The sequence below is a fragment of the Ruminococcus difficilis genome (assembly GCF_016680995.1).
This window is the reverse complement of the sequence record NZ_JAEQMG010000041.1, coordinates 57,672-173,014: the sequence shown is the minus strand read 5'-3', so window position 1 is coordinate 173,014 and position 115,343 is coordinate 57,672. Positions and strand designations below refer to the sequence as shown.

106 protein-coding genes and 8 tRNA genes (2 of these 114 cut by a window edge) are annotated in these 115,343 nt (G+C 50.9%); 36 read left to right on the top strand and 78 right to left on the bottom strand.

Annotated elements, in window-relative coordinates; all coding sequences use genetic code 11:
• The 5 genes from JKK62_RS04305 to JKK62_RS04285 all read left to right on the top strand — a co-directional run.
• Positions 1-2,340 carry the 3' portion of a hypothetical protein gene (locus JKK62_RS04305; protein WP_186833354.1) on the top strand. 1,248 nt of this gene lie to the left of the window's left edge, so the window shows 2,340 of its 3,588 coding nt (coding positions 1,249-3,588); the start codon falls outside the window, past its left edge; it ends in the stop codon at positions 2,338-2,340.
• Between the two features lie 170 nt (positions 2,341-2,510).
• Positions 2,511-2,867: a four helix bundle protein gene (locus JKK62_RS04300; RefSeq protein WP_186833355.1), complete on the top strand. Its 357-nt coding sequence runs from the start codon at positions 2,511-2,513 to the stop codon at positions 2,865-2,867.
• A gap of 944 nt (positions 2,868-3,811) precedes the next feature.
• A complete protein-coding gene (locus JKK62_RS04295) occupies positions 3,812-5,410 on the top strand; it encodes a DNA primase family protein (protein ID WP_186833356.1) in 1,599 nt (532 codons plus the stop codon).
• 116 nt (positions 5,411-5,526) lie between these two features.
• The gene (locus JKK62_RS04290) at positions 5,527-5,787 is read left to right on the top strand and encodes a hypothetical protein (protein WP_186833357.1); all 261 of its coding nucleotides are present in this window, start codon (positions 5,527-5,529) and stop codon (positions 5,785-5,787) included.
• Entirely contained in the window at positions 5,787-6,980 is a 1,194-nt protein-coding gene (locus JKK62_RS04285) for a tyrosine-type recombinase/integrase (protein WP_186833358.1), read from the top strand. Before JKK62_RS04290 ends, JKK62_RS04285 begins: the two co-directional genes overlap by 1 nt.
• Before the next feature lie 81 nt (positions 6,981-7,061).
• Here JKK62_RS04285 and JKK62_RS04280 read toward each other — a convergent pair.
• The 4 genes from JKK62_RS04280 to JKK62_RS04265 all read right to left on the bottom strand — a co-directional run bounded on the left by JKK62_RS04280 (position 7,062) and on the right by JKK62_RS04265 (position 9,365).
• Positions 7,062-7,138, bottom strand: a tRNA-Pro gene (locus JKK62_RS04280).
• A 32-nt stretch (positions 7,139-7,170) separates the two neighbouring features.
• Positions 7,171-7,244 (bottom strand) — tRNA-Gln (locus JKK62_RS04275).
• A gap of 79 nt (positions 7,245-7,323) precedes the next feature.
• A complete protein-coding gene (locus JKK62_RS04270) occupies positions 7,324-8,316 on the bottom strand; it encodes an ATP-binding protein (protein ID WP_186833359.1) in 993 nt (330 codons plus the stop codon).
• Positions 8,317-8,345: 29 nt separating this feature from the next.
• Positions 8,346-9,365, bottom strand: a complete 1,020-nt coding sequence (locus JKK62_RS04265) for a DnaD domain protein (RefSeq protein ID WP_186833360.1) — start codon at positions 9,363-9,365, stop codon at positions 8,346-8,348.
• A gap of 139 nt (positions 9,366-9,504) precedes the next feature.
• Here JKK62_RS04265 and JKK62_RS04260 point away from each other — a divergent pair.
• The 3 genes from JKK62_RS04260 (at position 9,505) to JKK62_RS04250 (ending at position 10,690) form a co-directional block, all read left to right on the top strand.
• Positions 9,505-9,579: transfer RNA gene (locus JKK62_RS04260), tRNA-Gly, on the top strand.
• 53 nt (positions 9,580-9,632) lie between these two features.
• Positions 9,633-9,881 carry a TIGR03905 family TSCPD domain-containing protein gene (locus tag JKK62_RS04255; protein WP_186833361.1) on the top strand — a complete coding sequence of 83 codons (249 nt, stop codon included), beginning with the start codon at positions 9,633-9,635 and terminating at the stop codon, positions 9,879-9,881.
• Entirely contained in the window at positions 9,881-10,690 is an 810-nt protein-coding gene (locus JKK62_RS04250) for a YdcF family protein (RefSeq protein WP_186833362.1), read from the top strand. The genes JKK62_RS04255 and JKK62_RS04250 overlap by 1 nt, the downstream gene beginning before the upstream one ends.
• Positions 10,691-10,768: 78 nt before the next feature.
• Here JKK62_RS04250 and prfB read toward each other — a convergent pair whose 3' ends face one another.
• Entirely contained in the window at positions 10,769-11,887 is a 1,119-nt protein-coding gene (gene prfB, locus JKK62_RS04245; RefSeq protein WP_186833363.1) for a peptide chain release factor 2, read from the bottom strand.
• Positions 11,888-12,150: 263 nt separating this feature from the next.
• On the opposite strand from prfB, the gene JKK62_RS04240 reads away from it, so the two are divergent.
• The 13 genes from JKK62_RS04240 to JKK62_RS04180 all read left to right on the top strand — a co-directional run bounded on the left by JKK62_RS04240 (position 12,151) and on the right by JKK62_RS04180 (position 25,273).
• Complete coding sequence (locus JKK62_RS04240; RefSeq protein WP_186833364.1) at positions 12,151-13,170, top strand: RING finger protein; 1,020 nt, start codon at positions 12,151-12,153, stop codon at positions 13,168-13,170.
• Positions 13,171-13,199: 29 nt separating this feature from the next.
• Positions 13,200-14,072: a UTP--glucose-1-phosphate uridylyltransferase gene (locus tag JKK62_RS04235; protein ID WP_186833365.1), complete on the top strand. Its 873-nt coding sequence runs from the start codon at positions 13,200-13,202 to the stop codon at positions 14,070-14,072.
• A 300-nt stretch (positions 14,073-14,372) separates the two neighbouring features.
• Positions 14,373-14,642 (top strand): ACT domain-containing protein, encoded by a 270-nt coding sequence (locus JKK62_RS04230; RefSeq protein WP_186833366.1) that lies wholly within the window; start codon positions 14,373-14,375, stop codon positions 14,640-14,642.
• A gap of 8 nt (positions 14,643-14,650) precedes the next feature.
• Positions 14,651-16,009 carry a PFL family protein gene (locus JKK62_RS04225; protein ID WP_186833367.1) on the top strand — a complete coding sequence of 453 codons (1,359 nt, stop codon included), beginning with the start codon at positions 14,651-14,653 and terminating at the stop codon, positions 16,007-16,009.
• A gap of 62 nt (positions 16,010-16,071) precedes the next feature.
• Entirely contained in the window at positions 16,072-16,380 is a 309-nt protein-coding gene (locus tag JKK62_RS04220; RefSeq protein WP_186833368.1) for a hypothetical protein, read from the top strand.
• Positions 16,381-16,496: 116 nt separating this feature from the next.
• Positions 16,497-17,522, top strand: coding sequence for a V0D/AC39 family V-type ATPase subunit (locus JKK62_RS04215; RefSeq protein WP_186833369.1), 1,026 nt, complete (start codon positions 16,497-16,499; stop codon positions 17,520-17,522).
• Positions 17,523-17,537: 15 nt separating this feature from the next.
• Complete coding sequence (locus JKK62_RS04210; protein WP_186833370.1) at positions 17,538-19,478, top strand: V-type ATP synthase subunit I; 1,941 nt, start codon at positions 17,538-17,540, stop codon at positions 19,476-19,478.
• Positions 19,479-19,556: 78 nt separating this feature from the next.
• The gene (locus JKK62_RS04205; RefSeq protein ID WP_186833371.1) at positions 19,557-19,982 is read left to right on the top strand and encodes an ATP synthase subunit C; all 426 of its coding nucleotides are present in this window, start codon (positions 19,557-19,559) and stop codon (positions 19,980-19,982) included.
• A gap of 4 nt (positions 19,983-19,986) precedes the next feature.
• Entirely contained in the window at positions 19,987-20,298 is a 312-nt protein-coding gene (locus tag JKK62_RS04200) for a V-type ATP synthase subunit F (RefSeq protein WP_186833372.1), read from the top strand.
• 415 nt (positions 20,299-20,713) lie between these two features.
• On the top strand, positions 20,714-21,304 hold the full coding sequence (locus JKK62_RS04195) for a V-type ATP synthase subunit E (protein ID WP_186833373.1): 591 nt from the start codon (positions 20,714-20,716) through the stop codon (positions 21,302-21,304).
• A 2-nt stretch (positions 21,305-21,306) separates the two neighbouring features.
• Positions 21,307-23,058, top strand: a complete 1,752-nt coding sequence (locus JKK62_RS04190) for a V-type ATP synthase subunit A (RefSeq protein WP_186833374.1) — start codon at positions 21,307-21,309, stop codon at positions 23,056-23,058.
• Positions 23,059-23,073: 15 nt separating this feature from the next.
• Entirely contained in the window at positions 23,074-24,447 is a 1,374-nt protein-coding gene (locus JKK62_RS04185) for a V-type ATP synthase subunit B (RefSeq protein ID WP_186833375.1), read from the top strand.
• Positions 24,448-24,655: 208 nt separating this feature from the next.
• Complete coding sequence (locus JKK62_RS04180) at positions 24,656-25,273, top strand: V-type ATP synthase subunit D (protein ID WP_186833376.1); 618 nt, start codon at positions 24,656-24,658, stop codon at positions 25,271-25,273.
• Positions 25,274-26,331: 1,058 nt separating this feature from the next.
• Here the strand turns inward: JKK62_RS04180 and JKK62_RS04175 are convergent.
• The 9 genes from JKK62_RS04175 to JKK62_RS04135 form a co-directional block, all read right to left on the bottom strand.
• Positions 26,332-26,407, bottom strand: a tRNA-Lys gene (locus tag JKK62_RS04175).
• A 3-nt stretch (positions 26,408-26,410) separates the two neighbouring features.
• Positions 26,411-26,487, bottom strand: a tRNA-His gene (locus tag JKK62_RS04170).
• Between the two features lie 6 nt (positions 26,488-26,493).
• A tRNA-Arg gene (locus JKK62_RS04165) sits at positions 26,494-26,570 on the bottom strand.
• Between the two features lie 233 nt (positions 26,571-26,803).
• A complete protein-coding gene (locus tag JKK62_RS04160) occupies positions 26,804-29,233 on the bottom strand; it encodes a homocysteine S-methyltransferase family protein (protein WP_186833377.1) in 2,430 nt (809 codons plus the stop codon).
• 92 nt (positions 29,234-29,325) lie between these two features.
• The gene (locus tag JKK62_RS04155; protein WP_186833378.1) at positions 29,326-29,979 is read right to left on the bottom strand and encodes a vitamin B12 dependent-methionine synthase activation domain-containing protein; all 654 of its coding nucleotides are present in this window, start codon (positions 29,977-29,979) and stop codon (positions 29,326-29,328) included.
• The gene (gene metF, locus JKK62_RS04150) at positions 29,976-30,854 is read right to left on the bottom strand and encodes a methylenetetrahydrofolate reductase [NAD(P)H] (protein WP_186833379.1); all 879 of its coding nucleotides are present in this window, start codon (positions 30,852-30,854) and stop codon (positions 29,976-29,978) included. Before metF ends, JKK62_RS04155 begins: the two co-directional genes overlap by 4 nt.
• A gap of 99 nt (positions 30,855-30,953) precedes the next feature.
• Positions 30,954-31,865: an XdhC family protein gene (locus JKK62_RS04145; protein WP_186833380.1), complete on the bottom strand. Its 912-nt coding sequence runs from the start codon at positions 31,863-31,865 to the stop codon at positions 30,954-30,956.
• Positions 31,866-32,081: 216 nt separating this feature from the next.
• Positions 32,082-32,927, bottom strand: a complete 846-nt coding sequence (locus JKK62_RS04140; RefSeq protein WP_201427029.1) for a diacylglycerol/lipid kinase family protein — start codon at positions 32,925-32,927, stop codon at positions 32,082-32,084.
• A gap of 878 nt (positions 32,928-33,805) precedes the next feature.
• Positions 33,806-33,892 (bottom strand) — tRNA-Leu (locus JKK62_RS04135).
• A 137-nt stretch (positions 33,893-34,029) separates the two neighbouring features.
• Here JKK62_RS04135 and JKK62_RS04130 point away from each other — a divergent pair.
• Positions 34,030-34,326 carry a hypothetical protein gene (locus tag JKK62_RS04130; protein ID WP_186833382.1) on the top strand — a complete coding sequence of 99 codons (297 nt, stop codon included), beginning with the start codon at positions 34,030-34,032 and terminating at the stop codon, positions 34,324-34,326.
• A 62-nt stretch (positions 34,327-34,388) separates the two neighbouring features.
• On the opposite strand, the gene JKK62_RS04125 is transcribed toward JKK62_RS04130, so the two are convergent.
• Genes JKK62_RS04125 through tsaE form a run of 5 tightly spaced genes read right to left on the bottom strand, consistent with a single transcriptional unit; the run spans position 34,389 to position 37,202 of the window.
• Positions 34,389-34,901 carry a hypothetical protein gene (locus JKK62_RS04125; protein ID WP_207752130.1) on the bottom strand — a complete coding sequence of 171 codons (513 nt, stop codon included), beginning with the start codon at positions 34,899-34,901 and terminating at the stop codon, positions 34,389-34,391.
• Positions 34,898-35,593: a uracil phosphoribosyltransferase gene (gene upp, locus JKK62_RS04120; protein ID WP_186833384.1), complete on the bottom strand. Its 696-nt coding sequence runs from the start codon at positions 35,591-35,593 to the stop codon at positions 34,898-34,900. Before upp ends, JKK62_RS04125 begins: the two co-directional genes overlap by 4 nt.
• Positions 35,594-35,627: 34 nt before the next feature.
• A complete protein-coding gene (gene rpiB, locus JKK62_RS04115; RefSeq protein WP_186833385.1) occupies positions 35,628-36,077 on the bottom strand; it encodes a ribose 5-phosphate isomerase B in 450 nt (149 codons plus the stop codon).
• Positions 36,074-36,790, bottom strand: coding sequence for a tRNA (adenosine(37)-N6)-threonylcarbamoyltransferase complex dimerization subunit type 1 TsaB (tsaB, locus tag JKK62_RS04110; RefSeq protein ID WP_243411753.1), 717 nt, complete (start codon positions 36,788-36,790; stop codon positions 36,074-36,076). The genes rpiB and tsaB overlap by 4 nt, the downstream gene beginning before the upstream one ends.
• Positions 36,765-37,202, bottom strand: a complete 438-nt coding sequence (gene tsaE, locus JKK62_RS04105; RefSeq protein ID WP_186833386.1) for a tRNA (adenosine(37)-N6)-threonylcarbamoyltransferase complex ATPase subunit type 1 TsaE — start codon at positions 37,200-37,202, stop codon at positions 36,765-36,767. Before tsaE ends, tsaB begins: the two co-directional genes overlap by 26 nt.
• 383 nt (positions 37,203-37,585) lie before the next feature.
• On the opposite strand from tsaE, the gene JKK62_RS04100 reads away from it, so the two are divergent.
• A complete protein-coding gene (locus JKK62_RS04100; RefSeq protein WP_201427028.1) occupies positions 37,586-38,746 on the top strand; it encodes an FtsW/RodA/SpoVE family cell cycle protein in 1,161 nt (386 codons plus the stop codon).
• Positions 38,747-39,415: 669 nt separating this feature from the next.
• On the opposite strand, the gene JKK62_RS04095 is transcribed toward JKK62_RS04100, so the two are convergent.
• From JKK62_RS04095 to asd, 7 genes are all read right to left on the bottom strand, one after another.
• The gene (locus JKK62_RS04095) at positions 39,416-40,741 is read right to left on the bottom strand and encodes a CdaR family protein (protein ID WP_186833388.1); all 1,326 of its coding nucleotides are present in this window, start codon (positions 40,739-40,741) and stop codon (positions 39,416-39,418) included.
• On the bottom strand, positions 40,728-41,603 hold the full coding sequence (cdaA, locus tag JKK62_RS04090) for a diadenylate cyclase CdaA (protein ID WP_186833389.1): 876 nt from the start codon (positions 41,601-41,603) through the stop codon (positions 40,728-40,730). The genes JKK62_RS04095 and cdaA overlap by 14 nt, the downstream gene beginning before the upstream one ends.
• A gap of 155 nt (positions 41,604-41,758) precedes the next feature.
• Entirely contained in the window at positions 41,759-42,901 is a 1,143-nt protein-coding gene (locus tag JKK62_RS04085; protein ID WP_186833390.1) for an aminotransferase class V-fold PLP-dependent enzyme, read from the bottom strand.
• Entirely contained in the window at positions 42,898-43,125 is a 228-nt protein-coding gene (locus JKK62_RS04080; RefSeq protein WP_186833391.1) for a putative Se/S carrier protein, read from the bottom strand. Before JKK62_RS04080 ends, JKK62_RS04085 begins: the two co-directional genes overlap by 4 nt.
• 140 nt (positions 43,126-43,265) lie before the next feature.
• Positions 43,266-44,015 carry a 4-hydroxy-tetrahydrodipicolinate reductase gene (dapB, locus tag JKK62_RS04075; protein WP_186833392.1) on the bottom strand — a complete coding sequence of 250 codons (750 nt, stop codon included), beginning with the start codon at positions 44,013-44,015 and terminating at the stop codon, positions 43,266-43,268.
• 163 nt (positions 44,016-44,178) lie between these two features.
• Positions 44,179-45,078, bottom strand: coding sequence for a 4-hydroxy-tetrahydrodipicolinate synthase (gene dapA, locus JKK62_RS04070; protein WP_186833393.1), 900 nt, complete (start codon positions 45,076-45,078; stop codon positions 44,179-44,181).
• 85 nt (positions 45,079-45,163) lie between these two features.
• Positions 45,164-46,249 (bottom strand): aspartate-semialdehyde dehydrogenase, encoded by a 1,086-nt coding sequence (gene asd / locus JKK62_RS04065; protein ID WP_186833394.1) that lies wholly within the window; start codon positions 46,247-46,249, stop codon positions 45,164-45,166.
• 171 nt (positions 46,250-46,420) lie between these two features.
• On the opposite strand from asd, the gene queA reads away from it, so the two are divergent.
• From queA to JKK62_RS04035, 6 genes are all read left to right on the top strand, one after another.
• The gene (queA, locus tag JKK62_RS04060; RefSeq protein ID WP_186833395.1) at positions 46,421-47,446 is read left to right on the top strand and encodes a tRNA preQ1(34) S-adenosylmethionine ribosyltransferase-isomerase QueA; all 1,026 of its coding nucleotides are present in this window, start codon (positions 46,421-46,423) and stop codon (positions 47,444-47,446) included.
• Between the two features lie 106 nt (positions 47,447-47,552).
• Positions 47,553-47,732, top strand: coding sequence for a hypothetical protein (locus JKK62_RS04055; RefSeq protein WP_186833396.1), 180 nt, complete (start codon positions 47,553-47,555; stop codon positions 47,730-47,732).
• On the top strand, positions 47,729-48,103 hold the full coding sequence (locus tag JKK62_RS04050; protein ID WP_186833397.1) for a type II toxin-antitoxin system death-on-curing family toxin: 375 nt from the start codon (positions 47,729-47,731) through the stop codon (positions 48,101-48,103). The genes JKK62_RS04055 and JKK62_RS04050 overlap by 4 nt, the downstream gene beginning before the upstream one ends.
• A 65-nt stretch (positions 48,104-48,168) precedes the next feature.
• On the top strand, positions 48,169-49,299 hold the full coding sequence (tgt, locus tag JKK62_RS04045) for a tRNA guanosine(34) transglycosylase Tgt (protein WP_186833398.1): 1,131 nt from the start codon (positions 48,169-48,171) through the stop codon (positions 49,297-49,299).
• A gap of 73 nt (positions 49,300-49,372) precedes the next feature.
• The gene (gene yajC / locus JKK62_RS04040) at positions 49,373-49,774 is read left to right on the top strand and encodes a preprotein translocase subunit YajC (protein WP_186833399.1); all 402 of its coding nucleotides are present in this window, start codon (positions 49,373-49,375) and stop codon (positions 49,772-49,774) included.
• Between the two features lie 42 nt (positions 49,775-49,816).
• The gene (locus JKK62_RS04035) at positions 49,817-50,221 is read left to right on the top strand and encodes a TIGR04086 family membrane protein (RefSeq protein ID WP_186833400.1); all 405 of its coding nucleotides are present in this window, start codon (positions 49,817-49,819) and stop codon (positions 50,219-50,221) included.
• A gap of 167 nt (positions 50,222-50,388) precedes the next feature.
• Here JKK62_RS04035 and JKK62_RS04030 read toward each other — a convergent pair whose 3' ends face one another.
• Positions 50,389-51,270, bottom strand: a complete 882-nt coding sequence (locus JKK62_RS04030) for an RluA family pseudouridine synthase (protein WP_186833401.1) — start codon at positions 51,268-51,270, stop codon at positions 50,389-50,391.
• Complete coding sequence (locus tag JKK62_RS04025) at positions 51,251-51,529, bottom strand: DUF1294 domain-containing protein (RefSeq protein WP_186833402.1); 279 nt, start codon at positions 51,527-51,529, stop codon at positions 51,251-51,253. Before JKK62_RS04025 ends, JKK62_RS04030 begins: the two co-directional genes overlap by 20 nt.
• A 20-nt stretch (positions 51,530-51,549) precedes the next feature.
• Here JKK62_RS04025 and JKK62_RS04020 point away from each other — a divergent pair, with 20 nt between their 5' ends.
• Positions 51,550-52,767 (top strand): glycoside hydrolase family 10-like protein, encoded by a 1,218-nt coding sequence (locus tag JKK62_RS04020; RefSeq protein WP_186833403.1) that lies wholly within the window; start codon positions 51,550-51,552, stop codon positions 52,765-52,767.
• A gap of 73 nt (positions 52,768-52,840) precedes the next feature.
• Here JKK62_RS04020 and mtaB read toward each other — a convergent pair whose 3' ends face one another.
• On the bottom strand, positions 52,841-54,127 hold the full coding sequence (gene mtaB, locus JKK62_RS04015) for a tRNA (N(6)-L-threonylcarbamoyladenosine(37)-C(2))-methylthiotransferase MtaB (RefSeq protein ID WP_186833404.1): 1,287 nt from the start codon (positions 54,125-54,127) through the stop codon (positions 52,841-52,843).
• A gap of 102 nt (positions 54,128-54,229) precedes the next feature.
• On the opposite strand from mtaB, the gene JKK62_RS04010 reads away from it, so the two are divergent.
• Positions 54,230-54,460 carry an HPr family phosphocarrier protein gene (locus JKK62_RS04010; protein WP_186833405.1) on the top strand — a complete coding sequence of 77 codons (231 nt, stop codon included), beginning with the start codon at positions 54,230-54,232 and terminating at the stop codon, positions 54,458-54,460.
• Between the two features lie 141 nt (positions 54,461-54,601).
• On the opposite strand, the gene JKK62_RS04005 is transcribed toward JKK62_RS04010, so the two are convergent.
• From JKK62_RS04005 to JKK62_RS03895, 23 genes are all read right to left on the bottom strand, one after another.
• A complete protein-coding gene (locus tag JKK62_RS04005; protein WP_201427027.1) occupies positions 54,602-57,517 on the bottom strand; it encodes an alpha-amylase family glycosyl hydrolase in 2,916 nt (971 codons plus the stop codon).
• A gap of 35 nt (positions 57,518-57,552) precedes the next feature.
• Positions 57,553-58,797, bottom strand: a complete 1,245-nt coding sequence (locus tag JKK62_RS04000; protein ID WP_186833407.1) for an AI-2E family transporter — start codon at positions 58,795-58,797, stop codon at positions 57,553-57,555.
• Between the two features lie 142 nt (positions 58,798-58,939).
• Positions 58,940-63,292 carry a PolC-type DNA polymerase III gene (locus JKK62_RS03995; RefSeq protein ID WP_186833408.1) on the bottom strand — a complete coding sequence of 1,451 codons (4,353 nt, stop codon included), beginning with the start codon at positions 63,290-63,292 and terminating at the stop codon, positions 58,940-58,942.
• Between the two features lie 48 nt (positions 63,293-63,340).
• Entirely contained in the window at positions 63,341-64,384 is a 1,044-nt protein-coding gene (gene ispG / locus JKK62_RS03990) for a flavodoxin-dependent (E)-4-hydroxy-3-methylbut-2-enyl-diphosphate synthase (RefSeq protein ID WP_186833409.1), read from the bottom strand.
• Between the two features lies 1 nt (position 64,385).
• Complete coding sequence (gene rseP / locus JKK62_RS03985; RefSeq protein WP_366502973.1) at positions 64,386-65,714, bottom strand: RIP metalloprotease RseP; 1,329 nt, start codon at positions 65,712-65,714, stop codon at positions 64,386-64,388.
• Between the two features lie 102 nt (positions 65,715-65,816).
• Positions 65,817-66,959, bottom strand: a complete 1,143-nt coding sequence (locus JKK62_RS03980) for a 1-deoxy-D-xylulose-5-phosphate reductoisomerase (protein WP_186833410.1) — start codon at positions 66,957-66,959, stop codon at positions 65,817-65,819.
• A gap of 6 nt (positions 66,960-66,965) precedes the next feature.
• The gene (locus JKK62_RS03975) at positions 66,966-67,820 is read right to left on the bottom strand and encodes a phosphatidate cytidylyltransferase (RefSeq protein ID WP_186833411.1); all 855 of its coding nucleotides are present in this window, start codon (positions 67,818-67,820) and stop codon (positions 66,966-66,968) included.
• Positions 67,821-67,894: 74 nt separating this feature from the next.
• Positions 67,895-68,641, bottom strand: a complete 747-nt coding sequence (uppS, locus tag JKK62_RS03970) for an undecaprenyl pyrophosphate synthase (protein WP_186833412.1) — start codon at positions 68,639-68,641, stop codon at positions 67,895-67,897.
• Positions 68,642-68,817: 176 nt separating this feature from the next.
• Positions 68,818-69,372 carry a ribosome recycling factor gene (frr, locus tag JKK62_RS03965; protein ID WP_186833413.1) on the bottom strand — a complete coding sequence of 185 codons (555 nt, stop codon included), beginning with the start codon at positions 69,370-69,372 and terminating at the stop codon, positions 68,818-68,820.
• Positions 69,373-69,403: 31 nt separating this feature from the next.
• Positions 69,404-70,114, bottom strand: a complete 711-nt coding sequence (gene pyrH / locus JKK62_RS03960) for a UMP kinase (protein WP_186833414.1) — start codon at positions 70,112-70,114, stop codon at positions 69,404-69,406.
• Positions 70,115-70,351: 237 nt separating this feature from the next.
• Positions 70,352-71,275: a translation elongation factor Ts gene (tsf, locus tag JKK62_RS03955; protein WP_186833415.1), complete on the bottom strand. Its 924-nt coding sequence runs from the start codon at positions 71,273-71,275 to the stop codon at positions 70,352-70,354.
• An 88-nt stretch (positions 71,276-71,363) separates the two neighbouring features.
• Positions 71,364-72,104 (bottom strand): 30S ribosomal protein S2, encoded by a 741-nt coding sequence (gene rpsB / locus JKK62_RS03950; protein WP_186833416.1) that lies wholly within the window; start codon positions 72,102-72,104, stop codon positions 71,364-71,366.
• Positions 72,105-72,326: 222 nt separating this feature from the next.
• Positions 72,327-73,196, bottom strand: a complete 870-nt coding sequence (locus tag JKK62_RS03945; RefSeq protein WP_186833417.1) for a hypothetical protein — start codon at positions 73,194-73,196, stop codon at positions 72,327-72,329.
• Positions 73,197-73,438: 242 nt separating this feature from the next.
• Positions 73,439-73,744, bottom strand: coding sequence for a YlmC/YmxH family sporulation protein (locus JKK62_RS03940; RefSeq protein ID WP_186833418.1), 306 nt, complete (start codon positions 73,742-73,744; stop codon positions 73,439-73,441).
• Between the two features lie 271 nt (positions 73,745-74,015).
• The gene (locus JKK62_RS03935; RefSeq protein WP_186833419.1) at positions 74,016-74,663 is read right to left on the bottom strand and encodes a V-type ATP synthase subunit D; all 648 of its coding nucleotides are present in this window, start codon (positions 74,661-74,663) and stop codon (positions 74,016-74,018) included.
• A 70-nt stretch (positions 74,664-74,733) separates the two neighbouring features.
• Entirely contained in the window at positions 74,734-76,107 is a 1,374-nt protein-coding gene (locus JKK62_RS03930; RefSeq protein WP_186833420.1) for a V-type ATP synthase subunit B, read from the bottom strand.
• A gap of 2 nt (positions 76,108-76,109) precedes the next feature.
• Entirely contained in the window at positions 76,110-77,879 is a 1,770-nt protein-coding gene (locus tag JKK62_RS03925) for a V-type ATP synthase subunit A (RefSeq protein ID WP_186833421.1), read from the bottom strand.
• 183 nt (positions 77,880-78,062) lie between these two features.
• On the bottom strand, positions 78,063-78,383 hold the full coding sequence (locus JKK62_RS03920; RefSeq protein WP_186833422.1) for a V-type ATP synthase subunit F: 321 nt from the start codon (positions 78,381-78,383) through the stop codon (positions 78,063-78,065).
• Positions 78,376-79,341 carry a V0D/AC39 family V-type ATPase subunit gene (locus JKK62_RS03915; protein ID WP_186833423.1) on the bottom strand — a complete coding sequence of 322 codons (966 nt, stop codon included), beginning with the start codon at positions 79,339-79,341 and terminating at the stop codon, positions 78,376-78,378. Before JKK62_RS03915 ends, JKK62_RS03920 begins: the two co-directional genes overlap by 8 nt.
• Positions 79,342-79,355: 14 nt before the next feature.
• Entirely contained in the window at positions 79,356-79,937 is a 582-nt protein-coding gene (locus tag JKK62_RS03910) for a V-type ATP synthase subunit E (RefSeq protein WP_186833424.1), read from the bottom strand.
• Positions 79,938-79,951: 14 nt separating this feature from the next.
• Positions 79,952-80,449 (bottom strand): V-type ATP synthase subunit K, encoded by a 498-nt coding sequence (locus JKK62_RS03905; protein ID WP_186833425.1) that lies wholly within the window; start codon positions 80,447-80,449, stop codon positions 79,952-79,954.
• Positions 80,450-80,451: 2 nt separating this feature from the next.
• On the bottom strand, positions 80,452-82,476 hold the full coding sequence (locus JKK62_RS03900; protein WP_186833426.1) for a V-type ATP synthase subunit I: 2,025 nt from the start codon (positions 82,474-82,476) through the stop codon (positions 80,452-80,454).
• Between the two features lie 88 nt (positions 82,477-82,564).
• Positions 82,565-82,876 carry a hypothetical protein gene (locus JKK62_RS03895; RefSeq protein ID WP_186833427.1) on the bottom strand — a complete coding sequence of 104 codons (312 nt, stop codon included), beginning with the start codon at positions 82,874-82,876 and terminating at the stop codon, positions 82,565-82,567.
• A 266-nt stretch (positions 82,877-83,142) separates the two neighbouring features.
• Here JKK62_RS03895 and JKK62_RS03890 point away from each other — a divergent pair, with 266 nt between their 5' ends.
• Together JKK62_RS03890 and sigE are read left to right on the top strand one after the other, a co-directional pair.
• Positions 83,143-83,925, top strand: coding sequence for a sigma-E processing peptidase SpoIIGA (locus tag JKK62_RS03890; protein WP_186833428.1), 783 nt, complete (start codon positions 83,143-83,145; stop codon positions 83,923-83,925).
• 4 nt (positions 83,926-83,929) lie between these two features.
• A complete protein-coding gene (gene sigE, locus JKK62_RS03885) occupies positions 83,930-84,631 on the top strand; it encodes an RNA polymerase sporulation sigma factor SigE (RefSeq protein WP_186833429.1) in 702 nt (233 codons plus the stop codon).
• Positions 84,632-84,747: 116 nt separating this feature from the next.
• On the opposite strand, the gene JKK62_RS03880 is transcribed toward sigE, so the two are convergent.
• From JKK62_RS03880 to nusB, 7 genes are all read right to left on the bottom strand, one after another.
• Positions 84,748-85,092 carry a hypothetical protein gene (locus JKK62_RS03880; RefSeq protein WP_186833430.1) on the bottom strand — a complete coding sequence of 115 codons (345 nt, stop codon included), beginning with the start codon at positions 85,090-85,092 and terminating at the stop codon, positions 84,748-84,750.
• A 166-nt stretch (positions 85,093-85,258) separates the two neighbouring features.
• Positions 85,259-86,620, bottom strand: coding sequence for an MORN repeat-containing protein (locus tag JKK62_RS03875; RefSeq protein ID WP_186833431.1), 1,362 nt, complete (start codon positions 86,618-86,620; stop codon positions 85,259-85,261).
• 28 nt (positions 86,621-86,648) lie between these two features.
• The gene (gene pfkA / locus JKK62_RS03870; protein ID WP_186833432.1) at positions 86,649-87,614 is read right to left on the bottom strand and encodes a 6-phosphofructokinase; all 966 of its coding nucleotides are present in this window, start codon (positions 87,612-87,614) and stop codon (positions 86,649-86,651) included.
• A gap of 138 nt (positions 87,615-87,752) precedes the next feature.
• Positions 87,753-91,250 carry a DNA polymerase III subunit alpha gene (locus JKK62_RS03865; protein WP_186833433.1) on the bottom strand — a complete coding sequence of 1,166 codons (3,498 nt, stop codon included), beginning with the start codon at positions 91,248-91,250 and terminating at the stop codon, positions 87,753-87,755.
• Between the two features lie 8 nt (positions 91,251-91,258).
• Positions 91,259-92,458: an exodeoxyribonuclease VII large subunit gene (gene xseA / locus JKK62_RS03860; protein ID WP_186833434.1), complete on the bottom strand. Its 1,200-nt coding sequence runs from the start codon at positions 92,456-92,458 to the stop codon at positions 91,259-91,261.
• Positions 92,455-93,387, bottom strand: coding sequence for a tRNA (adenosine(37)-N6)-threonylcarbamoyltransferase complex transferase subunit TsaD (locus JKK62_RS03855; RefSeq protein ID WP_186833435.1), 933 nt, complete (start codon positions 93,385-93,387; stop codon positions 92,455-92,457). Before JKK62_RS03855 ends, xseA begins: the two co-directional genes overlap by 4 nt.
• Entirely contained in the window at positions 93,384-93,821 is a 438-nt protein-coding gene (gene nusB / locus JKK62_RS03850) for a transcription antitermination factor NusB (protein WP_186833436.1), read from the bottom strand. Before nusB ends, JKK62_RS03855 begins: the two co-directional genes overlap by 4 nt.
• Before the next feature lie 304 nt (positions 93,822-94,125).
• On the opposite strand from nusB, the gene pulA reads away from it, so the two are divergent.
• Complete coding sequence (gene pulA / locus JKK62_RS03845) at positions 94,126-96,174, top strand: type I pullulanase (RefSeq protein WP_186833437.1); 2,049 nt, start codon at positions 94,126-94,128, stop codon at positions 96,172-96,174.
• Between the two features lie 260 nt (positions 96,175-96,434).
• Here pulA and JKK62_RS03840 read toward each other — a convergent pair whose 3' ends face one another.
• The 17 genes from JKK62_RS03840 to JKK62_RS03760 form a co-directional block, all read right to left on the bottom strand.
• Entirely contained in the window at positions 96,435-96,980 is a 546-nt protein-coding gene (locus JKK62_RS03840; protein WP_186833438.1) for a SpoIIIAH-like family protein, read from the bottom strand.
• A 70-nt stretch (positions 96,981-97,050) separates the two neighbouring features.
• Positions 97,051-97,467 (bottom strand): SpoIIIAG-related protein, encoded by a 417-nt coding sequence (locus tag JKK62_RS03835; RefSeq protein WP_186833439.1) that lies wholly within the window; start codon positions 97,465-97,467, stop codon positions 97,051-97,053.
• A complete protein-coding gene (locus tag JKK62_RS03830) occupies positions 97,427-97,927 on the bottom strand; it encodes a hypothetical protein (protein WP_186833440.1) in 501 nt (166 codons plus the stop codon). The genes JKK62_RS03835 and JKK62_RS03830 overlap by 41 nt, the downstream gene beginning before the upstream one ends.
• On the bottom strand, positions 97,924-99,042 hold the full coding sequence (locus JKK62_RS03825; protein WP_201427026.1) for a stage III sporulation protein AE: 1,119 nt from the start codon (positions 99,040-99,042) through the stop codon (positions 97,924-97,926). The genes JKK62_RS03830 and JKK62_RS03825 overlap by 4 nt, the downstream gene beginning before the upstream one ends.
• Position 99,043: 1 nt before the next feature.
• Positions 99,044-99,430 carry a stage III sporulation AC/AD family protein gene (locus JKK62_RS03820; RefSeq protein WP_186833442.1) on the bottom strand — a complete coding sequence of 129 codons (387 nt, stop codon included), beginning with the start codon at positions 99,428-99,430 and terminating at the stop codon, positions 99,044-99,046.
• A 2-nt stretch (positions 99,431-99,432) separates the two neighbouring features.
• Positions 99,433-99,627: a stage III sporulation protein AC gene (gene spoIIIAC / locus JKK62_RS03815; protein ID WP_186833443.1), complete on the bottom strand. Its 195-nt coding sequence runs from the start codon at positions 99,625-99,627 to the stop codon at positions 99,433-99,435.
• Between the two features lie 12 nt (positions 99,628-99,639).
• Entirely contained in the window at positions 99,640-100,116 is a 477-nt protein-coding gene (locus tag JKK62_RS03810) for a stage III sporulation protein AB (protein ID WP_201427025.1), read from the bottom strand.
• On the bottom strand, positions 100,100-101,026 hold the full coding sequence (locus tag JKK62_RS03805) for a hypothetical protein (RefSeq protein ID WP_186833445.1): 927 nt from the start codon (positions 101,024-101,026) through the stop codon (positions 100,100-100,102). The genes JKK62_RS03810 and JKK62_RS03805 overlap by 17 nt, the downstream gene beginning before the upstream one ends.
• A gap of 162 nt (positions 101,027-101,188) precedes the next feature.
• The gene (gene ligA / locus JKK62_RS03800) at positions 101,189-103,180 is read right to left on the bottom strand and encodes an NAD-dependent DNA ligase LigA (RefSeq protein WP_186833446.1); all 1,992 of its coding nucleotides are present in this window, start codon (positions 103,178-103,180) and stop codon (positions 101,189-101,191) included.
• Positions 103,181-103,218: 38 nt separating this feature from the next.
• A complete protein-coding gene (locus tag JKK62_RS03795) occupies positions 103,219-103,794 on the bottom strand; it encodes an HD domain-containing protein (RefSeq protein WP_186833539.1) in 576 nt (191 codons plus the stop codon).
• Between the two features lie 83 nt (positions 103,795-103,877).
• Positions 103,878-104,429, bottom strand: coding sequence for a TIGR01440 family protein (locus JKK62_RS03790; protein WP_186833447.1), 552 nt, complete (start codon positions 104,427-104,429; stop codon positions 103,878-103,880).
• 114 nt (positions 104,430-104,543) lie between these two features.
• Complete coding sequence (locus JKK62_RS03785) at positions 104,544-106,679, bottom strand: bifunctional 4-hydroxy-3-methylbut-2-enyl diphosphate reductase/30S ribosomal protein S1 (RefSeq protein WP_201427024.1); 2,136 nt, start codon at positions 106,677-106,679, stop codon at positions 104,544-104,546.
• The gene (locus JKK62_RS03780) at positions 106,672-107,289 is read right to left on the bottom strand and encodes a lysophospholipid acyltransferase family protein (protein WP_201427023.1); all 618 of its coding nucleotides are present in this window, start codon (positions 107,287-107,289) and stop codon (positions 106,672-106,674) included. Before JKK62_RS03780 ends, JKK62_RS03785 begins: the two co-directional genes overlap by 8 nt.
• On the bottom strand, positions 107,286-107,954 hold the full coding sequence (gene cmk, locus JKK62_RS03775) for a (d)CMP kinase (protein ID WP_186833450.1): 669 nt from the start codon (positions 107,952-107,954) through the stop codon (positions 107,286-107,288). Before cmk ends, JKK62_RS03780 begins: the two co-directional genes overlap by 4 nt.
• A 47-nt stretch (positions 107,955-108,001) precedes the next feature.
• The gene (locus JKK62_RS03770; RefSeq protein ID WP_186833451.1) at positions 108,002-109,258 is read right to left on the bottom strand and encodes a BaiN/RdsA family NAD(P)/FAD-dependent oxidoreductase; all 1,257 of its coding nucleotides are present in this window, start codon (positions 109,256-109,258) and stop codon (positions 108,002-108,004) included.
• Positions 109,255-110,139, bottom strand: a complete 885-nt coding sequence (locus tag JKK62_RS03765; protein ID WP_494545957.1) for a MurR/RpiR family transcriptional regulator — start codon at positions 110,137-110,139, stop codon at positions 109,255-109,257. The genes JKK62_RS03770 and JKK62_RS03765 overlap by 4 nt, the downstream gene beginning before the upstream one ends.
• 159 nt (positions 110,140-110,298) lie before the next feature.
• Positions 110,299-110,928 carry a histidine phosphatase family protein gene (locus JKK62_RS03760; RefSeq protein ID WP_186833452.1) on the bottom strand — a complete coding sequence of 210 codons (630 nt, stop codon included), beginning with the start codon at positions 110,926-110,928 and terminating at the stop codon, positions 110,299-110,301.
• 85 nt (positions 110,929-111,013) lie between these two features.
• Here JKK62_RS03760 and JKK62_RS03755 point away from each other — a divergent pair, with 85 nt between their 5' ends.
• The gene (locus JKK62_RS03755; protein ID WP_186833453.1) at positions 111,014-111,679 is read left to right on the top strand and encodes a helix-turn-helix domain-containing protein; all 666 of its coding nucleotides are present in this window, start codon (positions 111,014-111,016) and stop codon (positions 111,677-111,679) included.
• Positions 111,680-111,752: 73 nt separating this feature from the next.
• Here JKK62_RS03755 and JKK62_RS03750 read toward each other — a convergent pair whose 3' ends face one another.
• On the bottom strand, positions 111,753-113,366 hold the full coding sequence (locus JKK62_RS03750; protein ID WP_186833454.1) for a PASTA domain-containing protein: 1,614 nt from the start codon (positions 113,364-113,366) through the stop codon (positions 111,753-111,755).
• A 1,003-nt stretch (positions 113,367-114,369) separates the two neighbouring features.
• Positions 114,370-114,445 (bottom strand) — tRNA-Ala (locus JKK62_RS03745).
• A 173-nt stretch (positions 114,446-114,618) separates the two neighbouring features.
• On the opposite strand from JKK62_RS03745, the gene JKK62_RS03740 reads away from it, so the two are divergent.
• Positions 114,619-115,343 carry the 5' portion of a right-handed parallel beta-helix repeat-containing protein gene (locus JKK62_RS03740; RefSeq protein WP_186833455.1) on the top strand. It continues 1,405 nt past the right edge of the window, so only the first 725 of its 2,130 coding nucleotides appear in the window; its start codon is at positions 114,619-114,621; its stop codon lies beyond the right edge, outside the window.

Here is a 115,343-nt window from a genome sequence, read left to right as displayed (position 1 = left end):
ATACCGTCCACCGTCACGGTCGGCAAGAAAAATGTCACGCTCGCGCTCCCCGAATCAAACAACTATTCCGCTCCTGCCGTAACCGCCGCTTCTGCCGCTGACGGTATCAAGCTGTCATGGAACAAGGTATCTGGCGCACCGCTCTACCGCGTATTCCAAAAGTCGGGCGGCAAGTGGTACCACTTGGCAGATACGACCGCTTTGTCTTATACTGACACGAACGTCAAAGGCGGATCGTCATACAGCTACGCCGTCCGTTGCGTGACGGCTGACCATCAAAAGCACCTTTCGCCGTTTTCTTCCCTTTTAACTCATACCTATTCCCCCTCAGTGCCTCCCACACAGGCTCCCACTCAGCCTGCCACACAGGCACCTACCGTAAAGCCTACGGAACCGACTCCTACCGGAACCGTCACTCCTACTGTTCATGTCTATGACGGCAAGATTTCCGTATCATGGAGCGCCGTAACAGGAGCTACGAAGTACGTTGTTAAGACTTACTTCGCGAGTCAGGGTATTAACAATCCCTTTGACACGAAGACCGTTACAACGACCTCTACTACGATGAACCACGTGTTCACGAAAAAGGCAAACCAGTCTTACTACGGCGAGACGTTCCTCACGGCCGTCATCGCGTATAAGAACAACACAGCTGTCACAACTGCAAAGCCTGTCAGTACAACTACTGTGCAGAAGGCTATCAGCCGCAGAGGTAACGAACGTATCCGCACTATCTTTACTGTCAACAGAGACATCAACTTCTGCAATGTCTGCAGTAAATGGATGAAGAACGCATACCAGACTAATCTGATGGGCAAAATCAGCCCTGACGAAGCTTGTATGAGTCATCAGCCTTATCACAAAGGCGCAGACAACTGCCCGGCTTCAGCTTATAGATGCTGGCGTGTCAACTGGCCATCCGGTCTGATGAATTACGAACAGAGTGACAATGCTAATTATTATCAGTATTGGAGTATTGTCGATACCAACTGGGCGTATGATTACTATCCCACTGTTACAACTGCTCCGAGCATCTCTTCTATTCAGAAGGTAAGCTATACGAAGGAAATCCATCCTCAGCAGTTGGATAATACTATGCCGGCAAGCGAAAAGACTGACCCTGCTCCGCTTATGCAAGCGGACGGTGCTCTGGAAATCTCCTTCAAGCCTGTTGACAATAATATCAAAATCTATGATATCTGGGTCAAGACAACTGACGCGAAGTCTGTCAATAAGCTCACTCAGATTCCCAATGAGGGAGATAAACACAATCATGTCCCCATGTATAACTGGTTTGACGGCAGATGGACTTATGACGAGAAATACAATGACTGGGCGGTCATCGGTTTCCTCCTCGTGACAGATAAAGGCTATACGAGCTACAGCTACTACACCGAGAACAAGACGGTTGCGATGGTAAACAAAGCCGTCACAACGACTAATCTCTCCACTCTCGTATACACTCTGCCTAACTGGTACGGTAACGAGTACAATTCCTGCTATGACTGGAACATGCTTGATAACAATACCAAATACGAGTTTGCTATTCAGCCCAGATTGGACAGAAGGGCCAATGACCCGTCTGCAATTGCATCCGGTTCTGCAAACTCTTCTTACTCCGACACTGTCCCGGCAGCGCCCAGAGGCCAGACCAAGTCCTACACCTGGACCGGTCGTGACTATGAGTATTATACAGAAAACAATGCTTACTTCCAGGGAGCGTCTTTCAGAGACGACGGTATCAAAACCAAATCTCTTGAATTATATGCGGAACAGAGAAATCTCAACTGGAAAACTTGGGGTGATTTCGAATTATTCCAGATTGGTCATGATGACCGTACGGGCAAAGACTATATCAAAGACTCAGTAAACATGTCCCTTGTCAACGGTTACCGCATTCCCGCTCGTACCAACTTCCAACACAATGGAAGTATTTACGAATGGAAAGGTTACAATAAAGACGGTAATTATGCACTAAGCACCAGAAGTGCGGTAATTAAACACTCAAGCACACATCATGAAGGAAACACAGTCAATATCACCATTGCGTCAAACGGTGTTTACGCAAGAACGTCTATGTATGACGTCTGGTCTAAACGTAATAATTATGGCAAACACATCACGTTGGTTGACCATAAAATTCCGTATTATGACCCGTTGTGCTATGAATTCACCATTGACGGTCAGTACAGATATTACTATGAGAATATCGACGCGAACTTCGTGAAGCAGAGACCGTCTAACTACACGCCTGCGGTACCGGATTCGAAGGCTACAAGAAAGAGTACGAATGAACACTTGTATGAAAGTGAGATTCGTCCGGACCTGTATAAGAAGTAATTAGGTAAACCAAACAACCCTAGGACAGGTAATTTTCCTGCCTTGCGGCAGGAAGGTAAAAGGTAAAAGGTTTTCCCAAAAAGTTAACAACCAGTACATCAAATTCACCTCGAAAAATGGTATAATTCTATTAGAATGTATCCCATTGAATCCGAGGTGAATTTTTGTTTATGGCTGAAAGCCTTATGTTTACAAAAGCTCGAAAATTGGCTCCTAAAATTGTGATTCTCTCAGACTTTATCCGCAAAAGGTACGGCGAGAAAGATATGACCAACCAACTGAAAAGAAGTGCAACGAGTATCGGGGCAAACCTCGCCGAAGCCCATTACGCAGAAAGCACCGCCGATTTGCTTCATAAACAGAAAATAGCTTTGAAAGAAGCGAACGAAACAAAGTATTGGCTCGAAGTGCTTTATGAAAGCGGCTACCTCGCCGAGGCAGATTACAAGGGTGCAAGCGGAGCCGTCGAGGAAATCATAAAGATAGTAGCAAAATCCGTCAGCACATTATCGAAAAGGTCATCTTAAATATGTGAAGAAGAAAGCCCACGTGACACGCGCAACGCGCGTGATCACGTGGGATTTTTTGTTTGTATGCAGTATATAAAGTACAAGGGTAGGATTAGTTGAAAGGCGGTTGCCGCCGTCGGCTTTGCCTCGACGATACAGTTTGCGGCGGTGCGGACGATGTTGTATAGCAGTATAAACCCTATGCTTTAAATCTAATATTAATTATATATATAGTAAATATCGCGCGCACGCGCGCGGGTACATTATTATATTTATGCGCGTATGCGCGCACGCGAGAATTAACGCATGAAAACCCTACATGCATAGGTTAGAAGATAGTGTGTAACGCATTGTCGTACCGATCAGGCGGTGCGGACGATGATGTTTCGCGGCGTGCGATTCTTTTGGCGACCTTTTAAAATGCGGAATAATTATAAAAACCTTAGACATTAAGCCGTTTCTGGTAGCATAGCGACCTTTACGACTTTTATTTGCTATATCTATTTATATAATATAATTTTTAGTTTTCAATATTTATAGAAAAAAAGATAGTAAAGGTCGCCAATATCGAAAAAACTCACATATACTCACGTTTTTTCTTCCGATTTTGTAAAAGAAAAGGTCGCCGAATAGTCGCAAAAGTTGATAAAAGTCGGTTGCGCTTCAAGGCGGTACTGTGAAACCGCAAGTCAGTGTTATAACAATATGTTGAGTTCCACTGAATTGTTTGTTAAATTGTGATTTAATTCTAATTTAGAATAAAATACACATTATTATTCTATATATGATATAATAACGTCGAAATAACACAATATATTGTAAAAAATTTCGTGCACGCTATTGACAAATGTGAAAAATGCGCTATAATGTGTTGTGTAATGAGGATTTGCCTTGCGCAAGTTCTCATTTTTCTTTTTTCGTGAAAAATGTGATACATCCAAAAAAAGAAAGAAGGTAGTTATATGGCTAGAGCCATAGGAGAGTTATACGAAAGTGTAGCTAAAAGGTCAATCGAGAAGTATTCCTCGAAAGGAGTTCCGCCGCCTGAGAAAGCGCGGCAGGAATTGCTAGGCGAAATACAGACAGAGGTGATTATGCATAATGCGGCGGTTGGTTCTCCGCGCTTGCGTGTGCCAACTGAATTACCGAATGCGATAATTTCGGCAATGATACGCGCTTTTTATCCTGTGCGCATGATTTCTGTCACAGGTAATGTACACGCAAAGCGAAAGGATTGCATTTTATGTACTTATTGTGCTACTGGCGAAAATGAGGGTATCTACACCCAAGACGACGATGAGTTGTACGCAATCGCTAAAGCATACAAGTTTGATTTGACCTCTAGAGATTTCAATGAAATTAGAGCGGACTTGGAAAAGACAGCTTTGAAAGCTGTACCAGATAATCGTTACGACTCGACAATTGTCGCAAACGGAATATACAACTTTACTACCGGAAAGCTTGAGAATTTCAATCCAGACCGTGTATTCCTTTGCAAACCGAACATTTGTTATAATCCCTATGCAACAAATATTTCTATATCCAACCCTGACGGATCATCTTTTGATGTGGATTCATGGTTAGCCGAAATTGCCGACGACCCTGAAATCAACGACTTATTTTGGGAAATCATCAACGCGGTAATTAGACGCGTTTCGTTAGACGTTATGATATTGTTTTATGCTCCGTCTGGGTGTAACGGCAAGGGAACTTTTCTTACCCTACTGAGAAACATTATGGGTGAGGAAAACTGCGCGTCCATTTCTCTGGAAAAATGGGCGGAAAAATTCGACACGTCTATGATTATTGGAAAGTCAGCAAATTTTGTTGACGAGAATGCAGTTAAGGGCTACGCCGCTTCTATTGATGGGCTTAAAGCATCCATCACAAATGACGTTTTGACGGTGCAGGCTAAGTTTAAAGAGCCGGTTGCTATTCGTTTTCGCGGCACACAGATTTACTGCGTCAACTCCCTTGTCCGCATTGGCGACGGTACGGAATCCGCGTATCGTCGAATGTTGACCGTACCTTTTGAAAAATCGTTTACAGGCAAAGAAAATAAAGCTATAAAGCGTGATTATCTCTGCCGAAAAGAGGTACTTGAATATGTCGTAAAAAAAGCCCTAGAAATGGGGGCTTTTGACGAATACACAGTTCCCGCAAAGTGTGAGGAACTAAAAAAGAAATACATGCAGAACAACGACCCGATTCGCGACTTCCTAGCCGAGATTTTAGGGCAATGCAAATGGAAAATGCTTCCTAACTCATTCCTATATGAGTTATATAAAAGTTGGTACATGAAGTATTGTACTGGAAAGCCGCAGGGGCGAAACACATTTTTGGAAGGCATGAGGAGAATCATACAATCCGAATATTCAAATTCATGGCGTTTAACGCGCAGTGGCGGAGAGAAACGCAATGGTTTAATGGATGACGCTGAACCCCTAATTATGGAGTATAACCTACAAGATTGGATGAACCCTTATTATTTTGGTTCCGACCCCGGCAAGAGATGTTTACCCTCACTTCGCGAGAAGTATGAAGGAATTGTAAAAATATAAGTGTTGGATAAAACCATCTATTGTATTTTTCTGCGCGCGCTCAAAAGAGCGCGCGCACCCCAAAAAATTATTATTTGAATGCTTAGAATATTTATAATATGAAGGAAGAATTTGTAATGAATAAGGAAAATTACGTTCCTCGTATGAGGACTATCGAAAAGGCGTATCGAGAGATTTTAAATAGCGACCCGCAATCATGTATTACCATGCGTGGACTGCGCAGAATTATTGATGAACAGCGGATTAACTCCGTTAAAATCGGCACAAAAACATGGCTGAATTTAGATGAATTATTTGCGTATTTTAGTAATTTGTGTTATAATAAAGGTGATGAAAGTTATGACCTTTTTTCTTCCTTGCAGGAGGTTAAAAAGTAATGGCTTCAATGAAAAAGCATATTAAGAAGAACGGTGAGATTAGCTATCGCATTCGCGTACTGGCTGGTACACGACCTGACGGAACACAGGATGTCAGGTCGTGTACATGGGTCGCTCCCAGAGGCATGAGCGAAGCGAAAGCAGATAAGGAGGCAGAACGACAAAAAGCAAAGTTTGAAGATGATGTATACAATGGCAGAATTGCCGAAATGCACCCGAAGTTCTCTGACATGATGTCTGAGTATATTAAGCATTTGGAAAAGCTAAACAAGCATAGTGAGGGAACAATCGACACATATTGCGGATATCAAGAGCGAATCAATGATTCAATCGGTGATATGCGTGTTGATAAAATCGAGATTAAGCACGTTCAGCAGTTGATTTACGATTTAGCTGACGGAAACAAGAAAAAAGGATTCAAACCACTCGGTGAAAAAACGGTTAAGAATTATCGCTCTTTTGTGAAAAGAGTTCTCGATTATTCGTACCGCACAATCAATCTCGCGAGAATCAACCCTGCTCCGTATGCTGAGATAATCGGTAAACCGTCTCAGGAAAGAGAAGGATATAGTATTTATGAGGTCAAAACTATTCTAAATGCTATTTCAGAATCCAGTCTAGCAACGAAATACAAATTGTTCATTGTAATTGCGGTGTTTTGTGGACTGCGCATTGGAGAGGTAGCCGGAATACGGTATTCACATATTGATGGAAACACTGTGAATATCGAGAAGCAATTGAGGAACACCAAAAAAAGAGGTAAACAAGAGCTTCGAACCAAGAGCCCGAACAGCGTTAGAACCATAGTTTTACCTGGGATTGCAAATGAATTGCTCGAACAGCTAAAGAAAGAACAAAAAATTGAAAAAGTTGTTTTGGGTGAAGCATGGAAAGATGATGATTTTGTTTTTCATAATAACCGTGGTGATAAAATTCACCCCGATTATCCGCGTAAAGTTTTATCAAAATTCTGTAAAGATAACGGTCTCCCCTATAAAGCTCTCCATAGTTTCAGACATACATTTTGTTCTGAGTTGGTGGAAAATGAAAAGGCAAGTGAGATATCAATTAAAGATATTTCAAAAGCGGCAGGGCACGGCGACACAGCAATTACTGAACGTTGCTATGTGCATCGAAATAAAAAGCCTGTATCAAAAGCCTTTGAAGTTTACGAACGAATTTTAGTCAGTTGACAAAAAACTTGACAAAATGATTCTTCGCAAAAGAGAAAAGCTCAGAAACAGCTTATTCAAGCCATTTCTGAGCCAAGATAGTGGTCGAGGTGACAGGATTTGAACCTGCGACCTCTTCGTCCCGAACGAAGCGCGCTACCAAACTGCGCCACACCTCGATAAAACAGCCCCGAAATGTATTCGGGGCCAATGGCTGCGGAACTAGGATTCGAACCCAGACATACAGAGTCAGAGTCTGCTGTGCTACCCTTACACAATTCCGCATTGCACTTTTACTATTATAATCAAAAATTCTGATATGTCAAGTGGTTTTCTTATATTTTCTTTTTGATTTTCATTTCATCTATTTCTTAGCGGTGCGGATATCCTCACCGATGAAATCCAGCCTGTCGCATGAACCGATCAGGCGTGATACAAAGCGCTGGGAGTAGGTTGTGATCAGTTCTTCTAATTGCAGATTGGTGCTGATGATCATAGGTTTGTTCGCCAAGATCCGTGAATTGAACAGATTATAAACACAGGAGCGTGTGAAATCCGATACAAACTCCGTGCCCAGATCATCTAAGATCAACAGATCGCACTTGAGCAGGGAGTTGAAGGTATCCTCCTGCTCATTATAGCGATAGTTGAAATGCTCGCGCTCGAGCTTGGAGAGGATCTGCGGAGCGGAGGTGTAGATGACGGACACGCCCTTTTTGATGACCTCGTTGGCGATGGCGAGGCTCAGATGGGTCTTGCCCAGTCCCGTACCGCCCTTCATCAACAGGCTTTTGCTGTGCGTATTGAAGGTGTCGGCGTAGTTGATACAATACTGATAGATATTAGTCATCCTGTTGTACGGGATCTTGCCCATCGCATCGGGTTCTTTGCTGTAATACTCTGTGCTGAAATTCTCGAAGGTACACTCACTCAGCGGCAGGTCGGCGCTGAGCTGTTCACTCGCGACGTCCGCCATGAGTTTTTGCAGGCAGTCGCACACAGTGGTACGATTATCTTCTTCGATGTAGCCGGTATCACCGCATTTGGCGCAGTAATAATGAGGCTCCAGGATCGCTTTATCGATATGATGCGCTTCGAGCAGCTTTTCCTGATCATCCTGTAATAGCAGGCTTTTCTCGCTGAGCTGTCGGAGCTTGTCGTTCTCACCGGGTGTATTGGTGACGACAGCCTTTGCGATCGCCGCGCCGATGCTGAGCAGCTCGCTGTTGATCTCACTCAGCCGCGGGATCTCTTTGAAAAGCTGTTCACGGTTGAAGTCCGCCATCCGCAGCGCCTGTTGACGGCGTTCGGACAAGCGTTCTTTTGCGATATGATAGATTTCCTGTGAATAAGGCATGATGTTTCCTCGTTACTTTTGTATGATGATTAGTCGTCGAATAAGGATGTATCCTCGTATTTCTTGACGTCAAAGGACGCGCCCTCTACCGAGAATACGGAGCCCTTGCCGCTCTTTGGCTTGGACTTGGGCTTTCTTTGCTTGGCGCTTTCTTCCTTTTGGAGCGTGTCGATGGATTTGATCCCTTTTTCATACCAGCGTTTGAGGATCGCATTGATATAGCTGATGTTATAGGTACCCTTGGTGTTGACACAGCGTTCATACGCTTCGGTGATCATCTCGTCACTGAACTGCCATGTGTTGAGCCAGCGATCGGCGTTTTCCATCTGCGCTTTTGTGGGATTGCCGACATTGCGGATGCCGAGCAGCTTGGACACACTCCCCCATGCTTCACGCGAAGCTTTCATGCGGGCAGTCTCCTGACCGGCTTCGTCAACGGTTTTGATCCCTTTATCCGCCCATTGGATGCCATAGCGCTCGATCGCGCGCATATTGGCGCTTCCGATCGAATCCAGATAAGTCAGGAGCATCAAAATCACATCGCAGGGAAGTCCGAAGGAATCGTACAGCATCACGATGGTGGCGGTATCTCCCGGAGATAACGGCTTGTTCAGGATCCTTTGTACTTCATCTAACAGTTCCGCTAAGATGGTGTTTTCCTGCAATAACTTCGACACAAAAATCGGATCGGGACGCTGTGCGCGGGAGATCGTCGTGCGAGGCTTTTTGGGAACTTCCTCCGCGAAAACGGGCTGAGTAGTTGTGACAGCAGGTTGAGATTGCGGCGCGGACGCGGGAGCCAGCCCGTCATTCTGTTGTGTGAGCAGATCGCGCTCGATCCAGAAGTCAACGGCATTTTGCACTTCCTCCGCGGATAAGCGCAGCGTGTCGCCGATTTGTTCGGCGCTGTTATTTTCATCCGAATGACGCAGCAGATACAGCAGTACCTTGAGCTGAGATTCGGAGGCGATCTTGATATGTTGATCGACAACGGACGAGGGTACGGCGAATACGCTCTTCCACTGACCGAGATTGATTTGAATTGACATTTCTTTCACCTTAAACGAAGATTAAAAATCATTATAGCACAAATTATACGGAAATTCAATTTCTATGAGAAATATAGAAGATATTTTGTCAGCTTGCTTGACGAATCCGGTTTTCCGTATTATACTATCAGGTAGATTCGCGGATGTAGTTCAATGGTAGAGCGCAACCTTCCCAAGGTTGATGTTGCGGGTTCGAGTCCCGTTATCCGCTCCAAAGGTTCGCTCAGGCGAGCCTTTTTCATTATTGATGAATTTGAGGTGTTACATATGAAATATACCTATATCCCCCGTGGTGTTTGCTCACGCATGATCGAACTGGAGATCGAGGATGACGTCATCAAGAGCTGTCGCTTTTTAGGCGGCTGTAACGGCAACTTGCAGGGCATCGGCAGACTGGTGCAGGGCATGGAGGTCGATGAGGCAATCGAGCGCTTGGAGGGCATCGACTGTGCCGGCAGAGGCACTTCCTGTCCCGATCAGCTCGCGCACGCGCTCAGAGCGGCACAGGAGTCATAATGCAAAATGTACTGAGGATCATCGCGATCGTGATCGAGGTGATCTTTCTGCTGTGGTTCCTCTTGCCCATTCGCTTTCACATCTTCAAGGCGGGCAATCTGCTGGGTGTCGCCATTTGCCTGATTGCGCTGTTTCGGACGGCTTTAAGCTCAGTGTACCATCAACTGGACGCGTTCATGCTGCAAAACCCGATCACCAAGATCATCTGGCTCATCATCAAATACGGCTGTATTTTGTTTGCGGTCTACGCCGTTATCGTCAGCATTTGCATGATCGTCGCGATGAAGATCAAGCCAAAGAAGAACGCGACCGCGGTCATCTTAGGCGCGCAGGTAAAGCCGTGGGGCGCGAGCAGACTGCTGTTACAGCGGATCAAAGCGGCGGAAAACTATCTTGATCAAAATCCTGCGGTAAAGGCGATCGCGAGCGGCGGTCAGGGAGATAACGAGCCGATGAGCGAAGCGGCGTGCATCTTGGAGAATATGCGCAAGGACGGCGTCGATCCGGACAGGATCATCGTCGAGGATCAAAGCGTCAACACCGAGCAAAACCTGCTCTATTCCGTCAGGATCCTCAGGGAGCGTCAGCTCGGCGACAGTATCGCGATCGTATCCGACAGCTACCATCAATTAAGGGCGCGGATCATCGCGTACAAGATCGACCGCAAGCTTTCTGTCGGCGCGGTCAATACCGTCAACACACGTTTCGGCTGGTTCATCTATCCGTCGTTCTTTGTGCGGGAATGGATCGCCATCCCTGTCGAGATCGTAAAAAAGCTCGGCAGACCCGCCCGCCATCGAAAGTTTTAGGGTCATATGTGAACTTACCGATTCCAATAACAAAAAACAGCCTTCCCGATTCGGGAGGGCTGTTGTAGTATTCGGGTGTTATCCTTCCAGCTCGCCGAGAGACAACGCTTTGAGATAAGCGTTGATAAAGCCGTCGAGGTCGCCGTCCATCACGGCGTTGACGTTACCGGTCTCAAACGAGGTGCGGTGATCCTTGACGAGGGTGTACGGCATGAAGACATAGGAGCGGATCTGGGAGCCCCAGGTGATCTCCTTCTGCACGCCCTTGATATCCTCGATCTTCTCGAGGTGCTCGCGCTCTTTGATCTCCATCAGCTTAGAGACCAGCATCTTCATCGCGACGTCACGGTTCTGATACTGAGAACGCTCCACCTGTGAAGCGACCACGATACCCGTCGGGATATGGGTCAGACGTACCGCGGACGAGGTCTTGTTGACCTTCTGACCGCCCGCGCCGGACGCGCGGTATACATCCATCTTGATCTCCTCGGGAGGAATCTCGACCTTGATATCGTCATTGATCTCGGGCATGACCTCGAGGGATGAAAAGCTCGTGTGTCGTCTGCCTGCGGAATCGAACGGCGATACGCGCACCAGACGATGTACGCCCGCCTCACCCTTGAGATAACCGTAGGCGTTTTCACCTTCGATCAGGAGCACGGCGCTTTTCAAGCCCGCTTCATCACCGTCGAGGTAGTCGATCTCCTTGACATTGAAGCCGTGCGCGGCAGCCCAGCGCGTATACATACGATAGAGCATCTCCGCCCAGTCCTGCGCCTCGGTACCGCCGGAGCCGGCGTGGAAGGTCAGGATCGCGTTATTCTTATCATATTCACCGGTCAGCAGGGTTTCAAGACGCTGACGGTCGATATCGGCACGGATGCCGTCGAGCTCCTGCTGAGCTTCTTCGATCAGACTCTCATCCTCTGCCTCATCGCCCAATTCGATCAGCGCCAGCGCGTCCTCATAGCGCGCTTCGAGCTTCTCATACTTTTCGACCTTGGCTTTTAGGTTGGCGGTACGCTGGAGAATCTTCTGTGAATTCTCCATATCATCCCAGAATCCCGGCTCAGCGGCGCGGTTCTCGAGCTGCTGGATCTCGCTTCTCATCTGACCGAGTCCCAGCGCGGACGCCAGATCATCTATCTCAGGCTTCATCGCCTCTAAATTCAATTTCAGTTCTTCAAATTGCAGCATAAAATTCCCTCATTATCATTCATCCGTGTACCATGATAAAGTAACGCGTTACCTGATACAGCAGATACAATTATAATACAAAGGCGGTGGAATGTAAAGATGAATATTGCATAATTCATCCATTCCTCTCTGTATAATTATTGTTCTAAAAAAATAAAGTTGCAGAACGGCTGAATATTTGGTATAATATACTGACAAATAGATTTGATATATAACTTGAGCTTTCGGGAGGAGGTGATCCTCCCCTGAGATAAGGAGAATTTATGGATTATATCGGTAAAAAATGTCCTGTGTGTCAAAAGTATTTCCACGCGGATGACGACGTTGTCGTATGCCCCGATTGCGGTACGCCCCATCATCGGGAGTGCTACGAGTCACTGGGTCACTGCAGTAACGAAAACCTGCACGATCAGGGCTATGATTATCAGGAAGATAAGGAAAACACCGCCGAGACGGACGGTATGAAGATCTGTCCCTCCTGCGGCCACGCCAATGACAACAGCCACTTTTTCTGCGGACAATGCGGCGCTCCCCTGTCCCCCGGTCAGGCGCCTCGTCAACAGCAGGCTCCCCCGCAGGGCGCGGGTATCCCGTTCGGTCAGCAGCAGAATCCGCAGGGCGGCAATACGGCTTTCAACATGCCGTTCATGGATCCGCTCGCGGGCGTCGACAGCAATACGGACTTCGGCGACGGGATCACTGCCGGGGAAACAGCAAAATACGTCAAGCAGAATACGCCGTATTTCATTCGTGTGTTCCACAACATCAAGACGATGAACAAGAGCAAATTCAACTTTGCCGCGGCGCTGTTCACCGGCGGCTATCTCTTGTATCGAAAGATGTACAAGATCGGCGCGGTGTTCGCCTTTATCCAGCTGGCGCTGATGGCTGTCGAGTCATACTTAACGATCGCTTACAGCTCCCTGTATACGGAGTTTTTGAACGCCTATTCACAGTCGTTGTCGTCCGGCAATCTGACGGGCGGGATCACAGAGTATATGCAGGGGCTCGACGCGATGCAGATCTTGGTGCTGTATCTGCCCACACTGGTCGAGGCGGCGCGGATCGTGATGATGATCGTGTTCGGTATCTGCACGAACCGCATGTACTTCAAGCACTGTAAAAAGCAGATCAAGAAGATCAAGGAAAATGCGACACTGGGTGAGAATCCCGAAACCGTCTTACAGACAAAGGGCGGCGTCAACACCGGTTTGGCGATCTCGCTGATGATCACCTATCTGGTCATCATGTATCTGCCCAATATCATTATAGGATTTATGTAATTCTGATGTTTCAGAGAAAGGATAGTAACATGAAAATCACAAAAGCAGTTATCCCCGCTGCGGGACTGGGCACCAGAGTGCTCCCCGCTACCAAAGCGATGCCCAAGGAAATGCTCCCCATCGTCGACAAGCCCGCCATCCAGTACATTGTCGAAGAGGCGGTGGCGTCCGGTATCACCGACATCCTGATCATCACCAACCGCGGCAAAGGTATCATGGAAGATCACTTCGATAAAGCCCCCATGCTGGAAGAAACCCTCGAAAAGGCGGGTAAAACGCCTCAGCTGAACGCGATCAAGGATATCCACAAGCTCGCGAATATCCAGTATGTGCGCCAGATCGAGACCAAGGGCTTAGGTCACGCGGTATCCAGAGCGCGCAGCTTTGTCGGCAACGATCCCTTTGTCGTCATGTACGGCGACGACGTCATCATCGGCGATATCCCGGCTACCAAGGAGCTGGTCGACGCGTACGGCACTTTCGGCAAGGGCGTGCTGGGTATCAAGCCGGTCTCCGAGGAAGCGATCAAGAAGTACAGTTCCATGAAGGTGGAGAACATCCATGATAATGTGTTCAAATGTACCGATATGATCGAAAAGCCGCAGCGCAAGGAGGATATCTTCTCCCTCTACTCCATTCTCGGACGCGTTGTCCTGCCCGCTGAGATCTTCGAGATCCTCGATCACACCAAGCCCGGCGCGGGCGGTGAGATCCAGCTGACCGACGCGATGGCGGAATTAGCGCGCAGCAGCGGTATGACGGCGGTCGAGTTCAGCGCCAAGCGTTACGACATGGGCAACAAGCTCGGTATCCTGCAGGCGAACATCGAGGTCGGCTTGAAGCACCCCGAGGTCGGCGAGGATCTCAGAGCGTACCTCAAGGAGCTCGCGACAACCTTATAATGACGATACGGAGAGCGCAGCGATGCGCTCTCTTTGTTTGTAAAGTATCATAATAAAGTATCTCCCTTCGGTCGATCAATTAATGCAATCCCTCCGCCTCGTACCTCGGCACCTCCCTTTACCAAAGGGAGGCTTTTTTCTGCGCTCTCTTTTTTTTGACAAAAAAGTAACAAAATTATAATCTTTTAATTCCTAACAATCATCAACCGCAGAATAAAAAGAGTATAATAAGGAACGAAAATCGGGACAGAAACGATTAAACCCCACTCATATACGATCCCACCCCCTTGGAGGTACCATATGAAAGCAGTTATCACGGTGCTCGGCAAAGACAGCGTCGGCATCCTCAGCAAGGTGTCCACCGCGTGCGCCGAGGTCGGCGTGAATATCATCGAAGTGACCCAGAGCGTGCTGCAGGATATGTTCGCGATGATCATGCTCGCGGATATCGGCTCGGCGACCATCGCCTTCGATCAGCTCCAAAAGAATCTGGAGAAGGTCGGCGAGGACAACAACCTGAAGATCCACGTGATGCACGAGGATATCTTTAACAGTATGCACAAGATCTGAGGTGTACTATGCTGGAAACCAAAGACATCTTAGAAACCATCAATATGATCGACAACGAGCACCTCGACGTAAGAACCATTACGATGGGGATCTCGCTGATCGACTGCATAGACAGCGAGATCGACAGGGCGTGCGACAAGATCTATGACAAGATCTGTCTGTACGCGAAGGATCTGGTCAGGACAGGCGAGGATATCTCGCGCGAATACGGCATCCCGATCATCAACAAGCGGATCGCCGTGACCCCGATCGCCATGATCGCGGGCGTATGCCAGACGCAGAAGATCCTGAAATTCGCCAAGGCGCTTGACCGTGCCGCGGATACCCTCGGCGTCAACTTCATCGGCGGCTATTCCGCGCTGGTGGAAAAAGGCTTTGCCGCGGGCGATTACGCGCTGATCGAGAGTATTCCGGAGGCGCTTTCCGTCACCGAGAGAGTTTGCTCCTCCGTCAACATCGGCTCCACCAAAGCCGGTATCAATATGGATGCGGTGAAGATGATGGGTCAGACCGTCGTCGATACCGCCAAGCTGACCGCCGATAACAACTGCATCGGCGCGGCAAAGCTTGTCACCTTCTGCAACGCGGTGCAGGATAACCCCTTCATGGCGGGCGCTTTTCACGGCGTCGGTGAAGCGGACTGTGTCATCAATGTCGGCGTATCGGGTCCGGGCGTGGTACGCGCCGCGGTCGAAAAAGCCGATTGTCAGAATATCACCGAGGTCGCGGATCTGGTCAAAAAGACCGCGTTCAAGATCACCCGTATGGGTCAGCTGGTCGCGAAGCAAGCGTCAGAGCGTTTGTCCGTGCCGTTCGGCATCGTTGATCTCTCCCTCGCCCCTACCCCGGCTGTCGGCGATTCCGTCGCGCATATTTTGGAGGAAATGGGCCTCGAGATCTGCGGCTGTCACGGTACCACCGCGGCGCTGGCGCTGCTCAATGACGCCGTCAAAAAGGGCGGCGTGATGGCGTCGTCCCATGTCGGCGGACTGTCGGGCGCGTTCATCCCCGTATCGGAGGATCAGGGCATGATCCACGCCGTCAAAGAGGGCGCGCTTGATATCACCAAGCTCGAGGCGATGACCGCCGTGTGCTCCGTCGGGCTGGATATGCTGGTCATCCCCGGCGACGTGACTCCCGAGACCGTCTCCGCGATCATTGCGGATGAAGCGGCGATCGGCATGGTGAACAGCAAGACCACCGCCGTGCGCGTGATCCCCGCCATCGGCAGAAAAGCCGGTGATGAACTCAATTTCGGCGGACTTTTGGGCGCGGGTCCCGTTATGCCGCTGCGCAAGGGCGATCCGAGCGGCTTTATCCACTTAGGCGGCAGATTGCCCGCTCCCCTACAGTCGTTAAAAAACTAAGAACTACTATTGCCCCGAATCGTCTTTTCGGGGTTTCATATCGAAGGATCGAGGTGTGATGGATGCAGGATCTATTGAAGCGCATCATCAAAATGGATGAACAGGCGCGTAAAATCGAACAACAGGCGAAGGATGAAAAGATCAAGAGCGAGGCGGAAGTCGAACAGCTCAAGGAACAGATCTACAACGATTATATCGTCCGCGCGAAGGATCGCGTCGAGAAGAATATCGCGGTCGATCGTGAGAACGCCGAAAAGAGATACGCGCAGGCAAAACAGCATCAGCAAGACATGAAGCAGGAAATGAACCGGCTGTATGAGCAGAACAAGGACAGTTGGGTCGATGAGATCGTAAAGCGCGCATTGGCGTGACAGGATATCAGTTGAGATTGCCACAGCCCTGACACGCGTGTCAAGAGCCTCGCAATGATAATTTGATATACAGTCCTGCTTTAGTGCTTTTATCAACACAGAAAGGTGGTGAGTGCATGGCAATCATTAATCCCGCCTCCGCGATTATCGCGAAGATCAAAACCAAATACGGCAAGCGCCTGACGGACAAGGACTATCGCGCGATGGTCAAATGCGAATCCGTCGGCGACGTGGTGCAATATCTCAAATCCTACACTCATTATCAGGTGTTTCTCGATAAGGTCAGTAACGATATCCACCGCGGCAACCTCGAACAGCTCATTCGTGAAAGGCAGTTTGAGGAGCTTTTGACGCTGTGCAAGTACAATCAGGGCGATACGCCCGTGACGAAATACATCCTGCGAAGCACGGAGATATCGGAGCTGATGAAGTTCATCACGCTGCTGTCCATCGGACGTCCGAGGGAATACCTCTTCTCTCTGCCGCTGTATTTTACACAGCATACGGATATCGCGCTGGAGAAGCTCTCTTCCATCCACAGCCACAAGGAACTGGTGAGCGTATTGGAGCGCACCGACTACGCGGATATCCTGCGGCAGTTCCCGCCCGATGAGAACGGCGATTATGATCTTGCCGCCATCGAGGACGCGTTGGAGAACGATAATCTCGATCAGCTCTATACCGATATCGGATCGATCAAAAATAAAAAGGACAGGAATGAACTGATCAAGCTGTTCGACACCCTGTCCGATTACCAGAACTACTCCCGTATCATCCGACTCAAAAAGAATTATCATCTGAGCAATGATGAGATTAGAAAGCATCTGCTGCGATACGGCAAGCTCATGGGCAAGAATCTTGACAGGATCTTATCCAAGGAAGAATATGAGGAGATCCGCGAGGAGCTCAAGCGCACCGGCGTCGGCAAAAAGGCAAAAACCATCGACGCGGACAGCGAGATGGCGGTACAGGGCAGCTTTGAGATGTGCCGTCGGCAGCTGTACTTTTCCACCAATCCCGAGATCGTGCTCCTCGCCTATCGCATCGTATCCCTGACGGAGCTCAACAACGTGATCGCTGTCGTGGAGGGCGTTCGGTATCAGATCGAGCCGGATAAAATCTTAGAAATACTCATCCTGTAAAGTTGAGGTGAAAATATGGCATTGGAAAGAATGAAGCTCGTCAACGTCATCGGCTTGATGAGCTATCTGGATGACGTCGCCGCCGCACTCGGTCAGACGGGCGTTTTCCAGCCGGATGAAACCGCGGAGTTCTACTCGGATAACGAGAACATGATCCCCGTGAACGCATCCAATGAATTTGAACCGCTGCTCGAAAGGCTCAGGGAGCTGATGAACGGCGCCGGTATCAGACCCCGGATCGTCGATCTTCCCGAAGAAAAGGATCTGGGCTTTGAGGAAGCGAACCGCTTTGTCGGCGATACCGCCAGAGAGCTTGGTTCGCTGATCGAGAGGCGCGACACACTGCGTCGGGAGATCAACGTCTGTACCGAGAATATCGAAAAGGCGGAACACTATGTCGATCTGACGCTGGATATCAACAAGGTCAACGACTGTGAGTATATCTTTACCCGCTTCGGCAAGTTGCCTAAGGACAGCTACATCAAGCTCGACAACTACAAGGAGAATCCGTATGTCGAATTCTTCCCCTGCTCGCGCGATGATCTGTACTACTGGGGCGTGTATGTCGTTCCGGTCAGTGAGGCGGATAAGATCGACAGGATCTTTTCCCGACTGTATTTTGAGCGGGTGGAGCTCGATGATATCCACGACACGCCGTCGAACTACGTCAAACAGCAGAAGGAGCTGAAAACACAGCTTGAAGCACAGGTAAAGACGCTCGACAAGGAGATCGACGACTACGCGAAGCGCCATACGGATGATATCCATAAGATCTTCACCTCGCTGTGCCGACATCACGCGTATCTGTCCATCAAGACGCACGCCTGCAAATACCGCAAGAGCTTTGTGCTGGTCGGATGGATCCCGGCGGAATATGAGGGTCAGGTCGAGAACCTGCTCTCCGCGATCGAAAGCGTGGAGGTGACCTTCACCAACGCGAAGGATGAGATCAAGCACTCACCGCCGGTCAAGCTCAAAAACCCGTTCTTCTTCCGGCCGTTCGAGTACTACACCGAGATGTACGGACTGCCGAACTCACAGGAGATCGACCCATCGGGCTTTATCGCGATCACCTATACCCTGCTGTTCGGTATCATGTTCGCCGACGTCGGTCAGGGCATCATGCTGCTGATCGCCGCGATCATCATGCTCAAGGTCAAGAAGATGCCGCTGGGAGCGCTGCTGATCCCCTGTTCGATCTGCTCGACGATCTTCGGCTTCATCTTCGGCTCGGTATTCGGCTTTGAAGAATTGCTCACGCCGGTGTACAAAGCGCTGTTCGGGCTGAAGGATAAACCCATCCACGTGATGGAGGGCGAGACGACCAAGATGCTGATCTTCGGCGCGGTCGGGATCGGCGTGGTGCTGTTGATGATCGCTATGATCCTCAACATCATTTCGTGTCTGAAACGCAAGGATATCGGAGGAGCGCTGTTCGGCGTGAACGGCGTGAGCGGACTGGTGTTCTACACCGCGCTGGTCGCGGGACTGGTCTGCACACTGCTCTTGGGCGTCAACATCATGACGACCCCCTATATCATCGGACTGATCGTCCTGCCGCTGATCCTGATCTTTCTGCGGGAGCCCTTATCCAAGAAGCTCCGCGGAGAGAAAAAGCTCTTTGAGGGCGGCTTCGGGTCGTTCTTTGTGGACAACTTCTTCGAGATGTTCGAGGTACTGCTCAGCTACGTGACCAACACGATGAGCTTTTTGAGAGTCGGCGCGTTCGTGCTGGTACATGCCGGTATGATGGAGGTCGTATTCGTCATGGCGGGGATGTTCGGACCCGTCGGATCCACCATCACCATCATCTTGGGCAACGTTCTGGTCATGGCGCTCGAGGCACTGCTCGTCGGCATCCAGGTGCTCCGACTCGAATACTACGAGATGTTCAGCAGATTCTATATCGGCGACGGCAGAAAATATGAGCCGGTCAATGTGAAGAATTTGTCATAATATAACCGCATCATTTCCTATTCTTCGCTTGTCTGATTTTGCGAACTTATCATTAAATTTAATTTGGAGGTACAACCCATGTTACAGTATTTATTGATGTTTATTCCCGCCGCTTTTCTTGTGATTTCCGTACTGCTTTGTATCCGTTCCTTCAAGAACGGCAAAAGCCCCAAGCGCGCCGTATTGACCCAGATCTTCTCCTTCCTTGCGGTATCGGCATTCTGCCTGATCACTCCGCTGGTCGCTCACGCGGCTGACGCTTCCACCGCGGTAGAGGCTGCGGCTTCTTCCTCAAAGGGTCTGGGCTATATCTCGGCAGGCCTGTCCACCGGTCTTTCCTGTATCGGCGGCGGTATCGCTGTCGGCGGCTCCGCGCCCGCGGCAATCGGCGCTACTTCCGAGGATCCCAAGAACTTCGGTAAGTCGATTATCTTCGTCGCGCTCGGTGAAGGCTGCGCGCTGTACGGTATGCTGATCTCCATCATGATCATCTCGAGCCTCTGATACCATGAGGATGTATCTGTTAAGCGATAACGACGACACCCTGATGGGAATGCGCATGTCCGGTGTGGAGGGCGTAGTGATCCATCAGGAGCATGAGGTCAGAGAGAAGCTCAAGGAGCTCATGCAGCAGGACGATATCGCGGTCATTCTGATGACCTCTACCCTGCTTAATCTGGTCAGGGAAACGGTGTATGACATCAAGCTCAACTGCCCGAAGCCCTTGATCATTGAGATCCCCGACCGCCACGGCAACGGCCAGACCAAGGACAGTATCTCAAAGTATGTCAAGGACGCCATCGGCGTGGAGATGAAATGACGTGTGGGCGCGTGCGCCTTTTTCTGTGACACTGTGACGTGTAGCAGAATCAAAAAGCCTTCCCCTCGGGGGGAAGGTGGGCAATTTGCCCTACGCAAATTGGTCGGATGAGGGGCTGACTTATCCGAAAGATCATCTTAACAAAGAGGACGAGACACTTCCATCATTCTCGGTACACATTCAGCCTCACCGAGTCCGACATGGTCAGGAAAGGTTATCCCCTCATCCGTCACCTCCGGTGACACCTTCCCCTCGCCGGAAGCGGCTCCCCCCTTGTCCGCTTTGCGGACATTCCCCCAACGGGGGTACCCCAAGGGGAAGGCTATCATATGGTTTGTCATGCTCCGCATGAAAACGACTGCAAAAGGATAATTATCGGCGGGAGTAAACCCCCGCCCTACCTTAGAGGAATATTATGAACGAAAAGACAAAAGAATCCAAGTTTCTTGACGCGATCAACAAATACGCCGAACAGCAGAAGGCGCAGATCACGCAGGAGATCGAGGATTATAAAAATACCAAAATCGAACAGGCGACGGAACAGGGCTTGCAGGACGCTTATGACCTGATCCGCGAGGATATCTCGCGCCGCAAGGCGGTGATCGTCAACGACCTCGCGAAGAAGGAGCTTGCCCTGCGCAACGAGCTGTTCATAGAGCGTCAGACGCTTGCCGACAAGGTCTTTGACGAAGCGAAGCAAAAACTGGTCGCCTTCACCAAAACGGACGATTACAACCGTTTTCTCGGACGTTCTTTGGCGGAGATCAAGGTCAAATGCGGCACGGCGCGGTGTGATATCGCGATCGCTCCGTCTGACGAGGATAAACGCGGCTTGATCGCAGACGTCTTTCCCGACGCTCAGATCACCGCGGATCCCCATATCCTGATCGGCGGCGTCAAGGCGAATTGTCCCGAACTGGGAATATTGATGGACGACACGCTGGATTCCCGCTTGGAGGAACAGCGCGTGTGGTTCATCGAAACATGTTCAATGAAGGTGGTGTAACGATGGCTAATGTAATTTACGGCGTGAACGGCCCTGTCGTCACCGTCAAAGAGGCAAAGGAGTTCTCGATGATGGAGATGGTCTATGTCGGCAAACAGCGCTTAGTCGGCGAGGTCATCGGCATTACCTCCGCCTATACCACGATCCAGTGCTATGAGGAGACCACCGGTCTCATGCCCGGCGACCCTGTTGAGGGCACCCATACGCGGATGAATCTGCTGCTCGGACCCGGTATCCTCGACAACATTTTCGACGGTATCGAGCGACCGCTCGCGCAGATCGAGAAGGACTGCGGCGCGTTCATCAGCCGCGGCTCCTCGGTATCTCCCCTCGACCCCGACAAGGAATGGGACGTCACCATCACTGTCAAGGTCGGCGATGTGCTCAAAGGCGGCATGATCTACGCCACCGCTCCCGAAACCCATATTATTACGCATAAGATGATGGTGCCGCCGACTCTCTCCGGCAAGGTCACGGAGGTAAAGCCCGACGGCAAGTACAAACTGCATGATACCATCGTCAAGATAGAGGACGAATTCGGCGCCATCCATGAGCTGACCCTGTGTCAAAGATGGCCGATCCGTACTCCGCGCCCCGTCAAGGAGCGCCTCACCCCCACCGTTCCGCTGATCACCGGACAGCGCGTCATCGATACCCTCTTCCCTGTTTCTAAGGGCGGTACCGCGGCGATCCCCGGCGGCTTCGGCACCGGCAAGACCATGACCCAGCATCAGCTGGCGAAGTGGTGCGACGCGGATATCATCGTCTATGTCGGCTGCGGTGAGCGCGGCAACGAGATGAGTCAGGTGCTGCAGGAGTTCTCGGAACTGATAGACCCCAAGTCGGGTTATCCGATGACCGACAGAACCACCCTGATCGCCAACACCTCCAACATGCCTGTTGCGGCGCGTGAAGCCTCGATCTACACCGGCATCACCCTCGCGGAATACTACCGTGATATGGGCTATGACGTCGCGATCATGGCGGATTCCACCTCCCGCTGGGCGGAGGCGCTGCGAGAGATCTCCGGACGTCTGGAGGAAATGCCCGCGGAAGAAGGCTTCCCGGCATATCTGCCCTCACGACTGTCCGAGTTCTACGAGAGAGGCGGCAGAGCGGATGTGCTCAGCGGCAACCAAGGCTCCGTCACCATCATCGGCGCGGTATCGCCGCAGGGATCGGACTTCTCCGAGCCTGTTACCCAGAACACCAAGCGCTTTACCCGCTGTTTCTGGGCGCTCGACAAGAGCCTTGCCTACGCCAGACACTACCCCGCCATCAACTGGAACGACAGCTACAGCGAATACTTTACCGACCTCGATCCGTGGTATGCGGAAAACTGCGGTAAGGATTTTATCGATTATCGCACGAGCATTACCGCGTTATTGCAGGAGGAGAATCGCCTGATGGAGATCGTCAAGCTCATCGGCTCCGACGTTCTGCCCGACGACCAGAAGCTGATCATCGAGATCGCGAAGATCATCCGCGTCGGCTTCTTACAGCAAAACGCGTTCCATAAGGATGACACCTATGTTCCGCTCGAAAAGCAGAAGCGTATGATGCAGGTGATCTTGCACCTGTACGAGCGCAGTAAGGCGGTGGTCGCGGAGAATATCCCGATCAGCCGCATCCGTGAGCAGGGACTTTTTGAAAAGGTCACCAAGATCAAGTACGATATCCCCAACGATCACCTCGAGATGTTCGACGAGTATATCAGGGATATCGATGAAAAAATAAACGCCGTTTTACGGTGAGGAGGACTGTATCTTATGATTATCGAATATGTCGGCGTGTCTGAGATCAACGGTTCTCTGGTCGTGCTCGACGGCGTAAAGGGCGCTTCTTATGAAGAAATCGTCACCATCAAGCTCGCTGACGGCACCGCCCGACAGGGTCGTGTCGTGCAGATCGAGGGTGAGCGGATCGTGGTGCAGGTCTTTGAGGGCACCTCGAATATCTCTCTGGAAAACACCGCCACCATCCTGACCGGCAGACCGATGGAAATGCCCCTTTCTCCCGAGATCGTCGGACGTATCCTCGACGGCGCGGGCAGACCGATCGACGGACTGGGTCCCATCTATCCCGAGACCCGCCGCGATATCAACGGCACCGCGATCAATCCCGTATCGCGCGTGTATCCGAGAAACTACATCAACACCGGTATCTCCAGCATTGACACGCTCTCTACCCTGATCCGCGGTCAGAAGCTGCCGATCTTCTCGGGTTCCGGTATGAAGCATAATGAGCTGGCGGTTCAGATCGTCCGTCAGGCGAAGATCACCGGCGCGGATGAGAGCAACTTCGGCGTCGTATTCGCCGCGATGGGCGTCAAGAACGACGTCGCGGAATACTTCCGCAGCAGCTTTGAGCAAGCGGGCGTTATGCAGCACGTTACTATGCTCCTCAATTTATCAAATGATCCGATCATCGAGCGTACCCTTACCCCGCGCTGTGCGCTGACGATCGCGGAATACCTCGCCTTTGAGCTGAATATGCACATCCTCGTCATCATGACGGACATGACCTCTTATGCCGAGGCACTGCGTGAATTCTCATCATCCAAGGGTGAGATCCCCGGACGTAAGGGCTACCCCGGTTATCTGTACAGCGACCTCGCGTCAATGTATGAGAGAGCCGGTATGATCAAGGGCTCGACAGGCTCCGTGACCCAGATCCCGATTTTGACCATGCCCAACGACGATATCACCCATCCCGTGCCCGACTTGACCGGTTACATCACCGAGGGTCAGATCGTACTGGACAGAAGCCTGCAGGCGCAGGGCATCTATCCGCCCGTCAACGTCCTGCCGTCGCTTTCGCGACTGATGAAGGACGGTATCGGCGACGGCTATACCAGAGCCGACCACGCGCCGCTGAGCAATCAGCTCTTCGCCAGCTACGCGAAGGTCATCGACGCGCGATCTCTCGCCTCCGTCATCGGTGAGGAGGAACTCTCCGACACCGACAAGAAGTATATCGAATTCGGCAGACAGTTCGAGAACACCTTTGTTAATCAGGGCTTCACCGAGAACCGCAGCATCGACCAGAGCCTGGATCTCGGCTGGAAGCTGCTCTCCACCCTCCCCCGCGAGGAGCTTGACAGAGTAGATGACAGTATGCTTGATCAGTATTATTCCGGTTAACGGTTGATAGTTAACGCGGTTAACGGTTAACAGTTAATGGTTAACGGTGAAGGGAGGGCTCCGCCCTCACCCATTTATATAAACAAACCATCACAGAGTCGCGGACTATACCGTTCGTAGTTGATATATCAATCAAAAACGCGTCAGCGTTTCCCACCACCGTTCTCCGTTAACCGTTCTCCGTTCTCCAAAAAAGGAGTGTGATAATATGGCGCAACAAGCTATCCCGACCAAAGGTAACTTGATCGCGATCAAAAAATCTCTCGCGCTGGCGAAGGTCGGCTACGAGCTGCTCGACAAGAAGCGCAACATCCTCATCCGTGAGATGATGGCGCTGATCGACCGCGCGTCCGAGATCCAGGGCACCATCGACACGGCGTTCGCCGACGCCTACACCGCCCTGCAAAAAGCGAATATCTCGCTCGGCTTCTGCGACGAGCTGTCCAAGACCGTCCCCATCGACAACAGCGTGAAGATGGATTCGCGCTCCATCATGGGCGTCGAGATCCCGATCCTGTCGATCGACAAGCCCGATGAGCATGAGCTGCACTACGGTCTGAGCCATACCAACGCCCGATTCGACGAGGCGGTCGCTCTCTTTATGCGCGCCAAATACCTCACCGTAGAGCTCGCCGAGATCGAGAACAGCGTTTATCGCCTTGCGGTCGCCATCAAGCAGACCCAAAAGCGCGCCAATGCCTTAAAGAACATCATGATCCCCAAGTTCGAGGGCGACGTCAAGTTCATCACCGACGCGCTCGACGAAAAGGACAGAGAGGAATTCTCCCGACTCAAGGTCATCAAGAAACAAAAAACATCGAAATAATACAGCTAAAGGCTACCTTTGGGAAAGGTGCTCCCCGTTGGGGAGACGTCGCGCAGCGACAGAGGGGGAGCCGCTTCCGGCGAGGAGGCTGTCTGCTGACACGCGTGAGAGCAGACTGAGGGATTGCACAAATTGATCGAGCATAGCGAGATACTATGTTATACAACGCCGCCCATGATTTTGATCGGGGCGGCGTTTTTGTGTGAAAATAGCCTTCTCCTCGGGGGGGCGCGTGCGCCTTTTTCTTGTTACACTGTAACAATGCGCGAAATCATAACAAGCCTTCCCCTCGGGGGGAAGGTGGGCAATTTGCTATAGCAAATTGGTCGGATGAGGGGCAAACTTATCCGGAAGATCATCTTAACAAAGAGCGTGTGGCACTTCCGTTATTCTCGGTAAACACACAACCTCACCGAATCCTGCATCTTTAGGAAAGGCAGTCCCCTCATCCGTCTCCCGTTGGTCGACACCTTCCCCCCGAGGGGAAGGCTTATTCAATCCAAAACACGAAGTGTTTCCCTTAATTATTCATTCTTCAATCTTCAGTTTTCAGTCTTAAGTAAAAAAGCCTTCCCATTCTCGGGAAGGTTTTTTACCGGTGACCCATCGGATGGCATGTGCTTTCGGGAAAGCTCTGCCCCGCCTTCGGAGCATTAACTCCAGTCATAAGCCTGATCTACGCTCTTCCTAAAAATGATTCACTGAATCATTTTTGTCTGCGCCGTGCGCACGGCGTACGGCTTGACACGGTCGCCTTCGAATCTCCGATGTTTCACTGATAACAAAGTTAATAGCGGAGACACCGCTTCGGGTATCTCCGCTATTAATATGGTGACCCATCGGATGGCATGTGCTATCGGGAAAGCTCTGCCCCGCCTTCGGAGCATTAACTCCAGTCACAAGCCTGATCTACGCTCTTCCTAAAAATGATTCACTGAATCATTTTTGTCTGCGCCGTGCGCGCGGCTTACGGCTTGACACGGTCGCCTTCGAATCTCCTCAGGTTCACTTACGATAAAGAATAAAAGGTGGAGAATAATCTCCACCTTTTATTCTTATGGTGACCCATCGGAGATTCGAACTCCGGACACCTTGATTAAAAGTCAAGTGCTCTGCCAACTGAGCTAATGAGTCATATGGGGTGAGTAATGGGAGTCGAACCCATGCTCTCCAGAGCCACAATCTGGCGCTTTAACCAACTAAGCTATACCCACCATAATTGGCGCGCCAAAAGGGATTCGAACCCCTGACCTACTGCTTAGAAGGCAGTTGCTCTATCCAACTGAGCTATTGGCGCAGATACGCTGTTTTAATCAGCCTAAATATTATATAAGATAGCGGCGCTTTTGTCAAGTGTTTTGGAAGATATTTTGGAATTGGAGAACAGAGAACGGTGAAGGGAGGGCTTCGCCCTCACCCATTTATATAAACAAACCATCACAGAGTCGCGAACTATACCGTTCGTAGTCGATATATCAATCCAAAACGCGTCAGCGTTTTCCACAACCGTTAACCATTAACCGTTAACCGTTAACCGTCAATAGAATCGTTCACCGTCTCCGCGTATCTTACGGTATCCATCGCGTCCTTGGCGTACTGATCGGCGCCGATGGAATCCGCGTATTCCTTGGTCATCACGGCGCCGCCGACCACGATCTTTGCCCACGGAGCCGATACTCTCAGCTGACGGATGGTCTCTTCCATCGCGGGCACGGTGGTGGTCATCAATGCAGACAGTCCCACCAGCGGAGCGTGCAGACGCACGGTTTCGTTGACGATCACCTCGGGCGGTACGTCCTTGCCCAGATCGCTGACGTCGAAGCCGTAGTTCTCGAGCAGGAGCTTGACGATATTCTTTCCGATATCGTGAATATCGCCGTGTACGGTCGCGATCACAAAGGCGCATTTGGTCTTGCCGCCGGTGTCGGATAAGGTCGCCTTGATCTCCTCAAAGGCGCATTTTGCCGCCTCGGCGCTCATCAGCAGACCGGGCAGATAGACTCTCCCCTGCTCATATTCTCTGCCGACTTCATCCAGCGCGGGGATGATGTGATCGTTGACGATCGTGAGCGGCTCGACAGTTTGCAGCAGCTCCTTGCACAGCTTCGCGGCGGGCTCTTTCAGCCCTTTGGTCACCGCGCCGCGCAGGGTGAGCTGTTCATCGACCGCACTACCCACGGCTTTCTCATTGATGGTGATATTGCTCTGCACCGTGTCGGCAAAGGCGATGTAGTCGGTGCAGTTCTCGTCCAGACCCTTGAGCACGCGATACGCGTAGTAGGTCTTCATCATCTCGGCGGAGAAGGGGTTCATGATCGCGGCGGATAAGCCGTTTTCAAGCGCCAGCGCAAAGAATGTCGCGTTGACGATATCCCGCTGCGGCAGTCCGAAGGAGATGTTGGAAACGCCCAGCGAAGTATGCGCGCCCAGCTCATGACGAATGACGTTCAGTGATCCGAGCGTCACCTTGGCGGCGTTGTTATCGGCGCTGACCGCCATCGCGAGGGTGTCGAAGATCAGATCCTTCTTGTCGATGCCGTAGGACGCGGCGGTGTCGATGATCCTCTTCGCAATCTCTACCCTGCCCTCTACCGTGTCGGGAATGCCGTTTTCGTCCAGCGTCAGCGCGATCGCTGTACCGCCGTACTTCTTCATCAGCGGGAAGATCGCGTCCATGCTCTCCTGCTTGCCGTTGACGGAGTTGATCAGCGGCTTGCCGTTGTAAACGCGGAGCGCCTGCTCCATCGCGACAGGGTCGGAGGTGTCGATCTGGAGCGGCAGATCGATGATGGCTTGCAGCTCATAGACGACCTTGGTCAGCATAGCGGGCTCGTCGATCTCGGGCAGTCCGACGTTGACGTCGAGCACCTGTGCGCCCGCGCTCTGCTGTTTGAGACCTTCGCTGAGGATATAATCGAGCTCATTGTTCCGCAGCGCTTCTTTCAGGCGCTTTTTGCCGGTGGGATTGATGCGCTCACCGATCAGCACCGGATCGTCCGCAAACGTGACCGCGTCGGTGTAGGACGAGATCACGGTGGTGTTCTTCTTATCGATCGTCATTGCGAGGGATTCATTCCGCGGCAATCTCAACTGAATATCATCGATTTGTTCACAGAGTTCTTTGATATACTCAGGCGTTGTACCGCAGCAGCCGCCCGCGACGCGCACGCCCTTTTGCACCATGCGCGCGGTGATATCCGCAAAGGACGGCGGCAGAATGTTATACAAGGTCTTGCCGTCCACATTCGTCGGCATACCGGCATTCGCCTTGAGGATCACGGGGATCGAGGCACAGCGCAGGTACTCTTCCACGATGGGTTGGAGCTTATCGGGACCGAAGGAACAGTTCACGCCGATCGCGTCAGCGCCCATGCTCTCAAGCATGGCGGTCATCGCCGCGGGAGACGCGCCCGTCATCAGCTTGCCCTTATCGGTGTAGGCGTTGGATACGAGCACAGGCAGGTCGCAGGTCTCTTTGACCGCCAACAGCGCCGCCTTGGTCTCGTAGCTGTCGTTCATGGTCTCGATCATCACGAGGTCGACGCCGCACTGGGCGCCGATCTGTGCGGTTTTGGCAAAGACCGTGACCGCCTCTTCAAAGTCGAGATCGCCCAGCGGCTTTAAGAGTCTGCCGGTGGGTCCGATATCCAGCGCGATGAATTTTTCCTGCGGCGCAGTGCTCAGCTCACGTGCTTTTTGCGCGTTGGCGACAGCCGCTTTGATAACGGCGGTCAACTCCGCCTCGTCATAATGCAGGAGATTCGCGCCGAAGGTGTTGGTATTGACCACGTTGGAGCCGTTGTCAAAATACGCCTTGTGGATGGCGGTGATGTCCTCGGGATGGCTGAGATTCCAGCGCTCCGGCTGTTCACCCGGCTGTAAGCCGCGTTCCTGCAAAAGCGTACCCATCCCGCCGTCGAGGATCACGATGTTCTGTTGTAAGAATTCTTTGAAGTTCATAGTAACACCTGATGATAGATTGTTCAATGATTTTCACATGAATTAAATGTGCAATCGGGAGGGTCAAGACCCTCCCCTACAATTGAAATGATTTATCTGCGATAAGCGCAGTCGGTTTTATCACAATCCGCGCAGTTGTTTTGCTGTTCCTCGCAACCGTCCGTGATACCGACGATGGCGGTGACGGACTTGCTCGGTGACATCAGCAGGCTTTGGTCGAGCGTCAAGCCGATCTTGCGCGGACAATCCAGTACCGCGAAGATCTCTTTCTGCAAGCTCAGCTCAATATCGCCGTAACCGGGGCTGACGCGCCGTGTAAGGCGTTTTCCCGTTTTACTCAGCTCTGTGCTCATCTGCGCGCAAAACGCGTCACACAGGCTTTCTACACGCTCTGCGCCGATTGCCTGCAGGATCAGCGCCTTGGACGGTTCCACACGGCTGTACCGCGCAATCAGGCGGTCAAAGGGGGATCCGACCGTCGCCGCGAATAAGATGACGGCTTCGGATCCGCAAATCGCCTTGCCGACCGTTTGCGATACGATATGCTCATTGCCGATCGTGATCCCGCCGTCGGGATCGACCGGCAGGGTCATACAACACACCCGATAGGTCAACAGCGGCTCCGCTTCGTTGATACACTCGTCGATCAGAGCGTCATAGCTGTTATCGGCGCCCCTGATCCGGGCGTAGCGCATGATCTCGCGCTTGTCCCACGCGGGTGGGGCGATGGTCAGGGTGCGGATCATTTGCCGATGATACTGCTGAGATTGTTCATTACGGCGCGCGCGATCTCAGGCTTGTTCATGGTGTAGAGGTGGACATGCTTGACGCCGTTGGCGTACAGATCGATGATCTGGTCGGTCGCGTACGCGATACCCGCCTGCGCCATCGCGCGGTCATCGCCGCCGAAGCGGTCGACCATCGCCTTGAAGCGCTGTGGGATGAAGGAGCCGGAGAGCTCGATCGCGCGCTTGAGCTGGATGGCTCTGGTGATCGGCATGATGCCCGGCACGACAGGCGCGGTGATGCCCGCCTCACGGATCTTGTAGAGGAAGTTATACAGCAGATTGTTGTCAAAAAACATCTGCGTGGTCATAAAATCACAGCCCGCGTCGACTTTTTCTTTGAGATAAAAGATGTCGTCGGTCTGGTGTTGGCTTTCGGGATGTACCTCGGGATAGCACGCACAGCCGATGCAGAAATCCGCGCCGCTGTTTTTCAGCTCACGGATCAGATCGACCGCATGAGAGTAGTCCCAGTGCTTCGCGTCGCTGAGCTTCATCTCGGGCGTCAGGTCACCTCTGAGCGCCATGACGTTCTGGATGCCCGCCTTTTTGAGCTCGTTGATCTTCTCGAGGACGGTCTCTCTGGTGGAGGAAACGCATGTCAGATGCGCCATTGTCGGCACACTGTAACGGTTGCGGATATCCTCGGCGATATCGAGAGTGAAGCGGCTGGTACCGCCGCCCGCGCCGTAGGTCACGCTCATAAAAGACGGCTTGAGCTGCGCGATCTTCTCGATAGCGGGCTTGACCTCGTCAAAGGAGGAAGATACCTTCGGCGGGAACACCTCGAAGGACAGCGTACAGCGGTCGTTATTCAAAAGATTGATGATTTTCATATTGTACTCCTGATACAGTCGGATAAACCGATGTTGTGACGATATCGCATGATATCGCGTTTTCAACCCAGTATAACATATTTATCGCTTTAAAGCAAGTTAGGTGATGTTTTCGATCAATACGGTCATCGTGCCGCCGCAGACCATGTCGTTGTCCGCCGCGACCTCGTTGCTCATATCGATGTGCAATACGGCTTGATCGTCCCTGCCGATGATGCGCCGCGCTTTGTTGATCGCCGCCGCCTCACCGCAGCCGCCGCCGACAGTGCCCGCGACGTGACCGAGTGCGTTGACAGCCATCATACTGCCGCTTTTGACGGGTGTGGAGCCGGTAGAGGAAAGCACAGTCACCATCGCGCGCGGTTCATCGAAAGTCGCGAGATAGCGCAGCAGATCATAGTCGACATTCGTCTGCGTCAGCTCATTCTCACGCGGCTTGACATACCGCTTATGTCGCTCCTGTATCAACTCCGCGCAAATCGACACCGCGATCTCGGCGGTGGTCATCGCGCCGATCTTGAGCCCGATAGGAGCGTGGATCGCGTCGATGTCCTCCTTTCGGAAGCCCTCTTCGATCAGGATCTCCCGCAGTCCCGCGGCACGTTTTTTGGAGCTGATCAGTCCCAGATAATACGGCATTTCTCCTGACAGGATCGCGCGGATGCACTGCGCGTCCCACAGATGTCCGCGGGTGAGCACGCACACATAATCCCTGCGCGTGATACGGAGCTTCTCGATCGCGGAGATGAACTCGTCACAGATGACCTGCGCGTCGGGAAATCGCTCGAAGTTTGCGAACATGGGTCTGTCGTCGACCGCGACGACGTCGAAGCCGATGGTCTTAGCCAAACGGTATACGTCGATCGACACATGACCGCAGCCCAAGAGGATCAGTCGGTCAGCCTCGGCGAATTTGCGGATATAGGTCTGACCGTCGGCTGAGAGGATCAGATCGGGGCTCTCTCCCCTATTCAGTTGATCCAGCAGTTCTTGCAATACAGTAGCTTTCATCTTGATCACCGCTCCCAGTATAACTGTTTTTGCCGTTGAAATCAATAGGAAAAGCCCCGATCACTCGCAATGTCATTAAGTTAAGAAATTGTATCTCGCTGTTGCTCGATCAATTGATACAATCCCTCAGTCCCCGTTCGGGGACAGCTCCCTTTCCCAAAGGGAGCCTTCTCAACTTAATGTTATTGCTGATCACTCGGAGCTTTGTCGCTTTGATCAAATATTCACGGAATAAGAGGTGACGTTTTTGATGGTCTCGCCGTCGATCTGCAGCGCGGTGGGTCGGTTGAATTCGACCGTTACGCTGTGACCCTTGAAGATTTTGACGATCTTTTCTTCCTTGACATGCTCGCCCTTGAAGATGTTCGGGAACACCGTCAGCGCCTTGAGCTTGCCGCAGTTGTGATAGACCATTGTGGACACGGTGCCGTCCTCACGGTTCTGTTCGGGAGTCGGGATCATACCGCCGCCGTAGAATCTGCCAAACATGGTGGGCGCGAGCCAGACGTTACTGAACTTTTCCGTCTTGCCGTCCACGGTCACGGTCGCGTTCACGGGTTTGAAGTGGAACAAAAGCCCTTTGATCGCGATACTTGTGTAATTGATGGGCTTATCGGACTTTTCTCGCATCTCGTCGCCGACCTCACAGCAGTAGCCGTCGATGCCGTAGCCGACGCCGTTGATGAACTTGTAGTCCCTGCCGTTGACGGTGACGGTCGGCAGCTTGCCGAAGAATTGGTTGATCGGTACCAGATTTCCTTTTTCAACCCCGACGCTCGACAGAAAATCATTACCGGTGCCCGCCGAGAAAAAGTAAACCTCGTTTTGGATCTCCATGCCGTCGGTATCATTGAGAAAACGGTTCAGCGTACCGTCGCCGCCGGAGATGACGAGCTTGTCATCCGCTTGAAGAGAATTGATGATCGTTTTGATATCGGTGTTCTTGGTAAGGTCGACAAAGCGCAGGTCGTTGCCCTCGAGCAGTCCGGTGAGAACCTTGGCGTGTGCCTCGCCCTGTCCGTTATCGCTCAGCGGATTGTATAAGATCGTATAATGCTGCATTGGTTTATCCTCTTTCTTCATCGTGTTAAGAAGCAGTATTTAGGCTCCTTTGGTAAAGTGGGCGCGTACGATACGCTGTCATCATAATGGGCTCCCTTTGGTAAAGGGAGCTGTCGCCTGTTGGCGACTGAGGGATTGGACTAAACTGTTTGAGCGAAGCGAGTATCTTAATTAATCTACCTTGATGTTATTACAACAGATAATACAGATTAACTCCCTTCGGTCGAGCAATTGATGCAATCCCTCCGAGCTCGCAAGCGAGCCCACCTCCCTTTACCAAAGGGAGGCGTTAACACTGTTTTTACCTGCGCCGTGCGCACAGCTTACGGCTTGGCACACTCGCCTTCAAGTCCCACTGCCGTCACAGCGTTTCGGAAATACAAAAGGGCATCCGTAATGATACTCTTATGAATCAAGGTAATGCCGGCAGTGTATGTTTTATCTGATCGAAGATTTGATATCGCTTGTTGCCATCAGATAACAAAGGCGCTCTATCTGCGCTCTCGTTAAAAACAGTATACAATACTGTTTTTACCTGCGCCGTGCGCACAGCTTACGGCTTGGCACACTCGCCTTCGAGTCCCACTGCCGTCACAGCGTTTCGGAAATACAAAAGGGCATCCTTAATGATACTCTTATGAATCAAGGTAATGCCGGCAGTGTATGTTTTATCTGATCGAAGATTTGATATCGCTTGTTGCCATCCGGTAACAAAGGCGCTCTATCTGCGCTCTCGTTAAAAACAGTATACAATACTGTTTTTACCTGCGCCGTGCGCACAGCTTACGGCTTTGCACACTCGCCTTCGAGTCCCACTGCCGTCACAGCGTTTCGGAAATATAAGAGGACACCCATAAGGATGTCCTCTTATATTACAATGGTGCCGGCAGTGGGACTCGAACCCACACGCCCGCAAAGACAACAGATTTTGAGTCTGTCTCGTCTGCCAATTCCGACATGCCGGCGGGAACATTTCGTATTATACAACAATTCTGTCAATAAATCAAGTGTTATTTCTAAGCGATGGTTCTCTTTACAAAAAGTTAATTGACTTTGCGGTAGGGACAGGGTATAATAAAGAAAAAACAAAGGAGTTATGATTATGGCTGAATTAAAACATTATTGGCTCAAAACCGCGAAGTCTTTTGTCCTTGCCGCGGATGATTTTATCGTTGCGGTTGCTGAGACCGCCAAAGCGGGCAGAGACAGAGTGATCGAATGGGCGGAGTCCGAGAACATCAACATTAACACGGAAGGCACCGAGATCCCGACCGAGGACGCTACCGAGGCGCCTGTGGATGAGGCTGCAGCAGATGAAGCTCCCGTTGAGAAAACTGCCGCGGAGCCTGTCGCCGAAGAGGCAGAGGCGCCTGCCGAGGAAGCCCATAAGAAAGCTTAATCATTCGAGAATAACAGCAAAGCCGCTTTCACACAGGAAGGCGGCTTTTGTTTTATGTTGTATTATGCTGTCGTCGGCACTTCCGTTTCGGCATCCTGAGTCGGCGGTTCGGATTCCACCCACGTGTTGTTCTGATACTCCTCATATTTGACGAGTTGATCATTACGGTCAAAGGTATAGCGTTTTGACTCGTGACCGTCCTCATCATAGAGCGTACGCGTCGAGCCGTCCTTGACGGAGACAAAATCCTCCTCCGCTATCTTGCCGGACTCATGGTAGGAGTAGGCGTAATAATATACGCCGATGCCGTCAGCCTGATAGTAGGTTTCCTTCGCCAGACGATTGTTGCTGTCATACTCATAAAGCACATAGTGATCGTACTTTTGGTTAACGTCATAGACGTCCCAGCGGGTGATATCGCCGTTTTCGTTATGATATACGCGCTCATAACCTGTCACGGAGCCGTTTTCATCCTGCACGGGTTCCATCGTACCGTCGGCTTTTTTACCGCAGGCAGAGAAGAAAAACGTACACAGTGCCAGCGAGCACAGTATCGCTACAATCCTTTTCATCATTTGGTCTTGGAACGCAGCTTGACGGTACTGCCGCGCTTATCGACAGAGACCTCACCGACGACGTCGGTACCGTAGATACGGTCGCCCGCATCGCCCAGACCGGGCAGAATGTAGCAATTCTCGTTAAGCTTCTCATCCTTGGCGGCGCAGTAGATCTCTACGTCGGGATGGGACTTAGTCAGCACCTCGATGCCCTCGGGAGCCGCGATGATGCACAGAAAACGGATGGAGCGGGGATTGGAGCGCTTGATGATGCTGATCGCGTCGGCAGCGCTGCCGCCGGTAGCGAGCATCGGATCGAGGACGAATACATCTCTCTCATCCACATCGCCCGGGAGCTTGTTATAATACTCGACAGGCTTATGGGTGACTTCATCCCTGTACAGACCGATATGACCGACCTTGGCGGACGGAACCATCCGCAGCATCGCGTCCAGCATACCGCAGCCTGCGCGCAGGATCGGAACCAAAGCCAGCTTTCTGCCCGCGATCTTCTTCGCGGTCATCGTCGCCATAGGAGTTTTGATCACTACATCCTCGAGAGGCAGATCTCTGGTTGCCTCATAGCACATCAGCATGGAGATCTCGGAGATCAGCTCGCGAAATTCCTTGGTACCGGTGTTCTCATCACGCAGGATCGACAGCTTATGCTGGATCAGCGGATGGTCAAAAATCGTAACTTTACTGTTCATAATGAATCCTTCTTTCTGTTATCATGAATACATGTTATAATGTAAAACTTCCGTTTTCGATCTGCGTGATCATATCGACGCGCTTTTCGTGTCTGCCGCCGTCAAAGGGAGTGTTCAGGAAGATGGAAGCGAGCTTGACCGCTTTTTCCTCATCGATCACTCTGCCGCCCATACACATGATGTTGGCGTTGTTGTGGCGGCGTGTCATCTCGGCACAGAATTCATCGGTGCATACCGCCGCGCGGACGCCCTTGACCTTGTTGGCTGCCATCGAAACGCCGATGCCGGTACCGCAGCAGATGATACCCAGCGTTGCGTCACCGTCGGCGACGCTCTTTGCCACCTGATATGCGTAGACGGGATAATCCACGCTCTCGTCGGTATAACAACCGTAGTCCTTATACTCGATCCCATTCTCTTTCATGTAGTTGATCACCGCGTTTTTGATCGCGATACCGCCGTGATCGCATCCGATCGCTATCATAATGCACCATCCTGTTCTTTGTTGATTTTGGCGTTGCGCTCCCGTTCTGCCTGAGATAAGCGGAGATAGCGGGGCATCAGCGCCGCGGGAGAGACGACCTCTCCCCTGTTGTATTTTTCAACAGCCGCCAAAGCGACCGATGAAGCTCTTTGGTATCTGAGGTTCGGCGGAGCCAGAGTGATCAAAGGATCATCCGTGCTTTGATCCACCAATTCGGCGCCGTCGCCGACGAGGATGATCTCCTCGTGATCAGGCAAACCGTTGAGCAGATCGTCCACCGCGATCGCGGTATCATCACACAGCCGCTCGATTGTATCACCGTCCACTCGGAACAGTCCGTGATAGACCTGTCGTCGTTTGGCGTCCATACAGGCGCAGACGATCGTGTGACTGCCGAGAAGATTGTACGCCATACTCTCTAAGGTCGACACCTCGACGCAGGGTTTATCCAGCGCGTATGCCATGCCCTTGACGGCGCTGACGCCGATCCTCACGCCCGTAAAGCTGCCGGGGCCGCTGTTGACGGCATACAGTTCAATATCACCGGCGCTTTTGCCGGAGATCTTCAAGACCGATTCGAGCATTGCCATCAGCGTTTGGCTGTGCGTAAAGCCGGTGTTCAGATAATACTCGGCGATGATCCTGTCATCCTCCAGTAAACACACCGACGCGGGAGTCGCGGAGGAATCAACGGAACAGATCAGCATATTCATCCAGCCCCCTTATGTCAAATATTCTCTCATTCTCATTTTCCGTTTTCTCGATACGGATACGGATACAATCCGGCTCGAGCTCACTCTCGATATTCTCGCTCCATTCGATGATGATGACGCCGTTGCCGATATAGTCATAGAAACCGGTCGCAAACAGATCATCGAGGTCGGTGATGCGGTACATATCGAAGTGATAGACCGGAAACTTTCCCTGATACGCGTTGACGATCGCGAAGGTCGGACTGCATACGCCGTCACGGATCCCCAGTCCGGCACACAGCCCGCGTGTAAAAGCGGTCTTGCCCGCGCCGAGATCGCCGAACAGCGCGATCATCTCTTTGCCCAGTAATACAGACGCGAGCTTCTCGCCGAGTTGCTCCGTATCACGCGCGCAGGAGGTTGTCACTCTCATGAAATCTACCTCTGATTGTTATTATCAATTGAATATTTTATCATATGATCGCCTCGGAATAATGCTATAGGATAAAATTAGCGAAATTATTACAAATATTTATCTTGAATTCAAGTGTGTCATTCACTATAATGATAGGAGAAAACAGAAATCGAAATATCGTTTCTTTCTTCGGTCGAGCAATTTATATCAACCCTCAGTCACTTCGTGACAGCTCCCTTAGGAAAGGGAGCCTTTTCGGTTGAGATTGCGAAGTCCCCGACACGCGTGTCAAGGGACTTCGCAATGACGATTATTCAGATCGGTTGAGATGGGACGCGCGCGTCCTTTTCTTCGATCGAAAAACTATTGAAAGGTACTCTATGCAAAAAGCGATAAAAGGATTGACTCAATTTTTCACAAAATCAGATGTGATCCTGTGGCTGCTGACGATCTCCGCGAGCGCTTACAGTCTGCTGTTGATCAACTCCATGCAGAGAGCCTCGGATTACAGCTACATGACGCCGCAGATATTGGCGCTGATATTGGGATATATCGCGGCGGTCGTTGTCACGCTCATCGACTATGAGCGGATATCAAAGCACTGGATCTTGCTGATGATCATCTCGCTCGGACTGCTGCTGATGGTGTTCGTATTCGGACGAAACGTTACCGGTACGGATGATACCGCGTGGATCATGCTGCCGGGCGGGATCTCGTTCCAGCCGTCGGAGCTGGTGAAGGTATTCTTCATCGTCACCTTCTCCCGACATATGCAGCTGCTCAAGGAGAATGATATGCTCCATCACCTGCTCGGCGTTATCTCGCTGGTGATCCATATGGCGGTACCGGTGGTGCTGATCCATATGCAGGGCGACGACGGTACAGTGCTGATCTTCCTGTTCATGTTCATCATCATGGCGTTTATCGGCGGCGTACAGCTCCGATACTTCCTGATCATGATCGTACTGCTCGCGGCGGGCATCCCGATCCTGTGGAGCTATTTCCTCAATGAGGAGCAAAAGAACCGCTTCACCGCGATCTTTGACATCGACGGCAACGCGATGAAGAACTACGGATGGCAGCAGTATCAGGGCAAGGTCAGCGTCGCCTCGGGCGGACTGAGCGGCACGGGTCTCGGCAACGGCGCGAGGGTCGCCTCGGGTATCGTTCCCGAACAGGAAAACGACTTTATCTTTACCGTAGCCGGCGAGGAACTCGGCTTCATCGGTTGTGTGCTGCTGGTATTCATCCTTCTTTTGATCTGCGTCAAGCTCGCGATGAACGCGATGTCGGCGCGCGATTATCTGGGCAGGATGATCTGTGTCGGCGTGTTCGCGATGATCAGCGTGCAGTCGATCATCAATATCGGCATGGTGCTCGGACTGCTCCCCGTCGTCGGTATCACGCTTCCGTTCTTCTCCTCCGGCGGTACCTCCCTGCTATCCGTTCTGATCAGTATCGGGCTGGTACAGAGCGTGCATTATCATAAGGATGTATCGGATTCGTCACAGGGTGTGCTCAAAATCAATAAGTATAAGTACATGACGCCCGCGCGTTTCTGATCGAATATCGTAGATGATGAATCACTCCCTTCCGTTGTGAAGGGAGTTTTTTTGCTTTATATAGGAGATTTTTTTATTTGCGATAACATAAACGTTATTTCATTGAGATACTCGCTTCGCTCAGACAGTTTAATACAATCCCTCAGTTTCGGCTTAACGCCTCAACAGCTCCCTTTCCCAAAGGGAGCCTTGGAAAATGGGAGATTAATCATTATTTATTTGCGATAACATAAATGTTATTTCATTGAGATACTCGCTTCGCTCAGACAATTTAATACAATCCCTCAGTTTCGGCTTAACGCCTCAACAGCTCCCTTTCCCAAAGGGAGCCTTGGAAAATGGGAGATTATTCATTTTTTATTTGCGATAACATAAACGTTATTTCATTGAGATACTCGGTTCGCTCAGACAGTTTAATACAATCCCTCAGTTTCGGCTTAACGCCTCAACAGCCTCCTCGCCGGAAGCGGCTTCTTCTGCGAAGACAGCCGACCCTTTTGTCCGCTTTGCGGACATTTCCCCTAACAGGGGAATCTCCCCTTGTCCTTCGGACATTCCCCCAACGGGGGCACCTTTACCAAAGGGAGCCTTGGTAATCGGTTTCTCAGATATTGATTGGACTGTTTATGACACAAGAAAACGCACTGCCGTGTGACAGTGCGTTGGTGATTATTTCTTTGTGACAGTGACCTGATCAGCCGTGTATGATCCGTAGATCCATGTTTCGGTATAATCACCGCTCAACGAGAGTTGTAGCTTGATACCCTGTCTGGACACGCTTTGACCGGTTTGTAATTCACTGAGCTTTTCCTTGAAGTCATCCGGGATCTCGACGGTCATTTTGATATCATCCGAAGTGATATCCTTGATCTCGTCCTCATTTCCGTAAAGCTTCACTCTGATCTCACCCGGCGTAAAGGCGTAGGTGTAGCCGTCGGATTCATAGGTGATCTTCTTGGAAACAGAACCGTCTGAGTACGGGCTCAGATCCAGCGACACCGTAGCCTTGGTGGGAGCGGTCTTTTCGTTTCCATCCGCGACGATCTTACAATTATCCGGAGGCGTGATGGTGAAATCCTCCTTGAAGCTTTCGTTCTTCAGATCGGTGTAATCCAGCGTCGTGAGCGTCAAACCGTTTTTGTACTTATCCAGCTCGGACTGCTCGCCGGCTATCCTGACTGCAGAGGGTGATACGTTCGCCTGCGTCTTTACGCCGCTCGGCTTGTTTTTGTATTCGACCTTCAGATTAACGGTAGCGATCGGAAGCAGCTTGGCGGTGACGTCGACAGATTCGACAGCGGGAGTAAGATAATAATCTTCTAACGTTCTGCCTTCCTTGTCTTTGTAGATGAAATCCCTCTTGCTGGTTCCTTCCTCGGTAATCTCACCATGCACTTCTACGGTAGCGATCTCATTGATTAAGGATTCGGGACCGGTGACCTTGATTTTTGACTGAGAAAGTGTAACGTTGGCGTACTTGTCTTTATCGTCGTTTTTGAAGGAACAGGAGTTGACGATATCGAATTCCTTTTCCAGAGGCTGATCGACAAATACCGTTAACGTCGAGGGAGTGATCGCTTCAACGTCATAGTTCGTCAGCGTGCCGGTCTTCTCATAATTCAGAGTGACCTTATATTCCTGCGGCGACAGAACGGCGTTGTCGGGAATATTGAGTTTGCCGGTGATCGTGATATTATCGGGTTTTAAGGAGCCGACGATGATCGCGTTGCCTTTGACATCGACAGATACCAGCGGAACGCCGTTATCGTTAGTTGATACACCGGAGTACTTATCGATAAAATAGGTGTAATCAAAATCCGAATCAGGCAGATTGATGGTGACCGGTACGTTGGGAACGTTGACCGACTTGATATTGGTATCGGAAACAAACGATACGATGATCCATGATGTGAAGGAGAGGATGAAGGAAAGGATCAGCAAGAAGATGTTAGAATCAAATAATCTTGATAAGAAACTCTTTTTATTCTTTTTCATTCTTCTTCTCCTTTCGCTTGTTGAAAAGAGTAGCAAACATGCCGGAAGCGTTGTTGTTATCTCCGACAATGATCAATTCGACCAACCTGTTATAAAGGTCATCGCGTTTGAAATCGCGCGTCAATATACCGTTGAGCGCGACAGAGATACTGCCGGTCTCTTCCGATACGACGACCACGACCGCGTCACTCGCCTCGGACATACCGATCGCGGCGCGATGGCGTGTGCCCAGATCCTGACTGATGTTCAGGTTATCCGACAGCGGAAGAATACAGCCCGCCGCATGGATCTTGCCCTCGCGGATAATACACGCGCCGTCATGCAAAGGCGCTTTGTTGAAGAAGATGTTGCCCAACAGCGCGGGAGATACGTCACTGTTGAGAACGGTACCGGTGTCAGCAATCTCACCGAGCGGTGTTTCGCGTTCAAACACGATCAGCGCGCCGGTCTTGGATTTGGAGAAAACAGCGCAGGTATCCGCCACATCGGAGAGAGCCCTATAGATCTGATCCTCGGGATTCTGTACCGTCGAGGATACAAAACTTCGCAGTCTTTTGTTAGATCGGCCCAGCCGTTCCAGACCCAGTCGCAGTTCGGGCTGGAACACGACGATGAAGATGATCGCCCAATAGGTGAAGATCGAGTTGAGGATATACTTCAGCATCGTGAGCTCGAAAAGATACGACACACCGTAGACGGCCAATAAGATCAAGAAGCCCTTGATCAGCTGACCGACACGGCTTTGACGGAATAATCGTAACAGATAGAATAATAACAGCGCGATGATCGCAACATCGATAAAATCCTTAAAGGTAAAGGTTTTCAATGTTGCTAACAGCTGTGAGAAAAAAGTTTGTTCCATACATTCGTCCTTCCGAAGGCTTTAACATTCCTGATGATCCTTTATTTGTAAAGACCATACTAACTCAATTTAATCAATCACATTTTTATTCTAACATACGTTATTTATGATTGCAAGGTGAAACCGGTATTTTTCAGAAAGATTTCACATTGCATTTACATTCTGCTTAATACCCTCTGTAAATATGCCGTTTCATCGGCGGAAGTGAATACTGACGGCGAGACGCGGACAACGCCGCTGTCGATTGTATGGAGCGCTTTGTGAGCCAACGGAGCGCAGTGTAATCCCCCTCTGACGGCGATATTGAATTGTTCGGAGAGTTTTACCGCGACGGATTCACTGTCCGTGCCGTCGACAGTAAACGCCAGTACCGGCGCGTAAACGCCCTCCCGGTCATCCTCTCTGCCGATAATACGGAGCTTATCATGGCGCTTCAATGTTCGATACAGCCCCTCGATCAGCCTGTTTTCTTTTTGATAGATCCTCTCGATCCCGTGTGACATGACAAAATCCACACCGGCTTTCAACCCGAGTATACCCGCGATGTTCTGTGTGCCCGCTTCCAGCCGATCGGGATAAAAATCCGGCATTTCCGGCTGTGCGGACATACTCCCCGTGCCTCCGGCGATCAGCGGAGCGATACGATTATCATTTCCGATCAGCAGCAGTCCTATTCCCATCGGGCCGTAAAGATATTTGTGTCCGGGACAGCAAACATAGTCATATGCGTCATTCACCATGTCGATCGGGAAAACGCCCGCGCTTTGGGCGGCGTCCAGACAAAACATGATGCCGTAGCTGTGCGCCAACGCGCAAAGACGTTCTGTCGGCAATTTATAGCCGATGACGTTGGAGGCGTGGGTGCAGAGGATCAACCGCGTGTGTCGATTGATCGCGTTGCGAAAGTTGGATAATGTCGCTTCGTCATTCCCTATCACGACGTCGGCGATATCAAAGGTGATCTCCCCCATCTCCTTGAGCTGATACAGCGGACGGTATACCGCGTTGTGCTCTAAGGAGGATATGACAACATGATCGCCGTGATGCAGCACGCCCTTGATGACCGTGTTCAAGGCTTGGGTACATCCGGGCGTGAAGATGACGGCTTCGGATGACGGCGCGTGAAAGAAAGCCGCGATCGTCTCGCGCGCCTCGTACACCATCCGCGCTGTTTGCAGGGATTGCCGATATCCGCCTCTGCCGGGGTTGAAGCCATAGCTCTTGACCGCCTGCTGTACCGCGCGGATCACCTGCGGCGGCTTTGGGTACGTGGTGGCGGAGTTGTCGAGGTAGATCACGGCTTCTCCCGCTCCGCTCTGCCGAGAACGCGGACGCCCTTTTGGCGCAGGAGCTTTTCCGCTTCATCGGTTCGGTTCGGCACAAACAGACAGTAACCGCAGGATTTGATATTCACATTTTTGGGCGTGCGCTGGATATAAGAACGGATCTGATATTGTTCCAAAATACTCTTTGCTTTCATCGCGTAGGTCACGGAAGGCAAAAGTATCAATTCATTTTTCATAAAAAAACACCTCTGTTCCCTATCAGTCTATGATAGAAAAACAAAGGTGTGAGATGCGCGCAGAGCCGTGGCGCTTTTTTCTGCGTCATTAATAACAAAAGCATCCGAGTATCGGAATATCGATCATTGCACGACTGTCATTAGCCCTTCAATACATCCGACATATCATACAGTCCCGCGGGCTTGTCCTTCATATAGGCGGCGGCATTGACAGCGCCTGCCGCGAATACGCCCTTGCTCTGTGCCTGGTGCTTCAAGGAAACGACCTCGTCATGACCCGCGAAGATGACCTCATGCTCGCCGACGATCGTACCGCCGCGGATGGAGTGGATGCCGATCTCGTTATGCTCGCGTCTTTTGCGGTACGCGTGACGGTCATAGACATACTGAGCGCCGCCAATCTCCTCATTGATCGCGTCGGCGATCATCAGCGCGGTACCGGAGGGCGCGTCGATTTTGAGGTTATGATGCTTTTCCACCACTTCGATATCAAAGCTGTTGTACAGCACCTTAGCCGCCATCTTGGACAGCGCGATCAGCACGTTGATGCCCAGCGACATGTTGCCGGAGTAGAACACAGGGATCTGTTTCGCGGTATCCTTGATCTTCTGCACCTGCGCGTCGGAAAAACCGGTGGTGCAGATGATGACGGGAGTCTGGTTCTTCACGGCGAAAGCGAGCATATCATCGAGCACCAGCGGATTGGAAAAGTCGATGATAACGTCGGGCTTTTCCTGAACGTCATAAAAACAGGTGTATACGGGATATGCTTTGTCGCCGTCGGCGATATCGACGCCGCAGGATATCATCGTATCCTCGCGCTCGTTGATGCAAGCTTCCACAGCCTGTCCCATTTTGCCGAGACAGCCGTTGAGCAGTATCTTGATCATAAAAAACCTCCTTATATGGGCTTCACAATGACTGTTACATTAACAACATTGTGAAACAGGGCGAAGTGCTTCGCCCTGTGTGTTTGAATATGAATTTGTTCAGATCCCGCCTCGCATCATATCATGGTGATCCAAAGACGGAATAGGTGAAGCGTCACGCTTCTTACGCGTATTTACCGATCAGGTTGTACTTCGCAAGGCAATCCTTGAGATCGTGATAGCCCGAATAGCTCATCGGCACGAGCGGCAATCTGCACTCGCCTGCGTTGAAGCCGATCAGGTTCATCGCGGTCTTGACGGGGATCGGGTTGACGTCGGAGAACATGATATCCATCAGCTCAACATAGTGGAAATTCAGCTTGGAGGCTTCCACAAAGTTGTTGTTCAGGCACAGCTCACAGATCTCATGCATTTCCTTCGGACAGAAGTTGGAGAATACCGAGATAACGCCCAGAGCGCCCAGAGACATGAAGGGCACGGTCTGGTCGTCGTTGCCGGAATAGATATCCAGTCTGTCGCCGCACAGAGAACGTGTCTGTGATACGCTGGAGATATCGCCGTTCGCTTCCTTGGTCGCAACGATGTTTTCATGCTTGCACAGCTCCGCGTAGGTCTTGGGCTTGATGTTGCAGCCGGTACGCGAAGGTACATTGTACAGGATCATCGGCAGATCGATGTTGTCCGCGATGGTGGTAAAGTGGCGGATCAAGCCGTTCTGCGAAGTCTTATTGTAATAAGGTGTGACGGATAACAGCGCGTCAGCACCGGACGCCTCAGCGGATTTGCTCAGCTCGATCGCCGTGCTGGTATCGTTGGAGCCGGTACCCGCGATAACGGGGATACGACCGTTGATACGCTCGCAGACAAAGGATAATACCTCGCAATGCTCCTTGACGGTCAGGGTAGCAGCCTCGCCGGTAGTACCGCACGCGATGATCGCGTCAGTACCGTTCTCGACCTGGAATTCCAGTAAACGCGCCAGCTCTTCAAAATTGACGGAACCGTCGCTGTGCATCGGGGTGATCAGCGCTACGCCGGCACCTGTAAAAATATGCTTATTCATAAAGAATCCTCCTGATAAATGTGATAAAAAGGAGTATTAACATCAATGATCGATCAATAAATCACTGACCACTGATCACTCGTTATCAGTCCATGTAGCCCTCGGCGCAGAGCAGTTCAGCCATCAAAACCGCGCCGCCTGCAGCACCGCGCAGGGTGTTGTGGGACATACAGACGAACTTCATATCATACTGGGTATCGGGTCTGAGTCGACCGACGGATACCGCCATACCGCCCTCGAGCATACGCTCAGACTTGATCTGAGGTCTGTCGGGTTCGGTGAAATAATGCAGGAACTGCTTGGGGGCGGAGGGTAACTCGAGCTCCTGTGCTCTGCCCTTGTAGTTGTTCCAGATATCGATGATCTCCTCGACGCTCGGCTTTTCTTCTACGCCGAAGTCGATGAATACCGCGGCGGTGTGACCGTCAGAGACCGGTACACGCAGACACTGTGAGGTGATTGCAATGTCATCCGCGTTGACGATCTTGTCGCCTTCGATATGCCCCCAGAGCTTGAGCGGTTCCTGCTCGCTCTTCTCTTCCTCACCGCCGATATACGGGATCAGGTTGTCGACCATCTCGGGCCAGCGCTCAAAGGTCTTACCGGCGCCGGAGATCGCCTGATAGGTGCAGGCAAGGACTTTGTTGACCTTATATTTCTCTTTTAAGGGATGGATCGCGGGAACATAGCTCTGCAAAGAGCAGTTGGACTTGACGGCGATGAAGCCGCGTTTGGTGCCCAGACGCTTTCTCTGCGCGTGGATGATCTCGGCGTGATCGGGATTGATCTCGGGAACGATCATCGGCACATCGGGTGTACCGCGGTTCGCGGAGTTGTTGGAGACGACAGGGCACTCAGCCTTGGCGTAAGCCTCCTCCAGCGCCTTGATCTCATCCTTCTTCATATCGACAGCGCAGAATACGAAGTCGACCTTCGCGGCGACCGCCTCTACATCGGCGGCGTCCATCATGACCATATCTTTGATATTCGCGGGGATCGGAGCGGTCATCGCCCATCTGCCTTCGACAGCCTCGGCATAGGTTTTGCCGGCACTGCGCTTGGACGCGGCGACAGCGGTAACATTGAACCACGGGTGGTTTTCGAGCAAGAGAGAGAATCTCTGACCGACCATGCCCGTGGCGCCGATAATTCCGACATTAAACGTTTTCATATTATATACCTCCCAATTTCAAAAAAACAGTTGAGTTTTTTCCAATAATAATATATTATATGATAGGCAAATTCATACAGATGTATAATTTACGTCATGTTATAATATACCATTCCGTTGCGGATTTGTCAATTTCAATTATGTAACAACTGCGTTTTTTGAGGTCAATGTATGAAGACAAGTGATTTTTATTATGATTTACCGCAGGAACAGATCGCGCAAACGCCGATCGAGCCGCGGGATCATTCCCGATTGATGGTGCTTCACCGTGAGAATGATGAGATCGAGCACCGCCGTTTTGATGATATACTCGACTATCTCAACGAGGGCGATTGTCTGATCGTCAACGACTCCCGCGTGATCCCCGCGCGCATCTACGGCGTCAAGGAGGATACCGGCGCGAAGATCGAATTCCTGCTGTTGAAGCAGCTCAGCGGTGATCGCTGGGAAACGCTGGTCAAGCCCGGTAAGAAAGCGAAGATCGGCGCCAAGTTCATTTTCGGCGACGGCTTGCTCAAAGCCGAGGTCGTCGATGTCGTGGACGACGGCAACCGTATCGTCGAACTGCAGAGCGAGGAGAATATCTATACCACCCTCGACAAGATCGGTCAAATGCCTCTGCCCCCCTATATCACCGCAAAGCTCGAGGATCAGGAGCGCTATCAGACGGTCTATTCCCATGAGCTCGGCTCAGCCGCCGCTCCGACTGCCGGTCTGCATTTCACGAATGAGTTGCTCGATCGGATCCGCGCGAAGGGCGTAAACATCGGATACGTCACGCTCCATGTCGGCTTAGGCACATTTAGGCCCGTCAAGGTCGATGACGTCACCAAGCATAAAATGCACAGTGAGCATTATGAGATACCCTCAGAGACCGCTGAGCTGATCCGCAAAACGAAAGCGAACAGCAAACGCGTGATCGCGGTCGGTACGACCTCCTGCCGTACGCTCGAAAGTGTCGCGGCGGAGTACGGCGAGATCAAAGCCTGTGACGGCTTTACCGATATTTTCATTTATCCCGGCTTTGAATTCAAGGTACTCGACGGACTGATCACCAATTTTCATCTGCCCGAAAGCACACTGATCATGCTGGTGTCCGCTTTTTACGGCTACGATAAGACGATGAAGGCGTATGAGGTCGCGGTCAGGGAGAAATACCGCTTTTTCTCTTTCGGCGACGCGATGTTGATTGTTTAGAAGATATACCGATTCTCCATTTATATTCACTTCATAATATATCGTTGACACTCAAATAAAACTAATATATCATACAGATATATAACAGAGAACGGAGGCTTTCAGAATGAGCGAAAGAGAATATGCAAAAAGTATCATAGATATTATTTCCGATGAACAGTTAAGCGATGTGATTGAATACTTAATCAATTCGACAGATGAATCCCGTGATGAAGAAAAGTTTAAACTGGTTTCTGCTCATGTACTGAATAAATATCACAAAGCGTTTGAGGAGTTGGCAAAATGATCAAATTCAGTAAAGAAAAGGTTTTGCTCTTACATGAATTGATTGCAAAAGAAACGGGCGGCGACGAGGGAGTGCGAGATTTCGGACTTCTTGAAAGCGCATTAGAATCCGCTTATCAAACCTTTGACGGAATTGAGCTTTTTCCGTCAAAAGAAGAGAAAGCCGCAAAACTTGGTTATTCTTTGATTTCAAATCATGCATTTGTTGACGGAAACAAACGTATCGGAATGTATGTTATGCTTGCTTTTCTTGAGATGAACGGAATTTATATTTCACCTTCTGACGATGACGTCATAAAAATCGGAATGGACGTTGCTTCCGGTAAAGCAAAATACGAAGATGTTTTGGATTGGATCAAACGATTTGAATGAAGATAACCATTTAAACCATCGAAATAGGCGACGCGATGGCAATATTATAAGCAAAAGGAAATACTATGTATACATTATTGAAACAAGAAGGAACTGCCCGACGCGGTGAGTTCAAAACCGTTCACGGCACGGTACAGATGCCGGCGTTTATGAATGTCGCGACCTGTGCCGCGATCAAAGGCGGGTTATCCGCGTATGATCTGCAAAATATCAATACGCAGGTCATGCTGAGCAATACCTATCATCTCCATCTGCGTCCGGGTGACGAAACGGTCAAGAAGCTCGGCGGTCTGCACAAGATGACCGGATGGAACGGCGTGATCCTCACCGACTCCGGCGGGTTTCAGGTCTTTTCGCTGGCGAAGCTGAACAACATCACCGAAGAGGGCGTTGTGTTCAACTCCCACATCGACGGCAAACGCATCTTTATGGGTCCCGAGGAAAGTATGCGGATCCAGTCGAATTTAGGCTCGACCATCGCGATGGCGTTCGACGAGTGTGTGGAAAATCCCGCGCCGTATGACTACGCCAAGGCTTCTGTCAAGCGCACCACCAACTGGCTCAACCGATGTAAGGCGGAGATGGACAGGCTCAACTCGCTTGACGGTACCATCAATCCGCATCAAATGCTCTTCGGCATCAATCAGGGCGCGACCTATCGCGATCTGCGGATCGATCACATGAAGGAGATCGCCGCGCTTGACCTCGACGGCTACGCAATCGGCGGACTGGCGGTCGGCGAGCCTGCCGAAACGATGTATGAGATCATCGAGGCAGTGGAACCCTTCGCGCCGAAGGATAAGCCGCGCTACTTGATGGGCGTCGGCACACCGGTCAATATCCTCGAGGCGGTATACAGGGGCGTCGATCTGTTCGACTGTGTCATGCCCTCGCGCAACGCAAGACACGGTCATCTGTTCACGTGGAGCGGGATCATCAATATCATGAACGCGAAATATGAGCTGGATGAAAACCCGATCGACAGCGAATGTGACTGTCCCGTGTGTCAGCATCATACCCGCGCCTATCTCAGACATCTGTTCAAAGCAAAGGAAATGCTCGGTATGCGGCTGGCGGTCATGCACAATTTGTACTTCTACAATACGCTGATGCAGAAAATACGTGACAATTTAGACGCGGGTAGCTATGAGGTTTTCTATCAAAAATACAGAAATATCCTTGATAAGCGGATATAATGCAACTTTATACTTGCAAAAATCATTCTTACCTGTTATAATAACTTGGAATAATTTGAAAGGAAGATAAACTATGTTTGGTTCAGGATCCGGCGGCAGCTGGTGGATTATTTTAATTTATGTAGGTCTGTTCGCAGTTCTTTACTTCTTGCTCATTCGCCCGAATTCGAAGAAGAAGAAACAGGAACAGGAAATGCGCAACAATATCCAGATCGGTGATGACATCACGACGATCGGCGGTATTCAGGGCAGAATCATTGCGGTCAAAGAAGAAGAGGACGCTTTCGTGATCGAGACAGGTCCCGACCGTACCAAGATGAAGTTCAAAAAATGGGCGATCTCCAGCGTCGATACCGTCAAGGAAACGACTCCCGCGAAGAAGACAACAGCGGATAAGTTCCAGGAGCTTCAGGAGCGCCGTGCCGCGAAGAAGGCCGCGAAGGAAGAAAAGAAAGCACAAAAGAATAACGAATAATGGATTTCACCCCTGCATAGAGTGTACAGGGGTGAATTTTTTATGTCTGATTTCGGTAAAGATAAAGGGCACATCGTCAAAGCGGTTTTGATCGGTGTGCTTTGTTCTGTTGTACTGTCCGTGCTGCTCACCTGTCTGTTCTCGATGATGCTGAAGTTGATGTCTGGTATCCCCTATGAGATCATCGACTATGTGATGGTCGCGATCGAGGGCTTCAGCGTGTTGATCGGCGCGTATATTGCCTGTGTGATCGCCAAATGCAAGGGACTGGTCATCGGCGCGTTATGCGGCGCGATCGCATTGATGATCGTGTTCGCGGTCGGGATGAGTATCGCAAAGAATAACATCGGGCTTTTGACGATCATCCGCAGTGTCGTCATGCTGTTGTGCGGTATTATCGGCGGTGTTGCGGGAGTGAATCGAAAAGAAAAAGTCCGAATCAAATAGAAAGGCCTCCCCAATGAACAATGTCATTTCGTTAAGAAACTGTATCTCGCTGACGCCCGGTCAATGAATACAATCCCTCAGTCACCTGACAAGTGTGTCAGGTGACAGCGTGTCGTACGCGACCCCTTTACCAAAGGGAGCCTCTTAACTAAATGATCTTGTATGTATCATGGGGAGGTTGATTTGAATATTGCTGAAAAATCCTCAGGATATGGGGTTGTGAGCTCGATCAACTCTTTTGTGATCGGATGCGGTAATGTGATGGACTGACAGTGCAGCGCCTGACGCCGGATCAGCTCGGAACTGCCGCCGTACATCGTATCACCCGCCAGAGGATGACCGATCGCGCTCATGTGACAGCGGATCTGGTGCGTCCTGCCGGTTTCGAGCCAAACCTTGCACAAGGTGTAACGCCCAAAGGACTGTATCGGCTCATAATGGGTGATCGCCGCTACGCCGTCCTCTCGCACACAGCGCTCTATCTTGCTGTCGGGCGCGGCGCCGATCGGCAGATCGATAATACCGTTCCCGGTGATGATTCCCTCACAAATTGCTACATATGTCTTTTTGACAGTCGAGAAAACCATGTTGTAGGCGATACGGTCTTTGGCGAGGATCACGATGCCGGAGGTATCCTTGTCCAGTCGGTTCAGCGCGCGAAAGGGATAGCTCTCTCCCCTGCTCTGCTGGTAATACATGACGATGTTCGCCAGTGTGTCGAGCTGGTGGATCTTGGTGGGGTGTACCGGCATATAGGCGGGCTTATTGACGATCAACAGGCGGTCGTCTTCAAAGAGGATATCGAGCTTGCCCTCAACGGGAGTGATATCACTTTGCTCTTCCTTTGGCAGGCGCACTTTGATGATATCGCCTGTGTGTAGGATATGATGCGCGCGGAGCTCTATACCATTGCGGGATATACTGCCCCCGCCGTAACGGATGACCTTCATGGAGCGTGCCGAGAGACCGCAGATCCGCCTGAGAAAGCTCTTGAGCGTGATACCGTCATCGGCAGGGCTCACGGTGAACTCATAATATCCGATAGCCATAATGCAGCACCAGATAAATGATGATGAGTTCCACGATCAGGATCAGCGGGATCCCGACCATGAATTTCGGTTTGCGGGTCTTGTGACGGATCAACAGCATCGTCAGATACATCGCGGGTGAACCGCCGAGCGCCGATATCAATAACAATGTATTCTCTTTGACGCGCCAAGTGCCCTTGACGGCGGCGCGCTTATCGTGGATCGTCACGATGACCGCGATGAGATTGATAATGATCAGATAAATATACAGAAATTTCAAAATGACCTCGGAGTGATAAAATGTTCTATAAAAGAATAATACCGTTTTTACTGTCGTTTTTGTTATTGGGCGGTTCCATCCTCTATGTGTCCGGATCGGACAAGGAGCGTGAGAGTACGGAGCCAAAGCCAATACAGGATGTGAGCCAAATCACCGTAGAAAAGCCGAAGGAAGAGATCCGCGGCGTATGGGTGACTTACATGACGCTGGATGTGGAGAATGAATCGGATAAGGAAGCGGCGTTCAAGGAGAAGATAGACACTGTGATCGCGGATATGGAGAACGCGGATCTGAACACGATGGTCGTACAGGTTCGGCCGTTCTGCGACGCGCTCTATCCGTCAAAATACTATCCGTGGTCGCATATCCTGACCGGAACACAGGGTGAGGATCCCGGATACGATCCGCTCGATACGATCATCAGAAAAGCGCATGAGCATGATATCATGGTGCACGCTTGGCTGAATCCGTATCGTATCAGCACCAAGGACACGCCGTCTAAGCTGAGCCATGATCATCCCTATGTCAAGGATCCGTCGATCGGCGTGGAGGTCAACGGCAGTGAGTACCTCAATCCCGCGGATGATAAGGTGATCGAGCTGATCACGAACGGCGTGAAGGAGATCGTAGAAAAGTACGATGTGGACGGGGTCCAGTTCGACGATTACTTTTATCCGCCCGACTGCGGGGATTTTGACCAAGACGATTATGACGCCTATTGCGCCGCGACGGACTCTCCCCTATCCTTGGAGGAATTTCGCAGAGATAACGTGGATCGGATGCTCCGCTCTGTCTATCAAGCGGTTCATTCGATAAAGAACAATGTTCTGTTCGGCGTTTCACCGCAGGGGAATATGCAGAATAATGAGAAGCTGTACGCCGACGTCAAAAAGTGGTGCGGTGAAAAGGGCTATATCGACTATATCTGTCCGCAGATCTACTTCTCGCTGGATAATCCCGCGCTGACCTTTGAGGACGGCTTACAGGATTGGCTCGATGCGGATCAACATGACGGACTCTCGCTCTATATCGGTATTCCCGCCTACAAAGCGGGTACGGACGCCGACAGCGGGACATGGCTGGATAATGACGATATCCTGTCCACGGAGCTGTCCATCACGCGTGATAAGGGCTGTGACGGCTTTATGCTGTACAGCTATGACAGCTTCCACAATGAAGATAACCGACAGGAAGTCGAAAACGTGATACGGTATTTGAATGAGAGAATAGAAAGGTGACTCGCTTACGCTCAAACAAATATACAATTCCTCAGTCAACATTCGTTGACAGCTCCTTTTACCAAAAGGAGCCTTAGATTTCTCCGACGCAGTAATCATCGTAGGCTTCGGTGAGCTTGACGTCGTATATTTCGCCGGAAATAACGCGGTCATCTTTGACGCGCACCTTGGTATAGTTCTTGGTATACCCTTCCATCATGCCGTCCTTTGAGCGGGTCTCAAATAATACGGGTTCGGTTAATCCGACCTGACTTTGCATAAAACGGCGTTGTTGCTCGAGCGTATGCGCGATCATGATATCGGCGCGTTTGTGCTTTAAGTGTTCATCGATATGACCGTCCATTTTATCGGCGGCGGTACCCTTGCGGCGTGAATACGGGAAAACATGGGTTTTAGCAAATCCGATCTCATCGGTGAAGCTGACGGAGGCGTTGAAATCCTCCTCGCTCTCCCCCACGAACCCGACCATGACGTCGGTGGTGATGGAGGGATTATCGAAAAGGCGGCGGATATCCGCGACGATACGCGCGTATTCGGCGGTATCATAATGGCGGTGCATCCGCTTTAAGGTCGTGTCACAGCCCGCCTGTAAGGACAGATGAAAATGCGGGCAGAATTTCGGTTCCTTCGATAAAGCGCTCAGAATATCCGCGGTCATGCGTTCGGGTTCGATCGAACCTAATCGCACCCGTTCGATACCGTCCGTTTGACAAACGACCTTGACCGCGTCGTAGACATTCAGATCCCATTCCTGACCGTATGCCGAGAGGTTGATACCGACCAAAACGATCTCTTTGAAGCCGTTTTCGGCGAGTGCTTCTGCCTCTTTACGAATCTCATCCAACTCTTTGGAGCGAACTCTGCCGCGCGCGTACGGGATGATACAGTAGGTGCAAAAACGGTTACAGCCGTCCTCGATCTTGATGCACGCCCGTGTGCGCTCGTTGAAAGCGTTGATCCGCATCGGCTCAAACGCTTCGTTGTTTTGGTGCTCACCGATACGGATGATCTGTCGGCGCTCCATTAAGAATTCTTCGATCAAAGGGATGATATCTCTGCGGGCGGTATTTCCCATCACGATGTCGCACCCTTCAAAAACGGATATGTCATCAAAAAATGCCTGCGGCATACATCCGCACAAGATAATGATACTGTCGGGATTCTCGCGTCGGATCCGACGGATCAGCTTGCGATTCTTTGCGTCACCGGTCGCGGTAACAGTACAGGAGTTGACGATATTGATATCGCTGTCCTGATAGGATTCCGCCTTTATATAGCCCGCCTGATTGAGCAATTCCGCCATTACCTCGGATTCATATTGATTGACCTTGCATCCGAGCGTCATAATATAGTATTTCAAATAAAATCACCACGAATTATGTAGAAATATTCAGCATTTTGGGGGTTGCATAATGGAATGAATAGTGCTAAGATAGATAACGCTTGAGGAGGTTATCTAACTATGTACAGCACTAACATCGCGATCAGCGGCATTGAAAAGGCAAGAGCCTTTGTCGCTTTGACCGCAAAATATCCGCAAATTAAAATCACACTGAATCATAATGAGTATTCGATCGACGCCCATTCCATCATCGGCATCCTTTCACTGGATCTTTCCAAGCCGATCTATCTGGAAGCCGAGAGCGATGATATGGACGCGTTCATCGAAGAATTAAAACCTTTTACAGTATAATGATTCGATCATAAAAAGTCAAATGTTTCGTAAAGCGTCCTCTATCGGACGCTTTATTATTTGTGCATATAATCAGGGGCTGCCGTAGATATACGACAGCCCCTTTGGCTTATTCAGTTAAGTTGATCGATCAAATCGGACTTAGGAATTCCAGCCGGTGACCAGATAGTGACCCTGGCTGTTCTTGGTGCCGTCCATCCAGTAGCCTTCATAAGTACCGAAATCAGTGATGTCCTCAGTCTGAGCGCCGTTACCGTTGTTCAGGATAACGCCGACAGCGCCTTCGGGAACAGTACATCTGAACTGGGTCTCGCCATAGCCGTTTGTGATGGTCTCAGCCTGAGCAGCACCCGGCCACTCACCGCACAGGGCGGTACCGTTAGCGTCCCAAGCATAGACATACGCACTGCCCCAACCGAAGTTATCGGTAAGCAGGAAGGTGATCGGGCCGTCCGGAGTAGTAGGCTCAGGAGCCTCGGTGGGATCGGGCTGAGGAGCGGTTGTGGGCTGCGGTGCAGAAGTAGGTGTAGGAGCGGTTGTGGGTGTGGGAGCGTCGCCCTCTACATAGAAGATCTCATTAACATGATACGGATTACCGATACCGGCTAAGAAACGCTGGAGAAGAGTGGTATCGGTCGATTCAACATTACCGCTGCTGTCGATATCAGCTGCCAGAACGCCGTCAGCGGTCAGCTTCTTGACGTTTGCCAGATGGCGCTGCATCATGGTAGCATCGAGGATAGAAACGATGGTATCCTGATCTGCGTCGCCGCGGAGGATCGGTCTGCCAACGGGCTTTTCGGTGGGCTTCTCGGTAGGAGCCTGAGTAGGATCATCAGCGCCCGCGGTCAGAGAAGTGTCAGCGTTGGTCAGAGTCGCAACGGGATAATCACCGTAATCCTCAAAGCGGAGGTCACGCAGGATCATCGAACCGACGAGCTCATAACCGCCGTTCTCACGGTTGGAAGCGCTGTTAGCTGAACCGAAGTTGACAACCGTCTCGGGCATGGTACGGCCGCAGTAGCCGCCGCACTCGTTAAAGCTGTGGAACAGGTGGCAGCGTCCATAAGCGTCCATATGTGACTTATCGGTATACTGAGAACCGATGTAGCCCTCGTTGAACTTGACGTACTTGGTGTTTGCGGGAACAGTGAACGAATAGAGATTCGACTGACCGGAAACGGGAGTCAGCTTGTTGGAATCATAGGAACCGATCTTGGTGGAGGGAGCAACGCCGGTTTTGCACAGGACAAAGATACCGACGGTTTGCTGACCGGAAGTATTCTCATACGGCCACTTCATGACGCTGTTATCGAAGTAGACCTTCTTGGTCTCGTTCGCGTCCTTCTTCTTGATGTTATAGGTGCGGGATACGGTCTTACTGCCGTTGGTAGCAGTTACCGTGATATCGACACTCTTGCCGTAAGGAATGGTGCTCTTGAGAGTGAAGGTCTTGGAAGCGTCGGTAACGGTCTTGGCAGCGAGGTTGGAAACCTTGATGTCATAAGAAGTAGCGTTCTTGACGTCGACCTTGATGGTAGCCTCAGCGTCGGTGTAACGGCTGAGAACCTCGGGAGTCAGCTCAACATTGTTCAAAGAGAGCTTGATCTCGGGTGCGGAATTGTCGGCAGTGGTGTTGTAAATGACCGCAACGCCGGTAGAACCGATGTTACCGCTGATAGTACCATTGGATACGGTGAATTTGTTACCGGAAACCTGATCGGTATAAGTGCCGTTTGCCATAGAGCAAGACTTGCTGACAGAGCCGGCAGAACCGTTCAGGTCAACGATCAGCATACCGGTGGTGCCACGCTGTACAAACAGCTTGGAGCCATCTGCGGTGACGTTCTCATCCTGGCCTGCAAAAGCGTTCTTGAAGTGATTGACCGCAACGACAGTCGGGTCTTTCCATGTCTCGGCAGAACCGGGAGCACCCATCAGATCATCGTACTTGATGAAGCCGGGAGAATCAAGCTGCTCGTGCTTGGGACGGATGAAGAACAGTGCGGGAGCGTCTTTACGGGCGCCGATGGCAGCCCAACCGAGGATCTGCTGCTTCTTGGTCAGACCGGTGGAAGCCTGTGAGCAGAAGTTATCGTGAGACTCAACCCACAGTACGTTCTGATTCTTGGAAGAACCGGAGAAACCGTAGTTGATCAGGCTGTTGGCGTTCTTGTTGCTCAGCGCGCCGCGAACAGTGTTACCATACGCAAAGTCAGTAACGTTCATGTACGGTGTATAAGCGGAAATACTGAACTTACCTGCGGGATCAAGGATCTCACCGTAGATATAAGAGTTGGAGTTCTTTGCTTTGATCGCGCTGGTGACGGTGGGCCAATAGTCGGAAGCGAGATTACCGTCGGAAGGAGTCTCGATGTGCTTCGCGGCGTCAAAACGGAAGCCGTCAACGCCCATGTCGGACAACGGATTCAGCAGGCTGCTGATGACATAGTTCTGATAAGACTTGTTGCTTGTGTTCAGATCGGGAAGCTGACCGTCGAGGTCGTTCTGAACCTGATTCTGGCGGGAGTTGTCGTTGGCGATGTTCGAATGGTCGAGCAGATTGGAACGACGGGTGTAGCTTTTCAGAGTGGAATTGACGGCAGTGGTGTCAACTCTCTTCTCGCAGTTCTGTACATGGTTGGTAACGACGTCGGCAATAACCTTTACGCCGTAGCTGTGAAGAACAGAAGTAGCTTCTTCTACTTCTGCGGCGGTACCGAGAGCGTTACCGATCGACATATCTCTGGGCTGATAGAAAGACCACCAGTCAGTCGCGTAAGAGCCATCGTTAACGGTAGCCTTCGTGTACTGAACCGGAGAGATCTGAACGGTGGTATAACCCGCGGCGGCGATTTCGGGAGCATACTTCACGAGATCGCGCATGCGCCAGTTGAACGCGTGCAGGATATTACCGCTCTGGATGTTGGGCGCAAGAGCATAGTCCTGAGATGCGGTCGCGGCGGCATCCTTATCGGCAGCAGAGAAAGTGCCGGGGATGATCGCGACAGTCAGCATCATGACAAGAACCATGATCAAGCTAACTACTTTTTTCATTTGCATTTTTAAAACCTCCTAATTAAACAAATTCTTCATTTGCCTTTTTTATTGTTAAACAGCTCGGACGCTTTATCGAGGAGTGAAGGCTCCTTGGATTTGGGCTTTTGCGTATCCTCGGGATAATCCTCAACGACCTCAGGTGCAACGTCGTTCGCTGATAGTTGCTTTTTCTTCAAACGTCTTTGGGCGCCTTCTTCGACCAGCGTATAGATCGCCGCAAAGATCGGAACACCGAGCAGCATACCGGGCAATCCGAACAATCCGCCGCCGACGATAACGGATACCATGATCCAGAAGCCGGAGATTCCGACCGTCTCGCCGAGGATCTTGGGACCTAAGATGTTGCCGTCGAACTGCTGTAACACGATGATGAATACGACAAATCCGAGCGCCTCCATCGGGTTGATGATCAACAGCAGGAAGGTGGTTGGGATCGCGCCGATGATAGGTCCGAAGAACGGAATCAAATTGAACACGCCGATGATCACGCTGATCAAAAGCGGATAATGGAAACGGAAGATCGAAAGGCCGATAAAGCACATCAGTCCGATGATCATCGAATCGATGATCTTTCCGACGATGAAACGACCGCATTTTTTGTTGAACACTTCGCCGATCTTGAACAGCCTTTTATAGAACTTTTTCGGTGTATAAGCGACGACCACGATCTTGAACTGACGGATCAGGCGTTCCTTGCTCGACAGCAGATAGATCGAGATGATGATACCGATGATCCAATTGTACAGTCCGGCTCCGATACCGAGTACGGTATTGAAAGCGGAGGGCAGTACATTGGTCACGATATTTTTGATGAACTCGGTCGTATCGCTGCCGGTGACGATCGAGATCAGGTTGTTGTAGTTATCATAATCATACAGATTATAACCGGTCAGATTCTTGATGAAATCGACCGCATTGTCGGAAGCCGACCTTAGCGCCTTTTCATACGCGGGGATGTTATCGATCAGCGTAGAAACGCTGGATGAAAGCTCCGGGATCAGGGTACCCACCAAAAAAGCCACGATGCCGAATACGATGGTGTAAGCGAGAAATAAGGACAGCGGCTTTTTGACCTTTTTCAACCAAGGGTGCTTGGTTCCCATATTTTTGAACGCGTGATCGCGAAACGCCTTGTAGGGATAGTTCAACAGGTAGGCGATCACCAATCCGTACATGACCGGTGATAAAACCGTGAAGATCGTTTTCAGTACGGAAAAAACGTCGTTGATGTGGATGAAAAAGAATATAAGCAGCGTTGTATATAGTATCACTATCATTATATTCTTTATTTTAGGATTTTTCAATACATCACCCCAAATTTAACAACATTTTTCGAAATCGCACAACGTTCACTTGATCCTGCCGTGATATCACTGTATGAATTGTATAAGCAAATAGAATCCGTGCTATCGGTTTCGATCAAAAAAGACTCATTTGCGCTGTTTCGGGAAGGTCACCGAACGCACCGCATTCCTTGAGCGTTTCGATGACAGCCTTACTGACCTTGGCGCGGGTGATCACATCCTCGATGCAGAGATACTCTCCCTTCTTTGCGGCTTCGGCAAGTGAGAACGCCGCGCTCTCCCCTACTCCGGTGAGTGAGCAGAACGGCAGACGGATCCTGCCGTCTTCAATCACGAACTTCTTCGCTTCACTTTTGTAGATGTCGACGGGTAGTACCTCGATACCGCGCGCGAGCATCTCGTTCATGATCTGGAGCATCGGAACCTCAGCCTTATCCTTCGCGGATGCTTCAAAGCCCTTTTCTTCGATACTTTTGATCTTATTGCGTACCGCGTCACGGCCCTTGAGCAGCGTCGCGCCGTCAAAGTTATCATTACGAACGGTAAAATACGCCGCGTAGAATTCGATCGGTTTATGTACCTTGTACCATCCGAGCCGCAGTGCCGATATCATATATGCGGCGGCGTGCGCCTTCGGGAACATGTACTTGATCTTCATACAGGAGTCGATATACCACTGAGGCACACCATGCTCCTTCATCGCGTTCAGATGCTCCTCGGTGAGCAGCTTGGTGGATTTACCCTTACGCACGATCTCCATGATCTTGAACGCCATCGAGGGATCGAGCCCCTTGTGCATCAGATAGGTCATGATCGAGTCACGCGTACCGATGACCTCGGAGATGGTGCAGGTGCCGTCCTTGATCAGATCGGCGGCGTTGCCGATCCAAACGTCGGTACCATGCGAAAGACCGGATATCTGCAGCAGGTCGGTAAAGGTCTTGGGCTTGGATTCGACCAGCATCTGACGGACAAAGCTCGTGCCGAGCTCCGGCAGCGCGAAGGTACCGGTCTCTGAGTCGATATCCTCGGCGGTAACGCCCAGCGCTTCGGGAGAAGTAAACAGGGACATGACGTCGGGATCGCTCATGGAAACATCCATAACGGGGATGCCGGTGTTCTCTTCCAGATAATGGTAGATCGTCGGAACATCGTGTCCGAGCTCGTCGAGCTTGGTGATGGTATCATGGATGGAATGGAAATCGAAGTGGGTAGTGATATTATCGGAATCGCTCTTGTCGGCGGGGTGCTGTACGGGACAGAAATCATAGACCTCCATGCCGCGCGGTACGACGACCATGCCGCCGGGATGCTGACCGGTAGTGCGTTTGACGCCGGTACAGCCGGTCGCAAGACGATTCATCTCCGCCTTTCGGAAGGTGCGGTTATGCTCTTCGCAGAACTTTTTGACATAACCGTAGGCGGTTTTATCGGCAACGGTCGAGATGGTGCCCGCCTTAAAGACGTTCTCACGACCGAAGAGTTCTTCTGTATAACGGTGAGAAGCGCTCTGCTGTTCACCGCTGAAATTCAAGTCGATATCAGGAACCTTGTCGCCCTTGAAGCCGAGGAAGGTCTCGAATGGGATCTCGTGACCGTCGCGCTCCATCAGCGTGCCGCAGTCGGGACAATCCTTGGGCGGCATATCAAAGCCGGAGCCGTATTCACCGTGCTCAAAGAAGATGCTTTTCTTACACTTGGGGCACAGATAATGCGGACATAAGGGATTGACCTCCGAGATACCGGACATCGTCGCGACAAAGGACGATCCGACCGATCCACGGGAACCGACCAGATAGCCGTGCGCTTCACTGTCGGCGACCAGCTTCTGTGCCGTCATGTACAGCACGGAGAAGCCGTAGGTCGTGATGGAGTTGAGCTCCTTATCCAGACGCGCCTTGACGATATCCGGCAGAGGATCGCCGTATTTATCCTTGGCGCGCTGCCAGGTAATGGAAGTGAGCTGTTCCTCCGCGCCTTCGATGAACGGCGGGAAATTACCCGCGGGGATCGGGCGAACATACTCGCACAGATCGGCGATCAGGTTCGTGTTATCGACAACGACCTCCTGCGCCCTGTCGCCGAGATACGCGAATTCCTCCAGCATTTCCGCTGTGGTTCTGAAATACAACGGCGCCTGATCCTCCGCGTCTTCAAAGCCCTGCGCGGCAAGCAGGATCATGCGATAATCCTTATCATGCGGATCCATGAAATGGACGTCACAGGTGGCGACGGTAGGCTTGCCGAGCTTATCGCCGAGCTTGAGGATCCTGCGGTTGAGGTTTTGCAGATGTTCTTCATCCGCCGCGCCGCCGTCACGGATCAGGAATCGGTTATTGCCGGTCGGCTGGATCTCAAGATAATCATAGAAGGACGCGATCCGCTCGATCTCCTCCTCGCTCGCGTTGTGCAGGATCGCGCGATACAGCTCACCCGCTTCACAGGCGGAGCCGATGATCAAGCCCTCACGATGCTTCATCAGCTCGGATTTCGGGATACGGGGTCTGCGGTGGAAGTAATTCAAATGGGAATAGGATATCAGACGATAGAGGTTCTTTAACCCCGCCTGATTCTTCACTAAGATGATCTGGTGATATGTCGGCAGTTTCTTGTAATCGCCGCCGACGATCTTCTCCCTCATGCCGTCCAGATCGTGTACATCAAAATCCTTTTCAAGTACTCGAACGAGGTTGAGGAAGATATTGGTGAGCATCTCCGCGTCATCGACAGCCCGATGATGATTGAACTTGCCTAAACGGAAATGCTTTGCGAGCGTATCCAGTTTGACGTTGTTGATGTCGGGCAGGATCTTGCGCGCGATCGCGACGGTATCCACGGAGGTATAGTTATACTCCATGTCGTTTTCCTGACAGATCTTGCGGATGAAGCCGGTATCAAAAGGCGCGTTATGGGCGACCAAGACTGCGTCGCCGCAAAAATCAAGGAAACTTTGTACTGCCTCCTTTTGAGAAGGAGCGCCCTTGACCATGCTGTCGGTGATACCTGTCAGCTGGATGACCTTCGCGGGGATCGGGCGTTCGGGATCGGCAAAGGTCGAGAAAGAATCAACGATCCTACCGTTTTGCACCTTGACGGCGCCGATCTCGGTGATCCTGTCATTGGTAGCGTACAGACCTGTTGTTTCAAGGTCGAAGCAGATAAACGTATCATCCAGCGAAACGTTCTTATCGCCGTCGACGGGAGTACAGAGGTCGTCGATGAAGTACGCCTCGGTACCGTAGATGACCTTGATCTCCTTACCGTCACGCTCGAGTGATTCAGCGGCGTTCATCGCGTCGGGGAACGCCTGCGCCACGCCGTGGTCGGTGATCGCGACAGCGGGATGACCGAATTCGGCGGCACGCTTGACGAGCTTGCCCGCCTCGGTGATCGCGTCCATCTGGCTCATGTTGGTATGCATATGCAGCTCTACACGCTTTTTGGGCGCGTTATCGACGACCGATACCTTCTTGACGGTAGCGATAGAGCGCGCGTTGATGACGGTATCACCGGCGAATTTGTCGAATTCCACATCACCTGCTACCACGATGGACGAGCCTTTTTTGATGCCTTCCAGCACCTTGCAGTTTTGTATAGAATCAAAGACCTTCACGGTGATAGAACCCGTGTAGTCTGTAATATCATAGTTGATGATGTTTTTGTCACCCGAACGGGTCACCTTTGTCTCACAGGCGAACACATCGCCCCAGACGGTCGCGCGGCCGGTATCATAGGCGATCTTTTCGATCGGCATGAGCTTGTTGGTGTTTTTCAACACTCTGCCGTAGATGGGCTTGACGGAATTGCGGATGATCTGCGGATAGAGGAAGTCGCCTTTGCGCACTTCGATCTGTGTTAATCCGTTGAGGTTCTCGGCGGCTGTATCGGTTCGTTCTTCACCCTCGAACAGCATCGTCAGCTCTTCGATCTTCTGGCGATCGATCTTTTTCTGCGCGTTGTCGATGCTTTCGGTAAACTGTTCATCGTCTACGCTCAGCTCGGTCACACCGGAAAAGCGGACGTCAAAGCGCAATCCGAATTCACGATAGATGATATCGCTGAGCAGGGTATCGAATTCTTTTGCTTCCAGTAACGCCAAGCCGCCGTGCGCGAGCTCCACGTTCAGCCGATCCTCTCCCTCACGCACCAGAACGGCGTCGTTGAGCGTACCGTTGAGACTGGGCGTGTTGGATTTCAACGCGGCAACCAGTTCGTCGAAATAGCCGACGTCAAAGGATTCCGGTCTGAAATGCGGATGAATAATGACTTTGTTGACGCCGATATCCGCCGCGGCGATCTTCTCCTGTGCTTCAAAGATCGCGGCGCGGGTCAGCAGATAGTCGGATGTAATATCGATATTCAGTATTCGTCTTTCTTTGTTGATTCGTATGTTGTTCACTGCCGCGTCAGCCAAAGAGCCGTCGAGCTCAACGGCATACGGCGCGAACACTTCACTGAGTTTGATCATTCAAATACCTTTCATGGTTTTAGTATATAGATTTACTAACTAAAAATATTATAGCTTTTCGATCTCCGCCATCAAGCGGTCGATCAGCTGATCCTCGGGGACCTTCGCGATGATCTCGCCTTTCTTGAAGATCAGACCCTCGCCGTCGCCGCCCGCGATACCGATATCGGCTTCTCTCGCCTCTCCGGGACCGTTGACGACACAGCCCATCACGGCGACCGTGATCGGCTTTTTACAGCCGCGCAGTTTGTTTTCTGCTTCGGACGCCAATGAGATTAGATCGATCTTCGTTCTGCCGCAAGTGGGACAGGAAACGAATTTGACTCCCTCGTCTCCCAATCCGAGGGATTTCAGGATATCCTGCGCCGCATAGACCTCTTCGACAGGATTATCGGTCAATGACACGCGGATCGTATCGCCGATGCCGTCGACGAGCAGCGCGCCGATTCCGACAGCGGATTTGATGATCCCCATGCGGCGGGTACCCGCTTCGGTCACACCGAGATGGAGCGGATAATCGCATCTTTGCGCCGCAAGTCGATATGCCTTGACCATCGTGGTCACGTCGGAGCTTTTCATCGACAGCACGATATCATTGAAATCAAACTTTTCAAGCAATGAAGCATGATATAACGCGCTGTCGCATAACGCTTCGGCAGTCGGATGACCGTATTTCGCGAGAATACTCTTCTCCAGTGAACCGGAGTTGACGCCGATCCGGATCGGGATATTTTTTGCTTTACATGCGTCGGCGACCGCTTTGACACGGCTGTCATCGCCGATGTTGCCGGGATTGATGCGGATCTTATCCACACCCGCGGCGATCGATTCCAACGCCAGTTTGTAATTGAAATGGATATCGGCGACGATCGGCACGGACACCGCTTCTTTGAGTGCGGCGATCAGATGAACTGCCTCCATATTCGGAACAGCCGCGCGGATGATCTCACACCCCGCCTTTTCAAGCTCCTTTGCCTGCGCGACGGAGCCTTCGATATCCTCGGCGGGCTTATTGAGCATCGACTGGATGCTGATCTTCGCGCCGCCGCCGATTTTTGTATTGAGTGCGGTAACATAATGTTTACTTGCCATGTCAGCCTCCACTGAATAGTTTCCAAACGTCCTGGAACGCTATGAATACGGATAATCCCAACAGCAGTACCAATCCGACGGTATTGATGATGCTTTCCACTTTACGCGGTACGGGCTTGCGGAAGATCCATTCGATCAACAGCATCAAAAAGCGTCCGCCGTCGAGTGCCGGGAAAGGCAGCATATTGACGATACCGAGGTTGATGGTGATGACCATCATGACATAGACGATCGAGCTGACGGCACTGCCAAAGCCCGAGGTACGCAGAGATTCACCCGCGACCTTTGTGATCGCCGACGCGATACCGACGGGACCCGACATATCGTTCAGGCTGAACTGACCCTTGATGAGACCGATCAGACTGCCCCATACCATGCGGACGACCGATACGGTATTGGCAAAGGTCTGCTGGATCACGGTACCGAAATTCTTTTCGATGGGCTTGATATAGAAATCTATTTGGAGCTGAGGCGTATCGTCATCGGCACTTTTCTTCAAGGTGAGAAGATCGACATCCTGAAGCTCCAGCTTTTCGCCGTCGCGCTCGACGGTCATATTGGTACGGAAGCGCTGACGGGTATCTTTTTCTTCGATTTCGGGTATCTTTTCGGCATGTTCTTTACCGACGATATCCGCTAATGAATTGTAATATTCGGAGAAGATCTTATAGGCTTCCTCTTTGGATTTTGCCTTAGTCAGTTTAGCCTGTGCTTCCTGTATGGAAGATATCAGCGCCTTGTTCTGTTCCTCTGTCGAGTTTTCATCAACCAGTTCCGTCGCGCGGACGTACAGATCAAAGGCACAATCCTCCTTATAGATGGACAGCTCGTGACCGTCGACCTCGCTGACAGGAAGGGTAAACAGCGCAAACGAGAAATCGGTAGAGGTGTTGACCGCGTAATCGTTGATCTTGGTGATTTTATCGCCCGGCTGTAATCCGGTGACTGCCGTGAAGGAGCTTGCGGAAAACTCGGAGACCGTCGTGGAAGGGAATTGTTCCTGCGGCAGGAGTGTGATCAGCATCAGCACCAGACCCAGAACGATGTTCATAAAGGCGCCGGCTACGATGACGATCATGCGCTTCCAGATCTTCGCATTATTAAACGCACGGGGATTCTCACTGTCCTCGTCCTCGCCCTCCATCGCGCAGAAGCCGCCGATCGGGAAAAGACGGAGTGAATAAGTCGTTTCTCCTTTGGTAAAGCTGAAAATCTTGGGACCCATACCCAAAGCAAATTCATTTACCTTGATGCCGCTCTTTTTCGCGGCAATAAAGTGTCCGCCCTCGTGGATAAAAATAATCAGTTCAAATAGCACTACCGCAATGATGATCAGCGCTATGGTGGTCAGTACGGTGATAAAATCATCTCCAAATAGTGATTAGTGTAGGAATTAAGAAACAATCCGCAATCTGAACGATGCGGTATAGCTTTAAATATTTTGATAGACGAATTCGCGCGCCAGTCGGTCAGCGGCAAGAACGTCATCGAGGTCAGAGGCTTTGCCGACGTTCAATTCATCGACCGCGGCGGATACCAGCTCGCCGATCTGCAGGAACGAGATCTTTCCGTCACGGAACAAGCGATTGGCGACTTCATTGGCGCCGTTAGCGACCGCGGGATATAATCCGCCCTTCTTCATCGCTCTTTTACAGGCGGCAAGACACCGGAAGGTTTCGTCATCCGCCGAATAGAAGGTCATTTGTGACAAGGTCTTCCAATCGATCTCCGGCACCAAAGACGGTACGCGGTCGGGATATGTGATCGCGTACTGGATCGGGATACGCATATCGGGCAAGCCGAGCTGAGCCAGAACGGAATTATCGGTGAATTCGACCATCGAATGGATGATACTCTCGCGATGGACGACTACTTCGATGTCGTCGGGATCGGTATCGAACAGCCACGCGGCTTCGATGATCTCCAAGCCCTTGTTCATCATGGTAGCACTGTCGATGGTGATTTTTGCGCCCATGCTCCAGTTCGGATGCGCAAGCGCCTGCTCGACCGTCACATCACGCAGTTCATCGGCTGTTCTGCCGAAGAAGGGTCCGCCCGATGCGGTCAATAGGATCTTTTTGAGCTTCTTGTCAGGCGGCGCCGCCTGTAAACACTGGAAGATCGCGCTGTGCTCGCTGTCGACCGGCAGGAGCTTGACGCCGTATTCTTTGACGGCGTCCATTACCAGCGCACCGCCGGCGACCAATGTTTCTTTGTTGGCAAAGGCGATATCCTTCTTTGCCTTGATCGCCTCTAAGGTGGGCTCCAGTCCGACCATGCCGACAATAGCGTTGACGATCAGCTCGGAATCATCATGGCAGAGCTCATGTAAGCCGCTCATGCCGCTGAGCACCTTGGTGGAGGTATCGGCGATCTTGATTTTCAGCTCCTCTGCCCTATCCGCGTCGAATACGACAGCTAAGGCGGGACGGAACTCACGAATTTGCTCCTCCAGCAGTTCGATACTGCTGTACGCGGAGAGAGCGTTGACTTTGATATTGAGCTTACGGGCGACATCCAGCGTTTGTGTGCCGATGGAACCCGTCGAGCCCAGAATAGATAAACTCTTTATCATAATTGATCACATAATAAAATAGAAGGTCTGTGAAAAGATATACACGACCGGGATACATAACAAAACGGAATCAAAACGATCGAGCAAGCCGCCGTGACCGGGCATGATCGAACCGAAATCCTTGATCTTGCAGCTTCTCTTGATGATCGAGAAGGTCAGATCACCGAAGATGGATATGATGGAATTGATGAAAGCGACAAGCACCAAGACGCCGTAATAGATCGTGACGTCGCCGTAAATCAGCTTGAAGATAAAGCCGATCAGAAGCGCGAACAAGGTGCCGGACAAAATGCCGCCGATCGCGCCCTCGACCGTTTTGTTGGGGCTGATATTGGGGCACAGCTTATGCTTGCCGAGGTAGGAACCCGCAAAATACGCGCCGGAATCAGCCAGCCACGGGATACCCAGACAGAAGATGATCCAAAACGCCGTATGCTTGGAATCGTCAGCGGCGCCCGTGCCTGCCTCTGTCCAGACAATCACATTCAACAGTGAGATGCAAATGGTAATGAGCGATACGCCCGTCAGGGTGAACATGATATCCTCTACTTTGATCGTCTTATGAAAGACAACGGAGAAGATGCACATCGTCAGCACAAACAGATAGAACGGAACAAAGCGAAAACGATCAAACGGTTCCTTCATATAGGACATCAAGGGAATGATCAAAGCAAAGAACAAGCAGGTAGCAAAGAGCTTGATATCTTTGTTCAGTTTCTTCGCTGATAAATACTCGCCGCATAAGATGACGCTGACAATAGAAAGTGCGATCGTAATAATGATGTTGAAATACGATCCCAGTATAATGAGCGCCAACGCTACAACGATACCGATTCCGGAAGTGATTAGTCGCGTTTTCATGTTCATCCTCCAATAGTATGGCGTCACGATGTGTTTGATACACAAAGCTCGACCGCTTGAAATATAGTTATGCCTTATACGCCGCCGAAGCGTCTGTTTCGTTTCGCGTATTCGATCAAAGCGCTGTCCAGATCATTCGGCGTGAAATCAGGCCATAGAACATCCATGATCACGTATTCGGCATAGGCGCTTTGCCACAGCAGGAAATTCGAGGTGCGATTCTCACCGCTGGGACGGATGATCAGATCGGGATCCGGCTGACCCTTGGTATACAAATGGTCGGAGATCATCTGCTCATCGATATCCTCGGGGTTGAGTGAACCCGAGGCTACCTCTTGCGCCATCTGCTGCATCGCGGTGACCAATTCCGCTCTGCCGCCGTAGTTCATCGCGATATTCAGTATCATACCGTCACGATTACAGGACTCTTCCTCGTTCTCATTCATCAGGCTGAGTAATTCGGGAGAGAACGCGGTACGATCGCCGAGGAATCGCAGTACGATGCTGTCGTCCTTAAAATCACGGATCGCTTCCTGCAAATAGTCCTTGAACAGACGCATCAAGGCGTCGACCTCGTCGCCGGGACGGCGCCAATTCTCGGTAGAAAAGGCATAGACCGTCAGGTGTTTGATACCGATATCACTGCAATAGCGGGCGATTTTACGAAAGGTCTGAGCGCCTGCGGTGTGACCCGCCGATCGCGGCAATCCGCGCTTTTTTGCCCAGCGTCCGTTACCGTCCATGATGATGCCGATGTGTTCGGGCAGCTGGATATCGGAGATGGTGATCTCCTGATTCTGTTTCTTTTTGAATAATGCCATGATGTTGTTTCCTTATTCAGTATCAGTTGGTTTGCTATCGGAGGGTACAAAAGAAACTTGATTCGTTGCAAGCACTGTACCCTAACGAATTATAATCATCATGCTGATTTTGACACGCCGTTGATGTCACTCAAATAAAGATGACACATGATAAAAGGCGGAAAAAGACACGCGTGTCAGATTTCCATGATTTCTTTCTTTTTCTTTTCGGTGATAGCATCGATCTCTTTGATAAATTTATCGGTGGATTTCTGAACCTGCTTCTCACCGTCTTTGAGATCGTCCTCGGTGAGATCGCCGTTCTTCTTCATCTTCTTGAGTTTTTCAACGGTATCACGGCGCACGTTACGTACCTGTACCTTGCTGTCCTCCGCGATATGGGAGATATCCTTCGCGATCTCCTTACGCTTATCCTCGGTGAGAGGCGGGAAGATCAGACGAAGAACCTTACCGTCGTTCTGAGGATTGATACCGACATCGGACATCTGGATCGCCTTCTCGATCGACTTGAGCGAAGAAGCGTCATACGGCTGAATGACGAGGGTTCTCGCCTCGGGAACCGAGATGGATGAAAGCTGGTTGATCGGGGTAGGTACGCCGTAGTAATCGACGGTTACCTTATCAAGAACAGCGGGATTTGCTCTGCCCGCCCTGATGGACTTGAACTCCTCAACCAGATGGTCGATACGGCGCTGCATACGCTCATCGTTCTTTTTTAATACGTCTTTCATGTTAATCCTCCTTAGTATATCAAAATAATAATCAGCTGTTTGTTACTAATGTACCGACCTTGGTATCGCATACCGCGTCATAAATGTTCTCGGGCTCGAGAATACTGAATACCATCAGATCGATACTGTTGTCCTTGCAGATCGCAGCGGCGGTAGAATCGATGACCTTGAGATCCTTTTCCAGAACCTCCTGGAACGAAAGCACATCGTATTTCACCGCGTCGGTATAGGTGTTGGGATCCTTATCGTACACGCCGTCGACCAAAGTCGCCTTGAGGATGATCTCCGCCTCAATCTCAGCCGCTCTGAGCGCCGCGGCAGTATCGGTGGAGAAGAAGGGATTACCCGTGCCGCAGCCGAAGATGACGACTCTCCCCTTTTCCAGATGGCGGATCGCGCGGTTGCGGATATAAGGCTCCGCGACCTCACGCATCGAGATCGCTGTCTGTACACGAACATCAACGCCGATCTGCTCGAGCGCATCTGCGACGCCGAGGGCATTGATGGTAGTCGCGAGCATGCCCATATGATCGGCACGTGTACGATCCATCTCACCGCTGGAACGGCCGCGCCAGAAATTGCCGCCGCCAACAACGATTCCGACCTGCACACCGTCATCTATGAGCTTTTTGATCGGCTCACAGTACGCTGATACGGTATCGAAATCAATACCGTGCTTGTTCGCTCCGGCAAGGGATTCACCGGATAATTTTAATAAAATTCTCTTGTATTTCGGTTTCACACATATCACCCCATGTTATGATTCATAGTTGTATATATTGTACTACAAAACAGGGGTATTGTAAAGTATAACTTAGCAAGATTTCATGGTTTTCAAAAGAATTCATTCTTTCTTCATATCTGTTTCGTCGATAATATCTCATATGATCGTGTCTGCTTTAACGACGCTGATCATGTTATTGACGGATAATAGAAAAAACCGCCCCCGTTCGGGAGCGGTCATCATGCAGTTGATCGATTATTTTACCATGCTGGCAACTTCTGCCGCAAAGTCATCCTGGCGCTTCTCGATGCCTTCACCCTTCTCGAAGCGTACAAACTTCTTGATGGTGATGGAGCCGCCGAGCTTCTTCGCGGTAGCGTCGGTGTACTTACCGACGGTCATGGAGCTGTCCTTAACAAACTCCTGATCTACCAGGCAGTTCTCCTTGAAGTACTTGCCCATCTTACCCTTGACGATGTTCTCAAGAACCTTCTCGGGCTTGTTAGCCATCTTGGGATCGTTCTTCATCTGCTCGACCATGATGTTCTTCTCGTGAGCGATAACCTCAGCGGGAACATCAGCCTCGGTCAGATAAGGAGTATTCAGCGCTGCGATCTGCATCGCGATATCCTTGCCGTAAGCAACGAACTCGGGGTTGGTGGTATCGATATCGGTATCGAAGTTAACGATAACGCCGATCTTGCCGCCTGCGTGTACATAAGCGACACAAGCGCCGTCGAGCTTCTCAAAGCGGCGGATCTGAATGTTCTCACCGATGGTCAGAACCTTCTCCTGCAGCATCTCGGCAACGGTCATTTCGGAGCCTTCAGCCTTTGTAGCGAGGAGAGCCTCGACGTCAGCGGGGTTGGTGTTCAGAACAGTCTGAGCACAGGTATTAACAAACGCCTGGAAATCAGCATTCTTCGCGACAAAGTCAGTTTCAGCGTTGACCTCGATGACAACACCGGCGGTGTTGGTGTCATTGGTGATCGCCAGAGCGATACCCTCGGCAGCAACACGGTCAGCCTTCTTAGCCTGCTTAGCAAGACCCTGCTTTCTTAAAACGTCAATAGCGGCTTCCATATCGCCGTTAGCCTCGGTAAGAGCCTTTTTGCAGTCCATCATACCGCAGCCGGTCTTCTCACGAAGTGCCTTTACATCCTGAGCTGTAAATGCCATATATACCATTCCTTTCAATTATTTATTAGGTTATGATCGCACAGCCCCGACCGTGAGTCAGGGCTAGGTGATAATTATTCTATAAAGATTATTCTTCTACGATATCCTCAGCCTTGGGCTCTTCTTCTACCGCGGCAGCACCCATCTGGCCTTCTTTACCCTCGATGATCGCATTCGCCATAGCGCCGGATATCAGCTTGACGGCACGGATCGCGTCGTCATTACCGGGGATGATATAGTCAACGTCATCGGGATCGCAGTTGGTATCAACGATCGCGACGATCGGGATACCGAGCTTCTTCGCCTCAGCAACGGCGATCTTCTCTTTTCTCGGGTCAACAATGAACAGAGCGCCGGGCATCTCGGTCATATCCTTGATACCGCCGAGGAACTTCTCGAGCTTCTCGATCTCGAGGTTGAGCTTGATAACTTCCTTCTTGGGAAGCAGATCAAACGTACCGTCCTCTTCCATAGTACGGAGCTGCTTTAAGCGAGCGATTCTTCTGCGGATCGTGGTGAAGTTGGTCAGCATACCGCCCAGCCATCTTGCGTTGACATAGAACGCGCCGGCACGGGTAGCCTCGTCCTTGACGGACTCCATCGCCTGCTTCTTGGTACCGACAAAGAGAACACTCTTGCCTTCCATAGAAAGATCTCTTACAAAGTTGTACGCTTCCTCGAGCTTGACAACGGTCTTCTGCAAGTCGATGATGTAGATACCGTTGCGCTCAGTGAAGATGTAGGGAGCCATCTTAGGGTTCCATCTTCTTGTCTGGTGGCCGAAGTGTACGCCTGCCTCCAGAAGCTGTTTCATAGAAACTACTGCCATGTTTTTTCCTCCTTAGGTTATATTAAGCAAGCGCAGTATGCTTGCTCAACCTCCGCCGCGGCCTTGTATTTTGACGGGAAAATCGGCAGGGATCAGCCTGCGACACCTTACCGTCAAGCCATCGGCGTGCGTAATGCCTAAATATTTTATCACAAACAAAAAAAGAAATCAAGCATTTTCTTAGAAAAACACTTGATTTCTTCCTGTTTTTTTCAGGTAAGATTAATAATTGAAGAATCTTACGTAGTTGTACTGTACAACGAAGTCCTGAGCTTCATGCCATGAGCTGGAGCACATGTTGGTCGCATAGAAGATACGGATGTTGTGCTGTACAGCGGAACCGCCCTGATCAAAGATGTAGTTAACAACATCCTTCGCTGTCTGAGACGGAGTGATGGATGTGGAGCCGTAGTAGCCGTTCACCTTGAGAAGCTGAGCGATGCTGCTGTAGCTGCCGTTAACATAAGTATCTCTGATACACTGAGCAACAAGAGCCATACCGATATAGCCCTCACCGCCTGCCTCACCCATCAGGATGCGCTCAGCCATATCTCTGTCCTCATCGTTGAGAGATACACTGTAGCCAACATAGTTGGGATCGGGGTTAGCGATGTCAAGGAGATAATCTCCGGAGCCGGATGCAGAAACAGCGTTTCCTTCGCTGTAATAATCCTCGTCGTCCGTGTAAGCATAGCCACTGTCGTTTGAAGATTCACTGCTGTTGGAAGAACCACCGGGCTGAGAAGCAGTCGGAGCGGATGCTGCAGGAGCAGAAGCAGAAGCGTTGTTCTGGGGCTTGTCGGAAGCAGCCTCTGTGGGCGCCTCGGTAGCAGCCTTCGCTTCTTGGATAGCGATTTGCTCGCTGACAACCTCTTTCGCTTCTTTTCTTGCCTCATCGATCATGATGGCTCTTTGAGTGAGGAGAGAATCCTCAGTCGATACTATATTTTCACTGTTGGTTTCTGTTTTAGTGGCATCACTTGCAGCACTTACGCCCGGTGCGAGAATCAGCGTATAGGTGGTCATCAACATTGCGATGATCAGACCAATCAACACTGTTCTGCGAAATAAGTGGGGGGTGGTCGTACTCATAATATCTGCCTCCTTCAAAAAAAGTTTATCGGCGAACCGATATATTGAAATATCCGCAAATCTGTGTGACTTGCTTTATTTCGTGTCCTATTTAACCACAAAAATGCAAGAATTGCAAGTTTGTAATATATCTGTTTTAGTTCCCAAAACGCACTATAAAAGCCTTTTAATTCTTCTACAGAAAATTGTTTTAGAAAATATGTACATAATCCACAATAATATATAGTGCAATTTGCTATCGTTCACAAATTTATTTGATGACAATTTGTTACAAATTTATGACGCTTTTTTGCTTTGTTTGGCATTTTTTGCACAGAATCTTCGACAAGTATCGCATCTTCGCCGATCAGACGTATCTTTTCCCACCGAATATAGTAGTCGTCACATTTACCAAACAGCCCGAATAACCTCGGTCTGCCGTAAACGATCAGCGCTACGACCTTGGCGCACTTGGTATCGATCTGTAAATCGTCTACATATCCGATCTTACATCCGGTACAGGCGTTGATGACTTCTTTTCTGCGAAGCTCTTGTAACCGACACGACATAACTATCACCCGTATCAGTATATGTATTGTAACAGACAAATATGAATAACCTTTTAACTGGAGATGAATTCTGCGCATATCTTAAAAATCCCCCCGACAAATACTGTCAGGGGGATGGAAATCCGAATAGGCTCCCTTTCCTAAGGAGATTCCCCTGTTAGGGGAAATGTCCGAAAAGCGGACAAAAGGGTCTGCTGCCTCCGCTAAGGAGGGCTGTCAGCGTAGCTGACTGAGGGTTTTTATTAATCGTATATAACGGGAACAGTTTTCTTTAATAACCGTGCGCCTGCTGGAGCATCATATCCTTGACCTTCATCAGACGGGTCTGGGTCGAACGTTCGTTTTCATCCAGCTTGCGGGTGATATAGCGGATCTGCTCCTGTGTTTCGGGGATCATAACGTGCTCCAGCGCGTTAACACGGCGGCGGGTCTTTTCGATCTCATCCGCCATGAGCTGACAGCTCTTTTCAATCTCGGCGAGCTTGATCAGATCCGGCAGGACGTCTGAGAGCGACTTGACCGCGTCATCCAGATCGGCAGAGGTGAACGCGAAGCCGTAGGAGTAGATATCGTTGGGATCGGGCGTTCTGGTATCCGTTTTGAACACGGGGATATCGACGCTCATCACATTGCGGTAGGAAGTCGATACATAGACCTCCTGCTTCGGAGCGAGCAACGCCGCCTTGAGTGTTTCATCGCTCATGGAGGACTTCGCCAGTACGAAATTGGAATTTGCCTGTCGGATCTGTTCCTCCACCTTCATGCGAAGAGCGCGGTTCTCACGTACCATCTCCAGAAAGCGTCGCATCAGTTCGTCGCGCTTATCCTTTAACAGCTTATGACCGCGGGTCGCCGTATTCAGTTTTTTCTTGAGCCTTGACAACTCCATACGGGTCGGATTGACCTGTTTGACTGCCATAAAATCACCTGTTTGATTCGTAATTCAGAAGCAATGGGACGGGAACGTTTTGAAACGTGCTCTCCCCTATTTACTTCTTATCATAATACATATCGAGATACTTATCGTCGATACGTTTGAGCTCGGAACGAGGCAGGATGCGCAGAAGCTCCCAGCCGAGGTCGAGGGTCTCTTCGATCGAGCGGTTCTTCTCATAGCCCTGAGAAACATATTCATTCTCAAAGCGATCGGCGAATTTCGCGTAGAGCTTATCGATATCCGTCAAAGCGCTCTCACCGAGGATGACCATGAGCTCTTTCGCGTCCTTACCGCGCGCATACGCGGAGAAAAGCTGGTTCATGGTGTTAGAGTGATCGGAACGAGTCTTGCCCTCGCCGATACCTTTATCCTTGAGTCGGGACAGAGAAGGCAGTACGTCGATAGGAGGAGCGACATTCTTTCGATACAACTCACGGGACAGGATGATCTGACCCTCGGTGATATAACCGGTCAGGTCGGGGATCGGGTGAGTCTTATCATCCTCGGGCATGGTCAGGATCGGGATCAGGGTGATGGAACCCTTCTTGCCCTTCTGACGACCGGCTCTTTCATATAATGTCGCCAAGTCGGTATACATATAGCCGGGGTAACCGCGTCGACCGGGTACCTCTTTACGCGCGGCGGATACTTCACGCAGCGCGTCGGCATAGTTTGTGATATCGGTCATGATGACCAGTACGTGCATATCCGCTTCAAACGCCAGATACTCTGCGGCGGTCAGTGCCATACGGGGTGTGGAGATACGCTCGATTGCGGGGTCGTTCGCCAGATTGACGAACATAACGGTACGGTCGATCGCACCGGTCTCCTTGAAGCTCTCGATGAAGTAGTTGGATTCCTCGAAGGTGATACCCATCGCGGCAAATACGACCGCGAACTGCTCATCGGTACCGCGCACCTTCGCCTGACGCGCGATCTGCGCCGCCAGCTGTGCGTGCGGCAGACCGGACGCGGAGAAGATCGGCAGCTTCTGACCTCTGACCAGTGTATTCAGACCGTCGATAGCGGAAACGCCTGTCTGGATGAACTCCTGCGGATAGTTACGCGCATAGGGATTCATCGGCAGACCGTTAATATCCATGCGCTTTTCGGGCAGGATATCGGGACCGCCGTCGATCGGCTTACCCATACCGTCAAAGACGCGGGACAGCATATCGGTCGATACGCCGAGCTCCATCGACTTGCCTAAGAAACGCACCTTGGAATTGGAGAGATTGATACCTGCCGCGGAATCGAACAGCTGTACCAGCGCATCTTCGCCGTTGATCTCAAGAACCTTACAGCGTCTGACTTCACCGGACGCGAGCTCGATCTCGCCCAGATCGTTGTAGTTGACGTCGCTGACGCCCTTGACGAGCATCAAAGGACCCGCTACTTCCTGGATCGTCCTATATTCCTTCGGCATGATCAGTCATCTCCTTTCTTGATGATATTATCGATGTCAACATCGAGATTATGGATGATATCCTGATACGCGGTATCGATCTCATCCTCTTTGACATATTTGAAACGTCCGATGCGCTCACGGATGGGCATGTTGATCAGCAGATTCAGCTGAGCACCCTTATCCAGAGCGGCGGCGCTTTTATCGTAGAACGCCATGACGAGCTGCATCATATGATACTGCTTGTTCAGGGTCGTATAAGTATCGATCTCATGGAACGCGTTCTGGTGGAGGAAGTCCTCACGGATGGAACGAGCCGCCTCGAGCTTGATGCGGTCGATATCGGACAACGCGTCCATACCGACGAGCTTGACGATCTCTTCAAGCTCGCTCTCCTCCTGCAGCAGCGCCATGACTCTGGCACGCAGATCCATCCAGTCGGACGCGACATTTTCTTTATACCAGTCCGCCATCGTGTCAACGTACAGCGAATAAGAGGTCAGCCAGTTGACAGCCGGGAAATGACGCTTGTAGGCAAGACCCGCGTCCAGACCCCAGAACACCTTGACGATACGCAGAGTCGCCTGCGATACCGGCTCGGAGATATCACCGCCGGGAGGCGATACCGCGCCGATAACGGACAGAGATCCTTCCTGCTTTTCACTGCCGAGCGTGATGACACGGCCGGCACGCTCATAGAACTGAGCGAGTCGGGAACCGAGGTAAGCGGGATAACCTTCTTCACCGGGCATTTCTTCCAGACGACCGGACATCTCACGCAGTGCCTCTGCCCAACGGGAGGTGGAATCCGCCATCAACGCGACGGAATAGCCCATATCACGGAAATACTCCGCGATGGTGATACCGGTATAAATTGAAGCCTCACGCGCCGCAACAGGCATATCGGAGGTATTGGCGATCAGAACGGTACGCTCCATCAGGCTGTGACCGGTTTTCGGGTCAAGCAGCTCAGGGAACTCATTCAGAACGTCGGTCATCTCGTTGCCGCGCTCACCGCAGCCAATGTAGACGACGATATCCGCCTCCGCCCATTTCGCCAGCTGATGCTGTACGACGGTCTTACCGGAACCGAACGGTCCGGGTACGGACGCAACGCCGCCCTTTGCGATCGGGAACAGCGTATCGATAACGCGCTGACCCGTGATCAGCGGCATATCGGGAGAGAGCTTTTGCTGATAAGGTCTGCCGATTCGGACAGGCCACTTCTGCATGAGCGATAACTCATGCTTCTCCCCTTTTTCATCCTCTACGATCGCGACGGTATCGGTGACTTTATACTCACCGCTGTTGATCTCTTTGATCACACCGCTGATACCGGCGGGAACCATGATCTTGTGCAGAACGATCTCGGTCTCCTGTACGGTACCGATCACATCACCGCCCGTGACCTTATCGCTGACCTTGGCGCTCGCGCTGAACTGCCAGACCTTGTCGCGCTTCAAGGCGGGTACGGAGATACCGCGGCTGAGATTGTTGCCGCTGACCTTCATGATATCGTCAAGCGGACGCTGGATACCGTCATAGATACTCTCGATCAGACCGGGACCGAGTTCTACGGAAAGCTGGTTTCCGGTAGAAACAACAGGCTCGCCGGGACCGAGACCCGAGGTCTCTTCATAGACCTGGATAGACGCACGATCGCCGTGCATCTCGATGACCTCGCCGATCAGGTTCATGTTGGATACATGGACAACGTCGAACATATTACAGTCGCGCATACCCTCGGCGATAACCAGCGGACCGGCTACCTTCTTAATTACACCTGTACTCATAATGTATCAATCCTTTGTATAGTGGTTAGTGATTAGTGTTCAGTGGTCAGAAAAAGCTAATGAAATCGTTCAAAAGTTTTTTCTGCAATACACTATTCACTCTATCTCTTCATAAACGCCCCTACGGAGCACGGACGAATCAGATTCGCCACACCATTCTGATCACTGATCACTGACCACTGATCACTCGTTAAAAATATCGCTGCCGACCGCTTTTTCGACCGAGAGCTTCACTGCCGCCAAGCCCTCGCCGGTATTGCCGGTAACGCCCGGGATCAAAATGATCGCGGGAGAAGGCTCGCTGCGATATTTTTCTATTTCTTTTTCCAAAACGGAAGCGGCTGCCTCCGTGATATAGATAATACTGTAGCTTTGACTTTGGCACAGTTTTCTGAACGCGGCGATGTTGTCTTGAGCGGGATCAAAGAAGTAGGTATCAAGACCGAGAGCGGCAAAGCCGTAGACGCTCTCTTTATCGCCGAAAACAGCTATTCTCTCAGACATACATATCCCTCAGTCTTTCTTTGATCGTATTCTCGGACAAATTGTTGAGCTTAGCGGAGAGGATCATCCTTACTGCCTTGATCTCATTCTGCCGCGCGATGATATACGCCACAACGGGACCGATACCGAAGGGCTCCCACTTCTGAGGCTTCATGGCATTGGTCATGTAGTCGTCGCACCATTTCTCAAAGGCTGACATCGATGTTTCGATCGCGTCTACCGCGGAACGATACTCAGTCGTGCCGAGGTAAGCGATGACCTCATCCTTGCCTTCGCAAGCCGCCTGAGCCAGCCGTTCGACGTCGAGCGTGTCACATTCCGCTAACGCTCTGCGGATGAAATCGAGCTTTTTCTTCGTGTTCGCGCATCGGATCGCGATCTTGATATCCGCCGCTACGACGAACAATTCGCAGTAAAGGCGGATGATATCGCTTTTGCTCTCTTTGCCGAGTCGATAGACATGCTCCATGCACGCCTTATCCACGATGATGTCGCACAGCTGACCGTCGGAGGTCTGCAAGAGCGTTGTCATCGCATCCTGAGCGACCTCCTGCATATACTCGGGCAGATCGCCGTATTCGCGCGATTTGATCGCTTTGTAGATCGTCTTTGCATCCTCAACGGAATCCTCGATCAGCATACTGTCAGGCTCCTGATCGCGCGTGATGCACTTTAAGATGACCTTCAGATTATGATAATCGTTCGGGATCAGCAGAAAGTTGAGCACGGAGATATCGTCGACCGTCTCGTTGATGAACTCCCAGAGCTTGTTTTCTTCAAGCGCCAACAGCTCCTCGGGACGGCAATCGGTGTTATCGCCCCAACCCTTATCGCGCAACAGACGCATAACGGCGTCCACATCCGATGACATCAGCAATGCGTTAAGATCTGTGTCGGAAAGCAGTTTTGTCTCTCTGAATCTGATACGAGCCACAGCATATGTAAAATCCTGCTGCATAGTAACCCTCCTTATCAGAACAACAGCCTGCCGGCTTTATCGGAGAGATTCTCCGCTTCACCCGCAAAGATCGCGTCGAAAGAGCAATTCTGCTCGATACCGCCGTATTTCAGAATGAAACCCGCGTCGATCAAAGCGGGCTTGCTCGACAAAACAATACCGCCCTTAGCCGCCTGATTCAGTTTGCCGAGAAAATCGACAGGTAAACGATGGATGTCGTTTTCACCGAAGAAGATCACGCCTTCATCCTCCAGAGAATACTTCCCGACCATATCAAGGATCAGATTGAAATATTCATCCTTGGGAAGGTTTTTCGCAGTCAAGAGACCTTCACCGAGCATGGTGTTGATGATCTGCTGCTTGGTATACAGCATGACGCGCTTTTCTTCGAGCTCCGCGGCGGAATCACCGCGTTTTTTGATATCCGCAACATGAGCCGCAGTCCTCTCCTTGCCGTCGGCAACGATCTGATTCGCTTCTTTCTGCGCGTCGGCAATGATCGCATCCGCCTTTTGACGCGCCTGAGCAAGAACAGAATCACAGGACTGAGCCGCGTTTGTTTCTATCTCTTGTATGATTTTATCAATACCGGACATAGTATTTCCTCAAATTATACCTGAACGCCGCTGATACCGTTAACAGCCAGAATGGAGATCAGAAGCGCTAAGATCGCATAGGTCTCGACCATTGCGGGCAGAATCAGCGCTTTACCCATCTGATCGGGCTTCTTGACGACAGTGCCGATACCGGCAACGGAACACTTACTCTGATGTACCGCGGAGAAATAGCCCGCGAACGCGATCGGAAGAGAAGCCGCAAAGTAGAGAGAACCCTTCAAGAGGGAGATGTTCTCTACGCCGCCGCCCAGCAGACCGACGTTGGAGAGGATCAAAAAGCCTACGAGCAGGCCGTAGATACCCTGTGTCGCGGGAAGCAGCTGGAAGATCAGGACCTTACCGAAGAGGTCGGGCTGTTCGGAGAGTACGCCCGCGGCGGCTACACCCGCCTTACCTACGCCGATAGCGGAGCCGATGCCCGCCATGAATGTTGCGACTGCCGCGCCGAGAAGCGCAAAGAATAATCCGGAATTGTTGAGTATTTCTGCCATGATTAGTTTTCCTCCTTGACTGTATAATGCTTGGTATTGATCTTAAATGGTTTGAATTCTTTTCCGCCGCCCGTATAGAACTTGCCGAAGAATTCAACAAATTGCAACCTGTTGGTGTGGACATACGCGCCGAGGGCGTTGATGCCGATGTTGACGCCGTGTCCGATGATGAAGATGAGGATGAAGCCGATGATACCGATGATGCTGTCCCCCATCATGCTGCCGATCTTATTGAATACGGTAGCGATAACGCCGGTCGCGAGACCGAGCGCGAGCAAACGGCTGTAAGAAAGAATATCGCTCAGATAACCTGTCGTGCCGTACAATCCGTAGGCGCCTTTCGCCAGTCGGATGATCGGATTCTTGCTTTCTCTTCCCGCGAAGAACAGGATGATGACCGCGCCGATCGCCGCCATGATACCTCCGACAGTTCCGAAGATCGGCGGGAGCGTGAAGCCCGCGATGTTCTCCATCATATCCATGGTGAGCAGCGCCAGAATACCGCCGCCGACCAAGAGATACCAGCTGATCACATCGTAGATCACCGCGAGATAATCCTTTTTATATCTGATGTAGTTGTATCCGAGTATCGCAAGACCCGTGAACAGATGGATGATACCGAGCAGGAAGCTGAACATCAGCATCTGCATCGGGTCGTCAACGGGATTGAACCAGATCGGAGTGACAAGTCCTGGGATGTTCGGCGGAGCGGTATGGAAGAAGGTGTTCGAGATCACCGAGACCGCGTCACCGAAGAACGATCCGAACAGCAATCCCCAGAAGGTGGTGGATACACCGCACCAGAAGAACATCTTCATACTGCGCCTGAGCCCCGGTTCCATGCCCTTGAATTTGAGCAGGCACACGGCGCAGGCGATCGCCATGACAAGTCCGTAGCCCGCGTCCGAGAACATCATACCGAAGAAGATGTAGTAGAAGATCGCCATGATCGACGTAGGATCCGCCTCGTGATGATCGGGATAGCTGTAGGTCGCCAATACCGATTCGGCGGGTTCCGCGAATTTATTGTTTTTAAGCTTGACGGGAGCGTCGTCGTTCGTCGCTGCTTCAAACTCTACTTCTGCGTCAAAGGTGGTCTCGAGGTATTCCTTGAGTCCCTCGGCGTCCGGTTCGGGGATATATCCCGACAGGACAAAGGTGTTGCGCGAGGTCGCGATATCGTCGTACGCAGCGTAGCGCTCGGTCTTCATCACGTAGTAATCCTCGAGGAAATCGAGCTTTTCGGCATATTTTGCGTAGGACTTGATCACGTTCTCGTTCTCTAATATCCTGCCGTCGCGATTGCTCAGGTGCTTGTTGATCTCTTTCTCACGTTGTTTCGGGATGACCGGAGATATGTAGGAAGGATATTCAAAGCCGATCCGCCTTAATGCGTCGGACACCGCATCGGCGTTCGTTCGAGAGGTCAGGATAAAGACGCAGGTCTGGTTGGAATCGTGCGAGATCATCTCGATCTCGACGTCCTCGACCTCGGGGATGATCTCCGCCAGCTCGGTTACGATCTCGGTGGTCGTCTTATCACCCGGGAACTTTCCGATGAAGGCTCTGGTGGTCGCCGTACCGGTGAAGTTCATCGGTACATCCAAGCTCAGCCACGGCTGGATGATGTCGAGCTGGGTCTGATACTTGACCTTTTCGGCTTCATTGGTATCGATATTCTTTTGACACGATATGATATCGTATGCGATCCGAAGGATATCCGGCGTTTCGTCTACCAGCTTATCGTACTCTTCGCGAGAGAGTTGTTTTCGCCCTTTAAAGGAGCTGAGCAACCCTTTCTTTCGTTTGGCGTAACGAGAGAGGATCTCGTTCGCTTCGATCGCGGTTGACGCCATGCGCTGGTATTGCGCCTGATACGCGGAGGTATCGTCCTTGAAAAAGACACTGTCCTCGATATTGAGGTTCTCGATCTCTACGACCCCTCGCCGCTGCAGCGCTTCCAGAATATCCTTGCAGTATTTGAGCAGTGCGTAGACATAGACGCGCTGCATTTTGAGCATAGCCATGATGCTCCTCCTTACTGCGTTTTTTAAATGTCATTGCGAGGCTCTTTGAGCCGTGGCAATCTCAACAACAAATCAATGACAAATTATACTAACTCAGTGTTTCCTGAATCAGCTTATTGATGACGTTTTGTTTTTGCTTGAGCGTTTTTTCCGAGAGCGCCTGCGCTTCTTGTTCCGCCTTCGCCTTACGGTCACGGATGATCTCATCCGCGCGGGACTGCGCTTCGACTGCCGCTTTATGATCGAAGTCGTTCGCTTTCTTCTTCGCGTCCTCGATCATCTGCTCAGCGCGCAGCTTTGCGTCCTCGATCATTTGCTCTGCTTCGAGTTCAGCGGCATTCTGCTTTTCATTCGCTTTTTGCTCCGCTTCTCTGACTCTGTCTATTGTGGATACTGCCATAGTTTCACCACCATATTGGAATTCTATCATATAATACCCTTATTCATTCTTGAAGTCAAATGTTTTTTGACTAAATTTTAACATTATTTCAATATTGTCATAGTTAAAACGACAGTTATTTTTCATTTTATTCTTAATCAGAATTATTCATACAAATATCAGCCGTGTTTCAATCAAAAACGCTGAATCTTACACAATCGATCATTTCTGCTTAGACAGGTATCGCAGAGCTTTTGTGAGATAATACCATTGAACGGAGGGAGAGCATGGTTATTTATATCGATGTTCTCCTGTTCGTCAACGCGATCGTCAACTACGCGATCCTGATGACCGCGGAAAAGTTGTTGAAGCGCGATATCAGACTCTATCGGATGATCCTCGGCTCTGTGATCGGCGCACTGTTTTCATTGACGATCTTCATCCAACCGGACAGTCGTATCCTGCTGTGCGCGTTAAAGCTCCTTACCTCCTTGATCATCACACTGATCGTATTCGGATGGCGATCACGCAGAGAATTTTTCAGATCCTTTCTATGTAATGTGACGGTATCTGTCATCTATTGCGGCGCGTACATCCTCTTTTATCAGCTGTTCAAGCCGCCGAACATGGTCATCGTCAATGATGTTCTGTACTTACAGGTCAATCCGCTGTGGCTGACGGCATTGACGGCGGTCATCTATATTATTGTATTGATCATCTATAAATTATTCTCTGAAAGAATTAAAAGCACCGTAGTTCATTTGAATTTTACGCTGCACAAAAAGACCTATTCCTGTATCGGAAAGGTGGATACGGGCTGTAATCTGAAAGAGCCGTTCTCATCGGCATCTGTCATCATTGTGGACGCGGCGGTATATGATACCAAAACGGAAGAACACTTTCGGATCATCCCCTATTCCACGATCAACGGCAGCTCATATCTGAATGCCGTTAAGGCTGACACGGTACATATCGATAAAAAACGAATATCCGAACCGATCTATATCGCGACCGGGAACATCAATAACGCCGATTATCAGGCGATCATCAATTCTGAAATCATAAGGTGAGATCATGCAAATACTTAGAAACATATTATTCAAGCTGAGATTTATCCTGCTGTCCAACAGCGTCTATTACATCAACTCCTCCGCGGCATTACCGCCGCCCCTGACCAAAGCGGAAGAGGCTGTCATCATGCAGCAGATCAAGGACGGTGATGAAAAAGCGCGCGAACCACTGATCGTACATAATCTGCGGCTGGTCGTGTATATCGCAAAGAAATTCGAGAACAGCAACGTCAATATCGAGGATCTGATCTCCATCGGAACGATCGGACTGATCAAAGCGGTCAACACCTTCTCCCCCGACCGCAATATCAAGCTGGCGACTTACGCTTCACGCTGTATCGAAAACGAGATCCTCATGTTCCTGCGCAAGACATCCCAGATGAAATATGAGATCTCGATCGAAGAACCGCTCTCGACCGATTGGGACGGCAATGAGCTGCTGCTCAGCGATATTCTCGGTTCGGACAGTGATACCGTCAGCGCCGACATCGAACAGGAGGTGGAGATCAATCAACTGATGGAGGCAGTCAATCGGCTCAATACCCGTGAAGCGATGATTATGGAACTGCGATTCGGACTTAACGGCAACAAAGAGCATACCCAAAAGGAGGTGGCGGATTTACTGGGGATTTCGCAGTCCTATATCTCGCGGCTCGAAAAGAAGATCATCGGAAAGCTGAAGCACGATCTGGAGAAGGTAATGTAACAATATATATGCGGTTGAGATTGCCACGCTGCGGACACTTGTCCGCTTCTCGCAATGACAATTAGAAAAAGAGAGCAGTCTTCCCTATTCGGAAAGGCTGCTTTCTTTATATGGCTTCAATTCTCAGGGGCGGGATTACCGTCGCCGTCGTTGTTTTCACGATCGCCGACATTGCCGTCACCATCATTTACTTCGCCGTCTTCTTTCATATTCTCCCATTCTGTCGCGACAACATCCTCGATAGTCTCCATCAGTGAACCGTCGGTGGGTTCGGTGGGAACAACCGTTCCGTTAGTGTCGACCATGCTTTTGTTCTCGGTGGCACTGTCCTTCATATCCTTTTTGATATCAGAAACCGCCTCCGACGCTTTCTCCTTTACCTTGTTCGCGGTCCCGGTGCAGGAACACAACATCACGCCGACCAAGAGTGCCGCGCATACAAGCGCTAATAAATGTTTCATCCTTTTTCTCCTTACTATTGTACAATATTATCGTAAGTGTACGATGTGAATAGTATGGACGGAATCTTGAAATATATACCAACGCTTGGAAAAAATGAAAGATCAATAAAGAAACCCATAGAAAAAGTGCGGAATGTTGACACTCCGCACCGTAATTCTTTATTATTTATTCGTTAGCCAGAGAAATGATTTTCTCCGAGATCCTCGCGCCGCTTTTATCATATTTCGTTATCACGACCGTATCATTGTCGAGATAATTCATCAAAGCGGTAGTACCGTCGGACAGCTCCTTGCATACGAATTTGACATTGCCGTCAGCCGCTACGCGCACACCATTGCCCTCGGGCTTATTATTCACCCACTTGCCGATGTGCATGGAACCGTCTTTTGCGCTGATACCGACGCCGACGCCATGTCGCACATTCTCAGACCAATCACCGCTGTAGCACAGGGTGCCGTCCATATAGTAATAGGCGCCCTTGCCGGATCGCTTATCGTTACGATACTCTCCCTCATACGCAGTGCGGCCGAGATCGGTCACGGTTCTGCCGTATCCGGAACGATTATTGTTGTCGTCCAGCTCACCGTAATAACTGTATACAGCGCCGTCCGCCATGATCTGCTTATCCGGCTTTGCCGCTTTATCCGTCGGATCATCCTTCGGTGTTTCTTCCGGATTCTCTGTCTTAGGCACATCGAAAGGCTCTTGATCGGAGCCGTTATCGATATCGGCAAAGCTCTGATCCGTTGCCATAACGTCCTCGATCGGTACATCGGGAACAGCAGGCGTGATAAATGGCTTTGCGTCAGCGATATCCAAGGATGCCGAAAGATTGCGCTTGATGTTGAAATCCTTCGCGTTGATCTTTTCATACAAAGGAGCGGCGTCATCGACATAGCTCTTTTCGATCATCTGCGCAACGCCCGTCCTGACCAGATCGACAAACTCACGATAATGAGAGAGCTGAGAATCGGACAGGAACCAAATGACTCCTTCATCTGTCGAGGCGATCGCGGTATAATCGGTAAACGCCGCGTTCAATTCCTCACGCACCGGCTTTTCCGACACCTCGGGAGCGGCAAACAGCGCCACCGGCTCCTCCAAAGCGTTATCTTTATACAACAAGCATAATCCACCCTGGATCTTTCGCGGCTCAAGGGAGCGGCAAACAGCGCCGTTCTCATCCATATATTCCACCTTTAATAAGGTATGGAATTTACTGAAAAGCAGGCGTTTAAAGAGCTTGTCTTCCTGATAACAGCAAAGATAATACTTGCCGTTATCCGAAGGAAGCACCTCCTGAACCACAGCGCCGCCGGGTCGCTTGACCGTCCACTGCAAGGGCTTGTTGCGTTCGATACAATAATCATACAGCAGTGAAATACCCTCACTGTCATAGGTGATCCTGTCACGGATCCTCTCAAAATCGGAGAAATAGCTTTTTCTGACCGCGGTGAGGATATCGCTGTTCAGATCGGTATCATCGACCTGAGTAAGACAAAAGTTATAAAAATACTGAATACCCATAATTGATCTGTAACCCTCTGAGAAAGAATCAGATGGAAACCTTCATAGCGACTTCATACAGCTCGTTGTTGAACTTACGCGGCATATCGAGCGCTTCGGTGATATCATAATCAACGATCTTGCCCTCGTGAGAAGCGATGACGCGGTTACCGACGCCCTTGGCAAGCAGATCGACTGCCGCAACGCCCATCTTGGTCGCCATGACTCTGTCGCGCAGTGTCGGCGAACCGCCGCGCTGTACGTGACCGAGGATGGTAGCGCGTGTCTCGATGCCGGTGCGGTGCTGGATGTAATGCGAGATCTCCTGAGATCCGCCGACGCCTTCGGCTACGATAACGATAAAGTGCTTTTTACCGGTATCCTTCTGCTCGTAGATGCGGGAGATAACGTCACGCTCCAGATCATATTCGATCTCGGGAACGATGATCGCGGTAGCGCCGACCGCAATACCGGTCTCCAGCGCGATATCGCCGCAGTGACGACCCATGACCTCAACAACGGAGCAGCGATCGTGGCTCTGCGCGGTGTCGCGGATCTTATCGATCATCTCGACCGCGGTATTCATCGCCGTATCAAAACCGATCGTATAGTCGGTGCAGGCGATATCGTTATCGATGGTACCGGGGAGCGCGACGCAGGGGATGCCCGCGTTGGAAAGTGCTCTGGCGCCCTTGAAGGAACCGTCACCGCCGATGACGACCAGACCTTCGATATCGAGAGAACGGCAGTAATCCGCCGCTTGCTGCTGATACTCGACCTGCATGAATTTCTTACTGCGCGCTGTAAAAAGGATCGTACCGCCTCGGCTGAGGATATCGGATACAGAACGAAGATTCATCTCCTTGATGTCGTGGTTCAATAAGCCGTTGTAGCCCTTATATACGCCATATACCGTAAAGCCGCTGTAGATACCGGCTCTGACTACCGCTCTGACCGCCGCGTTCATACCCGGCGCGTCGCCGCCGCTTGTTAAAACTGCTAATGATTTAGCCATAATAGTTCCTCCTCTTTAGAAAAAGAATAAATACACGGTATATTATAATACAAATAACACCTGAGAATCAAGTATTAATCCAAAATTCATAAAAAAAACGGGAACAAAGTGATCAAACACTCCATCGTTCCCGATTAATTATTTCAATATAACGTTCTCTTCACCGAGCTGATAGCCCAATTCACCGAGCATCGTAGGATTCGGGGCCGTCCACAGACTCTTAGGCGCCAAAAGCTGTTTTTTGGTTTCACTCAGATAAAAGACGACACGGGTATTGCCGCCGAAGATCTCTAACAGATTCTTTGCTTTGCGGTATTCTCTGCTCTCCAAAGACGGGATCCTGAGATATAAGGTCTGAGGTCGACGCGGGTCGATCACATTGGACGGCGCTTTTTTCGGCGCGGGTGCCGATACGGTAAGCTCGCTCGCGGGCGGTAAGGCGGTAATCTTATCCGCCAAGACCCGCGGCTCTTCCTCTTCCTTCAAGCTCAACGTGCCCTCTACATCGATCACGGCGCCGGCATAGAGCGCGTCACGGGATTCTTCCAGCACGTTCGGAAAGATGATGATCTCACAGGTACCGTAGCGATCTTCGACGTCGGCAAATGCCATCATCTTATTGTTCTTGGTGAGCTGTGTTTTATTCTTGTTGACGGTCACGATCAGCCTGACCTTGGCACGGTCGCGGTATCTGCCCTCTTCGGTATTCATGATATCGCTGATCTTATCCGCGTTCACGGATTTCGCGAACGGCGCGTATTCATCGATCGGATGACCGCTGAGGTACATGCCCGCCATCTCTTTTTCCATATTCAACAGCTCGATCAGCGGGAATTCCTCCAGATCCGGGATGGCGATCTCATTCTGTCCGCCCTGTGAGCCCATATCAAAGAGCGAGATCTGACCCGCTCCACCACCGCGGCGGCGTTCGTATTCCAGATCATCCAAAATGGTTTTGGAAACGGAAAGCATCTGGCGGCGGTTGCAGTCAAGATGATCCAACGCCCCGCATTTGATCAGGCTTTCGAGCGAACGGGCGTTCAGCCCTTTTCCGTTGAGTCGTCTGCAAAAATCATAATACGACTGATACGGTCTTACCCTGCGCTCGGAGATGATCGCGTCGATGAACGCCAATCCGAGATTTTTGACCGCGGACAGACCGAATCGGATATGACCAGAGGAAACGGTATATTTGCTGTCGCTTTCGTTAACGCTCGGCGGCAGCACGGAGATACCCAGCCGATGACACTCGCCGATATACACAGCGGTTTTGTTTTGACTTTCGATCACGGATGACAACAGCGCCGCCATATATTCGCGCGGATAGTGACATTTCAGATACGCCGTCTGATAGGATAAGGCGGCATATGCCGCGGCATGGCTTTTGTTGAACGCGTAAGAGGCAAAGCTCTCCATCTCGGAGAAGATCGACAGCGCGGTCTGTTCATCGATACCGCGTCTGAGACATCCCTCCACCTCAACTGTGCCGTTATCATCCGCCAGTCCGTGGATGAAGATCTGCTTTTCGCGCTCCATCACATCGTGCTTCTTCTTGCTCATGGCGCGTCGAACGATATCCGCGCGTCCGAGAGAATAACCCGCCAGTGAGCGGAAGATCTGCATGACCTGCTCCTGATAAAGGATACAGCCGTTGGTGACGTTCAGGATCGGTTCGAGCAGCGGGTGCTTATAGGTGATCAGCTTAGGATTATGGCGGTTGCGGATGTAGGTCGGGATCGAATCCATCGGACCGGGACGGTACAAGGAGATGACCGCGATCAAATCCTCGAACCGTTCGGGCTTGAGCTGAGCGAGCACATTCTTCATCCCGCCGCTTTCAAATTGAAATACGCCGTCTGTGTTGCCGGTGGAGATCATCGCGTAGACCGCTTTGTCGCCGTAATCGATATGCTCCACCCGGAAATGCGGTTCCGTACGGCGGATCATGGTCTCTGCGTCATGGATGACGGTCAGGTTACGCAGTCCGAGAAAATCAACCTTCAACAGACCGAGCTCCTCCAGCGTGGTCATCGTGAACTGTGTGATGACCGCTTCATCGGACTTTGCGAGCGGAACATAGTTGCTGACGGGCTGATCGGTAATGACGACGCCCGCCGCGTGCATGGTGATATGGCGCGGCACGCCTTCTAAGGCACGCGCGATATCGATGATCTGCTTGACGGTCGCGTCCTGATGATAGCTTTGGCGTAATTCAGCGGACAGCGACAGTGCCTTATCCAGCGTCATATCCAGACTGAACGGGATCATCTTAGCGATCTTATCGACTGTCGCGTATGGGATTTCCAGCACTCTGCCGACGTCGCGCACCGCGCCGCGTGCCTGCATGGTACCAAAGGCGACGATCTGCGCTACGTGATCCTCGCCGTATTTGCGGATGACGTAGTCGATGACCTCCGAACGTCTATCCTTGCAGAAATCGATATCAAAATCAGGCATACTGACGCGTTCGGGGTTCAAAAATCGCTCAAACAGCAGATCATACTTGATCGGATCGATGCCGGTGATGCCGATACAATAGGCGCATAAGGAGCCCGCGCCCGAGCCTCTGCCGGGTCCGACGGGGATATCCTTGCTCTTGGCGTACTGAACGAAATCATTGACGATCAAAAAGTAATCGACAAAGCCCATCTTGCGGATCACAGACATTTCATAATCAAGGCGCTGTATCAGCGACCGATCGGGATTCTTGCCGTAACGTCGGTACAAACCGTCATAGCATAAGCGGCGGAAATATTCATAGTGATCTTCGTTGTCGGGCGTTTTGAAATCGGGGAGCTTGCGGTTGCCGAACTCAAATTCCACATGACAGCGCTCGGCGATTTTGGTCGTATTCTCAAAGGCTTCGTCCAGATCGCCGAATACGGCGCGCATCTCTTCCTCACTTTTAAGGTAGAATTCTTCGGTCTCGAAGCCCATCTTTTTATTCTTGACGGTGCTGTTGGTCTGGATACACAGGAGGATATCGTGCAGATTGCTGTCCTCTTTGCGGATATAATGGCAGTCGTTGGTGACGACCAGACCCGCGCCGATGGCTTTCGCGATCTCTTTGAGCTTGTAATTCAGCTTTTCCTGCTCTTTGATCCCGTGATCCTGCAATTCGATGAAGTAGTTCTCCTTGCCGAACACGCTTTGATAATACCGCGCCTTTTCCAACGCGCCGTTATCATCATCGGCGAGGATACGCTTCGGCACCTCACCCGACATACAGGCGGACAGACAGATCAAGCCCTCGTGGTACTTTTCCAATAGCTCATAGTCCACACGAGGCTTGTTATAAAAGCCGTCGGTGAACGCGAGCGACACCAGCTTCATCAAATTCTGATAGCCGGTCTGATTCTCACACAGCAGGATCAGGTGATAATATTCCCTGTCCAGCTCAAAGGTTTTATCAAAGCGGGAACGCGGCGCGACATAGACCTCACAGCCGATGATCGGACGTATCCCCTGCTTTTTACATTCCCTATAAAAATCGATCACACCGTACATGACGCCGTGATCGGTTATGGCAAGGGCATCCTGTCCGAGCTCCTTTGCCCGTTCAACCAGGCGGGAGATCCGACAGGCGCCGTCCAATAAACTGTATTCGGTATGAACATGCAGGTGTGTGAATGACATGGTTTCCTCTACTTTACTTCAGCTTGGAACTTGCCGTCTTTGACGGTGATATCGAGCAGATCGCCGCTTTTGACGTCCGCAACGGAGCTGACATTGTTTTCATCATGAGTGATATAGGCGAATCCTCGTTTCAATACCGCCACGGGATTGAGCGCTTCTACCTTCGTAAACAGCTCATTCGCCTGAGCGGTGGCGGTGTCCAGCGAATGATTTGCCGCGTTGGCGGCGCGCACCGCGAATGAATTGACCAATTCCAAATCTTTCTCCACTTCATCCAGCGGAGAATGTGCCGCCGTGATCTGGGACAGCTTATCGATCTCGGCTTGTTTGAACTCGAATTGGGTGTTGATTGCGGCGATACCCTGTCGGAACAAATTTTGGACATTTTCCAAAAGATCAAATCGATTCGGCACCGCAAGCTCCGCCGCGGCGGATGGCGTCGGCGCTCTCAGATCGCTGACAAAATCACACAGCGTCGTATCGGTCTCGTGACCGACAGCCGAGATGACAGGCACCTGACAGGCATAGATCGCTCTGGCGAGCCCTTCATCGTTGAACGCCCACAGATCCTCCATCGAACCGCCGCCTCTGCCGATGATCACCACATCGGCGGCTTTACTCTGTGAAAACAGGTTGATCGCGTTGGTCAGCTGTGCGGGAGCACCCTCACCCTGTACCAATACGGGCGCCAGCACCAGATCGACACACGGAAAACGTCGTCCGATAATATCAATGATATCGCGGATCGCCGCACCGGTAGGCGACGTGATGATGCCGACTGTTTTCGGAATCGCGGGGATCGGCTTTTTATGCTCCTCGGCAAAGAGCCCTTCCGCGCCGAGCTTCTTTTTCAACTGCTCAAACTGCATCGCCAGTACCCCTACGCCGTCGGGCTGCATATCCTCAACGCGCAGCTGATACTGACCGCTCGGCTCATAAACGGTGACCTGCGCGCGCATGATCACCTTCATCCCGTCCTCGGGACGAAAACGCAGATTACGCACTGCCCATGAGAACATCACGGCGCGAATCACGCTGTTTTTATCCTTGAGCGAAAAGTACATATGTCCGCTCTTTGAATTGATGTTGACGTTCGACAGCTCGCCCTCGATGAAGATCATTTGCAGTTCTTCATCGGACGCGATCAGATTCGCGATACGCGCGTTGAGTTGCGAAACAGAATAGACTTTCGGTGTAGGTGTTATCATGATCGATCCTTTACAGAAGCGAGTACCGCCGTACCCGCGGCATTATCACTGGAAAATTCGGGCAACGCAAACACACAGTCGTGCAGTGATCTCAATTCATCACGAATGATCAGATCGGACATCACGCCGCCTGCGTAGACTAATTCCAAATCGCCGTATTTGTCGCGGATCCTTTTGCTCATCTCAACGATTGCCGAGGAAATAAAGAGCATGGTAAAGCGCGCGATATACGCAGGGCTTTTGCCTTCTTTTTGATGTTTTTCGGCGATATTCTGACCGCCGCTCAGACAGCAATCCAATCCTTTAAGGGTCGGACGGACTTTGATCTTCTCATCGCACTGATCAGCGAGCTTTTCGAGCTCTTTACCGCACGGAAAAGACAATCCCAGCATCACGCCGACACGGTCGATCAGTTGACCGGCGTTCAAATCGAGCGTCTTTGCGACGATCTCAGTGGAGAGAAAATCATCCGAGCCATTGACGAGCAATGCCTCGGTCGTACCGCCGCTGACATGAAAAGCGATGTGCTTTTGACAAAGCAGATCCAAGCGATCGACGCTGTACAACGCCGCCGCGATATGACCCTGCTGATGGGAAAAGCGGTATACAGGCACCTTCAATACGGAGGACAGGATACTCGCCGCCGTCGTTCCGACCGTAAAGCACGGCATATAGGAGCCTTTTTCGGTACGCGGCGCGTAGGATACGCCGATCGCCTTGATCCGATCGGAAAAATCGCCGAAGGCTTCTTCAAACAATGCCGGTAATTGCTGTACATGGTGAAACACCGCGTCACTCTGTCGAAGTCCCAGTTCACCGTCTTTGACAGGCAACAGCTTTCGTTTTGAGATCACCTTGCCGCTGTCGCTGTCATACAGGCAAACCGACGTCGTATAATTACTGGTATCGATCCCGAGATACATGCTCATAGCGCTTTTGCCACTGCGCCGAGTACGCCGTTGACGAACGCGGTGTCATCCTCCGCGGCATACTTTTTGGAGAGCTCTACCGCTTCGTTGATCGACACCGAAACGGGGATATCCTCCAGATACATCATCTCGTAGATCGCGACACGCATGATGGCGAGAGAGACCTTGGAGATGCGGTTGAGCTTCCATCCGGATTTCAGGTTGGAAGCGATCTTTTCATCGATCTGATCCTGATGCTCTTTGATCCCTTTCACGCAGTTGATCGCGTAGTCGCTCAAAAACTCATCGCGCGCGTCGCCGGCATTATCGGCAAGCTCGTCGATATCCGCGTCGGAGAACAGCGATTCAAAGCATAGAATGAACGCCTGTTCACGCATTTTGTAGCGGGAAATGTCATTGCGCGCCTGATTCGCGGTATTGTTTTCTTCACACATAAAAACCCCTCGTTTCGGCTTATCATTATGTCAATTTATTATAACATAATCATTTATCTTTGTAAATATCGGAACGCCGCGAATCAACAATCATAAATTATAACAAAGAGGATAAAAAACAGACATTCTAAATTTGACAGATTCAACAATTTCTCTACAGAATTCTTATTGAATAGAACAGAATTTAATAGATATCTTGGTAAGTCTTAACTTTTGGTTGAAAACACGTTTATTTGATGATAGAATATAAAGTACGCATTAAAATAAGTATACGAAGAAATAGATATAGAGTGAGGTTTTTGAAGTGGGTACTACCGCATTTTATTCCAACAAATCTGAGATCTACAACACATATGAAGGCAATGATTTAGGCTATACCTATACGCCAGAGAGCACCACCTTTAAGGTTTGGGCTCCATCAGCTGAGCAGGTATTGTTAAAGCTATATTCCACCGGCTCTTTTTATGAGGACGGCGCTCAGGTGCTGAGCATCAAGCAGATGCTGTATGACGCGGTGACCGGCGTATGGTCGACCACCGTTGACGGCGATCTGAATCACATTTACTACACCTATGTTATCAAGACCGAATCCGGCACACACGAGACACAGGACGTCTACGCCAAGGCGGTAGGCGTGAACTCTCAGCGCTCCGAGGTCGTGAATCTTTTGGAAACCAATCCCTGGGGTTGGGAGAACGATCATCATGTCCTGCCCGAAAAGCCGAATGACGCGATCATCTGGGAGGTTCATGTACGTGACTTCTCATCCTCCGACACCTCCGGCGTCAACAAAGCGCATCGCGGAAAATTCCTCGCGTTCACGGAAAAGGGCACCTACATTCCCTTTACCTCCTATCCGACATGCGTGAACTATTTAAAACAGCTGGGCATCACACATGTACAGCTCAACCCCGTATTCGACTTCGGTTCCGTCAACGAGATGACCGGTGTTGAATACAACTGGGGCTATGATCCCGTGAACTACAATGTCCCTGAGGGCTCTTACTCCACCGATCCGTATCACGGTGAGGTGCGTATCAGAGAATTCAAGGAAATGGTCAAGGCGCTGCATGACGAGGGCATCGGCGTAATCATGGACGTTGTCTATAACCATGTTTACTCTACCGCGCACTCTCCCTTTGAACGGACCGTGCCCGGTTACTACTTCCGTATGCAGGACGGCAAGTTCCTCAACTCCTCCGGCTGCGGTAACGTCACCGCCAGCGACAAGACCATGTTCCGCAAGTTCATGATCGACTCCCTGTGCTACTGGACGAACGAATATCATATCGACGGCTTCCGTTTTGATCTCATGGCTTGCCACGATATCGAGACCATGAACCTGATCCGTGAGGCGCTCGATCAGATCGACAGACGTATCCTGATGTACGGTGAGCCGTGGACCGCGAACGACGGTGAGAACGGTATCTCCGGTGAGGATTGCTCCAACAAAGCAAATGCCAAGAAGCTCTCGACCCGCATCGGTATGTTCAACGACGATATGCGTCACGGCATCAAGGGCGGCTCCGATGATGACAGCAAGGGCTTTATCCAGGGCTCGACCCACAGCGCGTATAATGTGATCGCCGGTATGATGGGCGCTTCTTCCGTGACCTTCGGCAACTGGGCGAACGAGCCTTCCCAGTGTATCACCTACGCGTCCGCGCATGATAATCTTTCCCTCTGGGATAAGATCCTCAAATCCAACTGGTGTGATGATTTCGAAACCACCGACAGCTTATATATCAGCCAGAACAAGCTCGCCGCGACCCTGATCCTGTCCTCCCTGGGAATTCCCTTCTGGATGGCGGGTGAAGAATTCGCCAGAACAAAGAAGGGCGATCATAACTCCTACAAATCTCCCGATTCGATCAACTCCATCAACTGGTCGCGCACCGTTCGCTACAATGAGCTTGTCGAATATTACAAAGGGCTGATCAGGATCCGCAAGGCGTTCTCTCCCCTGCGTGACTGCACTACCAAGGCGGTCAACGACGGTTACATCGTCTATAACGGTCAGAGCCTTTCCCTGACGTTGAAGAACGACGCCGAAAATGAATGGCGTATGTTCAGCGTGATCATCAACAATTCCGACAAACCCTGTGTGCCGCAGATCAAATCACAATATGAGCTGCCGCAGAAATGGTATGTGATCGCGAACGACACCGAAGCGTCCGATCAGGCGCTGTATCGCTTTGAAGAAGATACGCTTGTTCCTCCGAGATCCGCTTTGATCATCGTTGACGCGGACAGCTATGACAGGATCAACGGTACCGACTTCAATACGGCGAAAAGGAAATCGGATCTCACCGCATCGGATGTACAGGAAGAGATCTTAAAAATGTTACAATAACAGCAAACGGACGGGAATCCCGTCCGTTTCTTTTTATGTACTACTGTCGTATAGACAACAAAATATATACCGTATCTCCCTACGGTCGTTCAATTAATGCAATCCCTCAGTCTCCATTCGGAGACAGCTCCCTTTCCCAAAGGGAGCCTGAAATAATCTCCCTACGGTCGGTCAATTAATGCAATTCCTCCGCCTCGTACCTCGGCACCTCCCTTTCCCAAAGGGAGGCTTTTTCAACTATCTGAAACGAACGGATTTTTCTATACATCAATGATAACGATGTTATTGAACTCGATCTCAGACTGTGACATGATCGCTTCTTTGATGATCATCGGCGCGTCATCGGTCATCTCACTCGACAGCAGGGTTACCGTACAGCCGGAATCCGAGATGTAGCAAACAGCGCTGAGATAGCCCTTGGCGGTCAATATGCCCTCGATATTGCTCTGCGCCAATATCCGTTGCTCGATGACGTTGGCGGCTTTGACCGCTTCCGCTTTCGCGTCCTCGGAGCTGTCCGACAGCGACAGGACATTTTCAGCCGCTTCCAGCGCTTTATCCTGTGCCTGCGTCCGTTCGGTCTTAGCCTGAGCGAGCTTTGCCTGAGGCGTCATTTCGGATACGGAATCCGAATCCACTTCATCCGCTGTTGCCGACGCGTCATTATTGACATAGGTCGCGGCTCCCAATTCCTTTGATGTCGATGATATCAAAGGCGTTCCCGAGAATTGCCAATTCAGATACACTGCCGCTCCGAGAGCCAATACCAGTGCCGCCGCCAATACATGTTGCTTTTTGATTTTCATATTTCTCCACCTTTTATTATAGATTCGTCATTTCGAGAAAAAGGACGCACGCGTCCGATCTCAACATATATCATTTTGTGATACATACTTTATCTGAGCTGATATTCAGCGATTTTGTCACGGCGTCCAGCACACGGGACACGACCAGCGGATCGTCGCCGCCGTCGCATACCACCACCACGCCGCGCACCTTCGGCTCAATGCTTTTCGTTTTGGTATCGGTGTTCTTCAAATAGACGTTTTCTCCGCTGTTATCCATCGTCAAAAAGATCTTCGCCTCCCCCACCCCGTTGATGTGCGAGATGATCTCCAGAAGATGCGCTTCGGTTTTGGCGGCATATTTCTCCGAATTATCCTTTTCACCGCCTGAATAGTCGATGAATGATGATAACCCGATCAGCAGTACTGCTACCGTTCCGATGATCACAGCGATCATGACGACACGTTTATCGCTCAGCCATTTGCTGAACTTCTTCCCCTGTAACATGTATTTCAGGCTCCTTTGAAATATTCCTGTATATGATACTTTTGATCTCAGGCGTTTTGTCCTTATCCTTTTCACTTATGTATATGTCGGCACGTACAACAGATATTCTGCCCTCGTCGGATATTTTCAATGTCAACCGGATATCCCGCGGGAATATCCCTTCATTATTGAGCAGCTCGTTCAGCGCCTGTGTCAGATGATCGGCTGTCATTTGTGCGACCGCATCCTGCGGATCTGTTTCCTCATAGGTCGGTATCGGGATCTCGTTGATATCCGGCGTCCTCAGATCGATCGCGTTTATCTGCGCCGACATTGCGGTGATAAAGGTGCTGATAAAAAACAGTCCGACAACAAAGCTCATCACACGGCGCGTTCGTTTCTGCGGGATCAGAACGGTGATCATGCTGACCGCGACACAGGTATAACACAGCGTCATGCAAATCGCTTGGATCCCGTTCATGTCCTGCCTCCCAATGACATCATGATGGACGTCGAAATGATAAAGACCGTCATCACGGCAATCAACAAAGCTCTGAGTGCCGAGATGAATTGAGATAACGCGTTGATGATGGACGAGGCGGATGTGACCGACAGCATCTCCCCGATGCTTTTCGCGATCCAAAGGGTGATCGACCATAAAACGCTTTGGGTGATCAGCGGCGCAAAGCTGACAAAGAGCGCGATGATGACGAATACGCCCGCTCCCGACCGCAGAACGCTCACGCTGTTTTGTATCGCGCTGTACGCCTCGGCGATCGACGATCCGATCAGCGGGATAAAGGAGCTCAGTCCGAAGCGAGCCGCCTTATTCGCGACGCTGTCCGCCGCTCCCGACAAGGCGCCGTTGAGCCCGATCACCGCTGTAAATATGCTCATCATCAGCGCGATCCCGTACTTGAAGCCCTTGCTCGCCAACTCGATGAACCCGCCCAACCGAACACGTGACGAGATACTCGCGCTGACGGATAATGACAGAAACACCGTTAACAACGGTGTGAATACCGTCGCAGAGAGTCTTGAAATCAGCTGTGACACGGTGATCACCGCCGCGTAGTAGCCGCCCGATGATATCGCGTGACCGGAGAACACCATCATCCCAGCCATAACGGGCAAATATACCGTCATCATAGCAGATGCGCCCTGTATCACCAACTGTGATGAGGAGATCAACTGCGTCACGGGACTGATCAGGATCGATGAGATGAACAGACTGACGACAACGCTCATGATATCTCTCGTTTCCGTATAGCGCAAAGAAAAGGTATAGGATTCCGCGACGGAGGCAAGCAGTAACACCGCCGTCAATAGGATCAGCGCCGCCAAGGGGTCGTGACTGTAAGCCGCGATCAATTCGGACAGGTATTGCCATACCGAACCGCTGTCGATCCCGTCGGTCACGACGTCATCGATCCCGGAAATACCGAAGCGCTCCAATTCACCTTTTGTATGATCGTCGACGCCGCTTTCGATCTTACTTTTATCTTCTTCAAACATCGCCGACTCTGCCGCATGACATTTAAAGCAAAAGCATCCGATCAGAAAAAGGACGATCATCACTATCACGATTCGCTTCATATCAACTGCCCAGCGTAGTGATCACGGAAATGATATTCTGAAACAACGGCAGTGACGTCAGCAATACCAGTATCTTTCCCGCAAAAGAGATATTGGTGCTCAGCGACAGCAATCCCGCCTCCGTGACGCAATCGCAGGTGAATTCCGTGACAAAGCAGATTCCCATCACCTTCAACAGGATCGCGATATCAGCCGTATCGATACCGCCGTCGGAAAGAACGCTTTGGATCCCCGAAAGCGTGTCAGGAAGATTCTTCAACAGACTGAGGATGATGATCGCTCCGGCGGCTACAGAAAGCAGCATGGCGCTGTGCGGACTCTGGGATCGGAGCATGACCGCCAGCACTGCTGTCACGATTGCGGCGCCGCAGATGGTAATGATGGTCATGCCTACAGTCCGAAGGTATTCTTGACGGTGGTGAACAGCTCGCTGATCTGCGAGATGATCATCATCAGCGCGACCACCAAACCCGCGATCGTCGTCAAGAGCGCCTGTTCCTCTCTGCCGCTGCGTACCAACAGCTGATTGAGGATCGCGACAATGATCCCGATCGCCGCGATCTTGAATATCATATCAACATCCATAGTTTTCCATCCCTATATCACCATCAGAGAGATCACCATCCCCACCGACAGCGGAATTATCCTGTACATTTTTGCTTTCTTCTCTATCTCATCCTGCGCCTCACGGATATGCTCCCGTAACAGCTCGCCGTATAAACAGATATGTTGTCTTTGCGACTCACGATCCGCCGTGCCCAGATCCTTCACAAAAGAAGTGAGCATTCCGATATCTTCCTTTGATAACATATAGGAAAAACCGTCGATAAAACGATGCCACTGGATATCGAAGGGGATACTGTGTTCAAACGAAAAGCCCGCAAAGTTATCGGAGAACACCTCGCACAGATCGCCCGCGTTGTATTCCATACGGATCATCGCGGTATGAAACAGCACTTCGAACTGTGTCAATACATCCTTGCGGCGGCTCAGTCTTTGCGACAGATGGATCCCGATCACCGCTCCGCAAAACAGGATCACGATACACAGGATCAGCTTAATCACGCGCGTCACACATTTCGTAGATTTTTTCGATCTTCCCGACATTACCGTTGGAAGAGAGAAACACGATGTAGCGAAACGCGCCGGTATTGATCATTTTTGAGGTGATCTCTCTGCGCCTGAGATCCTGCATCGATGACGCGTGTACCGTCGCGATGAACGCCACGCCGCACCGCATGGAATACAGCAGCAGATCGACGTCGCTTTGATCGCCCATCTCGTCACAAATAATGATCTCGGACGACATACTGCGGATCGCGCAATTTGCGGCAAGACCCTTCGGATAACCGGTATACACATCACATAAACCGAGTGAGTAACCCGCCTTACCGCGATATAAAGCGCTCAGCTCTCCCCTTTCATCCAAGGCGCTCACGCGATACCGATAGGACAGTTGACGAGCAAGATCCCGTATGAGCGTCGTTTTTCCCGATCCCGGAACACCGCAAATGAGCGTGCCGCCGAGCGGGTCGAGCTTATCGATCAGCGAGGACGCGCATCCGCTGATATCCCGCGCGATACGAAAATTGAGTGTGCCGATATCACGAACATTGGTGATCTCTCCGTTCGTCATCACCGCTTTGCCGCACAAGCCGACTCTGACGCCGCCTTCGATCGTGATGAAACCGCTGTTGATCTCATTCTGGTACGCGTAAACAGAATAGTCGCACAGTCGAAGAACCGTTTGTTCTATCTCTTTTGCCGAAGCGGTCAACAAATTCTCCGCATATACGGAATCAGTCAGATAACCACTTTCCGTTATGTAAAGCAACCGCTTTCTTTCATAGATGCAGATCGGCGCGTCCCTGCGCAGTACGATCTCGGTCGCCTTGTCCTCATACGCAGATCGAGTGCGTTCTAACGGGATCCTGATCCGATCGGGCATTTTATCCAGAATACAATCCAGACTCTGTTTATCCATCGTTTTCACCATCCTGAGTCATACTCGGTTTTGATCGTCACATATCTTCAATGACAATGATAGTAAAATTTATGCGGACAGGTCGTCGGATATAACCTGTCCGCAAAAGTCTGTCCATTATATATTAATAATCCCTGCCCGAAAAGGACAGGGATCGATCGATCATTTGTTATTCTGTTGGATCATTTCAAGCAGTTCCGCTTCACTGATGATCGTCACGCCGAGGGATTGCGCCTTGGTCAGCTTTGATCCCGCGTCTTCACCCGCGAGAACGAAATCAGTTTTCTTCGATACAGAAGAAGATGTTTTGCCGCCGTTTTGCTCGATCAGAAGCGACGCTTCTTTTCTGCTCATAGTCGGTAAGGTTCCTGTTAATACAAAGGTCTTGCCGATGAATCCGCCGGTCTTTTCCTTCTTTTCAAGGGGCTTCATCTCTACACCGAGTTCTTTGAGCTGAGCGATCAGATGCGCCGTGCCCTCCAGATGGAAATAATCGTACACGGACTGCGCCATGATCTCACCGAAGCCGTCGATCGCCGCGATCTCCTCCACACTCGCGTCAAACAGCTTGTCGATACTGAGGAAGTGCTCACAAAGCAGCTTTGCGGCTTTTTCACCGATGTGGCGTATCCCGAGCGCGTACACCAGACGATTGATCTCAGCGTGCTTGGAATTGTCGATCGCTCTGATCAGATTGTCCGCCGATTTGTCGCCCATGCGGTCGAGCTTGGCGACGTCCTCCGCTTTGAGCTGATACAGATCGGTAAAGGTCGTGATCAAGCCCGCGTTCATCAACTGTTCGAGAGAGGATGGGCCCAAGCCGTCGATGTCCATCGCGTCACGAGAAACAAAATGGATCAGATGCCGCAGAAGCTGAGCGGGACATTCGGTGTTGGTACAGCGAATCGCCGCCTCGCCTTCCTCCTTGACAAGTCTGCTGCCGCATGAAGGACAGTATTCGGGCAAGGTATACGGATCGGCGCCCTCGGTATGCTTGACGACACTGAGTACCTCGGGAATGATCTCACCAGCCTTGCGGATCTTGACCGTGTCGCCGATACTCACGCCGAGTTCACGGATGAAATCCTCATTGTGAAGCGTCGCGCGGGATACGGTCGTCCCCGCGAGTAAAACAGGCTTGAAGATACCGACAGGCGTGATCGCGCCTGTCCTGCCGACATTGATCTCGATATCGAGCAGTTCAGTCTCCTTTTCCTCGGGCGGATATTTATATGCCTCCGCCCATCGCGGATACTTGGCGGTACTGCCCAAGAGCTCACGATCGGCAAGATTATTCAGCTTGACAACGGCGCCGTCGATATCGCAGGGCAATTCTCCTCTGGATTTATCGATACGGTCGATCTCATCAAGCACATCATCGATATCGGTATAGCTGTGATAAAACGCGGTCGGAAAGCCCAGCTCGGTCAAATAATCGAGCGACTGGACATGGGTCGTGACCGCATAGCCCTCCATCGCCTGGATATTGAACACAAAGATATCGAGGTTGCGTTTTGCCGTGATCTTGCTGTCCTTTTGTCTGAGTGAACCCGCCGCGGCGTTGCGGGGATTTTTAAACGGCTTTTCACCGTTGTTCTCCTGTTCGGCGACCAGCTTTTCAAACGTCGCGACCGACATATACACTTCACCGCGCACCTCTAAGAACGCGGGCGCGTTTTTCAGTCGCTTCGGCAGACTTTTGATGGTCATCAGGTTATCGGTGACGTCCTCACCGGTCACGCCGTCGCCGCGGGTCGATCCGCGCACAAAAACGCCGTTTTTATACTCGCATGAGACGGATAAGCCGTCAAACTTCGGCTCCACCACATACTCGGGCTCAGCGACGACTTCACGAACCCTGCGGTCGAAATCGCGTATCTCATCCGCGGAGAAAGAGTCATGCAGGCTCTCCATCGGCACGGTATGCACAACAGACGAGAACTTCTCACCCTTACTGCCGCCGACCTTCTGCGTGGGTGAATCGGGCGCGATCAGCTCGGGGTATTCCGCTTCCAGATTCTCGAGATCACGCAGCATCGCGTCATACTCATAATCGGAGATCTCGGGATCATCCTGATTATAATAGCGATCATTATGATAGTTCAGCTCTTTGGTAAGCTGAGCGATCTTACTTTTTGCTTCATCAAAATTCATATACTTCTCCTATCCTTTGCTTTCGGCAAGTAGGATTGTTATCTTCTGACGGCGGAGGTGCCCTTTTCTCTGAGATAGGTGCTCTCCAAGTCGGCAAGATGGAGCTTGACAGCCAGCGGATAACGATCGTAGGCATTACTGACATAGAAGCCGTTATTATCGTCGAAGCCGCCCATATGCCAGCGGATCGCCATCGCTTCATCGAGCTTGAGGCGCATGAAGCGCTCGATCAGAAACACGCTTTTTTCACCGTGACCGTACGGAAAGGTATCTTCGATGGCGTAATACGGCACCTTTTCCCACTGACCGGTTTCATCATTCTTGACGTTGCGGGTGGACACCTTATAGAACTGCGCCTTGCACAGATCATGGAGAAGCGCGCAGATCGCAAAGCTCTCCGGATTATCGTTTTCCTCGTCAAAATGCTTCTCGATCATGGTATTATACACGCTGACCGAGTGCATCACCAAGCCGTTTTCACAGGCGCAGTGATACTTGGTGCTTGCCGGAGCGGTGAAGAAGTCGGTCTTTTGGATCCACTCGAGCAGCTCCGCGGAGCCCTTGCGGGTAATATTCTCCGTATAAATCTTGATAAATTCATCTTTTGCAGTCATCATAACAGTACCTCTGATTCACAAAATAATCCGATTGCGATTGCCTCCAAAGCAGCGGCAGTCAAACAAAAAGGCGCACGCGCCTATAATAGCTCTTCGTCGTATACGGCTCTAGCACCGCCGATGAACTTCGCGCGGGTACGGGCAGACGCGACGAACGCGTCCCCGATCTTCTTCTGCGGGAGTCTGAGCGGAACGGCGGTTTCTTTAAGGTGCATCCCAATCAGCGTACCGCCGATATCGACGCCCGCGTCCGCTTGGATATGCTCCACCAAAACCGGATCATCAAAGCGCGCGTAGGCGGTCGTCGCGCTGCTCCCGCCTGCTTTCGGCTGAGGAACCGCGTTTACGATCGGGATATTGTACTTTGTCGCCAGCTCTCTTTCGATCACCAGAGCGCGGTTGAGGTGCTCACAGCATTGCGCCGCCAAATAGATGCCTTTTTCCTTGAGCAGGTCAAAAAAGCCGTCATACACAGCCGCGGCAATGTCCATGCTCGAATGGGTGCCGATACGACTGCCGCCGACCTCGCTGGTGGAACAGCCAAGCACGACAACGGAGCCCTCGTGCAATTTCGCCGCTTCAATCAACTGAGTAAACACGGCGTTGGTATCTTTTGTAATCGTTTCCATCATACTATCAGATCCTATACTATATTATATGTATATTATTTTACCAGATTATCGGGATCAAAAAATTCCGTAAAAGAAAATAACGGGTACCCTTTCGGATACCCGTCAAAAGTTTCATTATTCAGCGTCTGCGGGAGCAGCTTCTTCGGCAACCGCCTCTTCTGCAGGAGCTTCCTCTGCGGGAGCCTCTTCAACAGGTGCGGGCTCCTCAGCGGGAGTCTCGTCCTCGAGATCACGGATCACGGGAGCAGCGTCGGGCTCAACTACAGCGACGACCTCATCCTCTTCCTCCTCGACAGCGGGAGCAACAGGAGCATCCTCGGGCAGCAGCGCGCGGATAGACAGGCTGACACGCTTCTTCTCGAAGTCGATACCGGTGATCTTAGCCTCGACCTCATCGCCGATCGCAAGCTCGTCAGCGGGCTTCTCGATGCGCTTGTTGGAGATCTGAGAAATATGGATCAGACCGTCGATGCCGGGGATGATGTTCGCGAAAGCACCGAACGCGGTCAGACCGACGATCTTTGCCTTGACAACAGTGCCGACAGGATAATCCTTCTCGAGGATCACCCACGGATTGTCCTCGGTCTTCTTGTAACCCAGAGAGATCTTCTTGGTCTCGGTGTTGATGTCCTTGATGTATACTTCAACGGTATCGCCGACTTTGACGACCTCGCTCGGGTGCTTGATGCGCAGCCAGGACAGCTCGGAAATGTGGATCATGCCCGATACGCCGCCGAGGTCTACGAACGCGCCGTAAGAAGTCAGTGTGCGGACAACGCCGGTATAAACCTTGCCGACCTCGCAGTTCTCCCAGAACTCTGCGCGCTTAGCGGCATACTCGTCACGGAGAACGCTCTTGATGGAGCCAATGATCTTTCTTCTTCTGCCGCGCTGAGACATCTCGATCAGGCGGAACTTGACTTCCTGACCCTTGAGATCCTCAAGGTTAGCGTCACGCTCCATTGTAGCCTGAGAAGCGGGGATGAAAATGCGGATATCATTTGCGACAACGATCACGCCGCCGGAAACGACCTCGGTAACGGGACCGGTGAGGATCTGCTTCTCGTCATAAGCCTTCTGCAGCTCCTCAAAGCCCTTCTGCGCGTCAACTCTGCGCTTGGAGAGCATGATGGTACCCTCGACGTCATTGGTTTTCATAATCAGCAGTTCTACACGATCGCCGACCTTGACAACTTCATCGGCGCTCTGAATCGGAGTGGATGATAACTCGTCAAATGGGATAAAGCCAGTCTGCTTTCTGCCGTCGACTTCGACATACACTTCGTTCGGAGTGATGCTCGCGACAGTACCCATAACCCTTTCATTAGTGTTTAAACTCTTCAGAGATTCTTCTAACATCTCCTCAAAGTTCTCAGTTTCGTTTACGCTGGATGTAGTGTTTTCACTCATTGTATCCAGTACCTCCTTTATAATCCTGTCCGGTGTAGAAGCGCCGGCTGTTACGCCAATGGTCCTCGCCTCGGCGATCATCGCCCGATCGAGCTCAGCGGCCGTCTCGATCAGATAGGTATGTTCACAGTTCTTTTTACAAATCTCATAGAGCTTATTTGTATTGGAACTGGAGCGATCTCCTACCACGATCATGCAGTCACATTTTGCCGATAAGGTGTGAGCCTCAGCTTGTCGCTTTGACGTAGCATTACATATTGTATCAAAAACTTTGGCGTTTGTACATAGTTTTTTCAAAAAAACTATACAATTTTTCCAAAATTTTTCGTTAAAAGTCGTCTGAGCGACGATACAAATACGATCTTTATTCTCCTCGGGAATTAAATCGAAGATTTTTTTTAAATCCTCAACGTCTTTGAAAATATAATATTCGCTGACGCAATTCGAGAGGATCCCTTGTACCTCGGGATGATTCTCATCACCTGCGATCAGTACGGTATAGCCCTGCCTACTCATGTCATAGACGATGGAATGGATCTTTGCGACGAAGGGACAGGTCGCGTCGATGTACTCGACGCCCATCTCGTTGAGCTTGTCATATACCGATCGCTTGACGCCGTGAGAGCGGATGATCACAGGCTCTCGTCCTTGGATGTCATCAAGGGAATCGACCGATACCACTCCCCTGTCATTCAATGCCGCGACCATCTCTTTATTATGGATGATCGGCCCCAAGGTGCATCCGCCTTGGTTGCGGTCGGCAACATCAAAGGCGATCTTGACAGCGCGGTTCACGCCGAAGCAGAAGCCCGCGGTTTTTGCGACGATGATATCAGCCATTCTTCTCTCCTGTCGAGGCTAAGTCCTCTTCGCGGATCGCTTTGATATGATCCATGATGATACGGCTGGCGTTGCGGAATTCTCTGGCGCCGCCCTTATCAAAGCCCATCTCCTCCAGAGAAAGCGGTTTACCGTAATGGAAGTAGAGGCGTGAGCCGATCTTGGTATGACAAACCGGGATGACCGGGGTCTTGGTATCATAAGCGATCAGACTGCAGCCGTTTTTCGGAGGCAGGAATTCGCCGTCCTTGGAGCGGGTACCCTCGATGAAGATGCCCATCAGGTTACCTTCCTCCAGCACCTTTTCAAAATGCTTGATCGAGCCGGTATCCGCTTTACCGCGGCTGATGGGAAAGGCGTCGAGCTTGCGGATAAACCATCCGACGAATTTATTCTTGAACAGCTCTTCCTTCGCCATGAACATGACCTGACGTTTCAGCCCCATACCCATGATGATCGGATCGACCGCATGGGTGTGGTTGGACGCAAGGATATAAGCGCCCTCAGCCGGCACATTTTCTGCGCCGATATACTTCATGCGATATTTGAGCTTAAAGAAAGGCAATAATAAGGCTCTCCAAAAAAAGTAAAAATGGTTGCGTTTTTTCATAGTCTTTCCCTCATGATTCCTAAGAGTTTATTGACCGAGGTCTCCAGATCCTCTCCCGAGGTATCGACATTGATCGCGTCATCCGCGGGCTTTAAGGGAGCGATATCACGATGGGAATCTGCGTAATCACGCGCGATCACATCCGTTAAGATGTCCTCATACTTGACGTCCATTCCCTTTTCGATAAGCTCATCATAGCGGCGGCGGGCTCTGCATTCGGGTGACGCCGAGAGAAAGATCTTGATCTTCGCGTCAGGCAAAACGACCGTTCCGATATCTCTGCCGTCCATGATTACATTATTGGTATGCGCCATATCGCGCTGCAGATCAAGCAAATAGGCTCTGACCTCGGGGATCGCGGAAACAGCGGACGCCATCATCGAGATCTCAGGCGTGCGGATCAAACCGCTGACGTCCTCACCGTCGAGCAGTACGATCTGCTCCTGACAATCATTGAACGCCAACGTCACCTTGATCTCGGGCAACATCGCGATGATCTGCTCCTTATTCTCAGCGGTCAGTCCGCGTCGAAAAGCCGCCAGACCGATGGTGCGGTACAAAGCGCCGGTATCTACATAAATATAGCCGAGTTCCTTCGCGGCAAGACGCGCGATCGTCGATTTTCCGGCACCCGCGGGGCCGTCGATAGCAATAGCGATAGACATAGTGTTCTCCTTCATATAGTTAATGATTATCGTTTATCAAATGGTTCTCAGTCACTTTGCGCGGCGGATTCTCCGGCAAGTCTGCCGGTGCAGTAAGCGATCTGCAGATTGAAGCCGCCGGTATACGCGTCGAGATCCAATACCTCACCCGCGAAATATAAGCCGCTGATCAGCTTGCTTTCCATCGAGCGCGGGTCGATATCCTTGACGTCCACGCCGCCGTGGGTCACGATCGCCTCATTGATCGGACGGAACGCGTGGATCTTCACGCTGAAATGTTTGATCTGCGAAAGCAGCGATTGACGCTGAGAAGCGGTAACGGTGTTACACTTCGTATGTTGCGCGATCCCTGCACGATCGATGATTATGGGGATCAGCTTTTTCGGAAGCAGCTTACCCAAAGAGTTGATGATATCCTTGTTGGCAAACTCCGCAAAATCACGCAGGATGCGTTTATCCAAGGTAAAATCATCCAAAGCGGGCTTCAGATCAATGTATGCCGTATAACGTCCGGGGGACATAGCGCGCATGTGAGCGCTGGCGGATAAAACGAGCGGCCCGGAAATACCGAAATGCGTGAACAGCATCTCCCCCATATCGGAATAGACTTCTTTATCAGTCGTATTATCGATCACGGAAAGCCGTACATTTTTCAGGGATAACCCCTGCATTGCAGAGATATCTTCATCCTCCGCTGTCAAAGGAACCAGTGACGGCAAAAGCGGTGTGATCGTATGCCCGGCGGATTTTGCGAAGGTATATCCGTCGCCGGTGGAACCGGTCGCGCGATAGGACATGCCGCCGCAGGTCACGATCACCTTGTCGGCAAGTAAATCTCTGTCCTGTAAACGAACGCCTTTGACAGAGCCGTTTTCGATCAAAAGTCCTTTGACTTCTTGATGGATGAACTGTACACCCAACTCCGTTAAATATTCATACAGCGTATCGACGACGTCCAGTGCCTTGTCGGATACGGGAAACACACGATTGCCGCGCTCTACCTTTGTCGCCAAGCCTCGATCCTCAAAGAAAGCGACGGTATCATAGCACGAAAAGCGGTTGACGGCGCTGTATAAAAAGCGCGGATTCGCCGTCACATGCGCGATAAAGGTCTCGTTATCACAGAAGTTGGTGATATTACAACGACCTTTACCGGTGATGGCGAGCTTGCGGCCGACACGTTGGTTCTTTTCAACGATGACAACATCAGCGCCGTTTTCAGCGGCGGCGCCTGCCGCCATCATCCCCGCGGGACCCGCGCCGATCACCAAAACTTTTATCTTTTCGGTTTGTTGATTACTCATGATCTGGTACTGTCGATCCGGTTGCCGGCGTAGACATTCTGCTCTCTCCACACCTCTTCCAAATCGATAAACGTCTTTTTGATATCTTCCTTACGTTCGATGACGATCGCCACCAACAGCGCGTTGATCAGGCTCAGCGGCGCGACCAATGTATCGACGACCGAAGCGATATCGGATCGTGCCAACAGCACTTCATCCGCGTCCTTGACAACGGGCGCGACCATACTGTCTGTAATGGCGACGACTTCGGCGCCGCGCTCATGCGCAAAGCTCATCGCGTCGACCGCCATAGCGGAATAACGCGGAAAGCTGATGCCGATCATCACATCTTCCTCAGAGATACGGAACAGCTTTTCATAGGTGGTCGTCTTTGATGTTGAATTCAAAATATGAACATTGCCGAAGATCAAATCCAGATAATACGCAAAGAAGTTCGCGATATAGGAAGAAGATTTCGCGCCGAACACATAGATATGACGCGCGTTGATGATCGCGTCAACGGTCTTTTTGAAATCCTCACGCGACACCTCATCGATGGTGCGGCGGATCTTGTCGATGTCCTGATTCAGAACGCTCTCGACGACGTCGGAATCACCGATACGACCGGTGGTCACCTCGATACGCTGGACGGAATTCAGCTTGTCGCGGATCATTTCCTGCATCGCCTTCTGCAGATAAGGAAAGCCGTCATAACCGATCTGGGTCGCGAAGCGCACGACCGTACTTTCGGAAACGCCGACCTCCTCGCCTAACTTGGCGGCAGTCATGAAAGCGGCGGAGTCATAATGCTCCTCGATATAATCAGCGATCTTACGCTGACCTTTTGAAAAATCCTTGCGGGATAAATCGATTCTGACTAATAGATTTGATAACATTGTCATCACACTCCTCTGACATCCGATCCGGGATAAAGAAGGATCTTAGAGATCGAACGCCGATACACTTTCATTTTATCATATAATCCTGCAAAATACAATGTTATAATCTACAAAATACAGAAAAAATGAAGTATACTATTCGTGTGATTTCAAATTTCGAGGTCATTCGTCGTCGTTTCTCTCCAGCGGGATCCGCTGATACACCTCCGCGACCTTATCCCGCATCCACAAAGCGGGTGTGATACGCAGTGAGTAGCCGAAGCCGCAGTCACACGCCCAATCAAAAGGCTTTGCCTGCGGGAGTCCGTATACCGCCAACAGGATATTCATCACGCCGCCGTGGGTGATGATCGCCGCGTCGGTCGTGCCGGTCTGCATCAGACCGTTGACGATGCTTTCAAACATCACGCAGATCCTGCGGGTAAAGTCGGCAGTGCTCTCCCCTCTCGGCGGCTTCACCTCATTATCGCCCGCAAGCCATTTGGCAAAAGCGGGATCGCCCTTGAGCTCATCGGCGGTATGATTCTCCCATTCGCCGAAGTGACATTCCATCAGCTGATCGATCGTCAGCGGCGTGATATGGGGATAGAGGATCTTGGCGGTCTGGGTACAGCGCTTCAAAGGCGAAGTAAACACAACTTTTGCATAGGGATAGTCCATAGTCGCGTCCAACTTACTTAAAGCTGCTTTCCCCTCTTCAGACAAGGGAACGTCGGTCGTGCCGATATACCTTCCCTGCAAGGTCGGACTGATCGCGCCGTGGCGAATAAAATGGATATAATAGGATTGCATTTTTGCCTCCGTACTTTACAAATGGTAATAACTGTATTATACTGATAGTATAAACAAATAGATCGAACTCGGAAAGGTCGATACCATGAACAAGGATTTTTCACGTAATCTGACATTCTTGAGAAAAGAAAAGAAGCTCACGCAAAAGCAGGCGGCTCAGGAACTGGGCGTCTCTCAGGCGTTGTTATCGCATTACGAAAAAGGGATCCGTGAATGCGGTCTGGATTTTCTGGTCAAAGCGGCGGATTATTATAATGTCAGCTGTGATTACCTGCTCGGCAGGACTGCGGATCGTGATTATGAGATCAACGAACCGGTCATTGAGAGATCCACACGCAAGCAAAGCGCCGCACAGGTGGTCAACCGCAGACTGATTGCCAACATGGTCAACGTCATCTATGACTTTGCCGCCACCGCCAAAAACCGCAAGCTCGACAGAACTATCAACAACTATTTCATGATCATGCTGTACCGCGTGTTCAGAAGATTGTATTCGGCGAATCGGAAGAATCCGACCGAGCTCTTCACCGTGCCCAAGGAGGTTTACAGCGGCTATGCGTACGCGGTCATGGACAAGTATTACACCGATATCGGGAGCATGACCGACAAAGACAGCGCCGGTTATCTGACAGCGTTTGAGAAACTTTCGGCTTCTCCTGATCAGCTGGCGGATGATTATCCCGATACCGCGGGCGAGATCTTCAATGTCATCCAGCAGGCGGAAAACAGCATCCACAAGCTGAAATTATAAAACAGAATCACCGATAAAAATCAACAGGTGGGTAGCGTATTACCCACCTGTTATTTCTTAGGATGAAGGGAATTTAATTTGAAGATGAACTTGTCTTTTGCTTACCTAACGAGACCTTCAGCGTGACCTCGGAGCCGGATTCGATCTTATCGCCCGCACTGTGCTCGGCGATACCGATGACCTTTCCCTCGGAAACCGTGTCGCTGTATTCCACTTCCTGTAACGCGATAAAGCCAAGACGAGTCAGATCCTCTGCCGCGGCAGTATAAGATTTATCAACGACATCGGGCAGCGCAACGAGCTCGGGACCTTTACTGATCAGGACATAGATGACCGCGTCACTGCCGGCGCTGTATACCGGAGAACCCGCGGCAGGCTCCTGTGAAATGATCTTTCCTTTTTCGATATGGTCACTGTACGCGCCGTCGGCGTCGACCTTGATCGTTCCTTGGAAAGAAGCCTTGACGTCATCCAAAGTCTTGCCGGTATAATCCTCCATCACGGGACCCGTCCAGTCTTCGGTGGGAGCCGCCAAGGTAGCCGGAACGGTAGAACCGTTGGTGAACAGACCCATCAGCGGATTGGTCGGAAGCCAGAACAGACCGATCGCCGCAAAGAGCAGCAATGAAACCAATGTCGCGATCAAACCGACGACCGTAGGATTCACACGAGAACGCTGTTCTTCATCCTCGCGCTTGATCGGCGTCATGCTGGCGGTACGGGAGATCTCATCCTGGATCGCCTGAACGGTTGAAGAAACAGAGAGCTGAGCCCTGAGTTCATCAAAATCAGCGATACGCGCGTCACTCTTCATCTGTAAGCCGTTCGCGAGCGCGGTCACAACATGAGGCGGCAGACGCTTGACGGTATTGGTACTGATCAGCAGTCTGGGATCCTTCTCACGTTCTTTGGCATTGGCGGGCAGCTTGCCGGTCAGCGCGTAAAACAGCGTGGCAGTCAGACCGTAAATATCGGTCGGGATGTCCAACTTTTGGTTATCCATATACTGCTCCGGCGCGGCACATCCGCTGTACAGCTGAGATTTCAGCATCGTACCGCGTTTGCGCTCGTTCTCGGTTGAGAAGCCGCCGAGCTTGAGCTTACCGCCGGAGGTAACATATAAATTAGCGGGCGAGATCGCGTAATGACCGATACCCAACTTGTGGATATTTTCGATCAGTGTGATGATCGGCATAAAGAGCGGACGAGCCGCGTCCCACTCGAGATGACCGCCGTTGTGCTCGACATACTCGGTAAACGGCAGAAGATCGTCATTTTCTTCGACAACATAGACGGTGTTATTTTCGGTGAAGATATCCTCGATGTTGATCATCGCGGTCTTATCCGTCAGCGTATTGAGCGTTTCATAATAGCTCTTGAAGTCATCCATCGCCAGAGAGAAGCTCTCTTTATCCTGCGGGGTGACAAAAAGCTTTGTCTCATCGTCGCCGCGGTCAAACAAACCCATCGGGAGAAACTCTCGGATCGCCAGCACCTTACCGGTCTTATTATCATAACCGAGGTAACGGGTGCTCTCACCGTTTGTCTCCAGGTTTCTCGCGACTACATATTTATAGTTTAATACGGTACCGAACGGTAAAAACGGAGCGGTCTGTTTTTCGGAATTATCAAAGCCGCATACTTTACATACCGAATCGGCAGCGGGTATTTCATTTAAACACCCCATACATAAAGGCATGGTCAATTCCCCCTGATCACTGAGATCATCTCAGCAGTATTCTGGTTTCTGTTATCATTACTTAATGAATAAAAGTCATACTTACTCAATGTACTGAATCATTATAGCATACAGAATATACCAATATCAAGGCTGTAAAAGAAAAATGAGATTACATTTTTGTAAATTCATAATATATTAAAGAGCTCCGATTTGAGTAAGTAATATGGTGTAGGATGTACACTGACGCTTACATCTTCGCACTCTTGCCTTCGATCCCGTCCGTCTCCACTTTATGTCGGTAATAAATTAAGGAGCCCCATATCGGGACTCCTTAATTTATTAATATGGTGGAGACGGACGGGGGTTATTTTTGTAGATTGCTATCTGCCCCGCCTTCGGAGCGACACCTCGTCGTCGCGCACTTCGCTTAGTCGCCGTATCAAGCATGATACGGCTTGTTTGCTCCGTGGCTCCTCCTCTCCCCAACACGCGGGGCGTGTCGGGGACCCCAAGTCTTATCTACGCTCTCGATAAAAACGCCATGCTATGGCGTTTTTGCGTGCGATGTGCGCTTTCGCTTACATCTTCGCACTCTCGCCTTCGATCCCGTCCCTCTCCACTTTCTATAAGTAACAATAAAAGGGCACATCTGTTGATGTACCCTTTTATTATTAATATGGTGGAGACGGACGGGGGTTATTTCTGTAGGTTACTGTCTACCCCGCCTTCGGAGCGTCACCTCGTCGTCGCGCACTTCGCTTAATCGCCGTATCAAGTGTAATACGGCTTGTTTGCTCCGTGGCTCCTCCTCTCCCCAACACGCGGGGCGTGTCGGGGACCCCAAGTCTTATCTACGCTCTCGATAAAAACGCCATGCTATGGCGTTTTTGCGTGCGATGTGCGCTTTCGCTTACATCTTCGCACTCTCGCCTTCGATCCCGTCCGCCTCCACTTTCCTATAAGTAACAAATTAAGGAGCCCCATATTGGAACTCCTTAATTTATTAATATGGTGGAGACGGACGGGATCGAACCGTTGACCTCTTGAATGCCATTCAAGCGCTCTCCCAGCTGAGCTACGCCCCCAAAGCAGTATTATATTATCATACTTTTATGGGTTTTGCAAGTATATTTTTATAAAAACAAAAAACTTTCAAAAATCTCACATTTTTGTCTAAGTGTTGTCACGGTCTGTTTGTTATGCTGTAGTTGCAACATAAAGATTGCACCCCATAATCAATCAACAAGGAGATGAAACTATGAAATTGACCCATCGTATTATAGCTACAATTTTGGCATGTATCATGATGATCTCGGTAGGCTCCACTATGTTGATCACCGCATCTGCCTCGCCGGTAAGCGACGGTTTCTTCAGCGGAGCATCCGCTCTGGTCTCATTAGTCGGCAAATCAAATCCTGTCGCGGGCATCATAGCCAACGGACTGTTTGGCGCGTTTAAGACGTTCTATGCTGACGCGACAAAAGAAAAGGAGCCGTCAACTCAGGATATCGTCAACCTCATCAATGAGCTGAACGAGAAAATAGATTCCCATTATAACGAACAGTCCAGTCAGATCAAGGAACTGTCGAACATCAACAAGCTGCAGCGTTTTTCCGATATTTTGACAAGCGTAAAGGGCTACAACGAAGAAGCGATGACGCAGATCGCGTTATTTAAAGAAGACAAAGTATGCGCGCAGGATTACATCAATATCGTGAACGCTACTAACGGAAACTCAGACTTCACCAAAGACTTCAAGGATCTGAGTAACCTGATCATCGACGGTCAGTCAGGCTTAAAGGGGATGCCTTCATTCGATCAGTATCTCGAACTCTCCAAAACAAGTGAAGGAAACAACAATGACGCCGATCTGGTCAAAAAAGACGCACAAGCATTCAACGATATGACACTTGAGCAGTACGCTTTGTACTACACCAACCTGATGTCCGGCTGTATGGCGTCCTATTCTCTGGCTGATTACGA

Excerpts from the sequence above, each read along its gene's own strand:
- JKK62_RS04300 (WP_186833355.1), top strand. The coding sequence starts at position 2,511 with ATGGCTGAAAGCCTTATGTTTACAAAAGCTCGAAAATTGGCTCCTAAA.
- JKK62_RS04295 (WP_186833356.1), top strand. The coding sequence starts at position 3,812 with ATGGCTAGAGCCATAGGAGAGTTATACGAAAGTGTAGCTAAAAGGTCA.
- JKK62_RS04290 (WP_186833357.1), top strand. The coding sequence starts at position 5,527 with ATGAATAAGGAAAATTACGTTCCTCGTATGAGGACTATCGAAAAGGCG.
- JKK62_RS04285 (WP_186833358.1), top strand. The coding sequence starts at position 5,787 with ATGGCTTCAATGAAAAAGCATATTAAGAAGAACGGTGAGATTAGCTAT.
- JKK62_RS04270 (WP_186833359.1), bottom strand. The coding sequence starts at position 8,316 with ATGCCTTATTCACAGGAAATCTATCATATCGCAAAAGAACGCTTGTCC.
- JKK62_RS04265 (WP_186833360.1), bottom strand. The coding sequence starts at position 9,365 with ATGTCAATTCAAATCAATCTCGGTCAGTGGAAGAGCGTATTCGCCGTA.
- JKK62_RS04255 (WP_186833361.1), top strand. The coding sequence starts at position 9,633 with ATGAAATATACCTATATCCCCCGTGGTGTTTGCTCACGCATGATCGAA.
- JKK62_RS04250 (WP_186833362.1), top strand. The coding sequence starts at position 9,881 with ATGCAAAATGTACTGAGGATCATCGCGATCGTGATCGAGGTGATCTTT.
- prfB (WP_186833363.1), bottom strand. The coding sequence starts at position 11,887 with ATGCTGCAATTTGAAGAACTGAAATTGAATTTAGAGGCGATGAAGCCT.
- JKK62_RS04240 (WP_186833364.1), top strand. The coding sequence starts at position 12,151 with ATGGATTATATCGGTAAAAAATGTCCTGTGTGTCAAAAGTATTTCCAC.
- JKK62_RS04235 (WP_186833365.1), top strand. The coding sequence starts at position 13,200 with ATGAAAATCACAAAAGCAGTTATCCCCGCTGCGGGACTGGGCACCAGA.
- JKK62_RS04230 (WP_186833366.1), top strand. The coding sequence starts at position 14,373 with ATGAAAGCAGTTATCACGGTGCTCGGCAAAGACAGCGTCGGCATCCTC.
- JKK62_RS04225 (WP_186833367.1), top strand. The coding sequence starts at position 14,651 with ATGCTGGAAACCAAAGACATCTTAGAAACCATCAATATGATCGACAAC.
- JKK62_RS04220 (WP_186833368.1), top strand. The coding sequence starts at position 16,072 with ATGCAGGATCTATTGAAGCGCATCATCAAAATGGATGAACAGGCGCGT.
- JKK62_RS04215 (WP_186833369.1), top strand. The coding sequence starts at position 16,497 with ATGGCAATCATTAATCCCGCCTCCGCGATTATCGCGAAGATCAAAACC.
- JKK62_RS04210 (WP_186833370.1), top strand. The coding sequence starts at position 17,538 with ATGGCATTGGAAAGAATGAAGCTCGTCAACGTCATCGGCTTGATGAGC.
- JKK62_RS04205 (WP_186833371.1), top strand. The coding sequence starts at position 19,557 with ATGTTACAGTATTTATTGATGTTTATTCCCGCCGCTTTTCTTGTGATT.
- JKK62_RS04200 (WP_186833372.1), top strand. The coding sequence starts at position 19,987 with ATGAGGATGTATCTGTTAAGCGATAACGACGACACCCTGATGGGAATG.
- JKK62_RS04195 (WP_186833373.1), top strand. The coding sequence starts at position 20,714 with ATGAACGAAAAGACAAAAGAATCCAAGTTTCTTGACGCGATCAACAAA.
- JKK62_RS04190 (WP_186833374.1), top strand. The coding sequence starts at position 21,307 with ATGGCTAATGTAATTTACGGCGTGAACGGCCCTGTCGTCACCGTCAAA.
- JKK62_RS04185 (WP_186833375.1), top strand. The coding sequence starts at position 23,074 with ATGATTATCGAATATGTCGGCGTGTCTGAGATCAACGGTTCTCTGGTC.
- JKK62_RS04180 (WP_186833376.1), top strand. The coding sequence starts at position 24,656 with ATGGCGCAACAAGCTATCCCGACCAAAGGTAACTTGATCGCGATCAAA.
- JKK62_RS04160 (WP_186833377.1), bottom strand. The coding sequence starts at position 29,233 with ATGAACTTCAAAGAATTCTTACAACAGAACATCGTGATCCTCGACGGC.
- JKK62_RS04155 (WP_186833378.1), bottom strand. The coding sequence starts at position 29,979 with ATGATCCGCACCCTGACCATCGCCCCACCCGCGTGGGACAAGCGCGAG.
- metF (WP_186833379.1), bottom strand. The coding sequence starts at position 30,854 with ATGAAAATCATCAATCTTTTGAATAACGACCGCTGTACGCTGTCCTTC.
- JKK62_RS04145 (WP_186833380.1), bottom strand. The coding sequence starts at position 31,865 with ATGAAAGCTACTGTATTGCAAGAACTGCTGGATCAACTGAATAGGGGA.
- JKK62_RS04140 (WP_201427029.1), bottom strand. The coding sequence starts at position 32,927 with ATGCAGCATTATACGATCTTATACAATCCGCTGAGCGATAACGGACAG.
- JKK62_RS04130 (WP_186833382.1), top strand. The coding sequence starts at position 34,030 with ATGGCTGAATTAAAACATTATTGGCTCAAAACCGCGAAGTCTTTTGTC.
- JKK62_RS04125 (WP_207752130.1), bottom strand. The coding sequence starts at position 34,901 with ATGATGAAAAGGATTGTAGCGATACTGTGCTCGCTGGCACTGTGTACG.
- upp (WP_186833384.1), bottom strand. The coding sequence starts at position 35,593 with ATGAACAGTAAAGTTACGATTTTTGACCATCCGCTGATCCAGCATAAG.
- rpiB (WP_186833385.1), bottom strand. The coding sequence starts at position 36,077 with ATGATAGCGATCGGATGCGATCACGGCGGTATCGCGATCAAAAACGCG.
- tsaB (WP_243411753.1), bottom strand. The coding sequence starts at position 36,790 with ATGAATATGCTGATCTGTTCCGTTGATTCCTCCGCGACTCCCGCGTCG.
- tsaE (WP_186833386.1), bottom strand. The coding sequence starts at position 37,202 with ATGAGAGTGACAACCTCCTGCGCGCGTGATACGGAGCAACTCGGCGAG.
- JKK62_RS04095 (WP_186833388.1), bottom strand. The coding sequence starts at position 40,741 with ATGAAAAAGAATAAAAAGAGTTTCTTATCAAGATTATTTGATTCTAAC.
- cdaA (WP_186833389.1), bottom strand. The coding sequence starts at position 41,603 with ATGGAACAAACTTTTTTCTCACAGCTGTTAGCAACATTGAAAACCTTT.
- JKK62_RS04080 (WP_186833391.1), bottom strand. The coding sequence starts at position 43,125 with ATGAAAAATGAATTGATACTTTTGCCTTCCGTGACCTACGCGATGAAA.
- dapB (WP_186833392.1), bottom strand. The coding sequence starts at position 44,015 with ATGATCAAGATACTGCTCAACGGCTGTCTCGGCAAAATGGGACAGGCT.
- dapA (WP_186833393.1), bottom strand. The coding sequence starts at position 45,078 with ATGAATAAGCATATTTTTACAGGTGCCGGCGTAGCGCTGATCACCCCG.
- asd (WP_186833394.1), bottom strand. The coding sequence starts at position 46,249 with ATGAAAACGTTTAATGTCGGAATTATCGGCGCCACGGGCATGGTCGGT.
- queA (WP_186833395.1), top strand. The coding sequence starts at position 46,421 with ATGAAGACAAGTGATTTTTATTATGATTTACCGCAGGAACAGATCGCG.
- JKK62_RS04055 (WP_186833396.1), top strand. The coding sequence starts at position 47,553 with ATGAGCGAAAGAGAATATGCAAAAAGTATCATAGATATTATTTCCGAT.
- JKK62_RS04050 (WP_186833397.1), top strand. The coding sequence starts at position 47,729 with ATGATCAAATTCAGTAAAGAAAAGGTTTTGCTCTTACATGAATTGATT.
- tgt (WP_186833398.1), top strand. The coding sequence starts at position 48,169 with ATGTATACATTATTGAAACAAGAAGGAACTGCCCGACGCGGTGAGTTC.
- yajC (WP_186833399.1), top strand. The coding sequence starts at position 49,373 with ATGTTTGGTTCAGGATCCGGCGGCAGCTGGTGGATTATTTTAATTTAT.
- JKK62_RS04035 (WP_186833400.1), top strand. The coding sequence starts at position 49,817 with ATGTCTGATTTCGGTAAAGATAAAGGGCACATCGTCAAAGCGGTTTTG.
- JKK62_RS04030 (WP_186833401.1), bottom strand. The coding sequence starts at position 51,270 with ATGGCTATCGGATATTATGAGTTCACCGTGAGCCCTGCCGATGACGGT.
- JKK62_RS04020 (WP_186833403.1), top strand. The coding sequence starts at position 51,550 with ATGTTCTATAAAAGAATAATACCGTTTTTACTGTCGTTTTTGTTATTG.
- JKK62_RS04010 (WP_186833405.1), top strand. The coding sequence starts at position 54,230 with ATGTACAGCACTAACATCGCGATCAGCGGCATTGAAAAGGCAAGAGCC.
- JKK62_RS04005 (WP_201427027.1), bottom strand. The coding sequence starts at position 57,517 with ATGAAAAAAGTAGTTAGCTTGATCATGGTTCTTGTCATGATGCTGACT.
- JKK62_RS04000 (WP_186833407.1), bottom strand. The coding sequence starts at position 58,797 with ATGATAGTGATACTATATACAACGCTGCTTATATTCTTTTTCATCCAC.
- JKK62_RS03995 (WP_186833408.1), bottom strand. The coding sequence starts at position 63,292 with ATGATCAAACTCAGTGAAGTGTTCGCGCCGTATGCCGTTGAGCTCGAC.
- ispG (WP_186833409.1), bottom strand. The coding sequence starts at position 64,384 with ATGGCAAGTAAACATTATGTTACCGCACTCAATACAAAAATCGGCGGC.
- JKK62_RS03980 (WP_186833410.1), bottom strand. The coding sequence starts at position 66,959 with ATGATAAAGAGTTTATCTATTCTGGGCTCGACGGGTTCCATCGGCACA.
- JKK62_RS03975 (WP_186833411.1), bottom strand. The coding sequence starts at position 67,820 with ATGAAAACGCGACTAATCACTTCCGGAATCGGTATCGTTGTAGCGTTG.
- uppS (WP_186833412.1), bottom strand. The coding sequence starts at position 68,641 with ATGGCATTATTCAAAAAGAAACAGAATCAGGAGATCACCATCTCCGAT.
- frr (WP_186833413.1), bottom strand. The coding sequence starts at position 69,372 with ATGAAAGACGTATTAAAAAAGAACGATGAGCGTATGCAGCGCCGTATC.
- tsf (WP_186833415.1), bottom strand. The coding sequence starts at position 71,275 with ATGGCATTTACAGCTCAGGATGTAAAGGCACTTCGTGAGAAGACCGGC.
- rpsB (WP_186833416.1), bottom strand. The coding sequence starts at position 72,104 with ATGGCAGTAGTTTCTATGAAACAGCTTCTGGAGGCAGGCGTACACTTC.
- JKK62_RS03945 (WP_186833417.1), bottom strand. The coding sequence starts at position 73,196 with ATGAGTACGACCACCCCCCACTTATTTCGCAGAACAGTGTTGATTGGT.
- JKK62_RS03940 (WP_186833418.1), bottom strand. The coding sequence starts at position 73,744 with ATGTCGTGTCGGTTACAAGAGCTTCGCAGAAAAGAAGTCATCAACGCC.
- JKK62_RS03935 (WP_186833419.1), bottom strand. The coding sequence starts at position 74,663 with ATGGCAGTCAAACAGGTCAATCCGACCCGTATGGAGTTGTCAAGGCTC.
- JKK62_RS03930 (WP_186833420.1), bottom strand. The coding sequence starts at position 76,107 with ATGCCGAAGGAATATAGGACGATCCAGGAAGTAGCGGGTCCTTTGATG.
- JKK62_RS03925 (WP_186833421.1), bottom strand. The coding sequence starts at position 77,879 with ATGAGTACAGGTGTAATTAAGAAGGTAGCCGGTCCGCTGGTTATCGCC.
- JKK62_RS03920 (WP_186833422.1), bottom strand. The coding sequence starts at position 78,383 with ATGTCTGAGAGAATAGCTGTTTTCGGCGATAAAGAGAGCGTCTACGGC.
- JKK62_RS03915 (WP_186833423.1), bottom strand. The coding sequence starts at position 79,341 with ATGCAGCAGGATTTTACATATGCTGTGGCTCGTATCAGATTCAGAGAG.
- JKK62_RS03910 (WP_186833424.1), bottom strand. The coding sequence starts at position 79,937 with ATGTCCGGTATTGATAAAATCATACAAGAGATAGAAACAAACGCGGCT.
- JKK62_RS03905 (WP_186833425.1), bottom strand. The coding sequence starts at position 80,449 with ATGGCAGAAATACTCAACAATTCCGGATTATTCTTTGCGCTTCTCGGC.
- JKK62_RS03900 (WP_186833426.1), bottom strand. The coding sequence starts at position 82,476 with ATGGCTATGCTCAAAATGCAGCGCGTCTATGTCTACGCACTGCTCAAA.
- JKK62_RS03895 (WP_186833427.1), bottom strand. The coding sequence starts at position 82,876 with ATGGCAGTATCCACAATAGACAGAGTCAGAGAAGCGGAGCAAAAAGCG.
- JKK62_RS03890 (WP_186833428.1), top strand. The coding sequence starts at position 83,143 with ATGGTTATTTATATCGATGTTCTCCTGTTCGTCAACGCGATCGTCAAC.
- sigE (WP_186833429.1), top strand. The coding sequence starts at position 83,930 with ATGCAAATACTTAGAAACATATTATTCAAGCTGAGATTTATCCTGCTG.
- JKK62_RS03880 (WP_186833430.1), bottom strand. The coding sequence starts at position 85,092 with ATGAAACATTTATTAGCGCTTGTATGCGCGGCACTCTTGGTCGGCGTG.
- JKK62_RS03875 (WP_186833431.1), bottom strand. The coding sequence starts at position 86,620 with ATGGGTATTCAGTATTTTTATAACTTTTGTCTTACTCAGGTCGATGAT.
- pfkA (WP_186833432.1), bottom strand. The coding sequence starts at position 87,614 with ATGGCTAAATCATTAGCAGTTTTAACAAGCGGCGGCGACGCGCCGGGT.
- JKK62_RS03865 (WP_186833433.1), bottom strand. The coding sequence starts at position 91,250 with ATGTCATTCACACACCTGCATGTTCATACCGAATACAGTTTATTGGAC.
- xseA (WP_186833434.1), bottom strand. The coding sequence starts at position 92,458 with ATGATAACACCTACACCGAAAGTCTATTCTGTTTCGCAACTCAACGCG.
- JKK62_RS03855 (WP_186833435.1), bottom strand. The coding sequence starts at position 93,387 with ATGAGCATGTATCTCGGGATCGATACCAGTAATTATACGACGTCGGTT.
- nusB (WP_186833436.1), bottom strand. The coding sequence starts at position 93,821 with ATGTGTGAAGAAAACAATACCGCGAATCAGGCGCGCAATGACATTTCC.
- JKK62_RS03840 (WP_186833438.1), bottom strand. The coding sequence starts at position 96,980 with ATGAAAATCAAAAAGCAACATGTATTGGCGGCGGCACTGGTATTGGCT.
- JKK62_RS03835 (WP_186833439.1), bottom strand. The coding sequence starts at position 97,467 with ATGTTACAGGGGAAGAAGTTCAGCAAATGGCTGAGCGATAAACGTGTC.
- JKK62_RS03830 (WP_186833440.1), bottom strand. The coding sequence starts at position 97,927 with ATGAACGGGATCCAAGCGATTTGCATGACGCTGTGTTATACCTGTGTC.
- JKK62_RS03825 (WP_201427026.1), bottom strand. The coding sequence starts at position 99,042 with ATGAAGCGAATCGTGATAGTGATGATCGTCCTTTTTCTGATCGGATGC.
- JKK62_RS03820 (WP_186833442.1), bottom strand. The coding sequence starts at position 99,430 with ATGACCATCATTACCATCTGCGGCGCCGCAATCGTGACAGCAGTGCTG.
- spoIIIAC (WP_186833443.1), bottom strand. The coding sequence starts at position 99,627 with ATGGATGTTGATATGATATTCAAGATCGCGGCGATCGGGATCATTGTC.
- JKK62_RS03805 (WP_186833445.1), bottom strand. The coding sequence starts at position 101,026 with ATGGATAAACAGAGTCTGGATTGTATTCTGGATAAAATGCCCGATCGG.
- ligA (WP_186833446.1), bottom strand. The coding sequence starts at position 103,180 with ATGAATTTTGATGAAGCAAAAAGTAAGATCGCTCAGCTTACCAAAGAG.
- JKK62_RS03795 (WP_186833539.1), bottom strand. The coding sequence starts at position 103,794 with ATGACTGCAAAAGATGAATTTATCAAGATTTATACGGAGAATATTACC.
- JKK62_RS03790 (WP_186833447.1), bottom strand. The coding sequence starts at position 104,429 with ATGATGGAAACGATTACAAAAGATACCAACGCCGTGTTTACTCAGTTG.
- JKK62_RS03785 (WP_201427024.1), bottom strand. The coding sequence starts at position 106,679 with ATGGCTGATATCATCGTCGCAAAAACCGCGGGCTTCTGCTTCGGCGTG.
- JKK62_RS03780 (WP_201427023.1), bottom strand. The coding sequence starts at position 107,289 with ATGAAAAAACGCAACCATTTTTACTTTTTTTGGAGAGCCTTATTATTG.
- cmk (WP_186833450.1), bottom strand. The coding sequence starts at position 107,954 with ATGTCTATCGCTATTGCTATCGACGGCCCCGCGGGTGCCGGAAAATCG.
- JKK62_RS03770 (WP_186833451.1), bottom strand. The coding sequence starts at position 109,258 with ATGAGTAATCAACAAACCGAAAAGATAAAAGTTTTGGTGATCGGCGCG.
- JKK62_RS03765 (WP_494545957.1), bottom strand. The coding sequence starts at position 110,139 with ATGACAATGTTATCAAATCTATTAGTCAGAATCGATTTATCCCGCAAG.
- JKK62_RS03760 (WP_186833452.1), bottom strand. The coding sequence starts at position 110,928 with ATGCAATCCTATTATATCCATTTTATTCGCCACGGCGCGATCAGTCCG.
- JKK62_RS03755 (WP_186833453.1), top strand. The coding sequence starts at position 111,014 with ATGAACAAGGATTTTTCACGTAATCTGACATTCTTGAGAAAAGAAAAG.
- JKK62_RS03750 (WP_186833454.1), bottom strand. The coding sequence starts at position 113,366 with ATGGGGTGTTTAAATGAAATACCCGCTGCCGATTCGGTATGTAAAGTA.